Origin of the sequence: Cellvibrio sp. OA-2007, assembly GCF_000953825.1 — a bacterium.
Taxonomy (GTDB): domain Bacteria; phylum Pseudomonadota; class Gammaproteobacteria; order Pseudomonadales; family Cellvibrionaceae; genus Cellvibrio.
Genome location: NZ_BBUL01000092.1, coordinates 1 through 115,343, shown reverse-complemented (window position 1 = coordinate 115,343; position 115,343 = coordinate 1). Strand labels below are relative to the sequence as shown.

At 47.0% G+C, this 115,343-nt stretch carries 108 protein-coding genes and 1 tRNA gene (1 of these 109 running past the window's edge); 68 read left to right on the top strand and 41 right to left on the bottom strand.

From position 1 onward, the window contains the following. The 5 genes from AWU77_RS13235 to AWU77_RS13215 form a co-directional block, all read left to right on the top strand. Positions 1-963 carry the end of a DNA methyltransferase gene (locus AWU77_RS13235; RefSeq protein WP_062064201.1) on the top strand. The gene continues 1,785 nt to the left of window position 1, outside the view, so only the last 963 of its 2,748 coding nucleotides appear in the window; its start codon lies beyond the left edge, outside the window; the stop codon is at positions 961-963. 2 nt (positions 964-965) lie between these two features. Next, complete coding sequence (locus tag AWU77_RS13230; RefSeq protein ID WP_062064198.1) at positions 966-1,733, top strand: hypothetical protein; 768 nt, start codon at positions 966-968, stop codon at positions 1,731-1,733. Between the two features lie 104 nt (positions 1,734-1,837). Further along, positions 1,838-2,080, top strand: coding sequence for an AlpA family transcriptional regulator (locus AWU77_RS13225; RefSeq protein ID WP_062064430.1), 243 nt, complete (start codon positions 1,838-1,840; stop codon positions 2,078-2,080). Further along, positions 2,077-2,556 (top strand): helix-turn-helix domain-containing protein, encoded by a 480-nt coding sequence (locus tag AWU77_RS13220; RefSeq protein WP_084618379.1) that lies wholly within the window; start codon positions 2,077-2,079, stop codon positions 2,554-2,556. The genes AWU77_RS13225 and AWU77_RS13220 overlap by 4 nt, the downstream gene beginning before the upstream one ends. Before the next feature lie 3 nt (positions 2,557-2,559). Further along, entirely contained in the window at positions 2,560-3,669 is a 1,110-nt protein-coding gene (locus AWU77_RS13215) for a tyrosine-type recombinase/integrase (RefSeq protein WP_062064191.1), read from the top strand. Here AWU77_RS13215 and AWU77_RS13210 read toward each other — a convergent pair. Together AWU77_RS13210 and AWU77_RS13205 are read right to left on the bottom strand one after the other, a co-directional pair. Beyond that, positions 3,666-3,950: a DNA-binding transcriptional regulator gene (locus AWU77_RS13210; RefSeq protein WP_062064188.1), complete on the bottom strand. Its 285-nt coding sequence runs from the start codon at positions 3,948-3,950 to the stop codon at positions 3,666-3,668. The two genes, AWU77_RS13215 and AWU77_RS13210, sit on opposite strands and share 4 nt — an antisense overlap. Next, a complete protein-coding gene (locus tag AWU77_RS13205; protein ID WP_062064185.1) occupies positions 3,943-4,257 on the bottom strand; it encodes a hypothetical protein in 315 nt (104 codons plus the stop codon). The genes AWU77_RS13210 and AWU77_RS13205 overlap by 8 nt, the downstream gene beginning before the upstream one ends. Positions 4,258-4,744: 487 nt before the next feature. Between AWU77_RS13205 and AWU77_RS13200 the strand changes: the two genes are divergently transcribed. After that, complete coding sequence (locus AWU77_RS13200) at positions 4,745-4,993, top strand: Arc family DNA-binding protein (RefSeq protein WP_238582437.1); 249 nt, start codon at positions 4,745-4,747, stop codon at positions 4,991-4,993. Continuing rightward, entirely contained in the window at positions 4,990-5,412 is a 423-nt protein-coding gene (locus AWU77_RS13195) for a type II toxin-antitoxin system VapC family toxin (RefSeq protein ID WP_062064183.1), read from the top strand. The genes AWU77_RS13200 and AWU77_RS13195 overlap by 4 nt, the downstream gene beginning before the upstream one ends. Before the next feature lie 51 nt (positions 5,413-5,463). Here AWU77_RS13195 and AWU77_RS13190 read toward each other — a convergent pair whose 3' ends face one another. Beyond that, positions 5,464-5,937 carry an acyl-CoA thioesterase gene (locus tag AWU77_RS13190; protein ID WP_062064181.1) on the bottom strand — a complete coding sequence of 158 codons (474 nt, stop codon included), beginning with the start codon at positions 5,935-5,937 and terminating at the stop codon, positions 5,464-5,466. Positions 5,938-6,542: 605 nt separating this feature from the next. On the opposite strand from AWU77_RS13190, the gene AWU77_RS13185 reads away from it, so the two are divergent. Further along, positions 6,543-9,257, top strand: coding sequence for a TonB-dependent receptor (locus tag AWU77_RS13185; RefSeq protein ID WP_062064179.1), 2,715 nt, complete (start codon positions 6,543-6,545; stop codon positions 9,255-9,257). A gap of 83 nt (positions 9,258-9,340) precedes the next feature. Here AWU77_RS13185 and AWU77_RS13180 read toward each other — a convergent pair whose 3' ends face one another. The 5 genes from AWU77_RS13180 to AWU77_RS13160 form a co-directional block, all read right to left on the bottom strand. After that, entirely contained in the window at positions 9,341-10,975 is a 1,635-nt protein-coding gene (locus tag AWU77_RS13180) for a family 43 glycosylhydrolase (protein WP_062064177.1), read from the bottom strand. A gap of 243 nt (positions 10,976-11,218) precedes the next feature. Beyond that, positions 11,219-11,935 carry a tRNA (adenine(22)-N(1))-methyltransferase TrmK gene (locus AWU77_RS13175; protein ID WP_238582431.1) on the bottom strand — a complete coding sequence of 239 codons (717 nt, stop codon included), beginning with the start codon at positions 11,933-11,935 and terminating at the stop codon, positions 11,219-11,221. Between the two features lie 89 nt (positions 11,936-12,024). Beyond that, a complete protein-coding gene (gene fusA, locus AWU77_RS13170) occupies positions 12,025-14,118 on the bottom strand; it encodes an elongation factor G (protein ID WP_062064175.1) in 2,094 nt (697 codons plus the stop codon). A gap of 127 nt (positions 14,119-14,245) precedes the next feature. Continuing rightward, a complete protein-coding gene (locus AWU77_RS13165) occupies positions 14,246-15,472 on the bottom strand; it encodes an acyltransferase family protein (RefSeq protein WP_238582429.1) in 1,227 nt (408 codons plus the stop codon). 86 nt (positions 15,473-15,558) lie between these two features. Continuing rightward, positions 15,559-16,182 (bottom strand): CIA30 family protein, encoded by a 624-nt coding sequence (locus AWU77_RS13160; RefSeq protein ID WP_084618377.1) that lies wholly within the window; start codon positions 16,180-16,182, stop codon positions 15,559-15,561. Between the two features lie 197 nt (positions 16,183-16,379). Between AWU77_RS13160 and AWU77_RS13155 the strand changes: the two genes are divergently transcribed. Then, positions 16,380-18,023, top strand: a complete 1,644-nt coding sequence (locus AWU77_RS13155) for an RNA polymerase sigma factor (RefSeq protein WP_062064172.1) — start codon at positions 16,380-16,382, stop codon at positions 18,021-18,023. A gap of 99 nt (positions 18,024-18,122) precedes the next feature. On the opposite strand, the gene gcvP is transcribed toward AWU77_RS13155, so the two are convergent. Further along, positions 18,123-21,032 carry an aminomethyl-transferring glycine dehydrogenase gene (gene gcvP / locus AWU77_RS13150; RefSeq protein ID WP_062064169.1) on the bottom strand — a complete coding sequence of 970 codons (2,910 nt, stop codon included), beginning with the start codon at positions 21,030-21,032 and terminating at the stop codon, positions 18,123-18,125. Between the two features lie 329 nt (positions 21,033-21,361). Here gcvP and AWU77_RS13145 point away from each other — a divergent pair, with 329 nt between their 5' ends. Further along, the gene (locus AWU77_RS13145) at positions 21,362-23,074 is read left to right on the top strand and encodes an ExeA family protein (RefSeq protein ID WP_062064166.1); all 1,713 of its coding nucleotides are present in this window, start codon (positions 21,362-21,364) and stop codon (positions 23,072-23,074) included. Positions 23,075-23,078: 4 nt separating this feature from the next. Further along, positions 23,079-23,879: a hypothetical protein gene (locus AWU77_RS13140; protein ID WP_062064163.1), complete on the top strand. Its 801-nt coding sequence runs from the start codon at positions 23,079-23,081 to the stop codon at positions 23,877-23,879. A gap of 88 nt (positions 23,880-23,967) precedes the next feature. Here AWU77_RS13140 and bfr read toward each other — a convergent pair whose 3' ends face one another. Together bfr and AWU77_RS13130 are read right to left on the bottom strand one after the other, a co-directional pair. After that, a complete protein-coding gene (gene bfr / locus AWU77_RS13135) occupies positions 23,968-24,444 on the bottom strand; it encodes a bacterioferritin (protein WP_062064161.1) in 477 nt (158 codons plus the stop codon). Positions 24,445-24,601: 157 nt separating this feature from the next. Continuing rightward, a complete protein-coding gene (locus AWU77_RS13130; protein WP_062064158.1) occupies positions 24,602-24,811 on the bottom strand; it encodes a bacterioferritin-associated ferredoxin in 210 nt (69 codons plus the stop codon). 386 nt (positions 24,812-25,197) lie between these two features. Here AWU77_RS13130 and AWU77_RS13125 point away from each other — a divergent pair, with 386 nt between their 5' ends. The 12 genes from AWU77_RS13125 (at position 25,198) to AWU77_RS13065 (ending at position 41,215) form a co-directional block, all read left to right on the top strand. After that, a complete protein-coding gene (locus AWU77_RS13125) occupies positions 25,198-25,800 on the top strand; it encodes a peroxiredoxin (protein ID WP_062064155.1) in 603 nt (200 codons plus the stop codon). A 71-nt stretch (positions 25,801-25,871) separates the two neighbouring features. Then, a complete protein-coding gene (ung, locus tag AWU77_RS13120; RefSeq protein ID WP_062064152.1) occupies positions 25,872-26,558 on the top strand; it encodes a uracil-DNA glycosylase in 687 nt (228 codons plus the stop codon). Between the two features lie 363 nt (positions 26,559-26,921). Beyond that, a complete protein-coding gene (locus AWU77_RS13110; RefSeq protein ID WP_062064142.1) occupies positions 26,922-29,978 on the top strand; it encodes a TonB-dependent receptor in 3,057 nt (1,018 codons plus the stop codon). Positions 29,979-30,172: 194 nt separating this feature from the next. Next, positions 30,173-31,732 carry a tryptophan halogenase family protein gene (locus AWU77_RS13105; protein WP_062064137.1) on the top strand — a complete coding sequence of 520 codons (1,560 nt, stop codon included), beginning with the start codon at positions 30,173-30,175 and terminating at the stop codon, positions 31,730-31,732. A gap of 42 nt (positions 31,733-31,774) precedes the next feature. After that, positions 31,775-32,494 (top strand): SapC family protein, encoded by a 720-nt coding sequence (locus tag AWU77_RS13100; RefSeq protein WP_062064133.1) that lies wholly within the window; start codon positions 31,775-31,777, stop codon positions 32,492-32,494. A gap of 427 nt (positions 32,495-32,921) precedes the next feature. Continuing rightward, positions 32,922-34,037, top strand: a complete 1,116-nt coding sequence (locus AWU77_RS13095; protein WP_062064130.1) for a phosphoserine transaminase — start codon at positions 32,922-32,924, stop codon at positions 34,035-34,037. Positions 34,038-34,108: 71 nt separating this feature from the next. After that, positions 34,109-35,284 (top strand): phosphoglycerate dehydrogenase, encoded by a 1,176-nt coding sequence (locus AWU77_RS13090; RefSeq protein ID WP_062064128.1) that lies wholly within the window; start codon positions 34,109-34,111, stop codon positions 35,282-35,284. A gap of 40 nt (positions 35,285-35,324) precedes the next feature. Next, on the top strand, positions 35,325-35,645 hold the full coding sequence (locus AWU77_RS13085) for a YqfO family protein (protein WP_062064126.1): 321 nt from the start codon (positions 35,325-35,327) through the stop codon (positions 35,643-35,645). A gap of 1 nt (position 35,646) precedes the next feature. Further along, positions 35,647-36,210, top strand: a complete 564-nt coding sequence (locus tag AWU77_RS13080) for a CoA pyrophosphatase (RefSeq protein ID WP_084618375.1) — start codon at positions 35,647-35,649, stop codon at positions 36,208-36,210. Between the two features lie 169 nt (positions 36,211-36,379). After that, positions 36,380-38,170, top strand: coding sequence for an acyl-CoA dehydrogenase C-terminal domain-containing protein (locus tag AWU77_RS13075; RefSeq protein ID WP_062064122.1), 1,791 nt, complete (start codon positions 36,380-36,382; stop codon positions 38,168-38,170). 33 nt (positions 38,171-38,203) lie between these two features. Then, entirely contained in the window at positions 38,204-39,829 is a 1,626-nt protein-coding gene (locus tag AWU77_RS13070) for an AMP-binding protein (RefSeq protein WP_062064120.1), read from the top strand. 249 nt (positions 39,830-40,078) lie between these two features. Beyond that, positions 40,079-41,215, top strand: a complete 1,137-nt coding sequence (locus tag AWU77_RS13065) for a patatin-like phospholipase family protein (protein WP_062064119.1) — start codon at positions 40,079-40,081, stop codon at positions 41,213-41,215. A gap of 88 nt (positions 41,216-41,303) precedes the next feature. On the opposite strand, the gene AWU77_RS13060 is transcribed toward AWU77_RS13065, so the two are convergent. Both AWU77_RS13060 and AWU77_RS13055 read right to left on the bottom strand, forming a co-directional pair. Then, positions 41,304-41,807, bottom strand: a complete 504-nt coding sequence (locus AWU77_RS13060; RefSeq protein ID WP_062064117.1) for a DUF934 domain-containing protein — start codon at positions 41,805-41,807, stop codon at positions 41,304-41,306. Further along, positions 41,791-43,455: a nitrite/sulfite reductase gene (locus AWU77_RS13055; protein ID WP_062064115.1), complete on the bottom strand. Its 1,665-nt coding sequence runs from the start codon at positions 43,453-43,455 to the stop codon at positions 41,791-41,793. Before AWU77_RS13055 ends, AWU77_RS13060 begins: the two co-directional genes overlap by 17 nt. A gap of 274 nt (positions 43,456-43,729) precedes the next feature. On the opposite strand from AWU77_RS13055, the gene AWU77_RS13045 reads away from it, so the two are divergent. The 4 genes from AWU77_RS13045 to AWU77_RS13030 all read left to right on the top strand — a co-directional run bounded on the left by AWU77_RS13045 (position 43,730) and on the right by AWU77_RS13030 (position 46,272). Then, positions 43,730-44,395, top strand: coding sequence for an RluA family pseudouridine synthase (locus AWU77_RS13045; RefSeq protein ID WP_062064110.1), 666 nt, complete (start codon positions 43,730-43,732; stop codon positions 44,393-44,395). A 92-nt stretch (positions 44,396-44,487) separates the two neighbouring features. Further along, positions 44,488-44,760, top strand: coding sequence for a CopG family ribbon-helix-helix protein (locus AWU77_RS13040; RefSeq protein WP_062064108.1), 273 nt, complete (start codon positions 44,488-44,490; stop codon positions 44,758-44,760). Between the two features lie 51 nt (positions 44,761-44,811). Further along, on the top strand, positions 44,812-45,093 hold the full coding sequence (locus AWU77_RS13035) for a type II toxin-antitoxin system RelE/ParE family toxin (protein ID WP_062064106.1): 282 nt from the start codon (positions 44,812-44,814) through the stop codon (positions 45,091-45,093). A gap of 168 nt (positions 45,094-45,261) precedes the next feature. Then, complete coding sequence (locus AWU77_RS13030; RefSeq protein WP_084618373.1) at positions 45,262-46,272, top strand: glycoside hydrolase family 16 protein; 1,011 nt, start codon at positions 45,262-45,264, stop codon at positions 46,270-46,272. A gap of 69 nt (positions 46,273-46,341) precedes the next feature. Here the strand turns inward: AWU77_RS13030 and AWU77_RS13025 are convergent, their stop codons facing one another. From AWU77_RS13025 to AWU77_RS13010, 4 genes are all read right to left on the bottom strand, one after another. Then, positions 46,342-47,982: a cation acetate symporter gene (locus tag AWU77_RS13025; RefSeq protein WP_062064104.1), complete on the bottom strand. Its 1,641-nt coding sequence runs from the start codon at positions 47,980-47,982 to the stop codon at positions 46,342-46,344. Next, a complete protein-coding gene (locus AWU77_RS13020) occupies positions 47,979-48,284 on the bottom strand; it encodes a DUF485 domain-containing protein (RefSeq protein ID WP_084618371.1) in 306 nt (101 codons plus the stop codon). The genes AWU77_RS13025 and AWU77_RS13020 overlap by 4 nt, the downstream gene beginning before the upstream one ends. 73 nt (positions 48,285-48,357) lie before the next feature. Continuing rightward, entirely contained in the window at positions 48,358-48,954 is a 597-nt protein-coding gene (locus AWU77_RS13015; protein WP_062064101.1) for a DNA-binding response regulator, read from the bottom strand. Between the two features lie 3 nt (positions 48,955-48,957). After that, positions 48,958-50,058 carry a sensor histidine kinase gene (locus tag AWU77_RS13010; protein WP_084618369.1) on the bottom strand — a complete coding sequence of 367 codons (1,101 nt, stop codon included), beginning with the start codon at positions 50,056-50,058 and terminating at the stop codon, positions 48,958-48,960. A gap of 345 nt (positions 50,059-50,403) precedes the next feature. On the opposite strand from AWU77_RS13010, the gene AWU77_RS13005 reads away from it, so the two are divergent. From AWU77_RS13005 to AWU77_RS12985, 5 genes are all read left to right on the top strand, one after another. After that, positions 50,404-51,264, top strand: a complete 861-nt coding sequence (locus AWU77_RS13005; protein ID WP_062064099.1) for an SPFH domain-containing protein — start codon at positions 50,404-50,406, stop codon at positions 51,262-51,264. Positions 51,265-51,279: 15 nt separating this feature from the next. Continuing rightward, on the top strand, positions 51,280-51,486 hold the full coding sequence (locus AWU77_RS13000; RefSeq protein ID WP_062064097.1) for a hypothetical protein: 207 nt from the start codon (positions 51,280-51,282) through the stop codon (positions 51,484-51,486). 146 nt (positions 51,487-51,632) lie between these two features. Continuing rightward, complete coding sequence (locus tag AWU77_RS12995) at positions 51,633-51,977, top strand: PadR family transcriptional regulator (protein WP_062064095.1); 345 nt, start codon at positions 51,633-51,635, stop codon at positions 51,975-51,977. Further along, the gene (locus AWU77_RS12990) at positions 51,964-52,917 is read left to right on the top strand and encodes a hypothetical protein (RefSeq protein WP_062064093.1); all 954 of its coding nucleotides are present in this window, start codon (positions 51,964-51,966) and stop codon (positions 52,915-52,917) included. The genes AWU77_RS12995 and AWU77_RS12990 overlap by 14 nt, the downstream gene beginning before the upstream one ends. Before the next feature lie 132 nt (positions 52,918-53,049). Further along, a complete protein-coding gene (locus tag AWU77_RS12985) occupies positions 53,050-53,502 on the top strand; it encodes an AraC family transcriptional regulator (protein ID WP_062064091.1) in 453 nt (150 codons plus the stop codon). 34 nt (positions 53,503-53,536) lie between these two features. On the opposite strand, the gene AWU77_RS12980 is transcribed toward AWU77_RS12985, so the two are convergent. The 3 genes from AWU77_RS12980 to AWU77_RS12970 all read right to left on the bottom strand — a co-directional run bounded on the left by AWU77_RS12980 (position 53,537) and on the right by AWU77_RS12970 (position 57,358). Beyond that, entirely contained in the window at positions 53,537-54,511 is a 975-nt protein-coding gene (locus AWU77_RS12980; RefSeq protein WP_062064089.1) for a response regulator, read from the bottom strand. 149 nt (positions 54,512-54,660) lie between these two features. After that, positions 54,661-56,742: a sensor histidine kinase gene (locus AWU77_RS12975; RefSeq protein WP_062064087.1), complete on the bottom strand. Its 2,082-nt coding sequence runs from the start codon at positions 56,740-56,742 to the stop codon at positions 54,661-54,663. Position 56,743: 1 nt separating this feature from the next. Continuing rightward, a complete protein-coding gene (locus AWU77_RS12970) occupies positions 56,744-57,358 on the bottom strand; it encodes a hypothetical protein (RefSeq protein WP_152625357.1) in 615 nt (204 codons plus the stop codon). A 356-nt stretch (positions 57,359-57,714) separates the two neighbouring features. On the opposite strand from AWU77_RS12970, the gene AWU77_RS12965 reads away from it, so the two are divergent. The 3 genes from AWU77_RS12965 (at position 57,715) to AWU77_RS12955 (ending at position 61,117) form a co-directional block, all read left to right on the top strand. After that, positions 57,715-58,461, top strand: coding sequence for a response regulator (locus tag AWU77_RS12965; RefSeq protein ID WP_062064083.1), 747 nt, complete (start codon positions 57,715-57,717; stop codon positions 58,459-58,461). Positions 58,462-58,531: 70 nt separating this feature from the next. After that, positions 58,532-60,682: a TonB-dependent receptor gene (locus tag AWU77_RS12960; RefSeq protein ID WP_062064081.1), complete on the top strand. Its 2,151-nt coding sequence runs from the start codon at positions 58,532-58,534 to the stop codon at positions 60,680-60,682. A 120-nt stretch (positions 60,683-60,802) separates the two neighbouring features. Next, positions 60,803-61,117 (top strand): isochorismate lyase, encoded by a 315-nt coding sequence (locus tag AWU77_RS12955; protein ID WP_062064078.1) that lies wholly within the window; start codon positions 60,803-60,805, stop codon positions 61,115-61,117. 398 nt (positions 61,118-61,515) lie between these two features. On the opposite strand, the gene AWU77_RS12950 is transcribed toward AWU77_RS12955, so the two are convergent. The 9 genes from AWU77_RS12950 to AWU77_RS12915 form a co-directional block, all read right to left on the bottom strand. Beyond that, positions 61,516-61,896: a YggL family protein gene (locus AWU77_RS12950; RefSeq protein ID WP_062064076.1), complete on the bottom strand. Its 381-nt coding sequence runs from the start codon at positions 61,894-61,896 to the stop codon at positions 61,516-61,518. Positions 61,897-61,950: 54 nt separating this feature from the next. Further along, entirely contained in the window at positions 61,951-62,682 is a 732-nt protein-coding gene (locus tag AWU77_RS12945) for a YceH family protein (RefSeq protein WP_062064074.1), read from the bottom strand. A gap of 106 nt (positions 62,683-62,788) precedes the next feature. Then, positions 62,789-63,319 (bottom strand): shikimate kinase, encoded by a 531-nt coding sequence (locus tag AWU77_RS12940; RefSeq protein WP_062064414.1) that lies wholly within the window; start codon positions 63,317-63,319, stop codon positions 62,789-62,791. Between the two features lie 159 nt (positions 63,320-63,478). Further along, positions 63,479-65,320 (bottom strand): hypothetical protein, encoded by a 1,842-nt coding sequence (locus tag AWU77_RS12935; protein ID WP_238582427.1) that lies wholly within the window; start codon positions 65,318-65,320, stop codon positions 63,479-63,481. A 305-nt stretch (positions 65,321-65,625) separates the two neighbouring features. Continuing rightward, positions 65,626-65,991, bottom strand: a complete 366-nt coding sequence (locus tag AWU77_RS12930) for a hypothetical protein (protein WP_193747537.1) — start codon at positions 65,989-65,991, stop codon at positions 65,626-65,628. Between the two features lie 68 nt (positions 65,992-66,059). Further along, on the bottom strand, positions 66,060-66,287 hold the full coding sequence (locus AWU77_RS21030; protein WP_193747536.1) for a cysteine-rich CWC family protein: 228 nt from the start codon (positions 66,285-66,287) through the stop codon (positions 66,060-66,062). Further along, complete coding sequence (locus AWU77_RS20500) at positions 66,280-66,567, bottom strand: hypothetical protein (RefSeq protein ID WP_062064069.1); 288 nt, start codon at positions 66,565-66,567, stop codon at positions 66,280-66,282. The genes AWU77_RS21030 and AWU77_RS20500 overlap by 8 nt, the downstream gene beginning before the upstream one ends. 42 nt (positions 66,568-66,609) lie before the next feature. Next, on the bottom strand, positions 66,610-67,929 hold the full coding sequence (locus AWU77_RS12920) for an HD-GYP domain-containing protein (RefSeq protein ID WP_062064067.1): 1,320 nt from the start codon (positions 67,927-67,929) through the stop codon (positions 66,610-66,612). Positions 67,930-68,070: 141 nt separating this feature from the next. Continuing rightward, the gene (locus AWU77_RS12915) at positions 68,071-69,228 is read right to left on the bottom strand and encodes a hypothetical protein (protein ID WP_062064065.1); all 1,158 of its coding nucleotides are present in this window, start codon (positions 69,226-69,228) and stop codon (positions 68,071-68,073) included. Between the two features lie 165 nt (positions 69,229-69,393). Here AWU77_RS12915 and AWU77_RS12910 point away from each other — a divergent pair, with 165 nt between their 5' ends. Beyond that, positions 69,394-70,836: a diguanylate cyclase gene (locus tag AWU77_RS12910; protein WP_193747535.1), complete on the top strand. Its 1,443-nt coding sequence runs from the start codon at positions 69,394-69,396 to the stop codon at positions 70,834-70,836. A 52-nt stretch (positions 70,837-70,888) separates the two neighbouring features. Here the strand turns inward: AWU77_RS12910 and AWU77_RS12905 are convergent, their stop codons facing one another. The 8 genes from AWU77_RS12905 to AWU77_RS12870 all read right to left on the bottom strand — a co-directional run bounded on the left by AWU77_RS12905 (position 70,889) and on the right by AWU77_RS12870 (position 78,008). After that, on the bottom strand, positions 70,889-71,101 hold the full coding sequence (locus tag AWU77_RS12905; RefSeq protein WP_062064061.1) for a hypothetical protein: 213 nt from the start codon (positions 71,099-71,101) through the stop codon (positions 70,889-70,891). Positions 71,102-71,221: 120 nt separating this feature from the next. Continuing rightward, positions 71,222-71,578, bottom strand: a complete 357-nt coding sequence (locus AWU77_RS12900; RefSeq protein WP_062064059.1) for a DUF1304 domain-containing protein — start codon at positions 71,576-71,578, stop codon at positions 71,222-71,224. 40 nt (positions 71,579-71,618) lie between these two features. After that, a complete protein-coding gene (locus AWU77_RS12895; protein ID WP_062064057.1) occupies positions 71,619-72,248 on the bottom strand; it encodes a sulfotransferase family protein in 630 nt (209 codons plus the stop codon). After that, the gene (locus AWU77_RS12890) at positions 72,241-72,987 is read right to left on the bottom strand and encodes a class I SAM-dependent methyltransferase (protein WP_062064055.1); all 747 of its coding nucleotides are present in this window, start codon (positions 72,985-72,987) and stop codon (positions 72,241-72,243) included. Before AWU77_RS12890 ends, AWU77_RS12895 begins: the two co-directional genes overlap by 8 nt. Before the next feature lie 66 nt (positions 72,988-73,053). Continuing rightward, positions 73,054-73,275, bottom strand: a complete 222-nt coding sequence (locus AWU77_RS12885; protein WP_062064053.1) for a hypothetical protein — start codon at positions 73,273-73,275, stop codon at positions 73,054-73,056. A gap of 10 nt (positions 73,276-73,285) precedes the next feature. Further along, positions 73,286-73,597, bottom strand: a complete 312-nt coding sequence (locus tag AWU77_RS12880; RefSeq protein ID WP_062064052.1) for a DNA-binding transcriptional regulator — start codon at positions 73,595-73,597, stop codon at positions 73,286-73,288. Between the two features lie 245 nt (positions 73,598-73,842). Further along, a complete protein-coding gene (gene metH / locus AWU77_RS12875; protein ID WP_062064050.1) occupies positions 73,843-77,565 on the bottom strand; it encodes a methionine synthase in 3,723 nt (1,240 codons plus the stop codon). A gap of 218 nt (positions 77,566-77,783) precedes the next feature. Beyond that, entirely contained in the window at positions 77,784-78,008 is a 225-nt protein-coding gene (locus AWU77_RS12870) for a hypothetical protein (protein ID WP_062064048.1), read from the bottom strand. Positions 78,009-78,345: 337 nt separating this feature from the next. Between AWU77_RS12870 and nfuA the strand changes: the two genes are divergently transcribed. The 18 genes from nfuA to AWU77_RS12780 all read left to right on the top strand — a co-directional run bounded on the left by nfuA (position 78,346) and on the right by AWU77_RS12780 (position 95,568). Next, positions 78,346-78,933, top strand: a complete 588-nt coding sequence (nfuA, locus tag AWU77_RS12865) for a Fe-S biogenesis protein NfuA (protein WP_062064046.1) — start codon at positions 78,346-78,348, stop codon at positions 78,931-78,933. Positions 78,934-79,328: 395 nt separating this feature from the next. Beyond that, positions 79,329-79,628, top strand: coding sequence for a PepSY domain-containing protein (locus tag AWU77_RS12860; protein ID WP_202966657.1), 300 nt, complete (start codon positions 79,329-79,331; stop codon positions 79,626-79,628). Positions 79,629-79,727: 99 nt separating this feature from the next. Next, positions 79,728-82,079 carry a TonB-dependent siderophore receptor gene (locus AWU77_RS12855; protein WP_084618361.1) on the top strand — a complete coding sequence of 784 codons (2,352 nt, stop codon included), beginning with the start codon at positions 79,728-79,730 and terminating at the stop codon, positions 82,077-82,079. A gap of 46 nt (positions 82,080-82,125) precedes the next feature. After that, complete coding sequence (locus AWU77_RS12850) at positions 82,126-83,265, top strand: alpha-hydroxy acid oxidase (RefSeq protein WP_084618359.1); 1,140 nt, start codon at positions 82,126-82,128, stop codon at positions 83,263-83,265. 4 nt (positions 83,266-83,269) lie between these two features. Next, positions 83,270-83,953 (top strand): Fe2+-dependent dioxygenase, encoded by a 684-nt coding sequence (locus AWU77_RS12845; protein ID WP_062064042.1) that lies wholly within the window; start codon positions 83,270-83,272, stop codon positions 83,951-83,953. Positions 83,954-84,004: 51 nt separating this feature from the next. Next, on the top strand, positions 84,005-84,613 hold the full coding sequence (locus tag AWU77_RS12840; RefSeq protein ID WP_062064036.1) for a PepSY-associated TM helix domain-containing protein: 609 nt from the start codon (positions 84,005-84,007) through the stop codon (positions 84,611-84,613). A gap of 41 nt (positions 84,614-84,654) precedes the next feature. Further along, the gene (locus tag AWU77_RS12835; RefSeq protein ID WP_084618357.1) at positions 84,655-85,185 is read left to right on the top strand and encodes a DUF2271 domain-containing protein; all 531 of its coding nucleotides are present in this window, start codon (positions 84,655-84,657) and stop codon (positions 85,183-85,185) included. Positions 85,186-85,225: 40 nt separating this feature from the next. Next, positions 85,226-86,731, top strand: a complete 1,506-nt coding sequence (locus AWU77_RS12830; protein WP_062064034.1) for a sulfite reductase subunit alpha — start codon at positions 85,226-85,228, stop codon at positions 86,729-86,731. Between the two features lie 136 nt (positions 86,732-86,867). Then, complete coding sequence (thrS, locus tag AWU77_RS12825) at positions 86,868-88,793, top strand: threonine--tRNA ligase (protein WP_062064032.1); 1,926 nt, start codon at positions 86,868-86,870, stop codon at positions 88,791-88,793. Positions 88,794-88,867: 74 nt separating this feature from the next. Next, complete coding sequence (infC, locus tag AWU77_RS12820) at positions 88,868-89,416, top strand: translation initiation factor IF-3 (protein ID WP_078043326.1); 549 nt, start codon at positions 88,868-88,870, stop codon at positions 89,414-89,416. A 61-nt stretch (positions 89,417-89,477) separates the two neighbouring features. Then, positions 89,478-89,675: a 50S ribosomal protein L35 gene (gene rpmI / locus AWU77_RS12815; protein ID WP_062064028.1), complete on the top strand. Its 198-nt coding sequence runs from the start codon at positions 89,478-89,480 to the stop codon at positions 89,673-89,675. 35 nt (positions 89,676-89,710) lie between these two features. Next, positions 89,711-90,070, top strand: a complete 360-nt coding sequence (rplT, locus tag AWU77_RS12810; RefSeq protein WP_007642208.1) for a 50S ribosomal protein L20 — start codon at positions 89,711-89,713, stop codon at positions 90,068-90,070. 256 nt (positions 90,071-90,326) lie between these two features. Continuing rightward, the gene (pheS, locus tag AWU77_RS12805) at positions 90,327-91,340 is read left to right on the top strand and encodes a phenylalanine--tRNA ligase subunit alpha (RefSeq protein ID WP_062064026.1); all 1,014 of its coding nucleotides are present in this window, start codon (positions 90,327-90,329) and stop codon (positions 91,338-91,340) included. A gap of 15 nt (positions 91,341-91,355) precedes the next feature. Beyond that, positions 91,356-93,731, top strand: a complete 2,376-nt coding sequence (pheT, locus tag AWU77_RS12800) for a phenylalanine--tRNA ligase subunit beta (protein ID WP_062064024.1) — start codon at positions 91,356-91,358, stop codon at positions 93,729-93,731. A gap of 12 nt (positions 93,732-93,743) precedes the next feature. Next, complete coding sequence (ihfA, locus tag AWU77_RS12795; RefSeq protein WP_049629182.1) at positions 93,744-94,052, top strand: integration host factor subunit alpha; 309 nt, start codon at positions 93,744-93,746, stop codon at positions 94,050-94,052. Further along, a complete protein-coding gene (locus AWU77_RS12790) occupies positions 94,033-94,392 on the top strand; it encodes a MerR family transcriptional regulator (protein WP_062064022.1) in 360 nt (119 codons plus the stop codon). The genes ihfA and AWU77_RS12790 overlap by 20 nt, the downstream gene beginning before the upstream one ends. Positions 94,393-94,543: 151 nt before the next feature. Continuing rightward, positions 94,544-94,620 (top strand) — tRNA-Pro (locus tag AWU77_RS12785). 198 nt (positions 94,621-94,818) lie between these two features. Beyond that, positions 94,819-95,568 (top strand): SapC family protein, encoded by a 750-nt coding sequence (locus AWU77_RS12780; RefSeq protein ID WP_062064020.1) that lies wholly within the window; start codon positions 94,819-94,821, stop codon positions 95,566-95,568. A gap of 102 nt (positions 95,569-95,670) precedes the next feature. Here the strand turns inward: AWU77_RS12780 and AWU77_RS12775 are convergent, their stop codons facing one another. Further along, complete coding sequence (locus tag AWU77_RS12775; RefSeq protein WP_062064018.1) at positions 95,671-95,994, bottom strand: HPF/RaiA family ribosome-associated protein; 324 nt, start codon at positions 95,992-95,994, stop codon at positions 95,671-95,673. Positions 95,995-96,419: 425 nt separating this feature from the next. On the opposite strand from AWU77_RS12775, the gene AWU77_RS12770 reads away from it, so the two are divergent. Further along, positions 96,420-96,890, top strand: coding sequence for an Hsp20 family protein (locus tag AWU77_RS12770; protein ID WP_062064016.1), 471 nt, complete (start codon positions 96,420-96,422; stop codon positions 96,888-96,890). Positions 96,891-96,967: 77 nt separating this feature from the next. Here AWU77_RS12770 and AWU77_RS12765 read toward each other — a convergent pair whose 3' ends face one another. Then, on the bottom strand, positions 96,968-97,972 hold the full coding sequence (locus tag AWU77_RS12765) for a GlxA family transcriptional regulator (RefSeq protein WP_062064014.1): 1,005 nt from the start codon (positions 97,970-97,972) through the stop codon (positions 96,968-96,970). A gap of 134 nt (positions 97,973-98,106) precedes the next feature. Here AWU77_RS12765 and AWU77_RS12760 point away from each other — a divergent pair, with 134 nt between their 5' ends. From AWU77_RS12760 to recJ, 10 genes are all read left to right on the top strand, one after another. After that, positions 98,107-100,014: a beta-ketoacyl synthase gene (locus tag AWU77_RS12760; RefSeq protein WP_062064012.1), complete on the top strand. Its 1,908-nt coding sequence runs from the start codon at positions 98,107-98,109 to the stop codon at positions 100,012-100,014. Positions 100,015-100,227: 213 nt separating this feature from the next. Then, a complete protein-coding gene (gene rpsP, locus AWU77_RS12755) occupies positions 100,228-100,476 on the top strand; it encodes a 30S ribosomal protein S16 (protein ID WP_062064010.1) in 249 nt (82 codons plus the stop codon). Positions 100,477-100,509: 33 nt separating this feature from the next. After that, complete coding sequence (rimM, locus tag AWU77_RS12750; protein WP_084618355.1) at positions 100,510-101,046, top strand: ribosome maturation factor RimM; 537 nt, start codon at positions 100,510-100,512, stop codon at positions 101,044-101,046. Between the two features lie 75 nt (positions 101,047-101,121). After that, on the top strand, positions 101,122-101,895 hold the full coding sequence (gene trmD / locus AWU77_RS12745; protein ID WP_202966656.1) for a tRNA (guanosine(37)-N1)-methyltransferase TrmD: 774 nt from the start codon (positions 101,122-101,124) through the stop codon (positions 101,893-101,895). A 10-nt stretch (positions 101,896-101,905) separates the two neighbouring features. After that, complete coding sequence (rplS, locus tag AWU77_RS12740) at positions 101,906-102,256, top strand: 50S ribosomal protein L19 (protein ID WP_062064006.1); 351 nt, start codon at positions 101,906-101,908, stop codon at positions 102,254-102,256. A gap of 140 nt (positions 102,257-102,396) precedes the next feature. After that, on the top strand, positions 102,397-103,323 hold the full coding sequence (gene xerD, locus AWU77_RS12735; RefSeq protein ID WP_062064004.1) for a site-specific tyrosine recombinase XerD: 927 nt from the start codon (positions 102,397-102,399) through the stop codon (positions 103,321-103,323). Positions 103,324-103,364: 41 nt separating this feature from the next. Beyond that, positions 103,365-104,162: a DsbC family protein gene (locus AWU77_RS12730; RefSeq protein ID WP_062064002.1), complete on the top strand. Its 798-nt coding sequence runs from the start codon at positions 103,365-103,367 to the stop codon at positions 104,160-104,162. Positions 104,163-104,307: 145 nt separating this feature from the next. Further along, on the top strand, positions 104,308-105,612 hold the full coding sequence (locus AWU77_RS12725) for a homoserine dehydrogenase (protein ID WP_062064000.1): 1,305 nt from the start codon (positions 104,308-104,310) through the stop codon (positions 105,610-105,612). 32 nt (positions 105,613-105,644) lie between these two features. Continuing rightward, positions 105,645-107,042: a threonine synthase gene (gene thrC, locus AWU77_RS12720; RefSeq protein ID WP_062063998.1), complete on the top strand. Its 1,398-nt coding sequence runs from the start codon at positions 105,645-105,647 to the stop codon at positions 107,040-107,042. Positions 107,043-107,132: 90 nt separating this feature from the next. Then, a complete protein-coding gene (gene recJ / locus AWU77_RS12715; RefSeq protein ID WP_062063996.1) occupies positions 107,133-108,869 on the top strand; it encodes a single-stranded-DNA-specific exonuclease RecJ in 1,737 nt (578 codons plus the stop codon). A gap of 22 nt (positions 108,870-108,891) precedes the next feature. Here recJ and AWU77_RS12710 read toward each other — a convergent pair whose 3' ends face one another. Next, complete coding sequence (locus tag AWU77_RS12710) at positions 108,892-109,521, bottom strand: arylesterase (protein WP_062063994.1); 630 nt, start codon at positions 109,519-109,521, stop codon at positions 108,892-108,894. 78 nt (positions 109,522-109,599) lie between these two features. Here AWU77_RS12710 and AWU77_RS12705 point away from each other — a divergent pair, with 78 nt between their 5' ends. The 3 genes from AWU77_RS12705 to AWU77_RS12695 all read left to right on the top strand — a co-directional run bounded on the left by AWU77_RS12705 (position 109,600) and on the right by AWU77_RS12695 (position 114,260). Then, positions 109,600-110,283 (top strand): ABC transporter ATP-binding protein, encoded by a 684-nt coding sequence (locus AWU77_RS12705; protein ID WP_062063992.1) that lies wholly within the window; start codon positions 109,600-109,602, stop codon positions 110,281-110,283. A gap of 5 nt (positions 110,284-110,288) precedes the next feature. After that, the gene (locus AWU77_RS12700) at positions 110,289-112,787 is read left to right on the top strand and encodes an ABC transporter permease (protein WP_084618353.1); all 2,499 of its coding nucleotides are present in this window, start codon (positions 110,289-110,291) and stop codon (positions 112,785-112,787) included. A 93-nt stretch (positions 112,788-112,880) separates the two neighbouring features. After that, positions 112,881-114,260, top strand: a complete 1,380-nt coding sequence (locus tag AWU77_RS12695) for an MATE family efflux transporter (RefSeq protein ID WP_062063990.1) — start codon at positions 112,881-112,883, stop codon at positions 114,258-114,260. A gap of 39 nt (positions 114,261-114,299) precedes the next feature. Here AWU77_RS12695 and AWU77_RS20495 read toward each other — a convergent pair. After that, the coding region (locus tag AWU77_RS20495) for a hypothetical protein (protein WP_193747534.1) at positions 114,300-115,343 on the bottom strand (1,044 nt) is incomplete at its 5' end.

The following is a 115,343-nucleotide window of genomic DNA, read 5'->3' as shown; positions in this document are numbered from 1 at the left end:
AATATTAAAGGCGAAGCTCATGTCTTACCGGCAAATAATATAAACCCGTACCTAATAGATGCACCTGATACAGTGCTACCTAATCGCAGTAAGCCAATATGTGCTGTGCTAGATATAGGTATCGGCAATAAGCCAATTGACGGTGGTCACTACCTTTTTACTGAAGAAGAAAAAAATGTTTTTTTACAGGTTGAACCGCAAGCCGCCTTATACTTTAGACGTTGGTTGGGTGCTGATGAGTTTTTAAATGGGTATCACCGCTATTGCTTGTGGTTGGGAGGTTGTTCGCCCTCACAGCTAAGGGCTATGCCCGAGGCAATGAAGCGAGTTGATGCTGTTCGCAAAACTCGATTGGCCAGCAAAAGTGCTCCAACGCAAAAATTGGCGGCAACACCTACCCGCTTCCATGTAGAAAATATGCCAGAGAATGATTATTTGATCATTCCAGAAGTGTCTTCTGAGCGCAGATATTATCTTCCAATTGGTTTTGAGTCACCAGAAACGCTAAGTAGTAATTTAGTAAAAATGGTGCCCAATGCAACACGCTATGATTTTGGCGTTTTATCATCACTTATGCACAATTCATGGATGCGTACTGTTTGTGGTCGGCTAAAAAGCGATTATCGTTATTCAGCGGGTATTGTTTACAACAACTTCCCATGGCCAGAAAACCCCACTGAAAAGCAAACCCAAACTATTGAAACCGCTGCGCAAGCGGTGTTAGATGCGCGCACTCAATTTCCAGAATCATCCTTGGCTGATCTATACGATCCGCTAACTATGCCCCCTGTACTGCTTAAAGCCCACCAAACACTGGATAAGGCCGTAGATGCAGCCTATGGCAAAACCAACTTCAAAACTGAAGCTGAGCGAGTTGCGTTTCTGTTTGAGCTGTACCAAAAGTACACCAGCCTTTTACCTGCTGAAAAGCCTAAAAAGCCGCGTAAGAAAAAGGAGGCTTAATCGTGAATTCAGGTTATGACTCTAAAAGCTGTAATGCGCTAGAAAAGCCTTTTTATAAACCAATTGAGGCCGCCTTACGCTGGTGTAATTTAATTGCTCATGAAGAAATGATTTTGCGCCAAGTGCAAGAATCTATTATTCCTACTCCTAGTATGTTTCCTCAGTGGCCGTGTTTGCGTGCTAACGCTGAACGAGTGCTTGATGCTTTGTTGAGTCAGGAAATACCTTATGGTCGTGATGGTCGTGATGGTCGTACAGTTCCCATGGGTGAGCAAGTTGCGCAGCATCGATTGACTATTAGGCATGCCGATTTAAAAGAATGGATGCAAAAACGTTACCCAGATCAAAAGCCTGCATTCTTATTTGATGATATTGAGCGCACAACTCACTCTGCAATTAACGCCGATACTTTTCGGGCATTGCAGGCAGACCGTGATGCGTTAAAAGCTCGACTTGAGAAGGCGACCGAAGTGTTTCGTGAGCTAAAACAAGAGCGCGATTTTATTACAGGTGAGCGCGACTCCTTGCGAGCAATAGTCGATAAAATGGCCGCACCTAATGAACGCGCCGAAACTACCTATTTAAACATTATTGGCGGATTGTTGGAGTTAATGCTAGGTAAAACCCCCGCTGGTAATCCGCAATCTGTATATGACTCTCAAGCGGCCATTATTTCTGCTTTATTGGCTTACCATAGCGGTAAATCTGGCATAGCAGCAAGAACGTTGGAAGAGAAGTTTGCCGCATCAAAACGCTCGATAAAGTCCTAATAATTACCGCAGCTGCGGTTGCTATTATCGCAGTTGCGGTGCCTGCATTACCCTAAATCTATTTAATAAAAAGCATGTTCAACAACGCCCATGGGGGTGCCAACATGCTTAAAACAATCCTACGTTTACCCACTGTAAAAACAGAAAGCGGGCTTTCCCGTTCCACAATCTACTTGCGCATTAGCCAAGGCTTATGGACAAAACCTATCTCATTAGGTGGCCGTTCTGTGGGTTGGCCAGCAAGTGAAGTTACCACTTTGAATGCTGCACGAATTGCCGGTAAAACGGATGATGAAATGCGCGAGTTAGTTGCCACGCTGGAATGCGAACGCAAGAAATTATCGTGAAAGCCCGCCGTCCCAATCCGCGCTTGGTAAAAATCCACCGTAATTATACGGTAGAAGAAATCGCCAAGTTATTCGGTATCCACAAAAACACCGTGCGCGCTTGGATTAAAACCGGTCTGCCTTTGTGTGACGACAAGCGCCCTGTATTAATTTTAGGGCGCGAACTGGCGGCATTTTTACAAGCCAAGCGCGGTAACAGTAAGCAGCCTTGCCAAGCGGGGGAGATGTATTGCTTGCGTTGTCGCTCCCCACAAAAACCCGCCGCCAATATGGTGGACTACCAACCCAGTAACGACAAAATGGGCAACCTTATTGGGCTGTGTTCATGTTGCGAAGCTGTGATGAATAGGCGGGTGAGTTTGGCAAAAATTCCACTGATCAAGGGGGAAATGGAAATCACTTTTCCGCAAGCTGAAAAGCATATAGGTGATAGCAATCAACCTAGCCTAAACAGTGACTTGAGAGGAGTGAGTTAAAACATGAAAACACACAACGCCGAAAACGAACGAATTAAACGCCGCTACTTTGCTTATTTGAAAGAGGCAAAGCGACAAAGTGAAGCCACTATTGATGCGGTGGCAAAATCACTCACACGCTTTGAAGAGCACACCAAACGGCGTGACTTTAAAGCGTTCCATTATCAGCAAGCGGTAGCCTTTAAAAACTTTTTAGCCGAACAACATGGCGCGCGTTCGGGGGAGAAATTAAGCAAGTCTACCTTGCACGCTACTCTTGCTAATTTAAAACGTTTTTTTCAATGGCTATCTGGGCAAGCCGGTTACAAGTCGCGTTTTCACTATACCGATGCCGACTATTTTAATTTATCTGAAAAAGATGTGCGTATCGCCACCGCCAAACGCGGCCAAAAAGTACCGACACTTGAACAGGTTAAGCATGTGTTATCGCAAATGCCGTTTGCCACGGATATAGAGCGCCGCAACCGCTCCTTGCTTGCCTTCACTCTATTAACCGGTGCGCGTGATAGTGCTATCGCCTCCATGAAATTAAAGCATGTGGATTTAGCGGCTAATTGCGCGATTCAAGATGCGCGCGAGGTAAATACCAAATTCAGCAAAACCTTTACCACTTACTTTTTCCCTGTAGGTGATGAAGCTTTGAACATCGTATCGGATTGGGTTAAGTATTTGCGCGAAGAAATGCTGTGGGGTAATGACGATCCATTATTCCCTTCAACTTTGATGAAAGTGGGGGTGACAAACCAGTTTGAGGTAGGCGGCTTAAAGCGTGAATGCTGGAGTAACGCCTCACCCATCCGCAAAATATTTAAAGAGGCGTTTGAGCGGGCGGGTTTAGTCTACTTTAACCCTCATAGCTTTAGGCACATGTTAGTGCGCCACGGCCAAACGCTGTGCAAAAACGCCGAAGAGTTTAAAGCGTGGAGCCAAAACCTAGGGCATGAAGGCGTACTGACCACCTTTTACAGCTATGGCGATGTGCAAGAGAGCAGGCAAGGGGAGATTTTTAAAGAGTTCAAAGAGCCGCGCGTGGGTAATGGCGGCCAATCGCCTGATGTTGTGGAACTGGCTAAACAGATCGCCATAGAGATGCATCGACAGCAAGTTGTTTAAACCGCGTGTAGCTCGCGCAAAACTTCAGGGTGAAGCACGGCAACTTGCAGCAAGGTTTTGGCAGCGCCAGAAGGTTGCTTGCGGCCTTGTTCCCATTCTTGCAATGTGCGTTTGCTTACTCCAAGAAGAGTAGCGAAAGCGGCCTGTGATACGCCTACCTTATTGCGCGCTTCTACAGCGGTGGGCACCTCTACATGGGTAATGCGTGCGGCTTTACCTGCCTTCATTTCTTTAACAGATTGCAGCAAATCAGCTTGGAATTGCTCTAGCTCTTTATCCATAATGAATAGCCTCTTTTAGTTGATTCAAAAATTCAGCCGGTAGGTTGTCAAACTTTGCCTTGGTGTAAGCGATTAACAACCAAATCGAGCCATCGGCCAATGTGTTGTAGTAGATAATTCTTGCCCCGCCACGTTTACCCATGCCCGCGCGCGACCATCTCACCTTCCGAAGTCCTTGGGTTCCTGCAATCACATCACCTGCAAGCGGGTTTTCGGCTATCCAAGTAATAAAGGCTTGGCGCTCATCATCCTGCCAAATATCATTTGCGTAGCGTTGGAAGGTCGGCGTTTCAATAACGGTATACATATTTTCAGTATACGCTTTAGACGTATAATATCAATACTTCATCTATTTTGTGAGGTGGCTAATCAAAAGGAGGAGGGACGTGCTTAAAGGTTAGCCACATGATGAGTTTGTGGGTACGTTTACGGGTACGTGGTTTTCTGCCGTCTATTAATGCCTTGTGTTTACTGGGCTTGTGGTAAATGTTCGATTCATCCTGAGGCACCATATAGAAGTCGCTAAACCCCGATAATCCTAGAGATTGTCGGGGTTTTTGCTTTTCTGGGTTTGGAGTGTCGATAGGGTGTCGAAAAACTATTATTCATCGGTGGCAGGTGCAAATATGAATCGCGTCGGCGAGCTTTGCCGAAGGGACTAATGGTGGGGATGTGCATACCTTCAGGTGCAAAGGAATCGGATGTTGTCTTATGCATTCATTTTTGTTAATTTGATATCAATTGGCATTCGATGATTGTTTGTTGACTTCATGGGGGGGGTAAATGTTGTGGCTATGATGACCGTAAGAAATATACCGGATGAGATACACAATGCCTTAAAGGTTAGGGCGAAACTTCATAATCGCAGTACCGAGGCAGAGGTTCGCGCGATCTTGGAGGAAGCTATTAGGCCTGAATCTCGTATTCGTATGGGAGATGCGTTGGCATCATTGGGACGCGAAATCGGGTTAACCAACGATGACTTTGCCGTGTTTGATCAGGTGCGCGACAAGGCACCCGCAGAGCCGGTGAGGTTTGAATGATTTTATTGGACACCAATGTTGTTTCGGAGGCGATGAAGCCGGAGCCGCACCCCAATGTACGAGCTTGGCTTAATGCCCAGCCTTATGAAACCCTGTATCTGTCTAGCGTCACGCTGGCGGAAATGCTGTTTGGCATCGGTACTTTGCCCAGTGGTAAGCGCAAGGACATGCTAAACGAAGCGCTTAATCGTCTTATCGAATTGTTTGAGGGCCGCATCCTGTCATTTGATGTTGTAGCTTCGCGGAAATATGCCGACCTGGCTGTTACGGCTCGGGCTGCAGGGCGCGGCTTCCCGGTTCCTGATGGTTATATTGCGGCCATCGCTGTGTCTCAAGGCTTTAAGATTGCCTCTCGCGATACCGCTCCATTTGAAGCGGCGAAGGTCGATGTGATTAATCCTTGGGAGTGGCAGGGCTAGAAGTGTCGAAAAAGTGTCGAAGCTATCGTGGATTTTTTTTCGCAGTAGGCATCACACAAAAATCTGCATTTCTTCGCCAATTTTTTTGCGCATGTCCATCAGTTTAATCGCAGTGGCATGTTGCTGTTTGTCCTCCTCCGTTTGTGGAACCCATTCGGGCACAATGACTGGGTGGCCAGACTCGTCAACCGCGACCATGATCACGATGCAGTGAGTGGTGAGGCGTCGGTTGAGGGATTTTGGGTCGCAGGCATTTACTTCGATGGCAATGTGCATTGAGGATTTGCCGGTGTAGATAATTTTTGCGCTCACTTCCACCAAATTGCCGACATGAATAGGCGATACAAAACGAATGCCGCCAGCATAGGCCGTGACGCAGTAGCGACTACTCCAGCCTGCCGCGCAAGCATAGGCTGCAAGGTCGATCCATTTCATCACGGCGCCGCCGTGAACCTTTCCACCAAAATTCACATCTTGCGGCTCTGCCAGAAAGCGTAGGGTGATGTCGCGTTGCGGGTTATTCATGGTTTCTCCCAAGCTATTTTTTTGTCGTTACCTGGCAGAATAAAACACTTTAGGTTTTTATTCACTGCATAAAAACGGTGGTACCTGGCTGCTGCTGTTGGGCCCTTCTCGTCAGTTGTATCTTTTGATTGGGTCAGTGTCAGGGCTTTTTTATTCTTGTTTATATTGGGATAAAAATCCTAATAAATTAATAAATATTAGGATTTATTAATTTTGTTTTTTTGTTAATTACAGGCGATGAATTGTATTATTAAATTGTAAGTAATCGTTTACATCTCGTGATTTTGTGTGTTCGTAAACGTATACATTATGTGGTGTGTGTGATATCTACACACCTAAATGATTCATTAAGTAATATTTATAGACTTTGGTTGCAAATATGAAAGATGAGAATAATAATTTTAGGTCATCTATAAGGATGCTTATTCCCCAAGCTTGCCACTGCTTTGTAGTGGCTTTTTTTAACGAATAGGTTTCTTGGGTGGTTCTGTCATAAAAAAACTTATAAAAATTTAGCTCTTGAAGCTAAGCCTTATCGGCATATTCGCGTCGTTAATACCAATAAAAATCAATTGGGTTCATCACAATAAAACACGGGAATAGCTATGAAAAAATTTACTATTAATCCGCTTGTGCTTGCTATGGCAGTTGTATCTTTCGCACCTACTGTCAGTGCACAAGACAACACAGTTGAAGAGGTTGTTGTAACTGGCAGCTTTCGTGACAGTTTGAAAAATGCACTTAACTTAAAGCGCAACAATACCGGCGCAACCGATAGTATTGTTGCTGAAGATATCGGCGACTTCCCCGATAACAACCTTGCTGAAGCTATGCAGCGTATCCCTGGCGTGAATATCGATCGTGTAGGCGGTGAAGGTAAGCAAATCAGTGTGCGTGGTTTAAGTCCGGATTTTAGCCGTGTTCGCATTAATGGCATGGAGACGATTGCTACCGGATACAACAACAAGGCTCGCTCGTTTGATTTTAATATTTTTGCATCGGAGTTATTTAGCCGTATTGATGTAAGAAAATCTCAAACTGCTGAAGTAGAAGAGGGTTCATTAGGTGCAACTGTTGATTTGTTCACCGCTCGCCCACTGGATTCTTCAGAAGACTCATACACTGTGAGCTATACCCAAGGCTATAACGATCTGTCGGGGAATAGCGATCCCCGTATGACCGCCTTGGCAAATATCGTTAATGATGAAGGCACTTTGGGAGCGTCTGTCTCTTTAGCGTATTCAGAGCGCAGCATCGCTCAAGAAGGCCACAATTCTGGCCGTTGGGAACAACTTGGTTCCCCTACCACTGGCAATAACCGCTGGAAAAATGCGGCCACTCTCCCAGCGGAAGTAAATACTGCAAACATTCCTCGCTTTCCTCGCCAGCTCGACAGAAGTATTGATCTGGAGCGTTTTGGGGCCACCGCAACAATTCAATGGGCTCCAACAGATGCAACCAAGGTGACATTGGATGCGCTCTATGCTGAACTCGGCTATCAGCAAAATGATTTGACTTTAACGCCAATTTCCATGGCGCGTACTGGTGCTACGGGTCGCCGTGAAACTACAGTTGTAGACTATGCGTATGATGCCGCAACTAATTCATTGCAGTACGCCAAATTAAGCGGTGTTGACGTTCGTGCTGAAAACTCTTTAGTGGATGCTGACACCAGTTTTGGTCAGTACTCACTCAACGTAACTCACGAGTTTACCGATAGCTTTCGTATAAAAGCGCTTGCAGGTACTTCTGAGTCAAAAACCGAAGTCCTACAAGAGTCAACCGTAATTTTGGAGCGCTTTAACGCTGACTTCGCTTACGACTATCGTGGCAATGCATTAAATCCAACCTTAACTTACGGTTTTGATTTAAAAGATCCTGCCAACTGGAAGATTTCAGAATTGCGTGATCGCCCTGCTGACACAACCAATGATTATGATGTTGGCCAGCTTGATTTTATTTGGGATCTGACAGAAGTATTCACCTTGAAAGCGGGTGCCTCGTGGAAGAAGTTTGGCTTTGATAACAATCAAGCTAGACGCGATCGCGCGGTGTTGAGCCAAGCGGCTCCTCAAGGTGGCAGCGTCAGTGTTCCTGCGGGCTGCTCTCTTACACTGGCTGATATGAATGTTACATCTGATCTAGGCTCACTCTATACGCCAGGCAATGGCGCCAACGAATTCTTCCTGCCAAACATTAACAAGGTTGCTAACAAAACGGGCTTGTTTACCGATAGCGTTTGTTTCCCTGCGGTTGTTCAAGCTGGTGAGGATCGTTCAGTAGAGGAGTACGACCGCGGTCACTATGCACAAGTAGATTTCAATACCGAGCTGTTCAGCTTGCCGTTCCGAGGTGATGTTGGTGTGCGTTATGTGGAAACTATGCAATCCTCACGCGGTATTGTGAGCGGTACCGAAGTCAGTGTTTCGCGCGATTACACCGACACTCTGCCAGCTATTAACCTCGCCTTGGAGCCAATAGCTGATGTTATTGTGAGAGCCTCTTGGGCAGAAGTAATGACCCGCCCAAGCTTGGGCAACCTGACTCCAGGGGGCAGCGTAGACGTGTTCAACCGCGCCTACACTGCAGGCAACCCTAATCTAGATCCATTCCGCGCCAAGGCCACGGATATTGGTGTTGAGTGGTACTTTGCAGAAGAAGCATTGGTGTCATTGGCCTGGTTCAAAAAAGATATTGAATCCTTCCCTGCAACCATCCGCATTGATGTGCCTTGGGTTTCATTGGGCTTACCGGATAGCTTGTTAGGTAATGGCCCAGCTACCAAGCAAGATATTTTCAACTATCGTACTACCGGCAATGGTGAAGGTGGTGAATTAACCGGCTGGGAGTTGCAATACCAGCAGCCGTTTACCTTTGGCCCAGAGTGGCTGCAAAACTTCGGTATTAAAGCCAACGTCACCTCGATTGAGTCAGAGGTTAACACCGGCACTGCAGCTTTACCTGTGTTGACCCGCTTGAATGGCCAGTCAGATGAAAGCTACAACGCAACGCTTTGGTATGAAAATGATTCTGGATTCTCTGGGCGTATTTCTTACACTTTCCGTAGCGATTATCAAACTCAAGGTGTGACTGTCTACAAAACCCCGGCGGGCGCGGCGATTGGCAGTGACAACACCGATGATGTTGCTGTAGTCGATGCGGCGTTTAGCTATCAATTCAATGACAATTTGAAGTTTACTTTTGATGCATTGAATCTGACTGACGAAGCTGAAACTACATTGATCAGTGACTATGGTTTGGTAGATACCACACTTAAATCAGGTCGCCAATTCTACCTGGGTGCTCAGTACTCGTTCTAATACGAGGGTCTAAGTGAAAAAAAGGGATGCCGGTTTTCCGGTATCCCTTTTTTTATGGCCAATAATTTGAAAAATATTTTTCGCTAAGGCAGTGCGCGATAAACCAAATTACTAAAGCGAACCTTGCCTTTACCTGCGGCATAAATTGCCGGGCGCAAACTCATAAACCCATAGGCGACATTATGGTGATAACCGGATACATCCATTTGTACGCCGTATTTCACCCAGTTTTTTCCCGCATCGGTGCTGGTGTGAATGGTTAATATGTGGCGATTATTGGTTACACGAATCCGTAATCTATTGTTCATGCCTTCAGGTTTGGGTGTGGTGCGTTGATCCATGCCATAGCGATGCAACACCATGCCGTTTTTATTGATTCCTACACCGGCATAAAGTTTATCGTTGTAAAACAACAAAGCGCCGCCTTGTGCATCGGGATCAATTTCCATATCCACTTCGAATTGATATGCCTGATCGCCAGCTAAAAATGTCAGCGGTGAAGTATTGCTGGGGGACGTGCCTTTTGCCGTTAATTCGAGTGCGCCATCTTTATATTGCACGCGTTGATTTTCGCTGGTATCGCCGCGGAAAAAACTCCATTGGATGCCAAATTTATTAGTAGAAAAATCGTCGGATAATGCCATGCCGTGTGGAACTGCCTGCCCGCCTTTTGGTTTTGCAATCGGCTTGCCGGCGTCGACTCCTTTGGCTTTGAACCAGCCGTCTTTGGTCCACTCAATCGGCTCCATCATCGCTTGGCGGCCAAGTGTGTGAAAACCGTTTTCGTAGGCGTGATACATCATGTACCAGTCCGGCTTTTTGTCTGTGCTTGCGGGGCCTTCCACCAAAGTTGCATGACCTTTTGACCACCATTTTTCTGCAGCGGATTCGGTGCGGATAATCGGATTGTAGGGGGAGTTTTCCCAAGGGCCGTGAATGGATTTGGATCGCGCTGACACCACCATGTGGCCAGTCGGTGGGCCAGCCGTGCCGCCGAGTGCGAGGGTCATGTAATAGTAGCCCTCGTGTTTCATCATTTTGGGGCCTTCCTGCGCGTAGCTTTCTACATCCCACTCTTCGGGATATTGCCAGCCGTCGTAGACATGCTCCATCTCGCCAACAATTTTTAACCCGTCATCGCTTAACTGAACGCGGTCGCCGTGTGATAAAAACAAATAGCGCTTACCGTCCTCACCGACAATATGACCCGGATCAATTCGGTCATTATTGAGTGCAATAGGCTCCGACCAAGGGCCGCGAATATTGTCCGCCCAGATAACGTAAATATTATTGTTGCCGGGCAACTTTGCGGGGATGTACAAATAAAATCGTCCATTGTGTTTAGTCAGTTCCGGTGCCCAAATACTGCCAACATATTTTGTCAGCGCCGGGGCGATGGGCTGCCAGTTCACCAAATCTTTTGAATGCCAAATAGTGAGGGCAGGGTAGGCCTCAAACGATGAAAACGTCATGTAGTAGTCGTCGCCGTCTTTGAGCACGCTGGGGTCTGGGTGATCACCGGCCATTATGGGATTTAAATATTTTCCGTTGCCGAGGTCGGCTTTGCGTTGACCTTCAATGCCTTGCGCCCATTGCTGGCAATGCTTAAGAAAGGCGTTGCCTAAATGCGGAGTGCATTGTTTTTTGGTGTCAGCGTGGCTGGCGCTACTTATTATTAGCAAGAGCGCGCTTAACAGTAGTGGATAGGTTTTTTTCACATTTGTCTCCCAATTATTTTATTAAAGTGATTAAGGGTGCGGTAACGCTTAAGTCACTTTGTAAGTGGTAGAGACCGAAATCAGATGCCGAAAATAATATTATTTTAATGTTGCTGGTGTTTTGAAACCGGAGGTGAATGATTGCGTAAAAATTTACTGTTGTCAGCTTGGGCTTAAATTTATTACATATCATTACTTTGGTATGAAACCCAAAAAGTGCTGAGGCTTACGCCGTGCGTTGGCTCAATAGCTGTGGGGTGGAATCGTAATTGCGCTATATGCATCAATAATATGCTGTACTGCGGCCTCGGGGTTTAGTTGGATTCTGTTGTAGTGAGCTAAGGTCTTTTGTAAGTAATCGCCTGCAATTTTGCTTTGTTGTGGTGTGTTGCTTTGCCAAATCAAGTTGCCAACTGAATGTATTTTGGTGTGTGGATTATTGGCCGTGGACACCAATAAGGCTTCATAAAAACGTTGGTTTTCGGTGATGAGTATTTCGTTTTTCAAACTGAAACCCAACTGGATTAATTGCTGCCTCAGGGTAAATTGGTGGTGTACAGGGCAGAGTAGGAAATCGATATTACAGATTGGATTCTTTTGATGAATTGCTGTGACCAGTTCGGTCATCAAGTCGCCACCTACACCGGCAATAATCACCAAGTGTCTGCCATTGAAGTCTTGCAAGGGCAGGGTTGCTGCATCCAGGCAGTGTGTGTGCCAGTGTGAATTTGATTCAGTGTTTGTCGGATAAAATCGAGAGAGTTTAATTTCCAGTGCGTGCATCAGTGAGGGTGCTGCATCCACGAAATGAATGTGTGATGCGGCTTGCCGCGAGAGTAACGCAGCACCTAATAATCCATGGTCGCAGCAACAATCCCAGATGTGATCGTAATGTTCGCTCACCATGGCTTCAATATGTTGTAAGCGTTTGCCCAACTTGATTTTTGTATCGCTGCTCACTGTTGGTTATTCTCTTGCGGATTGTTATCGACCATAAAAAAAGCCCCGACAATTCACACTGCCGGGGCTTTTTGCTGCTTGCTAAAAACTTAGTTTTTAGCGGCAGCGGCTTTCTTTTCTTTCTCTTTTGCAATTACTGCTTCAGATACGTTCGCAGGGCATGCGGAGTAGTGAGAGAATTCCATAGAGAACTGACCGCGACCAGAGGTCATGGTGCGCAGGGTGCTGATGTAACCAAACATTTCTGAAAGAGGAACGTCAGCTTTGATGCGTACACCGGTAACGCCAGCTTCTTGACCAGAGATCATGCCGCGACGACGGTTCAAGTCACCAATTACATCACCTACGTGATCTTCTGGTGAGAACACATCTACTTTCATGATTGGTTCAAGCAGTTGTGGGCCAGCTTTAGGCATAGATTGACGGAAAGCGCCTTTAGCAGCGATTTCAAACGCAATTGCCGAGGAGTCAACGGCGTGGAATCCACCGTCATTTACATCGATAACTACGTCCAATACCGGGAAGCCTGCCAATGGACCGGTAGACATCATTGAGCGGAAGCCTTTCTCGATTGCTGGGTAGAATTCTTTCGGAACGCTACCGCCCACGCACGAGGTGGTAAAGGTGAAGCCAGTGTTTGGCTCGCCTGGTTTAATGGTGTAGTCGATCTTACCGTACTGACCAGAACCACCCGATTGCTTCTTGTGGGTGTAGCTGTCGGCGATTTCACGAGTAATGGTTTCGCGGTAAGCAACCTGTGGTTGACCTACGATCAACTCAACACCGTAAGTACGCTTCAGTACGTCTACTTTAATATCCAAGTGCAATTCACCCATACCTTTAAGGATGGTTTCACCTGAATCTACATCGGTTTCAACGCGGAAAGTTGGGTCTTCTGCAACCATTTTACCAATGGCGATACCCATCTTCTCTACTGAGCCCTTGTCTTTCGGGGTTACCGAAATAGAGATTACTGGCTCAGGGAATACCATCGCTTCCAGTGTACATTCATGCTTTGGATCACACAGGGTGTGGCCGGTTTGCACGTTCTTCATGCCTACGATAGCGATAATGTCGCCTGCTTCAGCACTGTTCAATTCGTTACGCTCGTTTGCCTGCATTTCAACCATGCGGCCTACGCGCTCGGTTTTGCCGGTAAAGGAGTTAAGAATGGTGTCGCCTTTGTTCAGGCGGCCAGAGTAAATGCGGCAGAACGTCAGGGCACCGAAACGGTCATCCATAATTTTGAATGCCAGAGCGCGGAACGGCTCATCGGCACTAACGATAGCGAATTTACCGTTAGGATTACCTTCTTCGTCAGTCAAAGGCTGTGGATTAACTTCGTGCGGAGCAGGCAAATAATCAACAACTGCGTCCAACAGCAATTGCATGCCTTTGTTTTTAAAGGCGGAACCGCAGTAGGTTGGGAAGAAGGCTAATTCGCGAGTACCTTTACGGATGCAACGCTTGATATCGTCGATAGAAGGTTCTTCGCCTTCCATGTAAGACATCATCAGGTCATCGTCCATTTCTACAGCGGTTTCGATCAGTTGGCCGCGGTACAGCTCAACATCGTCAACCATGTTGGCTGGGATCTCGGTAACGCTGTAGTTTTCTGGTTGACCAGTTTCGTCCCACACATAGGCTTGGCGAGTTAACAGGTCAACAACACCGACGAACTCGTCTTCACGGCCGATTGGCAGGGTCATGATCAATGGGTTTGCGCCCAATACTTTCTTAACTTGTGCGGTTACTTTCAGGAAGTCAGCGCCGATACGGTCGAGTTTGTTAACGAAAATCAAACGCGATACTTTTGAGTCGTTCGCGTAGCGCCAGTTGGTTTCTGACTGAGGCTCAACGCCGCCAGAACCACAGAATACGCCGATGCCGCCATCGAGAACTTTCAGCGAACGGTAAACTTCAACGGTGAAGTCAACGTGTCCGGGGGTATCGATAACGTTGAAGCGAGTGCCTTTCCAGAAACAGCTTACCGCTGCTGACTGAATGGTAATGCCGCGCTCAGCTTCTTGTTCCATGAAGTCGGTAGTTGATTCACCTTCGTGAACTTCACCGATTTTGTGAATACGGCCAGTGAGCTTGAGGATACGCTCGGTGGTAGTGGTTTTACCGGCGTCCACGTGAGCGAAGATACCGATGTTTCTGTAAAGGGATAAGTCAGCCATAGGACTCTCTTAATGTTATGCAAGGTTAGAAAAAGCAGGGTTGGAAAATAGCGGCGTAATATACAGGAAGTTATCCGGTTTTGCTCAAGGAAAAAGGAGTCTAAAGCGCTTCTTTTACATTTTTGGGTCAAAATCTGGGTTTTCTGCGGGTTTGTTGGGATAAATATGGGGTTTTTCGTTTTCCATTTAGTATGAAACCGATAAACGTCGAGCGAACAAATACGGCGTAGAGTACCAAAGACAGTGAAATAGTAATGGCGCAAATGGCCGCTAACTTTAGCGACCAGTGCAGCGGCAATTCGGCGAGGGCGATTTGCAACCAAATAACAATGGGCAGGTGGATAAGGTAGAGCCAATAGGATGAGTCGGCGAGGTAGCGAATGGTTTTGCTTGGCCGATCAAAGCAGCGTTTAAACAGCCCAAGTGTCAGTGCGACCAGTGACCACATCATCAGCGCATAGCTGAAAGCAAAACCGGTTTTTAGTAAATAATAGTGTGGATGGGCGAGTTGCATTTCAAAAGCCGAGAGTAAGTTTGCGGCAATAATCGCCACCACACAGAGCATAAGTTTTCCCGCAGTGATGCGTGCAAACTGTGCGACTAAATCCGCTTGCCGATGCAACAGCCAGCCCAGCAGAAAAAAGCCACCGTAGATGAGTGTTGCCGGAATATGCGGCACAAGGGATTTATCGGGCGTGTCCATGCCCCAGTGATCCATAAACCAAAGGCAGGCGGCAGTGGGCATTGCGATGGCAATCAGTGCCAGGCGCGAGTGGCATAACCAATGGGTGATGCGGTCAGCGATATCAATTAATTTATCTTTTGTCGGCTTATGCTTGTTCACTAGTGAGCGTATTAATACGACACTCAGACTGATGAATAACAGGTAATACAAAAACCAGAGGTGTGAGCCAACCAGTAAATCTTTTGGTAGATCGCCCAGTGTTGCAAAACCTGCCTGCAAGGCCGCTAATATATTCACCTCACCGCGCAGACTTTCGGCGCCCATAATCCAGCCGGATACCAGCAGTGGGCGCAATAAAAGCCATCCAATCACCAATGGGATTGCAATACGCACTAAACGCGATTGTAAAAATTTGGCAGTTCCTGTGCGATGAAAAGTCATGTGGCTAAAAAATCCGGCGATGAGAAAAAACAATGCCAGGCGAAACGAGTGGCTGATCAGCATAAACATCGGCACCAGGTCACTGGTCGATATATCCATCACTGCCCAGCCGATAAAAATAGGCATAAACGATATGCTGGCGTGAAAGACAATACCCAGCAGGAGTGCAAACGCGCGGGCTGCATCTAAATAGTCGAGTCGCCCATGTACTGGTGATGACATTTTCATAATATTTTTTCAGTTAATTTATAAAGAGAATTTATTTGCGTCGATGTGCGCCCAGTCAGTGTAATGGCCGGGCGCCAAGCAATTGCTTAGTAAAAACTTACTTCATCCAGCACAAAATCAAACGCACTTTTTTGCACACCAAAAGCGACAATGCTCAAGCTGGTAATCGTTTTGGTATTGAGTGGTGTCTGCTCTGACCAGGCGCGTTTCATACTGGCGAAAGGAATTTTCACCTCGTGAAATTTGCCGTCGGCAACAACCGCAACGGGTGCGGCGTGGTAATCGAAATTGCTAATCTCGGTGCTGTTGGCTGAAACTGATAAGCTGCCGGTATTAATCTTTATCAGTAGGCGCACACCTTCAAACGCACTGGCATCGCGCGGCAGGCTCTGGGCATCGAGCGGCAGAACCAAGCTGGCCCAACCCGGTTGTCCACGCGGTGGAATAATGTCACCCTTTGCATTAATCACCCCCTGTGTTACTTCCTGGGTAGTAGTGGTGCCTCCTCCGGCAATAGAGTCGTTGATGAATTGGCGCGCAATGCCCAAGTTGTTATTGTTGGCATTGCTAAAGTCATCAATCATTGGATTTAAATTCTCACCAAAACTGGCGCAAGAAAAACTGAACAATGCGCTGAATGCAAAACCCTTGATTAGGGCGATAGCGGTATGGGTGATAGGCGTATCAGTGGTAAATGTACGAGTTTTCATAAGATGCGTCTCTCTGGGTTGTAGTGGATTTGATCGTCACAACACTTAAGTGCCCAAGGCGGATCCGAAGGTGACAAAAAAATTGTTTTTTTTGCGCATGGCTAAAAAATTCAGTAGTTGACTATTTATTTAAAAATTCTTGTCACCTTTAAACGGATGTCGGGCACTTAATAGTTCCAGACGAGAGATAGAGAACAATGAATATTTTTAACAACTTCACCCGCCGCAAAACAGCGAGCACTATGGATTCCAGCGATAGCACACTGGTGCTGGCGAGTTTGGGCGGCGATCGCAGTGCCTTTTGCCACATAGTCGCGCGCTACCAGAATTTGCTCTGCTCGCTGGCCTATTCCGCAGTGGGCGATCTGAAACACAGCGAGGATGTCGCGCAAGAAGCGTTTATCGAGGCTTGGAAAAAACTCGACACGCTCAATGACCCGGAAAAATTAAAATCCTGGCTGTGTGGAATTGTGCGTTTTAAAGCGAGCCATTTTCGCCGCAAAGAGGCGACTCAGCCGGTTACTGGCGCCGATGAGCTGGAGGAATTACATGAGCCGGGCGCGGAGCATTTGGCACCGAGCAACATGGAAGATGACGCAATTAGCGCGCAAGAGCAGGCGCTGTTGTGGCAAGCGCTGGAAAAAATGCCGGACACTTATCGCGAACCCTTAATCTTGTTTTATCGCGAGCACCACTCGGTGGAGTCTGTCGCGAGCCAATTAGATCTGTCGCAAGACACAGTGAAACAGCGGCTCTCCCGTGGGCGCAAACTATTGCAAAAAGCCATGGTGAGCTTCGTGGAAGATACCTTGAGTAAAAGTAAACAGGGCACAGGCTTTGCCTTGGCGGTGATGGTGGCAATTAATAGTATTTCGCCACCGGCAAAAGCCGTCGCACTGGGCGCAGGTTCGTTAAAAGCGGGCTCGCTTTTTAAGTGGGGCACCTTTTTAGTCACCCTCGCTTCTTTATCCGGTCTGGTGAGTTCATTTTTCGGTTTACGAGCAGCACTTGATCAGGCGCGCACGCAAAACGAGCGTCGCTATGCGATACGAATTGTCGCGCTATTTTTTATCTTCGCCATTATTTATGTGTTGGGGATGTTTGGTTTAATCCATCTTGCCCAGCGTTACGCTGCAGCAGCGGGAGTTTATGCCATCGCCTCGCAGATGCTAGTGGTGGGATTTGTTACCAGCTACATTATTTTGTTAATTCAGGTGTTGCAGGGCGGCCGCAAGCTCAGGGCACAAGAGCGCTTGTTAAATCCGGATGCATTTCAGAGCGAGGCAGATCAAATCGGCGCAAAACAGCGCGAATACAAAAGCCGCATTTGTCTGGCGGGAGTGCCCTTGTTTCATTTCCGATTCGGCACCGCGGAGCAAAGCGATAAACCAGTATTCGGCTGGGTCGCAGGCGGCGATCGAGCTTATGGATTGTTATTTGCTTGGGGTGGTTTTGCTGTTGCGCCGGTTAGTGTCGGGATTGTTTCTATTGGTGTATTTAGCGTCGGAGCCATAGGTATTGGACTGTTTGGAATAGGCACTATTGGGATTGGCATTATTGGTTTTGGCGCTTCGGCGCTGGGTTACAAAGCCTATGCCTCGTTTTCAGCGTTGGGTTGGGAGAGTGCTTTCAGCGGTGTTGGATTTTCCATCGCAAAAGAAGCAGCAATCGGGCCTATAGCCTTTGCACAACATACCAATAATGAACAAGCCGCTGAAATGCTTAACCTGACCATGATGAGCCAAAGTTATTTTTGGATTCTAGCGGCGATTGCCATACTGGTAATTGTCCCGGCGGCCTGGCATTCGAATCAGGTTCGCCAAAGAATGAAACAGAAATAAAGGCGGGCGTTGTTGGTTTTCCTAAATCTAAGGTATAAAAAACCACCCTTGAATACTTAGGGTGGTTTTTAAGTTTAACGGATGTTAGCAGGTAAAAAATTATTCGATGTAATTTTCAATGCTCGGGCATGAGCAAACCAAGTTGCGGTCGCCGTAGACATTATCAATACGATTTACCGTCGGCCATACTTTGTGATTTTTCAACCAGCTAGCAGGGCGGCCGGCAGTTTCGCGTGAGTAAGCGCGAGTCCAATTTTCTTCCAGTACATCATCTTGCGTGTGGGGAGCATTGTGCAGTGCGCTGGCTTCCGCTGCGATTTCGCCATTGATAACTTGATCAATTTCTTTGCGAATGATCAGCATCGCTTCGATGAATTTATCCAATTCAATTTTGGATTCAGATTCAGTTGGTTCGATCATCAAGGTTCCCGCCACTGGGAACGACATAGTCGGTGCGTGGAAACCAAAATCCATTAGGCGTTTAGCGATATCTTCTTCGCTAATGCCACTCGCTTCTTTCAGCGGGCGCAAATCAAGCAAGCATTCGTGCGCAACAAAACCGTTGGTGCCTTTGTACAAAATCGGATAAGCGCTTTCCAATTTTTTCGCAACGTAGTTTGCGTTGAGCATGGCAAACTCGGTGGCTTGGCGCATACCGACCGCGCCCATCATTTTGATATACATCCAACTGATTGGCAGAATGCTTGCTGAACCCCAGGGTGCAGCCGAAATAGTACCGTTGTTCACATCGGTACCCGGAACGGCTTGCACTGGGTGCGCCGCAAGGAAGGGTTCCAAATGTTTGCCTACGCCAATAGGGCCCATGCCTGGTCCGCCACCGCCGTGGGGAATACAAAAGGTTTTATGCAAATTTAAATGCGATACATCGCCGCCGAATTTACCCGGCGCAGCAACGCCTACGAGTGCGTTCATGTTGGCGCCGTCGATATACACTTGCGCGCCCACTGCGTGAACCATATCGCACAATTGTGTAATACCTTCTTCAAACACGCCGTGGGTGGAAGGATAAGTCACCATGATGCAGGCGATTTGAGTGCCGTAGGTGGCGATTTTTGCAGCCAGATCTTCTAAGTCCACGTTGCCTTTGTTATCGCAAGCAACTACCACAACTTTGTAGCTCACCATTTGTGCCGACGCCGGATTGGTGCCGTGGGCAGAGGCGGGAATTAAACAAATATCGCGCTCGGTTTCGCCTTTGCTTTCAAAATATTTTTTGATTGCAACAAGGCCGGCGTATTCGCCTTGTGAGCCGGCGTTAGGTTGCAAGCTGATGGCATCGTAACCGGTACAGGCTTTGAGCATCTCTTGCAATTCTTCAAATAATGCTTTGTAACCTTCGGCTTGATCAATCGGCGCAAACGGGTGCAGCTTGCCAAATTCTGGCCAGGTGACGGGAATCATTTCGGCAGTTGCATTTAATTTCATGGTGCAGGAGCCGAGCGGAATCATCGCGTTATTCAAGGCGATATCGCGCGATTCCAAGCGCTTTAAATAGCGCAGCATTTCAGTTTCGCTGTGATAAGTATTGAACACCGGGTGCGACAAAATTGCATCGCTGCGCAACAAATCCGCCGGGATTGCATTGCTGGCGGTGATGTTTTTTCCGGCCAGTACTTGTTCGTCGAATGAGGTTAATTCAATGCCGGTTACACCAAATACCGCGAGCAGGGCTTCGAGGTCAGCAGCTGAAGTAGTTTCATTCAAGCTGATGCCGAGTGAATCGCTACCGATTAAACGCAAATTAATTTCTGCATTTAATGCCGCTTGGTAAATCACTTTTTGGTTATCGCCCACGTTGACCGTAATGGTGTCAAAAAACTGGGTATTAGTGATGCCAAAACCTTTGGCTTTTAATGCTGCTGCTGCAATTGCAGTCAGGCGATGAATACGGTTGGCGATACGCTTTAAACCATCGGGGCCGTGGTAAATCGCGTAAAACACACTCATCACCGCGAGCAATACTTGTGAGGTACAAATGTTGGAGTTGGCTTTTTCGCGGCGGATATGTTGCTCGCGGGTTTGCATCGCCATACGCAGCGCTTGTTTGCCGCGAGTATCAATCGATACTCCAATAATGCGGCCAGGAGCAGAGCGCTTGTAAGCGTCGCGGAAGGCGAAGAAACCGGCGTGCGGGCCGCCAAAGCCCATGGGTACACCGAAGCGCTGGCTGGTGCCGACCACTACATCGGCACCCATAGCGCCGGGGGATTTGAGCAGCATCAATGCCATCAAGTCAGATGCAACGGTAACCAGCGCATTGTTGCTGTGGGCAGTTTCAATCAGCGCGGTTAAATCGCGCACTTGGCCGCTGGAACCGGGGTAAGAGAGCAGGGCGCCAAAGTAATCGCCATTGGCTAGTTCATCGGCCTTGGCAACTACCACGTCAAAGCCGAAATGTTCGGCGCGGGTTTTAACTACCGCGATGGTTTGCGGGTGTGTATCGGCATCCACAAAAAACACATCGGATTTACTCTTTTTGTTCTGGCGCTTACACATCGCCATAGCTTCTGCAGCGGCAGTGCCTTCATCCAATACCGAAGCGTTCGCCATTTCCATGCCGGTGAGGTCGATGATCATTTGCTGGTAATTCAGCAGCGCTTCCAAACGGCCTTGGGCGATTTCCGGCTGGTAAGGCGTGTAAGCGGTGTACCAACCCGGGTTTTCCAATACGTTGCGCAGGACTACCAAAGGCACGTGGGTATCGTGGTAGCCCATGCCGATGTAGTTTTTGAAGATTTTGTTTTTGCTGGCGATGGCTTTCAATTGCGCCAAAGCATTGGCTTCGCTCACCGCATCGCCCAGATTGAGTTCTTGTTTCAGGCGGATATTGTCCGGCACAGTTTTGTCGATCAGCTCCTTGACTGAGCTAACGCCCAGTGTTGCCAACATCGAGGCAGTTTGTTGGGCATCCGGGCCGATATGACGCTGCACAAACTCGTCGTGATTAGCCAATAAGGATAGCGGAGCTGAACGAAAATCAACTGACATAGAAACTCTCTGTGTAAGGAAATCAATAATAAAGACGGGAGAGGGGTGCGGCCGGAGAAGCGGTAACTACCTGCTAAAAATGGGGCCTGTTTAAAAAGGCGGCAATGGTATCAATTTGGTGCTTTTCGGGCAATCGAACTGTGACCTAATACGTTGTTTGGCGTGATTGGGTTCAGTGATTCGCTATGAACTAGGGGTTGCCTGCCAGTGTAAATTTTGCCTTTTCAGTGATGGGGCAGGAACAAGAAGGTAACAGCTGAATCTTAGGCCTGCTATGATTCAGCTCCGCGCCAGTGCGCGACCCATAATAACTCTGTATTGAAAGGCCTATGTACCACGACTTTTTCGGGCTAAAAGAACCCGCCTTTTCTATCGCCGTCAACCCGCGCTACCTCTTTATGAGCGACCAGCACCGGGAGGCTTTGGCGCATCTTTTGTATGGTATCCAGAACGGTGGTTTTGTGATGCTCACCGGCGAGGTCGGTACGGGCAAGACCACAATTATCCGCTGCTTGCTGGAGCAGCTGCCACCCAATACCGATATGGCGATTATCCTCAACCCTATGGGCAGCGCACCGGAGTTGCTCTCAACGATTTGCGATGAGTTGGGAGTAGGTTATATCGCCGACGAGTTGACGGTAAAAAACTTGACCGATGCGCTTAATCAATTTCTGCTCGACAATCACCGTAAAGGCCGTAAGACAGTTTTATTAATCGATGAAGCACAATTATTAAAAGTGCCGGTGTTGGAACAAATTCGCTTACTTACCAACCTTGAAACCACCACTGAAAAACTATTGCAAATCATGCTGGTCGGTCAGCCGGAATTAAAAAAATTATTGGCGCGACCCGCGCTGCGGCAATTATCCCAGCGGATCACGGCGCGTTTTCATTTGGAAGCGCTGAGCTTGCCGGAAACTAAAGCTTATATTGCGCATCGCTTGAAAATTGCGGGTTTGCCGGATCATCAACGGCCATTTAGTGATGCGATGATTAAAAAAATTCATCAGTTCAGTGGTGGTGTTCCGCGTTTGATCAATGTGATCAGTGAGCGTTTGTTGTTGGGCGCTTACGCACAGAATCATCATCATATTGATAAACAAATTTTTGCGGCGGCGGTAAAAGAAGTGGCTGGCACCACAACGCAGGAAGAAGAAAAACTCGCCAATACGCGGACATCCTGGCATGCGCTATTTGTGGTGACGTTGATTGGTATTATGGCGGCTGTTTGGCTGTTGGTTCCCGATGAGGCGCCATTAGCCGTTGCGCCGGCAGTGACACAAGTGGCGAACAATACATCTTCAATGCAATCATCTGTCGCTGACATAAAAACGCTGAGCGAGCAGCAAGTGCTATCGGGCTCGCTCACTGAATTGCGCAATCAGCCACCCAAAATAGTGGTGCCCGAGGTTATCGCTTTGTCAACACGGGATTGGGTAGCTGCACAGTTATCGCTGTTTGGTTACGTGGGCATTACCGCTGCCGATGGAAAAAATCCCTGCTTGGTTGTAAAAGCCTCGAATTATGTGTGTGAAAAATCGCACATCAACTCATGGGATGAATTAAAAGACATTAACCGCCCAGGTTTGATCACCTTGGCGACCGCCGATAAAAAGTGGGTGTACGCTTTACTTATTGGTTTAAGTGAAAATCATGCTCTTCTGCTAGATAATGGCGAGCAAAAGGTGGTGCCGTGGCGCGAGCTTGCCAGCCTGTGGAATGGCGATTTTTTATATGTATGGTCGCGTCCGCAGGCGTTTGAAGGCGATTTAAATATGGGGGATAAAAGCGATTTAGTGACATGGGTTGCGGAGCAATTTGCCACACTGGATCAGCAATCTGCGCCACTAACGCGTCAGTTTTTTACTGAGCGTTTACAAAAACGGGTAGAGCTTTTTCAGTCGACGCAAAATATTCTTCCGAATGGTGTTATCAATGCGCAAACCTTGCGCCGATTAAATGAAGTGCTGGGAGTGGATAAGCTACTAGTGAAATTAGATGAGCAAAAATTACTTGCTCCATTGGATACGCAGGGGCTCTAGTCTTATGTCATTAATATTGGATGCCCTGAATCGCGCCGAGAACGAGCGCAAAAATCAAAATACTGTGCCGGATCTCAATACCTCGCATCGTCCGCTTGCAGTAAATGCAGCGCCGGGTTTGCGTCCAACAATGAAGTGGATGATCGGTATAGTTTTAATATTAATTGCGATTATTGTTGCGCTTGTTTGGGTGCTGCGGCGAGAGCCGGTATCGGCAATCAATAACATGCCGGTGCAGCCATCATCGGTAGCGCCGGCAAATAATCCGATTGCCGTTGAGCCGAGTTCGACTGTAGTCACAGCTGCGACTCCAGCGACTGTTCCGGTGGTAGAGGTAACACCAAAAGCTTCTGCGCCAGATGCGGATATCAATAAACTCTATTCTGCTGAGGATACTGCGCCTGCAGCGGCAGTTGATTCTGGCGTAAGTGAACTCTATGCCGCCGAAGCGGCAACTGCGGCTGCCTCTGAGACCATTGTCGATCCGTTTACATCGGGAAATGCAGGTGTGCCATTACAAGAGCAGGCGCCCGCGCGCACGTTTGATAGCATCAAAAATATTCCCGACTTTAATGCGCTGCCGTGGAATATGCGGCAGAAAATTCCTACCATCTCCTACGCGCGACATAATTTTTTGGTGGGCGGTGTGAGCACTGTCGTTATTAATAATCAAACGTCGGGGGTGGGTAATATTATTGGGGTGGGGCAGTTTGTGGTGCAGGAAATTTTTGTCGATGGCGTGGTTTTAAAACATGGCAACGCGGTATTTAAACTGCGCGCGCTCAATGGCTGGATCAACATGTAAGATGTGATCTTATTGCAGCATTCAATTCAACATGACAAAAAAGGAGCAGGTAGCTCCTTTTTTGTTGGTATCGAGCAAACAAAAAGACTTAGTCGTGCGATGCCATTTTGCTTTGTAAGTAATTTTGGATGCCGACTTTATCGATCAGTGATAATTGTGTTTCCAGCCAATCGACATGTTCTTCTTCAGATTCGAGAATACTTTTTAATAAGTCGCGGCTAACAAAGTCGCGCACGCCTTCACAAACGATAATACCGTCGCGCAAATCGGGAATGGCTTTTAGTTCAAGTTTTAAATCGGACTTGAGCATTTCCGGTGTATCTTCACCAATATGCAGCTTGCCCAGATCTTGTAAGTTAGGCAGACCTTCCAAAAATAAAATGCGCTCGACCAAGGCGTCGGCGTGTTTCATTTCGTCAATGGATTCATGGTACTCATGATCGGCTAGTTCTTTGAGACCCCAATCTTTATACATGCGGGAGTGTAAGAAGTATTGGTTAATTGCAACCAACTCGTTGGCCAGAACTTTGTTTAATGCAGCTATAACCTGTGGATCGCCCTTCATGGAATTCTCCTATGCGAATAAATAATAAAATAAAGGGGAGAGTCTGGTCTTAGGGGCGAGGGATGTCAAGCAAAGGACGGTTCTAAGTGATTGACGATAAAGGGAAATATACTAAGAGTAAGAATGATTTCGATTCTTTTTAGCGGCTGCCTTGGGTTCATGCAACTGCAAAAAATTGCGGCAAGCCATTAATCATAGGGGTGTCATTAAGTGCTTCGTCGAGAATTTCACGGGTCATCATAGAGCATTTACCGCATTGGCTAGCGACCCCCAAGGCCTTGCGCAGGCGCCCAAGCGAGTTGGCACCATCATCAATAGCGGCTTTGATTTGACGATCAGTAATACCTTTGCAGAGGCAGACGTACATAGCGACACTTCCCAAGTGGTTGTTCTGAGTGCGGTTGAATTGCACACAATCAAACTTTAATGTTAATGAGAATCTGTGTCAATAGTGCATGCGAAATAATCGCGTTTAGCAGGAATTTATATTCGCGGTTATAACTGAAGCATTGGAATAACCATGATTTGCCAGCTGAATCGTCATAGTTACAGTTTTAACCAGGCTATATAGAAAATTAATATGACTCCCTTGCGCGCCTGTGTATGATAGTCGCGCACTATTAATAAATGGCAGGTAATCAATAAATGGCCATGAAATGTTCACATTCAGTGAATAATATGTTGGTTTCCGATTCCTGTTTTTCGCGTTGGTTTCTGAATAACCCTTAACTACTAACCATTAGGAGACTCGCTATGGGCGTATTAGTTGGTAAAAAAGCACCGGATTTCACTGCAGCAGCGGTATTGGCAAACGGCGAGATCGTAGACAATTACAACTTTGCTGAAGCCACCAAAGGCAAAAAAGCTGTTGTATTCTTCTACCCACTGGACTTCACCTTTGTATGTCCATCTGAGCTGTTGGCATTTGATCACCGCGTAGAAGAGTTCAAAAAGCGCAATGTAGAAGTGATTGGTGTTTCTATCGATTCACAATTCACTCACAACGCATGGCGCAACACTCCAGTAAATGACGGCGGTATTGGCCAAGTTAAGTACACCTTGGTTGCAGATATCACTCACGCAATCTGCAAGGCTTACGACGTAGAGTCTGCTGATGGTGTTGCGTTCCGCGGCACTTTCATCATCGACGAAGCTGGCGTAGTGCGTTCACAAATCGTTAATGATTTGCCAATCGGCCGTAACATTGACGATACCATCCGTACCGTTGATGCACTGATTTTTCACGAGCAACACGGCGAAGTTTGCCCAGCTGGTTGGAAAGAAGGCGATGCAGGTATGGACGCATCACCAGCAGGTGTTGCTAAATACTTGGCAGAGCATGCTGCCAAACTCTAAGTTTTACTTTCCGCAGTAATTCTTGTAAAAAGCCCAGCTCTTTAGCTGGGCTTTTTAATGGGCGAATAGTAATGGCCGCACGCGATAAAAAAATCGATCTTCACCTGAGCTGGCTTGAGCATCTCGCCGCTGAGTTTGATCAGCCGTATATGCAACAGTTAAAGGCTTTTTTGCTGGCTGAAAAGCAGCAGAACAAAGTGATTTATCCCGCTTCAAATCATATTTTTAACGCCTTTAATTCAACACCGCTAGATCAGGTCAAGGTGGTCATCCTTGGGCAAGATCCTTATCACGGCCCGAATCAAGCTCATGGTTTATGCTTTTCTGTCCAGCCCGGTGTTCGACCGCCGCCTTCGCTGCAGAACATGTTTAAAGAATTGCACCGCGATCTCGGTTTGACGATTCCTGTTCATGGTTGTTTGCAATCCTGGGCAGGTCAGGGGGTCTTGCTGCTCAACGCAACTTTAACGGTTGAACAAGCGCAGGCGGGCTCTCATCAGGGGCGGGGGTGGGAGACTTTTACCGACAAAGCGATCCAGTTAGTGAACAATCAGTGTGAAGGTGTTGTTTTTCTTTTGTGGGGTAGTCATGCCCAGAAGAAGGCTGCCTTTATCGATGCCCACAAACATTTGGTACTTAAGGCTCCTCATCCATCACCGCTATCGGCTCATCGCGGGTTTATTGGTTGCGGTCATTTTTCCATGGCCAATCAATATCTGCAACGTTGTAACAAATTACCCATAAATTGGCAGATCTAGCGCTTTCCCCGAATATGTGGTTATTTTCGAGTCATATTGACTATAAGTTGTCGCTGGCTCGTATAGCTTAAATTTACACTCAAATCCTCTTCCTTCCGTTTGACAGCGCTGTCATATAGTAGTAGTTTTGTGCCCACCAAGAATGGCGCCTCATGATTCTTGAGGTGGTTCGTTTAGTTGTACTGAATAAATCATTTAATTCAAAAAGCTCTAGCAATAAAACCAGAAAAATAAGTAGAGCAATAAAAAGATTCATCTTCATCCAGAAGGTGAAAATGCTTGAACTCAGATCTGCTCAGGTTGCGGTTCAAGCATGCGTGTACCGGAAAAACATAATTCCTGTCGATAATAAAGGAGAGCTCCATGTACAAAACTACAAGCTTTAAGAGAAAAGTACTGACCACTGCGATTGCCTCGGTAGTTGTAACAGCTGGTTTCAGTGGTATGACCTACGCCCAAGATGGCACCGTTGAAGAGGTAATGGTTACTGGTATTCGCGGTTCTTTGACACGTGCGATGGATGTTAAGCGAGATTCTGCGGGTGTGGTTGACTCAATTAGCTCGGAAGATATAGGTAAAATGCCTGATTCAAACCTTGCTGAATCGTTGCAACGTATCACAGGTGTATCGATCAACCGTTCGAACGGCGAAGGCTCGCAGATTACTGTGCGTGGTATTGACCCTTCGTTGAATATGATCACATTGAATGGACGTGTTATGCCTGCTGTTAGTAATAACAATGCTGGTGATAATGCTTCACGTGCTTTTGATTTCGGGAATCTGGCGTCAGAGGCTATAAATGGTGTTGATGTGTTTAAAACTGGTAAGGCTAATATTGCCTCGGGTGGTTTGGGCGCAACTGTCAATATTAAAACACTCCGCCCCTTGGATGCTGGTGAAACGCGTGCCAGCTTTGGCGCAAAAGCAGTAAAAGATACCTCTGTCGATAATAGTAGTACTGCTGGAAGTGAGTACACGCCAGAAGTTTCTGGTCTTTACAGCTGGGTAAATGAAGAGAGTAATTTTGGTGTTGCACTTACTGGATCTTATCAAGAGCGCGACAGTTCCCGCGGGAATGCCTTTGTAAATAACTGGCAGTTGGCAAAGCGTGGCGAAGAAGGCGTTAAAGGTAGTCCGTTCGAGGGGCGTCCAGTTCCCCCCAAAGTTGTGCGCGATAATTTAGCAATTGGTGATCTCTATAATCTACCAACTGATATTCGTTATGCAGTAGATGATATTCATCGTGAACGTACAAATGGGCAGTTGACTTTGCAATTCCGTCCTGTTGATACCCTTACAGGTACTTTGGACTATACCTATTCTGAAATAGATATCGCAGCAGATCGTTCACAGCAATCTGCATGGTTTAATATCTCGAATATTACTGACATTGGTTTCGATAATGGCCCGGTAAAATCACCAACAATTTATAAAGAAACCTACACTGCAGCCGCGGGTAAAGATGTTTCTTTTGCTAATCAGGTTTTCACTACTGGCAGTGAAAACAATTCATTCGGTTTCAATCTTGCTTGGGAAGCAACCGAGGATTTGAAATTTGAGTTGGACTATCACAACTCCAGCGCCACAAGTAAGACATATCAAGCAGAAGCAGGCTTAAACGCTAACATTACTGTGACCGAATTTGTAGATTGGAGTAAAGAGCTTCCATTGTTGGGAATTGATATTGACGACTCTTTACCTAACAAAGGTAACAATAATGGTGTTATTGATGGTGGCGACGTCAGTGGTGCGATGGGTTCAGTGGCTTTAGCAAATCAAAGAACTGAAATTGAGCAGTTGCGCTTAACTGGCTCTTATTCATTGGGTGACTTTGCATTCTTTACTGACTCTGGCATTGAGTTTGGTATAGATACTCGCAAAGACTCTAACCTGAGCCGTGCATCTGATGGCACCTCACCGCGAATTACTATGGGTAACTGGGGTGGTATTGATCCGGATGCATTTGGTCCTGATTGGCCTGGATATTTTAGTCCGCGTAATTTCGGTGATGCTTTCCCTGATTATGGTTCATCTACTAATAGCCCTCGCTTCTTGACCAACGGTCTTGATGTAGATCCTCGTAAAGTTTTTGAAAATATGGAATGGATGTACGCTAGGTCGCGTAATCCAACCGCTGAAGAGGCTGCGTTAGGTATTACCTCCGCTAATTTCAACTCGTTCCCAAATGGTAAATATCAAAACAATGGTAATTACAATGTGAATCGTTTGATTGAAGAGGATGTAAATTCTGTTTACGTTCAATTCAAGGCTGGCTTTGATCTTGCTGGAATGCCTGCAAATATTTTGGCGGGTGTTCGTTATGAAGAAACTGATGTGACCTCTACATCGGTAGTTAAGAAGCCTGCACAGTTGCAATGGGATTCGGATAACGATTGGTCGCGTATAGATGAAAAGACAGCTGCCGCTCCGTTTAGCCGCACTGGGAGCTATGACAACCTTCTTCCTAATTTGGATTTGGATGTTAGTCCTTTAGATGATCTCAAAATTCGTTTGTCTTATAGCGAAACTATCGGGCGTGCTTCATATAATCAGTTGAGATCTGATGTTGGTATTAGCAGTATCTATTTGAAAACAGCAACAGCCGGTAACCCTGGTTTGCTTCCAATGGAATCAAAAAACATAGATATTTCAGCTGAATGGTATTACAGCGATGATAGTTATGTTTCGGCTGGGTATTTTGTAAAAGATATATCAGGATTTATCGGGGATGTAATTGTAACCTCAGATTGGTATGGATTGCGTGACGCAAGAAATGGTCCGCGTTTTGCTCAGGCAATCGCAAACATTCGTGCAGCGGGTGGTGACGTAACGAGTGAAGATCAACAGTTCAAAGAAATGTTGAGAATCGATGGTAAAGATGTAAATTCTCCAGCCTCTAAAGTATATGCAAATTCTACCGATCCTTTATTGCAATGGGCTACCACTACCCCAGGCAATGATAAAGATGCAACAATTGATGGTTTGGAGTTTGCAGTCCAGCATTGGTTTGGTGAGTCTGGCTTAGGTTTGCAGGCAAACTATACATTGGTAGATGCTGATGTTGAGTTTGATATATTAACTTACACATCTCAGTTTGCGATGAATGGCCTCAGTGACTCGGCCAACTTAATCGCTTTCTACGATAAGGACGGGATTCAACTTCGTGTTGCTTACAATTGGCGCGATGAGTTCTTGAATAATCGTACCCAGGGAGGTGGTAATGAGCCATCCTTCACTGAGGAGTATGCACAGATTGATGTGTCGCTAAGTTATGACCTCAATGATAATGTAACTTTCACCCTTGAGGGCTTGAACGTAACAGGTGAAAACTCTCGTTCTCACGGTCGTGGAACTAACCAAATGAATAGCTTGGAAGAGTTGAGTCCTCGTTATACCGCAGGTGTTCGCTATACTTTCTAATATTTTTTAGATAGTTTGTTTCTCGCTTGAGTAAAAAGCCGCTGATTTCAGCGGCTTTTTACTTTTTAGCCCTAAGCGTGTTTTATGGTAACCTCTTGGTCAATTTCTGTGACTGTTATTGATTGTTTGTGTGGAGCCCATAAGGTCTGTTGAGCTAGTTCTACCGATTTTTCTTCTTGTTATTGAGTTTGGTTATGAGTGCCCTGATTAAAGAGATAGTTATTGTTGGAGGCGGAACTGCTGGCTGGCTTACGGCGGGTATTCTAGCTGCTGAATATAAAAATAATTTAGCATTGGGTATGCAGATTACGTTGGTTGAGTCACCTGAAGTCAGCACTATTGGTGTGGGTGAGGGGACTTGGCCGTCAATGCGTGCAACGCTGAGAAAAATTGGTATCTCAGAGGCAGATCTGGTTACGCAATGCGCTGCATCTTTTAAGCAGGGATCGAAATTTGTGGGTTGGAAAACGGGTTTGGAGGGCGATGCCTACCATCATCCATTCACTATCCCGAATGGTTATCTGGAGTGTAATCTTGTGGCTGCTTGGCAGGCTCAGTTCTCGCACTTGCCTTTTGCAGATGTTGTCTCTGTGCAAAACTATGTTTCGGAAAGTGGCCGTTCACCCAAGCAGTTTACGACCCCGGAATATGCCGGTGCAGTAAATTACGGCTACCATATTGATGCAGGAAAATTTGGAGAGCTATTGCAAAAGCATTGCACTGCACGTCTAGGTGTTAAGCATATAGTCGATCATGTCACCCATGTGATTTCTGCACCAAATGGAGAGATTGCTGCTGTTAATACTAAAGAGATGGGTGCTGTCGCGGGTGATCTTTTTATTGATTGCACGGGATTTAGTTGTTTGCTACTGGGGCAGCATTTTGGTATTCCCTTTATAGATAAGAATAAGTATTCAATTAATGATTCAGCGATCGCGACACAAGTCCCCTACGCTGAAAGTTCGAGTCCTATCGCATCGGCCACTGTGGCAACTGCTCAATCTGCGGGTTGGACTTGGGATATAGGGCTCTCTTCCCGGCGTGGCGTCGGTTATGTCTATTCCAGCGCGTACATTTCTGATGAGCAGGCTGAACTAGAGTTGCGTGCTCATATTGCAAAAAGCGCTGGAGTTGATGTAGCTGAGAAACTGAGTGCACGTAAATTCTCTATTCGTGTTGGGCATCGTGAACAGTTTTGGTATAAAAACTGTGTTGCGATTGGCATGGCTGCCGGTTTTATCGAGCCTTTGGAGGCACCTGCTTTGGCGCTGGTTGAACTGTCGGCCAATATGATTCGCGATGAGTTTCCGTTGACTGTCGCGACTATGCCGTTAGTTGCTAAGCGCTTTAATAGTGTTTTTCAATATCGCTGGGAGCGTATTGTTGAATTTTTAAAGTTGCATTATGTATTGACTGAACGCCGCGATACTGAATATTGGCGCTATATGAGTAGCCCTGATGCAATGCCCGAACAATTGCAGCAACAATTATTGTTGTGGGCACAGCGCCCGCCTTATTTTAATGATTTGATTCAAGTAGAAGAGATTTTCCCATCGGCAAGTTACCAATATGTGCTCTATGGAATGGGATTTAAATCCAATGTTAGCGGTGTTGTAAAGACATCGGATAATGTGAATCTGGGATTGGAAAAAATTAAAGATAATTTTGAGAAGTCGCGTAAATATGTGAGCTTGTTACCGTCAAATCGGGAGCTTATCGATCATATTTTTAAATACGGCATGCAAAAAATATAAGCTCAACTAAAGCTGCTATAAGGCAATATAAAAGGTGATTTAATGGCAAAGCATGAAATGTTAAATAACATTGCGCATGGCAATTTAAAGGTAATAACAAAGAAATCTGCAGCTTATGGCGATGATGTTAGTGGGGCGTTGATTTTCCCCAGTGAGTTTGTAGATGCTCAGCGCGACTACCCAATTTTTTTTCAAAAGGAAGCGCAGACGGGGGAGTTTCAGGCGGTAGCTATTTTTGGTTTTAAAAAAAATGAAAATTTATTTTTAGATGAACAAGGTTGGCACGCGAACTATATTCCTGCAGTGATCGCCCGCGAACCCTTTTTAATTGGTTTTCAGCGCGAGCAAGATGGAGATGGGGCTTCGCCGGTAATTCATGTTGATATGGATAGTCCTAGAATTAGCCATGGTGACGACGGAGAGGCTGTTTTTTTGGAGCACGGTGGCAATAGTCCCTACATAGAAAACATTAGCCGGATCTTGATGTCAATTCACGATGGTTTGGCGGAAAGTAAGGCAATGTTTTCTGCTTTTTTAGCGTTAGATTTAATTGAGCCATTTGTGCTCGACATTGAATTTAATAATGGTGCTAAGTATCAAGCATCTGCCTACTACACTATTAATCAAGAAAAGTTTTTTGCGCTGGATGACTCGGCAGTAGGGCAATTGCATAAAACAGGTTATTTGCATTTTGCCTATATGGTTTTAGCGTCGCTTGGAAATATCCGCAAGCTAATTGATATGTGTAATAAGCGCGCTTAATTATTCCTCCTCGGTTGTAAGCTAAGAGTGGAAGTTGCGACTATTACAACTTATATGCCAAATTTAATTTGACAGCGCTGTCATTAAGTTTTACATTAGTCTCAGTTGATTGAAACGGACTGAGCTTGAGTAGGTTAACAAGCTTGGTTTTGAGTGATTAATGGTCTCTCACCGTCGATGTCTGGTTGATGCATCGACGTCTCCCTCTGCCCTCTGAGTTTCAGAGGGCTTTTTTTTGCCTGTTAATTCGGTGTTTTTACGGGCAAATCCACTTTGGCTGGCTAGGTTATTTAGTGTGTTGCTGGCATAATCGACGCCCCCGAATTTTCCGGGTTTACTCTTTGTTAAGCGGAGAGTAAGCCTCGTTTGGCACGCCTGATTGGCCTTGTTCATCGGATGTGCTGTTTCTGTCAGCTAGAGGATTACCATGAAGCCAGCAGTAAAACCCCGCAATCCCAATTTCTCGTCTGGCCCTTGCAGCAAGCGCCCGGGCTACAGCTTGGATCAGCTGGATGTGTCTACGCTTGGGCGTTCACATCGCTCCACTATAGGTAAAGCTGCGTTGCAGCGCGCCTGTGTCGATACCGCCGAATTGCTCGGTCTGCCAGAAGGTTACCGTGTTGGTGTAGTGCCAGGTTCTGATACCGGTGCAGTAGAAATGGCCATGTGGTCGCTGCTGGGTGAGCGCGGTGTGGATATCCTGCAGTGGGAGTCATTTGGTAAAGGCTGGTTGAGTGATGCCACCAAAGAGCTGAAGCTGAACGTGAATGCCCATGAGGCGGATTACGGTTTGTTGCCTGATTTGTCCAAAGTGAACTTTGATAACGATGTTATCTTCACTTGGAACGGCACCACCTCAGGCGTAAAAGTGCCTAATGGCGATTGGATTCCCAATGATCGCAAAGGTCTGACTATTTGTGATGCCACCTCGGCCGTTTTTGCGATGGAAATGCCCTGGGAGAAGTTGGATGTAATCACCTACAGCTGGCAGAAAGTGCTCGGCGGTGAAGGTGCTCACGGTATGTTGATTCTCAGTCCACGTGCGGTTGAGCGTTTGGAATCTTACAAACCAAGCTGGCCTATGCCTAAGCTGTTCCGCATGACCAGCGGCGGCAAAGTTGTTGAAGGTATCTTTAAGGGCGATACCATCAATACGCCTTCTATGTTAGCGGTAGCAGATTATTTGGATGCGCTGGATTGGGTGCGTGCCATCGGCGGTGTAAAAGAAACCATCGCTCGCTCTAACGCAAATCTGGAAGTGTTGAAAAAGTTTGTCGCTGCCAATGATTGGATCGATTTTCTGGCGCAAACACCGGAAACCCTGTCCAACACGTCTGTGTGCTTCACGTTGAAAGCCACTGCCGATCAAGTGAAGGCCATGATCAAATTATTGGATAAAGAAGGTGTGGCGTACGATATTGGCGCCTACCGCGACGCACCGGCTGGCTTGCGCATCTGGTGTGGCGCAACAGTTGAGGCGGCTGATTTGGAAGCGGTATTGCCTTGGTTGACCTGGGCTTACAACGAAGCTACGGCTGCTTGATATAGATAGATTCAACGATAGGCCGTGTTTTTACACGGCCTTTTTGTTAGTAGATTTTGAGGAGCAAGATGATGTTTAAAATAAAAACCTACAACGCAATTTCCGTTAAAGGCCTCAACCGTTTTCCGCGTGAAAACTACGAAGTGGCCAGCGATATCGGCCAGCCCGATGCCTATATTCTGCGCAGTCATAAATTGCATGGCGAAACTTTACCTGCCTCAGTCAAAGCCGTTGCCCGCGCCGGTGCGGGCACCAACAATGTGCCGGTTGAGGAATACACCAAAAAAGGTGTAGTGGTATTTAACTCTCCCGGCGCCAATGCCAATGCGGTAAAAGAATTAGTATTGACCGGAATGTTGTTGGGTTCACGCGGCATTCTGTCGGGCATGGCCTATGTCAATGGTTTGACCCACATGACCGATGCGGACGAAATGTCCAAATTGTTGGAGAAAGAAAAATCCAACTTTGCCGGTTTTGAACTGCAAGGTAAAACCCTGGGTATTGTGGGCTTGGGTGCAATTGGCTCTTTGATCGCCGACGCTGCTCTAGCCTTGGGCATGAATGTAGTTGGGTTTGACCCGGCCTTATCGGTTGAAGCGGCATGGCGCTTACCAAGTCAGGTTGGCCGCATGGAGAATTTGCAATCGCTGTTGGCGCGTTCGGATTACATCACCCTGCATGTACCGGCGATTCCGCAAACCAAGCATTTGATTAATGCCGATACGCTGAAGGTGTGCAAAAAAGGCGCGACACTGCTGAATTTTGCCCGTGAAGCGATTGTGGATGCACACGCCGTAGTAGAAAGTTTGGATGCGGGTCATTTGGGTAAATATATTTGCGATTTCCCCGAGCCAATCCTGCTTAACCGTAAAGATGTTTACGCCATGCCGCATATCGGTGCCAGCACGGAAGAGGCGGAAGAGAACTGCGCCATTATGGCGGCCGACCAGCTGGTGGATTATCTGGAGAATGGCAACATCAAAAATTCCGTTAATTTCCCAACTGTGCATATGGATCGCTCACCCGCCATAGGTTCGCGCATCACTTTCTCAAACGAAAATGTATCGGGTGTATTAGGTCATGTGCTGTCGGTATTAGCTGATCACAAAGTTAACGTGGTGGATATGGTCAATAAAAGCCGCGGTGAGATTGCCTACAATATTATCGATGTTGAGCTGGCGCCGTCTGCGGAAGTGGTTGCAGCATTGGCAAGTGTTGAACATGTTATTGCAGTACGGGTGATTTAATCCCGTTGTTGTTCCAGTCTGATAATTGGGGGCAGGGTAGATGTACAAATTAGTCTTCTTTGTTCCCGATTCCCATCTCGATTCAGTTAAAACAGCTGTCTTTGCTGCCAGCGCTGGCCGCATTGGCAACTATGACCAATGTTGTTGGCAGGTGCTGGGGCAAGGGCAGTTCAGGCCTTTGCCGGGTGCTGCTCCCTATCTCGGGCAACATGACCAACTTGCAACAGTGCCGGAGTATCGGGTTGAGATGGTCTGTGCCGATGAGCACATCCGTGCGGCAATTGCCGCATTGCGCACAGCCCACCCTTATGAGGAGCCTGCGTTTGATGTTTGGCGTTTGGCTGATCTGGAGGCGGATTAGTTTGAGCTCCCCGCTATTTGATGCGCTATCGCAATTGTTACTTCATGAGCCACTAGGGCTGGTTACTGAACCGCAGGCCGCTGTGTTGGTGTTGCTTAGCCGTGGCGATAATCCTGCCGTCTTATATACCAAGCGTGCAGAGCATTTGCGTCAGCATCCGGGTGAAGTCTGCTTTCCGGGTGGCATGTGGGAGCCTGGCGATGCCGATTTGTTTGCCACCGCCCAGCGTGAGACCTATGAAGAAATTGGTTTGCCCGCGGCAGATATTCATCTTCTGGGGCGCTTACCTCAATTTCACACTCGTGCAGGAACCCCAGTCACTCCGTTTGTCGCCAGTTTTAATACCGGCGTGCCTTTGCTGCCATCCCCTGCTGAGCTCGACAGTATTTTTTGTGTTCCCTTGCGCGTTTTCAATGACGGGATTCAGGTGAGAGAGGACAGGTTTGAACGTAATGGTCGCGTTTTTAGCGTACCTGTCTATCATTATGAGGGTTATGAAATATGGGGTTTTACTGCGGCAGTTACTGAGCAATTATTGCGTTTATTACGCAGAATCGAACCCTGACTTGGTTTTATCCAAACTTTTAGTTCTTGAAATGACAAAAAATACATCTATTTGACATAACGGCTGTATCTGCCAAGATGTAAACCATAATGAAACAATCAACCGCCGTGACACTCTTTTAGTGATCACTATTTCCATTTCTTAACGAGCTTTTGCTGGGTACTTAAGGATGAACAATTACCGAACGCCCTTGCGCGATATTGATTTCACTCTGTTTGAACTGTTTAAGTACGAGCAGCATTGTGGTGCGATAGGTCATGCGTCTGTAGATCGCGAGTTGACTGGCGCTTTTTTGGGTGAGGCTGCGCGCTTTGCCGAGGAAGTGCTGGCACCACTTGGCCCGGTTGGCGATCAACAGGGGTGTAAATTAATCGACGGCAATGTCGTCACACCGTCTGGGTTTAAACAGGCCTATCAACAGTATTGCGACGCCGGGTGGCCTACATTGTCGCGCTCAACGGCCTATGGTGGGCAGGGTTTGCCACAATCCCTCGGTGTGATTCTGAGTGAAATTATCGGCACGCCTAACTGGGCTTGGGGCATGTACGCCGGATTATCCCAAGGCGCCATGCATACCATCGAAATCCACGGCACCGAGCAGCAAAAACAACAGTATTTGCCGGCGCTGATTTCGGGCCGCTGGACCGGCACTATGTGTTTGACGGAGGCGCATGCAGGTAGTGACCTGGGCTTGCTGCGCACTCGCGCTGAGCCTCAACCTGACGGTAGCTATTTGATCACTGGCACCAAGATCTTTATCTCCTCTGGCGATCATGATCTCGCCGAAAATATTGTCCATATAGTGCTTGCGCGTCTGCCCGATGCACCGGCAGGCACTAAAGGTATCTCCCTGTTTGTAGTACCCAAGATACAGTTAAAAGACGATGGCTCGCTCGCCTCGGTCAATGGTGTTAGCTGCTCGTCGCTTGAAGATAAGATGGGAATTCACGGCAACGCAACTTGTGTGCTGCAATTTGAGGGGGCAAAAGGTTGTTTGCTGGGTGAGGTCAATAAAGGTTTAAACCATATGTTTACCTTTATGAACCTGGCGCGTATCGGTTCCGGTTTGCAGGGGCTTGCCCACGCAGAGTTTGGTTACCAACAAGCGCGCTTGTATGCCCGTGAACGCTTGCAAATGCGCTCCTTGAGCGGAGTGAAAAATACCGCAGGTCCCGCCGACCCCATCATTGTGCACCCTGATATTCGCCGCATGCTGCTTACGCAAAAATCGTTAGTTGAAGGGATTCGCATGCTGAGTTACTACGCCAGCATAAAAATGGATGTGAGCCAACATTCAACGGATGCGGATGAGCGCCAACAGGCGGTGGATTTGCTCGGATTGTTGACTCCTATAGTGAAAGCTTTTAGCACAGAGGCGGGTTTTGAATCGGCAAACCTTGCACTTCAGTGCCTTGGCGGCCACGGCTATATCCGCGATTGGGGCTTGGAGCAGAATCTACGGGATTGCCGCATCGCCACTTTATACGAAGGTACTACGGGCATTCAGGCGCTGGATTTACTAGGGCGCAAGGTGTTGGGAGCTGGGGGCAAAACACTGGCGCCGTTGATTGATGAAATAACACAGCTCTGCCGTAGTTGCGATGACACCGAACAACTGGCGGCGCATGCTGCACAATTAGCTACACTCAGTGAAGAGTGGCAGCAATTGAGCATGCACATAGCGCGTCAGGCACAGCAGAATCCAGACGAAATTGGCGCGGCTGCGGTAGATTATCTAATGTGTTCGGGCTATCTTGTGGTGGCTTTTTTGTGGCTAAAGGCGCAACAGGTAGCATTGCGCCAGCTTGCACAGCCGGTCGCTGACCCAGGTTTTTATCGAGCAAAATTGGCGGCTGCTGAATTTTATTTTGCGCGTATATTGCCGCGCACTATGGGGTTAATTAAGGCGATGGAATCTGGTGCAGACAATTTAATGAGCTTGGCGAGCGCCGATTTTTAATCTTTAAAAAATAACAAAAGTGGAGTGTGTCGAATGTCGCTGAATTACAACAGAACCCTTGCTGAGGTATTTGCTGAGTCCTGTAAATCATTTGCTGACAAAAGTGCGTTCACCTGTATGGAGCGAACTCTGACCTATGCTGACCTTGATCGTCTGTCGGGTCGTTTTGCCGCTTATTTGCAACAGCATACCGGATTAAAACCGGGCGATAGAATCGCAGTACAGTTGCCGAATATTTTGCAATATCCCGTTGTTATTTTTGGCGCATTGCGTGCAGGTATGGTGGTGGTGAATACCAATCCACTTTATACCGCACACGAAATAAAACATCAGCTCAACGATTCGGGTGCAAAAGCCTTGGTGGTGCTGGCGAATATTGCAAAAAATGCAGCCGCGATTATCAAAGAGACGGGAGTTGAGCAGGTTATAGTAACCGAGCTGGCTGATTTGCATTCGCCGCTCAAGCGCATGCTGTTAAATTTTGCGGTAAAGCATATTAAAAAAATGGTTCCGCCCTATGAGTTTCCGCAGCAGATCAGTTTTAATAAAGCACTTGCGTTAGCTGCACATCCTTGGCAATCCGTTGCGCAAACACCGGATGATGTGGCGGTCTTGCAATACACCGGTGGCACAACTGGTGTGGCAAAAGGCGCAATGCTTACCCATCGAAATTTAGTGGCCAATATGGCGCAGCTCAACGATCGTATGAAAGATGTTTTTCGTGCAGCTCAAGAGCTTTATGTCGCACCTTTACCGCTTTATCACATCTACTCTTTTACCATTCATTGCACTTCGGCTATGGCGTTGGGCAATCACAGCCTTTTAATTCCCAATCCGCGTGATATTCCTGGTTTTATAAAAACATTGCAGGGAAAACCCATTACCTTTTTTGTTGGGCTCAACACTTTATTTAACGCACTGTTGCGCCACCCTGAGTTTGACAAATTGGACTTTAGTCATTTACGCCTCACTTGTTCTGGCGGTATGGCACTCACCGCGGAAACTACCAAACATTGGATCGAGGTTACTAAAGCACCTATCAGTGAAGGTTATGGCCTGACGGAAACCTCACCGGTTGTCTCTAATAACCCGTTGGCTAATGTGCAATATGGCACTGTAGGTCTGCCTTTAATCGATACCCAATGCAAAGTGATAGATGATGCGGGTAATAGCCTGCCAACCGGTGAGGCTGGTGAGCTATGTGTGAAAGGCCCACAAGTGATGAAAGGTTACTGGCTGCGCCCAGATGCTACGGCAGAAGTGATTGATGCCGATGGCTGGTTCCAAACAGGTGATATCGCGGTAATTCAAGCAGATGGTTACATTAAAATTGTCGACCGCAAAAAAGACATGATTAATGTGAGCGGCTTTAAGGTATTCCCCAACGAGGTGGAGGATGCACTGAGTAGTCACCCTGATATAGTTGAGGTTGCGATTGTCGGTGTGCCGGATGGCGACGGCAGCGAAACAGTCAAAGCATTTATTGTGACCACCAATGAGCAATTAACCATTGAGCAGGTGCGTAAATTCGCTAAAGAAACGCTAACTGCGTATAAGGTTCCCCACTTAATTGAGTTCCGCAAAGAGCTTCCAAAGACTAACGTGGGGAAAATTTTACGGCGTGAGCTGCGTGATGAGGAATTGGCAAAAGCAAAATAAACATGATGCTGTCTGGTGTGAAGTACGTGGATGAATTGCCGTACTCAACCAAGCGTGAATCGCATCTGTATGGAGAGAAAGCACCTTAAGTCAGGTGCTTTTTTATTTGGCGCCGCGACAGAAAAGACTGATCGTTAGGTAAATATAGACGCCAGCTGCTAAGCTAATGTGAGTCGATCAAGTTATTAATAAAAATAGATGTTGCAACAATGTTAAATAAAAAATGTAGGCAACTGGTTAAGTAGCGTTATGAAAAGAGCTTTGATCTTATCTGGCGGTGGTGCACGCGCCGCTTATCAAGTGGGCGTATTACAGGCTTTGACTGAAATACTGCCCGACGACTGTGAAAACCCTTTCCCTATTATCTGCGGCACTTCTGCCGGTGCGATTAACGCTTTGGCGATCGCGGCTCACAAGGGCAATTTCAAATCTGCTGTTACTGCACTTACCCGCATGTGGTTGAACCTGGAAATTGGCCAGGTGTATCGCCACGGTTGGATGGATATTTTTAAAGGCCTGTCCTATTTAGGCTTGTCCCTAATGAATGAAGGTATGGGGCGCCGCAAGCCCTTATCACTTTTGGATAATGGCCCACTGTGGAATTTGTTGGGTTCTAAAATCCATTTTGAAAACCTTACGGATGCAATCGACTCGGGCCGATTATTGGCGGTTAGTATCTCGGCGATGGGTTATACATCCGGCCACTCGGTAAGTTTTTTTCAGGGGCACCCTAGCTTGCAAGGCTGGTCGCGTTATCGTCGCGCCGGTGTGCCAACACAGTTGCGTCTGGAGCATTTGTTGGCGTCGTCTGCCATTCCTACTATTTTTCCCGCAGTGCGCATTAACCGTGAATATTTTGGTGATGGTGCATTGCGTCAACTGGCACCTATGAGCCCGGCATTGCATTTAGGTGCTGATTCTTTGTTTGTAGTGGGGGTGAGTGGTAACCGCACCGCACAAAAAGCCAATCGACGTGTACCACATCGCCATTCGCCATCCATGGGGCAAATTGTTGGTCACTTGTTTAACAGCGCGTTTGTTGATGCAATGGAAAGTGATTTGGAGCATTTGGAGCGAATGAATCAGTTGCTAAAACTGATTCCGGAATCTGTGCGGGAAGAAAATGGAATCATATTGCGGCCAGTAGCCAATATGGCGATTTCTCCTTCTTACCCCATCGATGGTATTGCCGGGCGCAATGTGCGTTACCTGCCGAAAAGCTTGCGCTTTTTTATGCGTGCAACTGGTTCTACCGCAAAAGGTGGCGGTGCAACTGCTGCGAGTTACTTATTGTTTTCCAATGAGTTTATTACCGAGCTGATTGAATTAGGGCGAACAGATACCTTGGCAGAAGCAGACAATATTCGCCGTTTTTTTGCTGAATAATCTGGAACGGTGAAATAAAAAACGCCGCTGTTTATGCAAACAGCGGCGTTTTTATTTAAACACAGCAAACGTTTATAGATTCATAAAATCAAGCACGGCGACGGAACAATGGCAGAGGTTGGTCAACTGCGGCTTGATAATATTCCTGCAAATCGCTGAGAGATTTTACCGCTTCTTCTAAATTGGCTTCGGGGTTGGCAAATGCAAATGCATTTACGCCACAGCGGCGCAGGTAACAAAGTTGGTCGCGAATAAAGTTGCCCGTCGCGCGCAACTCACCTTTAAAACCGTAGCGCTCGCGCAACAAGCGTGCAGTAGAGAAGGGGCGGCCATCCATAAAACCGGGGAAGTTAATACCGATCACGGCAAATCGATTGGCTTCTTCACCAATCAGTTCGGCAGCTTCATCGCTATCAATCCACACGCCTATATCGGTGCGGTTTTGCAGCTGATCTTTTTGTGCGAGCCATACCGCGACAGGGATCAACACTTGCCCGGCAGGCACTGCAACCGCAGCGGCTTCACCTTCGGCTTTGGCGATAAATGCCCAAGTGTTTTCAGCGATAACGCCGTCTTTAATTAGCTTTTGCATAAACTTTCTCCTTGAAGGGAGCGGCACCTATACGGCGATAGGTATCGATAAATAATTCTTCTGCGGTGCGATTGGCAACATACACATCGACAATTTTTTGAATCACGCTTGGCATATCGTCAGCACCGAAAGAGGGGCCGAGGACATCGCCGAGTGAGGCGTCGTTGCTGGCGTTACCGCCCAACTGTACCTGGTAAAATTCTTTGCCGGATTTATCCACACCGAGAATGCCAATATGACCCACATGGTGATGGCCACAGGCATTCATACAACCGGAAATATTCAGGTCGATATCGCCCAGGTCATAGACATAATCCAAATCTTCAAACTGGCGCTGAATCGCTTCGGCGATTGGAATGGATTTGGCGTTGGCGAGTGAACAGAAGTCACCGCCGGGGCAGCAGATAATATCGGTAATAGTGCCGATGTTGGGTGTGGCAAAACCGGCGGCTTTACACTCTTGCCAGAGAGCAAACAGCTCGGTCTTTTTCACATCTGCCAGCACGATATTTTGTTCGTGGGTGGTGCGTGCTTCGCCAAAACTAAATTTGTCGGCGAGGTTGGCGATAATTTCCAGTTGAGTATCGGTAATATCGCCAGGGGCAACACCGGTGGGCTTCAGTGAGAGAGTGACTGAGGCGTAACCAGCAATTTTGTGTTCACGCACATTGCGTTGTAGCCATTTGCCAAAAGCGACGCTTTCAGCGGCTTGGGTATCGACACTGGCTTGGGCAGCTGCGTTATCGATGGTTTCGTAAGCTGGCGCAGTAAAGAAACCTTTCGCGCGCTCAATTTCAGCTTGCGTCAGTTTGTTCATGCCATCTTTTAAGTGTTGCCATTCGTCTTCCACTTTTTGTGCAAAGACTTCTGGGGTTAAGGCGCGTACCAGAATTTTTATACGAGCTTTGTACTTGTTGTCACGACGACCAAACAAGTTGTACACACGCAAAATCGCTTCAAGGTAAGACAGCAAATCCGCTTCTGGCAGGAATTCGCGAATTGCCACGCCGATCACCGGGGTGCGACCCAAGCCGCCGCCGACATAGACTTTAAAGCCGACTTCGCCCTTATCGTTAAGTACTAATTGCAGGCCGATATCGTGTACTTGCACTGCGGCGCGATCTTGCGTCGAACCGGTCACGGCGATTTTGAATTTGCGCGGCAAAAAGGCGAACTCAGGGTGGAAACTGGACCACTGGCGAATAATTTCGCAGTAGGGGCGCGGATCGATCAGCTCGTCTGGTGCTACACCGGCAAACTGGTCGGAGGTGGTATTGCGGATACAGTTACCACTCGACTGGGTGCCGTGCATGCCCACTTCTGCCAATTCGGCAAGAATATCGGGCACTTCGGTCAGATCTGGCCAGTTGTACTGGATATTCTGACGGGTACTGACGTGGCAATAGCCTTTGTCGTAATGGCGAGCGATATGCGCCAATTTACGCAATTGCGCGCTGTTCACCATCCCGTAAGGCACATTAATGCGCAGCATAGGCGCCAAGCGCTGTACATAAAGGCCGTTTTGCAGGCGCAATGGTAAGAACTGTTCAGGCGGAAGTTCGCCTGCCAGAAAGCGCTCGGTCTGGCCGCGAAATTGTGCGATACGCTGGCGCAGAATGCTGTGGTCGTACTCGTCGTAGATATACATGGAGCTAGATACCTATTTATGTCTAGGGCTGTACCTACAGCTAGGTGAGGCCATCACGGAATGGCACTGTAGGCTGAAAATTGAGGCGCGCAGGATACAGGAAAAGCCCAGTTCCGGCGAGTTTTGCGGCGGCAAGATAGCAGCAGCTTATGCAGATGTGAACACACCTTTAGCGCTAAGTTTGTGCCTATCGGTTATGAGGCGCAAGTTTAGTGGGCTGGGGCTGGTATCATGGCCTTATTGATTTTTTGTCTATCTATTATCGATTTAACTTATGCAAGCAGATATTGACCAATTATTTATCCTGCCGCCGTGCGATGGCCAGCTTGAGATATTGCAACGCGATACTGATTTTCTCCTGATTAACAAACCCACACGCCTGCTCAGCGTGCCCGGCCGCCATCCACAAAACCGCGATTCAGTGATTAGCCGCCTGCTACCGGATTACCCAAGTGCCGCCATTGTGCACCGGTTGGATTTTGATACCTCGGGCGTGATGGTGATTCCCCTCAATAAGCCTGCGTTGTCCCACATTAGCAAACAGTTTCAGGCGCGCACGGTGAGTAAACATTACACCGCAGTGGTCGCTGGTTTGATGGCGCACGACGAAGGTGTCATTGATTTAGCTATCGCCGCAGATGAAGGGCCAAAATACAAAATCTGTTCGGCAACCGGTAAACCTTCTATCACTGAATACACGGTGATTAGTAGGGATAAACAGGCGCAGACCACACGGGTGTTGTTACATCCCATCACTGGCCGCTCGCACCAACTGCGCCTGCATTTACAGGCAATAGGGCACCCCATTTTAGGTTGTGAGTTCTATGGTGGTGACTACGCCAAAGCGGCAGATCGTTTACTGCTGCATGCGACGGATTTACGGTTTGTGCATCCGGTGACGGGAGCTGAGGTTTTTATTGCGGCGAAGCCTGATTTTTAATGCTGAAATCTGAGACGGATAAAAACTAGCCGCTGGTTTTGAGAGTGGTTACAATGTAATACAACGTAATCGATAGTATTGCAGAGGTAGATATGAGCATCACATCGGTAAGATTGCAGCCAGAAGTGGAGCAGGGGCTGGAGGCTATGGCCATCAGTCAGGAGCGCAGCAAGAGCTGGTTGATTAATCAAGCGCTTAAAGAGTATATCGAGCGGCAAACACAAGAAAAAACACGCTGGCAAGAAACTCTGCATGCCATGGACTCAGTGGCTAAAGGTCAGGTAGTGTCAGGTGAGGCGGTGCAGCTCTGGCTGGAAAGCTGGGGCAAAGATGATGAAAAATCCCCGCCCCAAGTAGGTCAGTAAAGAATGTTTCCATCATTAAAAGCAGGATAAAAGATAATTAAGGACAAATAGATGAAGTTGATCTATTCCGCCGATGCCCTGGACGATTTGGTGCGGCTGCGCAATTTTATTGCGGTACACAATCCCCAAGCTGCCGCGCGTATCGCACAGCAACTGCTGCAACGTATCGAGCATCTAAAAGCTTTTCCTCAGCTTGGCATCAATGTAAGCCAAGCTCCCGTAGCGGGCTCTGTTAAAGACTTTGTGTTTGGCAATTACATTGTGCGCTATGCAGTGCAAACTGATTCCTTATGTGTTTTGCGTATTTGGCATCACCTCGAAAACAACGATTAGGATTTGCTTGGTCGAATTTTATTCTCTTAGAGTAAAAACGACATTTTCATTTTGCATTAACTTATGTAAATCCTCGTTAAGTTGCAGTACTTAAATATCAAATTGTTTGACAACGTTGTCTGGTGTGCGAGAGATTTGCTAGCTCAATCAACCACAAAGGATAACAACATGGGTCATCAACGATTTTTTCTCGCCAGTATTCTCTCCGCCTCAATTGCATTTGTCGGCTGCGGTTCCAAAACTGACTCATCTGCTGAGTCAGTTTTATCGGTAACCCCAGCCTCATCTACTGCGGCATCCTCAGTCGCTGCATCTGCGCAAGCAGCGGTATTTTTTGATGATTTTAATTATCAATCCATCGATGCGTTTTACGGCAATGGTTGGAAAGTGCGTACTGAAACCGGACATCCGGGTATCAAGGGCGCTACTTGGTCAGCAGAGGGATTGTCTTTCCATGCTGATATTCCTGACACCGAAGCGGGTGCCGTGCGTATGAGTTCAGTAACCAATGGCACCGGTGAAAAAACCCGTCACACACAGTTTTGCCATGCGCGTAAATATCGTGAAGGCACTTACGCTGCGCGGGTATTTTTCCGCGATGCGCCAACTTATGGGCCAGATGGCGACGAAGTGATTCAAACGTTTTATGCGATTAGTCCGCTCAAAGCGCCAATGGATAAAAATTACAGCGAAACCGATTTTGAATATCTGCCCAACGGCGGTTGGGGTGAAGATGCCAACCCCGCTATGTGGACCACCAGTTGGGATACTTTCCAGCTAGAGCCTTGGACTAAAGTAAATGAATTTACCCGTGTTGAAGGCAGCTACGCCGGTTGGCGCACACTGGTATTGACGGTTGCCGATAAGAAAGTCACTTACTATGTAGACGGTAAATTATTTTCCGAGCATAGCAGCGCGGTCTATCCGGAAGATTTTATGTCGATCAATTTCAATTTGTGGTTTATGCCCAAAGGTGCAGATGGCTCTTTGGGGCCAGTAGATTCACCTGAAATGCGTGAGTATCAAGAAGATGTCGACTGGGTGTTTTTTCAGGAAGGTGTAGCTATTACTACTGCTGAAGTAGAAGCGCAAATCGCCGATATGCGCAGTAAAAAAGTGACGTATGTTGATAATGTGCAAGAGCAGAATCCGGCGTTGCCGTCGCCCTGCGGTTTGTAATTATCTTCAACGCGGAATAAAAAAATGCCCGAACATGGTGAGTGCTCGGGCATTTTTTATGATGAGCTATTAATGCTGTGCAGCTTCTTCTGCACCAATCCCTGTTTGTGAACGCACAAACTGCGCATCAAATGCGGCTTGTTCTGCAGCGGCATTGGCGGATTTATCGGTGATAGAGAAAAACCAGATGCCGATAAACGCAGCGGTTACGGAGAAGATCGCCGGATACTTGTAAGGAAAAATCGCAGTTGCATTACCGAATGCATCCACCCACACGGTTGGCCCGAGTACCACCAAGATAACGGCAGTAGACAATCCCAAACCACCACCCATCACCGCGCCGCGTGTAGTGAGTTTGCGCCAGTACATACTGAGTAGCAAAATCGGGAAGTTAGCGCTGGCGGCAACACAGAAGGCGAGGCCAACCATAAAGGCAACGTTTTGTTTTTCAAACACGATACCGAGCAATACTGCAATTACACCCAGACAAACAGTGGCGATACGCGATGCGCGGATTTCTTTTTTCTCGTCGTGATTGCCTTTTAACACCAAGGTTGCGTAGAGATCGTGCGAAATAGCGCTCGATCCGGCCAGGGTTAAACCCGATACCACCGCGAGAATGGTGGCGAAAGCAACTGCAGAAATAAAACCGAGTAATACATCGCCACCTAAGGCTTGCGATAAGTGAATCGCGGCCATATTCGCGCCGCCGATCAAGGCACCATCGGTGAAGTACGCAGGATTTTTCAGCAGCAAAATGATTGCGCCAAAGCCGATAATAAAGGTGAGAATATAGAAATAACCGATAAAACCAGTGGCATAAAATACTGACCGGCGCGCTTGTACGGCATCTTTCACAGTGAAGAAACGCATCAAAATATGCGGCAAACCAGCGGTGCCGAACATGAGGGCGATACCGAGTGAAATGGCGGAAATAGGGTCGCTAACCAGTGTGCCGGGCGCCATAATCGCGTTGGCTTTGGAATGTACTTTTACCGCCTCGGCGAATAAATTTTCAAAACTAAAGCCAAATTGCATCATCACTAAAAATGCCATTAGCGATGCGCCAGACAATAACAAAATCGCTTTAATAAGTTGTACCCAAGTCGTGGCGAGCATGCCGCCAAAGGTCACGTAGAGTGTCATCAATACTCCAACAATGATGACGGCATACTCGTAAGGCAGGCCGAACAGCAACTCAATTAATTTGCCGGCACCCACCATTTGTGCGATCAGATAAAAAATCACCGTCACCAGCGAACCGCTGGCGGCAAGAATACGAATCGGTTTTTGTTGCAAGCGAAACGAGGCTACATCGGCAAAGGTGTATTTGCCAAGGTTACGCAATGGTTCAGCGATAAGCACCAATACAATCGGCCAGCCGACTAAAAAACCAATCGCATAAATCAAACCATCAAAACCCGAGGTGTAAACCAATCCCGCGATGCCTAAAAAAGACGCGGCCGACATATAATCGCCTGCGATCGCTAAACCATTTTGAAAACCAGTAATGCCACCACCGGCCGCATAAAAATCGCTCGCGGTTTTTGTGCGGCGTGCGGCCCAATAGGTAATACCCAGTGTTACTGTCACAAAAGCTAAAAACATCGCAATAGCGATAACATTAATACTTTTTTCACTGCTCGCTTGTGCCCAAGCGCAGGTCGCCATAGCAGAAAGAATTAATGCAATAGGAGCGTTGTACTTCATTGCTGGCCTCCGGCTTTCTGCACTATAGCCTTAGTCAACGGCTCTAGTACCCGGTTGGCGTAGGAGACATAAATCCCGGTGATCACCATACAAAACAGAATCACACCTAAACCCAACACCATACCGATGGAGGTAACTCCATCGCCAATTGGCATACCAAGGGTAGTGGGGTGGAACGCGATGGTTAGGATAAGCGCAAAATAAGCACCGATAGTAGCTAATGACAAAGGCCACATAATTTTTTTGCGCGCGCGGGTCAGGGCCGCATATTCCGGCAGCTGCCGGATAGATTCAATCTGCATTTCAGGTTCCCCTTGTTATTGTTAATTAGTAGGGGGATTAAATGCCGAACTTGTATGCAAGGTCAAGGAATTATTAAATCCAACCTTTTTGACGGGCGATACGCGCGGCATCTACGCGGTTGGCGGCGTTGAGTTTGGCAATCGCCTCTGAGAGATAATTGCGTACAGTACCTTCCGATAAACACAATACCACCGCGATTTCGGCAGTCGTTTTTCCTTCGGCAGCCAAACGCAGTGCGCGGCGTTCTTTATCATTAAGTGGGTCGCTTTCACCCAGCGCCATCATCGCCAGCTCGCCGTCAATCACGCGTTTGCCATCCATTACTTTATAAATAGCTTGGATGAGTTGCTCGGAAGGGGCATCTTTTAATAAAAAACCGGAGACTCCCATATCAATCGCGCGGCGAATATAACCTGAGCGGCCAAAGGTGGTGATGATGATAGTTTTAATCGGCAGTTTTTGTTGCAATACCCACTGCGCTAATTCAAGGCCGGAGCGCCCCGGCATTTCGATATCAGTGAGTAAAATATCGTAACTGTTTTGTTTCATTAACAGCCAGGCACGATCACCATCTTCCGCTTGGGTGATTTCAAAACCTTCTTCCATGCTTAATAGTGCTGCCAAGGCGCCGCGCACCATGGATTGATCTTCAGCCAATAAAATTTTCATGGATTATGACGCCTGCTGTTGAAGTTCATTGCGCGGCAGCGAAATAACAAATTCACATCCTCTGTGAATAGATGACTGTAAGTCACCCGTTAATGCATGCAAGCGCTCTTGTATGCCCTGCAAACCATTGCCCGGCACCAGGTGTTTTACTGCGCCGTTATCGCGCATGCTGACCAGAATTTTATCGCTACTTTGGCGAAACTCAATTTGGCAGTGGTTGCCGTTGCTGTGGCGCAGCACGTTGGTGGTTAGTTCCGTCAGTGCCAAAATAATAGCTGTTTCTGCACGTGGTGTAAGTTGTGGAATATCACCGTTTAAATCCACCACAAAACCGTTTTGACGTAGCTTTTCGCATAGCTCCATCACCTCTCCAGAGAGGCCGCGATGCTTATAACCAGAGACTGTCTGGCGTACCAAGCTCAAACTGTTGCGCGCAATGTGATGCAGCTCAGAGAGATGTTGTTTTACCTGCTCATGTTTTTCCTGCGCTAATAATTTTTCGGCTAGCTCGGCTTTGAGTGCAATGCTGGATAATGTGTGGCCAAGAATATCGTGCAGATCGCGCGCAATCCGTTCACGCTCGGCAATCACCGCAAGCTGCTCAATTTCCTGATGACTTTTTTGTTGGCTGATGCGCGCTTCCATGCGCAACTTTTCAATATAACCAACGATACCAATAGTCGCTAAACCAGAGAGTGCAGGAAACGCAAAAAAGGGAAATGGGTAATTAAATTGATAATGCATCGCAATAATCAGCGCGACCAATAAGCTGGTAAAGAGCAACCAGGTTTTGGTGCGATAGGTAAATCCAACTAAAAAACCTATGTAAGAAAAAAACGTGCTAGAGCCAGGAGTGTAGGGCGTGATGACTAATGCTAACAATACAATTGCCAGTAATGGTTTCCAAACCTGGTTGGGTTTAAGTGTGATCGCCACTAAATACAGCGATACAAATACACAATAGACACCCACTAACAGTACTTGAGCGAGTGTGCTAAATGGCATGTAGTAGACGGGAACAAAATAATAAAGACTGAAAACCAGCCAAATCCAGGATTTGGCAGAGTAGATGGAGCCTGCGCATTGTACAGCGTGTGGTGTCATAGCGTCATGTCCGGGCGGTGGTTCCAGAGTGAATGCTCGCCACTATTATGATCGCCTTGCGCTTGAAATCAGCTCTGGCGGTAATTAGGTGAACAAGCAAAATAGCAGTTAAGTTTGCTGCAACACTAGTGCTTATACCAGCCGTGAAAGTCATTAGCTGGCAGTGACAATTGTCAGAGTGTTACATCGGTGTGAAAAGCTATTTATGGCGTCATAGTTAAGCTGGATAAATTGGCTGGTTGAAAAATTCAGTTTTAGTGTAGTGGTAAAAAGTCTTTACAATGACATTTTTGTGTATTAATTTGATATCTTAATGATATCAATAAGAGGCTAAAGGAGCACATCATGGTTCATGAACTAGAAGCGCGTAGTGGATCGGGTTATTTTTTGTTGGTGGTTTTATTGGTGTTGCAATTGATCAGTATTGGCGGTGTCTTTGTGCTTCCTGGCCTACTAAAGATTATTGCTGTCTTGGCCGTGGTTATGGTTTTTATTTGCTGGTTCGGCTTTTACATGGTGCAGCCAAACCAAGGTAAGGTGCTCCAATTATTTGGGCAATATAGCGGTACCGATCGTACAAATGGCCTGCGCTGGGCTAACCCGCTGTACAGTAAAAAATCGGTGAGTTTGCGGGTGCGTAATTTTGAGTCTGGTCGCTTAAAAGTGAATGATGCAAATGGTAATCCGATTGAAATTGCCGCGGTGATTGTTTGGCGCGTGGTAGATACCGCTGAAGCTGTGTTTGAGGTGGATGATTACGAAAACTACGTAACGATTCAAAGTGAAGCAGCACTGCGTAATCTTGCGACTACTTATCCTTATGAGCACGATGCAGAGGATGAGCGTTTATCGCTGCGCAGTGATGCAAATGCAATCGCGCTGAAGTTAAAAAGTGAAGTGCAGGATCGCTTACAAAAAGCGGGTGTTGATGTGCTTGAGGCGCGCTTGAGTCATCTGGCCTATTCGCCCGAAATTGCTCAGGCTATGTTGCAACGTCAACAGGCAAGTGCGGTGTTGGCGGCACGTAAAATTATTGTTCAAGGTGCGGTCGGGATGGTGGCTGATGCACTTGATCAATTAAAGGAGCAGGGTGTAGTGGATTTGGATGCTGAGCGTAAAGCAGCGATGGTCAGTAATTTATTGGTTGTGCTTTGCGGTGATCAGCAGGCAAGGCCGGTAATTAATACTGGCACCATTTACTCTTAATTCAGGCGTTTGACTGTGGCTAAAAAATCATTTCCGCTGCGTATTAATGATCAGGTTATCGCTGCTATGCAGCGCTGGGCAGATGATGATTTGCGTAGCCTGAACGCACAAATTGAGTTTGTACTTCGTGAAGCTTTAGTAAAAAGCGGGCGCGTTAAGCTCACCCAAAAAGTCATAACAGATCTTGAATCGCTAGAGGGTGGTGGCGAAGAGCCAAGCTAATGAGGGCGGGGCTTTGCTAAATAATTCTTAAACCAAAAAAAGGGGGGGGCTCAACGGGCTCCCCCCTTTTTTTATGATCGCACTTGCATTTTTATACTGTACGGTACATAGTAATTGCTGTGTGATACACAGTATATGGGTTTATGATGTCAGAAGAGCATTTAGATAAGTTGCGACAGGAGTTGCGGCGAGGGATTTTGGTGTTAGCGGTGTTGGGCTCTTTGCGCCAGCCTCACTACGGCTATTCGCTGCGCAAGCAATTGCAAAACGCTGGTCTGGATATAGATGAGGGAACTCTTTATCCGCTGGTACGCCGTTTGGCAGATCAAGGTTTATTGTCTAGCGAATGGCAACAAGGGGAGGGGCGGGAGCGACGCTATTATCAGTTGTCACCTGAAGGAGCTGTACTGCTCGAGAGTTTAACTGCTGAGTGGCAAGCGTTGAACAATCATGTAGGCAAAATAGTGGAGGTGGATCGTGCAATTAATTGATCGATATATGAGTGCTGTGGCTTCTTATTTACCCGAGGTTCGTCGCGATGAAATTGTGCGCGAGTTGCGTGCCAATATTCTCGATAAGCTGGAAAGTTTGGCAGAGCAGCAGGGGCGAGAGGCTACCGAAGCGGATGTATCTGCCCTGTTGAAAGAACTAGGGCATCCGCAGCAGGTTGCCAGTCGCTTTTTACCTGCGCAGCAGTTGGTCACGGCCGATTTGTTCCCTCTCTACAAACAGTCACTACATTACGGTGTGATTTTGGTGTTCATTTTGGGGTTGATTCAGTTTGCGGTGGGTTTTCTCAGCTCTGGTTATATGGACTTTATCGGTCTGTTGCATGGTTTTGTGATGAAGGGTCTGATTACTTTTGCGGTGATTACTGGGCTCTTTTATGTGTTTAGTAATCCTCCCGGAGGTAAACCTTTATTTAGCCCATATCAGTCTTGGGCACCAGAAAAATTGCCTCCTGTTAAAAGATCTTGGCAGCGTATAAGTGGTGGGGAGCAGGGTGTAGATTTTGCTAGTGATTTATTTTTCTTACTATTGCTCAACTACAGTTTTTGGATGCCTTCAGAGAAAGTATCAGGCTTAGCGGCGGTGTTTTCTGATTCGGTTAGTGAATGGGTTCCATTGCTTTCGGCGGTGATGATTGTCTCCTTGCTTTTTGGTGTATGGAATATGGTCTATCGTTATTGGACTGTTCCCAAGTTGGTGATAGAAGCATTGATTAATCTGGCCTCGGCTGTGATTTTGCTCAAGCTCAGTCGCTTGGATCAGATTTTAGTACCTACCCATAATCCGCTGGTTGAACCGGTAAAAATGCTTGAGTTGGCTAACCATGTTATTGGAACGGGGCTGTTCTGGGTGGGTATGTGGTTGTTGTTCATGGTGGGTTGGAGTGTGTATCGCATTTGGCAGTTGTCGCGAACACTGTGAGTGCAGACTACTTCAAAATGGGTGTGTTATGATCGATACAAGAGCAGTGCGCGTGGCTTGAAATGATTTGGCGCTCGCTGCAAGGATTCCCTTTAATTTCTCACGTGCCTAATGGCGTAAGGAGTAGCTTAAATGATTCAGCTGCAGCGCAACTATAGTAATACTTACAATAATAATAGCTCTACTGAGGGCGAATTAAGTCAGCCGTATACACTTACCTATGAAGAGTATCTTACGCTAGCGAGAATCCCCCATTGTGATGGAGTGCCTGCACGCGTTATCAATGCACTGCATTTACGTGTTGGTCACACTGAGCTATCGATAGAGAAAATCGCTTCAGATTTGAACCTTACCAAGCGCACCTTGCAGCGTCGGCTGCAAAGCCAAAATACCAATTTTGCTCAGTTGCGCGATGATCTACGATTCCATTACGCCATCAAATACTTAATTGATGACAATTTAAGTGTGGATCTTGTTTCGCGTGCGCTGGATTTCTCTGACAGAACTAGTTTCACCAATGCCTTCAAGCGTTGGACAGGTTTGTCGCCAAGCACATTCCGTAAATTGTTCCGGGATGTCGCTTAAATATATTTATCTGCAGAGAGGGATCTCTGTGTTACTAATGAAGTGACCCTTTGGACAGTTTGATAGCGGGTGCTTCTATAGCGCCCGTGTCGGCGACAACCGCGCAATAATAATTCACCACTCCTGATACATGCACTGCTGGGTAAATGCTGGCTGTAGCGTCTGCCATACCTGGCTCGTAATACCCATCTGCTGTGTGAAATAAAGGTACATGTTTGCGTGACTCTATTGCGTTGTAAAGCGATTTGGGTGCGCTTTCTTCCTGCAGTATCTGCAGATGTTCAGTAATGTCCTCCTCAGTATAAATAACACAGGAGAAGTTATCGCCATCCCGTGTGCGCAAGGCAAAACGCGAAGGGTTGGTTAAGTAATAGTATTCGGTCACTCCCAGTGATTCGCAGGTCTCTTCAAAGTAACGCGCCAGTTGAGGGTCAGCAAAAAAAGGTGTGCCGCTATCGATGGCTTCTGCTTTTAGGCTGCTTGATAATTCATTGAAATACGCGTGTTGTAATTGATGAATGGCTGCTTCTAAATCTTGAAGCATGTTCTCATCATTCTTTTTAAGATAATAATGAATGGTATTGTTATTAAAAGCTCTTACCGCATCAGCTGGAGTGGCATAGCCAGTCAATAGAATTTTTTTAATCGATAGATTGTTTATCTGTGCGCAAAATTCGATGCCATTCATATTCGGCATGGAGTAGTCTACTATTAATACGGACACTTCTCTGATGCGCAATTCATCAAAACGTTTGACATTTTTGTGGGTAAGAACTTGCTTCACCCAAGCGTCTGAGTCGCCCTGCGGTTTGGGTTTTTCGCCATTAGCAACAAGTTCGGCTTCGCGCTGATATTCGTTTATATACCGCAAGGCTGCGTCGGTATTATCGAAAGTTTTCACATTGAATTGCTTGGAAAAGTTTGTAGACAGCGCATCTAAAAAGTCTGGGTTATCATCGACAAACACAATTTGTGTTGGATAAAAACAAAGAGGAATTTTTGATTTCACACTAAGAATCCCAAGTAATATAAAGGCTTAATGGCTTGCAAATGAGCCGACTATGTAAAGTATGTGATAGATATTGTAAGCCAATTATACGGGGGAGGGGTAATCAAACAAGCCTCAGCGATTAGGAGGGATATCAGATGAGAGCTAAATCATTGAATATTTCTCTTTTCTAGCAGATTGGCGGCGCGCCTTTCTGCTAACTCGTCTTTTGCCTTGTCACCTTCATGAGCAATTTGGGAAGCAAAAAAGCACAGCGTAAATTCAGATCCCTTTGCAACTTCACTTGTCACATCAATATGCGCATTATGCTCATCAACGATGCGCTTAATGGCTTGCATACCAATACCATTGCCAAATTTTTTCCCGCTGAAGCCTGCTTCCCATAAGTTGGCTAGTTGGCTCTTGGTCATACCGGTGCCGTTGTCTGAGATGGAAAAGTAAACATTATTATTTTCGACCCAGGATTTAATTTTGATCGTTAGCTCTTCTGCGTCGCGGCGAGCTTCGGCGGCATTTTTGATCAAGTTAATAAAGAGAATTTTTAGGTCTTCCGCGTCACCTTTGATGTGGGGAATTCCGCTTAGTTCGTATTCGATACGGTCGAAAGATTTTTCGAATAAATAGAGGCAGTCTTGAACCAGTGTTTCCAATGAACAGGATTGAATTCTCCGTTTATGGTGCCCACCCAAAATGCTTGCCATTGTAGCGATCAACTTGGAGCCGCGCTCAACCTGAGCCAATACTATGTCCCGCTGCTTGTCGCGATCATAGATGTCATTTGACAGAATGCCGTCGATAATAGCAAAAGGTGCTTTGATGTCGTGATGGTAGTGATTCATCAGGCTGAGCATTGACAGTGTTTTTTTTGCTTCGCCCAATTGTTCATGCATATTATTTAGGCGAATAACCCGGTTGAATACCTGCTCTAACTCTGTTCGCAGCCACTCAAAAACTTTCATATCATCATAGCGATAATAGGAAAAGTGTGTGGGGTTGCCGACCAGCACAATGGCTAGAATTTTTTGTTCTGAAAGTACCGGAAAGCATAATCCGGCGCTATGATGTTCCATTTCAGTGCGCATGAGATCTGGCATTTCATCTGCCATAATCAATTGCGTTTGTTGAGCGCAGTAAGTGACTAGTGGTTTGTCTTCGCTAATGACTTCAAAAGGTAGGCTGCTTAACCTGTTGTTAATATCGCCATCCACTGATTCGACCTGCTGTCTAATCATCAGAATTTTGTAGTTAGTGAGTCTAAGTACCTTTAAAAATAAATGATCCAGTACTTCAGTCATCATCGAGAAGTTAATTGAGTTTCTCAGTGCAACTTCTGTATCCTCTTTGACTTGATCAAATTCATAGCCATGTTTGGCTAAAATCTTCTTTGCGTTGGGCAAAATCCATTTTAATAATCTTGGATAAGCCTCCAGGATTAATGCCACAAATAACAATAGAATTAATACTCCACCTACAGATTCAGTGTGATCGCCGACCACTGAAGTCACAACAAAATACAACCAAATAAAGAATCCCAGCAAAATAGCTTTGGATAAGCCAACACTGAGCGCCAATCTGAAATCCATTAGGTTGTGTTGAATTGTTGTATAAAACAAGAATGCCACAAATATGATATTTGATATGGGTCCCATTAGCTTTGATAAGTAAAAGCTTTTTGGCATGGCTCCTATTAAGAGAATGCCTATTAAAAAGCAAACCAGCAGTGTGATAAGAATCCACTTTAGGCGTTGTTTCTCACGGCTTAATGATGATTTATAAGAAAATGTAACTAAGGCAAGGGATCCAATAAAGCACCAAATAAAATACGCTGCAAATGCATAAAAAATAAAGTCAGGTTTCGGTAGGTATCCACCTTCAGTTTTAATTAGTTCTGATGGGAAAATAAAGAAGTTACCAAATGCTAAAAGAAAGCTCATAAGGAAACTAGGAATAATAATAATATTCCTAAAGGTGATTGAGCGGCTCCCTAGCAGTCGCCACGCTAGTAATGTAAAAATAGATGGGGCAAGAAACATACCCCATCGCGTTAAATGAAAAAGGGTATCCAGCAATTTCATGTCAGTAATGGTTGTCAAAAAGTATAGTTCTAATGACCAAAAACCTAAGCAGCAGATGGTAAACCCCAGAGCTTTTGCTGCGGGGTTTTCTTTTTTCGATAAAGCTAAAATTCCCACAGCAATGTCAATAATTGCTGTGATTAGGTATTGAATCATTTCACGCCGCTCGCAATTTACTTCTTAAAATATTCCCTGCCGCATCAAGATCGTTGCATACCATTAAGACAGTTTTAAAACTTAAGTGGGGGTAGGACTTAATACCCGAAATTACCTTGGCGCCAAATAATTGATAAAATCTGGTGTGCTCAGGGCGAACTGCGACTAAGACGGCCTTGGCGTTTCTGTTGACCGACTCAGTTAAAACCGATCCCATTAGTGTGAGCCTGGCTTGCATTCCGCCTTTGCGCTGAAATGTGGGGTCTATAACAAATTTGTTCATTTCTACCAAAATGTCATCATAGCCAACGTTATCGCGAATTTCGTTCTCAAATACTTCCATTACAGGAATTAAAGCATCCTCGGATGGGGTGTAGACACACGCGCGCATTGAACCAATGGCCTTAGTATTTTGGTATGCCAAAAAACAAATGCTATTCGGCTGGTTGTCATATTCATCAATAAACTTTAACGAAGAGTTCTCTTCAATGTAGCCTTCTGCACTATAACTTCTATAGCGCATTGAATACACCCGGTCTAGCATGGGCCCTTTTGCTATTACACTATAGTAATCACTTTGTGGTTTTTCTTGGGTTTGAAGGGCAGTAGTAAACATATGATACCTCTCGGCTAAGTGCACATTAAATTTGGATAATGCGAGCACAAAAAATGCAAATGATGCTTTAAGTGCCACATAAATACTCTTGGCGCCATGTTCGACTTGGACTTGGCGTCAAACTCCATTATGCTCAAAAAGTATGCGACCTAAAACAACACTTTAAATCTTCATAACGAAGTGATTGAATGGTGCGAAATAGTTGGCGTTGCCATTTAACGTTGTATGGTGGTGCTGGAGGAGGGGTGGTGTGGTTGCACGGGCGTGCGAGAAAAATAAGGCGATAAGTCTCCGCCTGGTATAACGGAGGTAGCACTTTAAGGACTTCACAATTAAAAATTTAAGGTCCGCAAGTAATGACAGAAACTAATCAAGCCCACTCTGAGTTGGATAGCACCGAAACGCTATTTCATGACATCGCCACGCCGTTACTGATTGCCAAAATAAAAGCTGGGTTGCTCGCATCCTATCTGCCGCAGCTCATTAAAACCTTGGCCGAGTCGCCCCATTTGCTGCACCTATTACCCGACGACAAAAAAGTGATTGATGCGCTGATCAGCGCACCGGAAATCATGGTTTCGAATCTGGAGGTGGTACAAAAAAAAATAAATCTGCTGTCTGAATCCATTCAACATCAGGCCAATAATTTTGGCACATATCCGCTTGGTGATAATTTAGGCGCCAAAATTCCGAATCTGAATCTCGATCAAGCAATGATCCCATCGGTAAGAACCCCTGCCATCAAAACGATTCTGTTAGTCGATGATGAGGTTGTACATCGCGATATAGGCGAGAGTTTGCTCGCCCCGCATTACCAAGTGGATTTTGCCGAAAATGGCTTGGAAGCCATCCGTAAATGTGAGCAGAAACAATATGATTTGATTCTGATGGATTTGCATATGCCCAAGATGAACGGAGAGCAGGCAACGATTGCCTTGCGCACCCGTGTTAGTAATGAAACGATTATTATCGGCCTGACGAGTTTGCCGCTAGGCGCTAATCAATCGGGATTGCTGGCCAGGGGATTTACCGATTTCCTTGAAAAACCCCTGTCCATGAAGGGGCTACAAAATATCTTGCAGGCATACTCCCGCAATGCCTGATCGTTGTATTCAATAATATCCACCACTTTATCATTCCACTTTATTGAGCCAATTATTCATGAGAATAATAATGAAAAAAATACTAGTTCCTAGTGGTTTTTGGTTTGCGGGATTGTCTATTGCAACGGCGTATAGCCCGGTGGTTTGGTCGCAAAATACCAGTAGCTTCGAGTTGGAGGAGGTAATTGTAACGGCGCAAATGCGCGATGAAAATGCGCAAGCCATACCTATTGCAATAGGTGTTTACGATAAAAATTTTATCGCTCAAGTGGGGGCAAGTTCTTTAACGGAAATGGAAACGGCAATTCCCAATATCAACTTTGGGCGGGGCGATAGAAATACTCGCGGAGAAATTGCGATACGCGGCGTCGGCGATTATGCGCGCAATATAGGCACCAATGCGCGTGTGGCGGTTTATATTGATGGTGTGTTGACCGGGCGCTCTTCCAGTTTCGATCAGAGCTTATTGGATGTTGCGCACATAGAGGTATTGCGCGGCCCGCAGGGCACCTTGGCCGGTACTAATGCTCTGGCCGGTGCAATCAATATTATTACGCAAAAACCAGAAGATACTTTTAACGCGGAATTGCTTAGCAATATCGGTAATTACAACTTGCGTTCCCTCACAGGGAAAATAAATCTCCCCCTGACTGCCGATTTGTTTGCCAGTTTGTTACTGGGTGCTACTGAGCAAGATGGCTACATTGATAACATCACGCTCAAGCGCAATCTGCAGGGTGTTCAGCGCGATCTAGCGAAATTAAAGTTTCGTTACATAGGGGCTGAAAATCTAACCTTGGATATGGGTTTTGATTATCTAAAAGATGACGATCAATCCACTAACGCCGAAGCTCTTGCTAATGGCGGCCTTAATGGATTTACCCTGGCGCCGGAGCCATTTGTGGTGGCGCACAATGCCGATGAGTATGAGCGGCGCGAATTAAAAGGCACAACGATTGAAGCGATTTATGATACTCCGCAACACTTTCGCTGGACCTCAATTACCGGCATTCGCACCAATGAATTCAGCGAGCTGAGTGAAGAAGATTATTCCCCACTGGATGTTGCCTTCAGTGTGTTTGATGAAAAAAGCGATCAATTTAGTCAAGAATTGAGATTGGCCTCTCCCACGAGTGAGAATGGCGATTATGTCATCGGTGCTTATTTTTTACAGCAGGACATCTCAACCCAGCGCCGTGCTGTAACTGGTGCAATGTTTCGCTCAGCGCCTAATGCATCGGTACAGACACCGGCCACAGCAGCAGTGCAATCAGCGTCGTTATTTGCGCAGGGAAATTACAATATTAATGCGCAATGGCGTTTGACTGGCGGTATCCGTTATGTACATGAACGCAAGGATATAGACTATTCCAGTATCGATAGCACTGGTTTATTTCTTGATGTAAATCATCTGCAGGATCAAAAAACTTTTAATGAGCCACTGCCGAAAATCGCTATAAATTTTCAGCTCAATTCGGATGTATTACTCTATAGCAGCGTTGCGCGTGGCTATAAAAGTGGGGGCTGGAATGCGGATTTTATTACCACATTGGACAATTTCCAGTTTGACCCGGAATACGCCATCAATTATGAAATAGGCGCAAAATCGGTATTTTTTGATCAGCGGCTCACCGTCAATCTCGCTGGTTTTATCACAAAGTTTGATGACTTTCAGGTATTTCAATTTGTGCAAACCCAGTCGTCCGGCACTGTATTGTCATTGACCAATGCTGGAAAAGTCACCAGCAAAGGAATTGAGCTGGATATCAAATCACTGCTAACTGAGTATTTGAGTGTGAGTTTGAATACTGCTTTTACCCAAGCGCGGTTTGACGAATTTAAAAATGGTGGCGGCTTAGGGGTGGATTACGATGCTAACTATCTACCTTATGCTCCCGAAATTACCTACTTTATCGCCATGGACTACAACAGGCCGCTGTTCAATCAAACAGAGGTTTATGGCCATATCGATTACGGTTATACCGGCGATTATTTCTCCAATCCTGATAACAGTGCCAACAATGCTATCGCCAATTATTTTACTGCCAATGCACGCATGGGAATCAGGATGGATGCTGGTTGGGATATTTCATTGTGGGTGAAAAATATTACCGATGAAACCAACCTTCGCCAGCGGTCTCTTTCGTTTCTTCGGGTGCCGCGAGGTTTGTACAATCTACCGCGCAGTTATGGATTGGCCATTAATTATAAAATGGAATGATGCGTTAAAAAGTAATGCGGATAAAAATCGAGCAGGCTGGTTCAGGGTCAGGTATTGATGAAGGGGCATTGCCAATCATCTTTCAAGATAAATCAATTCAGATGTAAAAGAAGAAATAAAATGGAAGTATCTAATAAGTTAACACCAGAACAATGCGCCAATATGGCTGATATCCGCGAAGAGATTGATCTGCTTGATCGCAGTATCATTCAACTGATTGGCCAGCGCTATCAATATGTTAAATCGGCCGCTAAGTTTAAAACCTCTGAAACCACAGTGTGCGCTCCCGAACGTTTTAAGGCTATGTTATTGCAGCGTCGCGAATGGGCGCAAGAACAGGGGTTACATCCGGATGTAATTGAAAAGCTCTACTCAGATTTGGTGAATTATTTTATTCAGGAAGAAATGGAGCGCTGGAAAGACATGAATGTTTAGAATACTGCGCGCCGCTATTAGCACTATTTCTAGTGGCGCAATACTATACTTGCACTCACTTAATAAATACTTTTGTTAGTCTTGCTTGTTTTTTCCCGCTTTAAATCACAGCTTCATCCTCGTGGCCGTAAACACTCGAAGAGGACGATAAGGGAGCGACAGGTCTCACGCTCCTAGCTACAAAAGTCGACGAAATGATTCGCATCGAAATGGCCGCCGGGTGGGTGTCAGTTTTGATGGCGATGAAAGCTGCTGTGGATTGCGGTGTCGATCTTCGCAGCCACGATGAATCGCCAAAGTGGAGTGACGGCTATACAGACAACCAAGGTTGAGTTGATGCAAAATAAAAAAGCCCGTACAACATAATTGTGCGGGCTTTTATTGCTGGTGATTACGAATTAAATATAGTAATTCGCATCAATAATATCGCCCAGCTCTACTGTGGCAACTTGGGGTTGTGATTTGAGCCATGCGAGCAATTTTGCTTTGTCTGCTTCAGTGGCAGAGCCGTAGCGTTTGTTGGAGCCGACAAAACCAGACAGGCGTTTGCTGGATAAGCCGCCGCCGAATGCCAGGCCTTCTGCGTTGATGGCATCGATAAAAAAGCTATCGACAAATTGACTGATGGTTTCGTCGGTCAAATCATTTTTGAATTCGCATTCCAGTTCAAAACCAAAGGTGGCGAATTCGTCTTGAAATAATTTCTTACGCAAACGTTTGCTGCGCTGTGGGGCTTTTTTGTTGTTTGTATTGTCGTTTGCATGGCTTACTGCGGTCATGGTTTTTACCTTTCTTTAACATCAAACTTGCATTAATAATTTGCGTGGCGGCGCTTAGCTGAGGTCAGCATTGCTCACGCCATTTAAATCCATCAGGGTGGCGACTTGTTTTTCCAACAAGTCGATACGGTTTTCTAATTGCTGAACTTTTTGTTCCAGCTGCGTTACTTGTTCATCGTTATTGTTTTTACTGAAAGAGCTGCTTTTATTGGCAGAGCTGTCGGTGCTGGCATTTTGCATAGCAGCGATAGCGGCTAGATCGGGTGCGCCGCAGAGCAGGTGCATATAGCGGTCTTCGCGCTGGCCAACTTGACGTGGAATGTGAACGATCAGCGGTTTGGTTTTATTGCACAACTGTTGCAGTTTTTCTTCCAGAGCTTGGTGGCTGGCAAATTCCGCCATGCGCTGGGTGCGGGTTAATATTTCGGCGATGGTCTGCGGGCCGCGCAGCAGTAATACCGTCAAAATCGCGTGGGTCTGTTTGTCCACACTCAACACGCGGGTCAGGCGCTGGTCGTAGCGCGCGGCGCGGTTGCCGTAATCGACGGCGATATAGTTGCGGTCTTGCAGTTCGCTGACACAGCGCTGTACTGCGCCGCTTTCGTAGTTGCTAATCGGTTCGCGGCTGGTTTTCTGGTTGCAGGCCAGTAATAGGCTGTTTAGCGTTAAAGGATATTGGTCGGGAGTGGTGAGCTGTTTTTCCATCAGCGAACCCAACACACGAGCTTCAATGGCATTGAGCAGGGCGGGTTCCTCTGGAGGAAGGGCGGTGCTGGTAGGTTCCATAATGCATCTCGGCGGTATTAAACGGGGCTGCAACTCTACGCCCATAGGCACCGGATTTCACCCCTTTTAACGGGTTTTTGTGGCTGAGCAGTTCATCTTTGGGCGATTAGGCCTCGTCCTGAATAAAGTTATCGGCCTCGGCGTAGATGATCTCATCTAGTAATTGCTCCTGATGTTTGCCATTGCAATCGATCACTATATCGGCATATTGCAAATACAACGGGCGGCGCTCGGCGTAGACATCGGCAAAGGTTTGATTGGCGGGGCGCGCTATGCCGCGGGTCTCCATATTGTGGATGCGCTGCTCCAGTGTGGCGATGCTGGCATCCAGAAAAATAATCGGGCCGAATTGTTTTAAGTGCTGCATACCGGTTGCGCTGTAAACCGCACTGCCGCCAGTGGCGATAATATGGTTGGGGTATTGTGCCTTGAGTAGCACTTGCTCTTCGGCTTCGCGCAGCGCCAGATAGCCTTTTTCATGCAAAATATCTTGCAGGGTTTTGCGGTGTTCCAGCTGAATTAACAAATCTGTATCGATAAAATCTTTGGCGAGATTTTTTGCCAGTAATAATCCCAGGGTGCTTTTTCCTGCACCGGGCATTCCAATCAAAATAAGGCTTTGGTGATAGGGATTCATAGCGGGTTCCTGCGGCAGTGGTGTGGCGAGGTGTTTCACAACTATAGCTGATTCTATGTCATGGTAACTGCTAACCAGATTTTCGATTTGATTAAAATAAAAAAACCACAAGCGCAAAGAACGCTTGTGGTTGAGTGGTTATGACTCAAATACGGCGTATTAGTGAACGGCTCTAAGCTGTGCCGGGGTGCTTAATTGGTTTAACAGCAGATTGCCGAGCGGCGCTATTTTGCTGCAGCTCATGCTGGCGGCCAGATTTAAATCTGTTGCGCGGCGGGCCAAATCATTGAAATTGCGCATCACCGCCGGGTTGCGCGGGTCGGGAATGGAGATTCCGGTGAGAAAACCAGAGAGTTGTGCTGGCATTCCGGGAACCGAGTTGTAATCCAAATGCGCAAAGGGGGTGCCGGTTTCCATAAGGTGACAGCCGCTGCAGGTGTTGAGTGCCAGTTCAAAGAGCGCATCATCTCGTACAGTAGCGGGTGGTGGTGTTACTGGCGCTGGCGTTACAGGCACCGTTAATAAGCCTGCTGGTGCATTCCACATCGACATAACAGGCGCACTGCCAGCTGCAAATGGGTTGCCTAAAAAGCTTAGCGGGATTGTGTGCTGCCCCGCAGGTGGGCCGACCAGTAGTGGCCAATTGCTATTGATGTAAGTGGCCAGGGTAGCCGAATTATTGAAGCTGAGATGGGGCTCTTGTTTTACATCTGTTTCGATCAAGTTGCCGCCGCTGGTGGGCAGCACAAATTCGCGCAGTTCCCAAAATGGTGAGCCGGGCAATAGTTCATTGGTGCGCACTTGACCTATCGCACTTTGGTTTGGTGATGAGGGGCTGGCGCCCGCTGCGGTGAACACATTGGTCAAATTTGCGAGGTCGCTGTTGTAATTGGCAGAACTGGCCAGAGCGACCCATTTTTGCGCCCAAGTGCGAATATTCGTACAGCCTGCGATGGGCACCTTGTATTCGAGAATCAGGGTTTTGCTCAGGTTGTTGCAGTTGCCATCGTGCAGGGCAAATACAAAGCGGCCTTCGCCCGCATCACCACTGGCGTAGGGGCCGGTGCCGCCGCGCAAATCCGCGCGCAATACAATGCCGAGTAACCGAAATGGGCTTTCCTGTGGCAATAGGGTTGCGCCTGGACCACCGCTGCGAATTTCCCAATCCTTAATCACTTTTTGATAAACACCGGGGCGAGCAGCAACATTGAAACCGTTGATCGTTTGATTAACTGTCCAGTGTTTAAATAAAACTTTAATAAAGTCGGAAGTGGACGAGGTGCCGTTGGCCATATTTTCCATTAATCGCCAAAAAGTCCATTCGCCGGTCGGATTGCCATTTGGCGATGTATTGTTAGTGGCGCATGCCCAGGTGCGGCTGGAGTCATTCACTACGCTGATGTCGGTAATCATCAGCGATTGCGGAATGCTAACGGCTGTTGCAGCAGGTGTTATATCGCCAGGTAAACCCAGCGGAAAATTTAACAGCGGCAGTGCGATCGGCTGATTGGTTTTAATGCTGGATGCATCAAATGGCAGTGAAAATAGTTTTTCTTTGCCGTTATTTAAACCGATAAAGTCCAATGTATTAGCGCCGATGTTAATACGCTGTTGCGTTAATTCTTGCCTTCCTCCTGATGCAAAAAATCGCGTTTCTTTATTGGCTGCGGTTTGCGCCAATTGTTTATTTGCTTTGGTAAACGCATCAAAATCAAATTCTACTTTGGCACTTAACAATCCATCACCGCCACGTAGATCACCGTTTTCCCCATCATCCGATAAGGTGATTATTTTTTTGTCGAGCATAATACTGAGCTTTTTTTCGCGTTCAGATAGGGTGGGGAAACGCGCACTAATAGTAGCGGTTGTGTCGTCTAATTTGGTGATGTTGAGTTCACTGGGTTTGCTGGTGTTATGTTGCGCCGATGCAGCCGACACAATGACGGTGCTGCTTAATAACAGCAGCATACTGGCTGAAAACAAGCTATTCCTGGCTTGCATAAAAACCCCCTTGCGACAAGAGTGATGAAGTAATCCATAAAGATTAATGCACCTATCGAAAGGGATATTTCCTTGTGCCCGTTATTGATAAGGGATGAGGGTAGGGGCTGTCAAAGGTCGCTGCGCAATATGTCGTATCAACCAACCAAATAAACAAAATAGATTTTTATGTGGATAATTTACTCAAAATGTTCTGTTACTAAATTTCCGCTTTTGTTTTTAATATTCTATTTTGCTGTTATGAAATGTGAGTTTTCTGTTTTTGGTTTTACGGCTTGTATTGGATATTTTTTAAATATAAAAAATCATAGTAATTGGCTGTTGTCGCGCGTGCTTGAATGAAATATGGCAACCAGTGAGTAGCGGAAAAATGTACTGCAACTGGCGAGGTAATCACTTAATAAGAATTTCACCAACTCGTTGGTGGCGGAGATTTTTTCTTGTTGTTCATTTTCCGGTAATGACTGCAGCTCTTGTTGCAGTTGTACAAAATGGGTGCAGACCTTAATGTCGGCATCCTGTTGTTTGCGGCCATCGGTAACCACAATAGTCAGGTCGGCGCGTGTGGTATTCCATTCAAATAATAAATAGAGCGACTCGTCCTGAATGTTTTCATCTAATAGGCTAATGGCTTTTGCGGCGCAGGTTTCCAGCGCGTCTTTTAACGACATCTGCGCTGCAGGCGTAAATATATAGAGAACGCCTTGTGCGGAGTTTTGGGTTTGCCAGTGATTCATCGTCATAGTGAGTGTGATTGTTGGTTGTGAAAGTGATTGACACAGGCTTGGCAGATACAGCTGTTGTTGCGTTGTTCGGGAGCAAGCTGAGCCAGTAATTCGGGTGGAAATGGTTGTGTTTTACACCAGCAGGAACCGGCAAAACTGCCGGTATTTGCGGGAGTACAATGATTGGGTTGACCGCACAGGGGGCATTGGCGGTGCGCTAGCGGTGGGACTGCATCAGGCATTACACAGGTCTTCAAACGCATCGACAACGGCTTCTTCATCGGACTCTGACAATTCCGCCAAATCCATAATGCAGGGTTCATTGATACCGAGTAGTTCTTCGATTTCTTCAAAGGGGAGATGGGCATCCAGCGCATGTTTGACGTAATTTTTCACTGCGGTGTGGATTGCGCTTTCGTTGTCGCGTGCGGCTTGTAATTCGGCGACGGTTTGTTCGGTGAGCCATTGAACAAAGGCAGTGCGCTCGGCCTCTGAAGTGTTGGTGCGGGCATCGTAATTCACGGGAGTACCTCTATAACTGGAAAAACGCCAGTATAAAGGTTTTTAACCTGGCGAGACGAGTGCGGTCTCGTGCAGATCGATCTTATTGAGTGTATTGGTAAGGTGATTAAATTGTGTGTCATCCTCCCGCGCAGTGCTTTCAATGATACGTTCCATCAGGTTTTTAAGGTGTACTAATTGATCGTAAATCTGATCTTGCATCACGCTGATTTCAACCAGCGACCAGCTTTCAGAATTATTGTGGCCGGGGCTGATATTGACCAGCCAATCTTCTTGCTCGGGCTGTAAAATACCGCTGCGTACTACAGAAATGGCGAGCCTGCCCATAACTGCGGCGACTGAGCGCACTAGTGGGTTTTTGCTGCTGGCAAAAAGTTGCTGTGCGAGCTCTTTCGCTATTTCAAATTGACTGCGCAATTTTTTTTGCCGGGTAAGCAATAAATCAATTGAGGGTAATTGCACAAGTGTTTCAGTAGGGGGCGGTGCCTCTTTAAATAAAATCGTTGCCGCATTGTATACCGATTCAAAATAAATATTGTCGCTGAGCTTTAATGCGGCGAGCAGCATACTATGTGCGTGTACACCATAATCTGCGTAGCGACTATGATTAAAAATAATATGATCTGTCGCCGCGATAATTTGGCTGACCTTGGAAATTTTATCGCCAAAGACATGACGGGGATAACCGGTACCATCAATGCGTTCGTGATGATCGATAATCGCAATGCCGATTTCTTTAGGTAGCCCTGGCACCATATCTAAAAAACGCTGGGCGATGAGCGGGTGTACTTGCAAAGCTTTCCATTCTTCGGCACTGAAACCATGGCTTTTTTCCCGTAGTTCGGGAGCCAGATATAAAAAGCCCACATCGTGAAATAACCCGGCAATAAAAGTGGCGTGAATATCTGGCAGGCTCAGATTGAGTTTGCGTGCAATGGCAATTCCGGCCAATGCGCTGAACAGGCCTTGATGGTAAATATGCTTGGCGCGCAAGGCCAGTACAGTCAGGTTTTGTTGTAAGAGCGGAAATTTCTCATAAAACAGGCAGGCTAAACGCAGGGTTTTTTGATACCCCTCATTGTTAGTTACAGCATAAAGGCCGGGCAAATTTTTGGCGAACTTATTCAAATAAGCAAACAGTTGTTGGGCATCCATACTGTTGGCAATGCCTACACAATGCTCCAGAGGTTTGTGTAGTTTGTGCTGTAGCAGAATTTGCGAGCGGTTTTCATCGAGGCTGGCACCCTCAGCCAACAACAATACTCCCTGCTGGTTGTAAATTTTTTGATTGGTGGCAACGGGCTGCTTTTTATTTACTTCTATAAGGTTGAGACAATAGTGATTTTGTTGACTATCGGCCATACAGGAGTCCAACTGAATAGAGCTGCAGATGGCACATATAAGGTGTGCCAAGAGTGCAGGATTAGGGGCTTCTGTAAGAATAGATCAGGAAGAGGGAGGCGCCAGACATTGCGGGTAAATTATTATTTTGGATAGTCTGCTTTATGCGAACCCGCCACCGGCTTTTAAGAATGGCAGTATGCGCAAACTAATCCGCTTTGGCCGATGGTTAAGCAAGTGTTGGATGCTGGCGGTGGGCGCTAAATACTGGTCGTAATAGCTAGCGGCTGCTTGTGCCAAGGCGCCAACAGCACTCTCATCCATTGCCATCGCTTTAACAATAACGGTTTGTAATTCCGTCTCATTGGAAAAGGTCAGGCAATTTTTTCCATCTTCCAGTGGTGGAAAAAACATTTCCGGATACTGGGTGATGGGGATGCTGCCCACCGCCATTGCTTCAATACTATTGTGCGACATAGGGTAGCGCACCCCGGGGCAGGCTAAAAAGAAGCGAGCGCGGGCGATAGTGCTCAACCAGTCCTCCGCTGCGACCTTGCATTGCCGGGTGTTCATAACTACTAGTCCGGTATGGTGTTTTTCTTTTGCGTTTTGCAGCATCCCCTCATTTTGTAATTCGATAATGCATTCTGGTCGCAGTATTTTCTCGATGCTTTGCAATAATTGGGCGCGGCTTAATTTGGCATAAATTTTCCGGATCGATTTTTTATTGTATTTACCGCGCTCGGCATCGCCACCAAAAAACACCGTCCAGTGGCGCTGCTGTTGGCGATAAGTCTCCAGCTGTAAATCCTGCTGCGCCGCATAAATCGGCGGGAACATTGGAAACGGCATAGGAAAACATGCATCGCCTGCCTGATAATCCGGTTGGTAGTTGACCGTAATGATTTTTTTCGCATTGCGCGCGAGGCTTGAATACCACTTATCGCTGACTAGTAAATAGTCTTGCGGTAAATCACGCTCGTGTTGGAGTACAGAAAAATGTTCTCGCAGACAGAGCTGTTTGTACTTTTCCTGAATATTGCTTAGTGCAAAATAATTATCACGCAATACCGGATAAAACCCGGCGCGAACAAAAAAAATAAATAGACAATAAAAGCGCCTGCCCTGGGGGCCGTCGATGCGAGTATCGCGAAAATCAAACACCACCAACGGTTGGTTCTGGGGGAGATCCTGCCGCTGCTGTTTCAGCCAGCGGCGATATTGCAGATATCGCTGTGGATAGAGAACGGATTTATAGCGTTGGAGTGTGCCGTCGAGTTTATGGCCTATGCTGGATAGTTGCTGCAACGCTGAATTCATAGTGAACCTGATAGGCCTTCTGCTGGGCGTGCTAATGAGAAGCTCAGGTTAACGGTTAATTGTTGCAGAGTGATGTCGAAAAAGTCGGGTATATCTCTCGATCAATAATGGTTTAAGCGACAATCATTACTATACTCAATGGACTTGCTGGGTGTGGAGGTGTGTTTGTTTCGATCAACTACGGCGTCTGCCCAAGCGCTATTCCCTTGGTCGCAGGCGCTTTTACTCATACTGGTATATGCAGCGCTCGGCCATTTAGGGATTCATTACGCTGCTTTTCCCGGTACCTTTTTCGCTCAGGTTTGGTTGGCCTCAGGGGTCGGCTTGATTATGTTTTGCCTCTTAGGCCGTGTTGCCATCCCTGTTGTGTGGTGCGCATCGCTGTTAATCAATACGCCTTATGCGTTGCAGCATTTACCTGACAATGGTGTGGCCGGTACGGCAGCGTTGATTTTTTTCAGCCCCTTATTCGATACATTGCAAAGTTTTCTCGCTTGGCGCTTGTGGCGCCTGGATCGGGAGCCGCGCTTTAGTCGTATTGGTTTACAGCGTTTTTTAGTCGCCATTATTGTGGCGGTGTCGGTGAGTATTGCTGGCATTGCGCTATTGCATTTGGCTGTTGGGCTTATTCATATCGATGAGCTTTTAACGCGGTTTACGATGATGGCACTCTCAGATATGCAGGGGTTATTTTTACTGGTTCCACTGTGGCTGGCGTTGCGGCGAGACGCTACCGCCATCATCAGCTACCCACTTTTTTTCAGCGCATTGGCGATTCCAATTCCACTCTTGTTGGCTCGGATTGAGCCATCGCTAGCGGCATTATTATTCCCGCTAGTAGCTTTTATTATTATTCGTTTGCGTTTTGTTGGTGCTGCGCTTGCTGTTGCCGTCGCGGGCGGTAGTGCGGCGTTATTGGTAATACTCGGACTTGATCCGCTGAATTTTGGCGCTGGCATTGAGGCGTTTAGTCGCTGGTCGCTGATTGTGCTCGCACTGGGAACGCCCATGTTATTGATGGGCATAGTGTTAGATGACAACCTCGACTATCAAAGTCATTTGGAGGCACGGGTAGATGAGCGTACCCAAGCATTGCAGGATGCGCTCGCCGCTGCCAATATTTTGGTGATAACTGATTCCTTGACCCAGTTATTTAATCGCCGCCATATGGAATCCTTAGTCCAAGATGAGCTAGAGCGGGCGCAGCGCTACCAACAATCTACCGCGTTGATTTTGCTGGATCTGGATCATTTTAAAGCGGTGAATGACAATTACGGCCACCCAATGGGCGATAAGGTATTGCGCCAAGTTAGCGATATTCTGAGTAAAAACCTGCGGCAATCTGATTTGTTGGGGCGCTGGGGGGGCGAGGAGTTTTTGATTCTTCTGCCGCAAATTAACCTTACCGCGGCTGCTAATGTTGCAGAGAAATTGCGCCAGGCAATATGTACAGCAAACTTTGGAGTAACAGAGCCGCTCAGTATTAGTTTGGGGGTAGCTGAGTTGCTACCTAATGAAGTTGCAGGTGATTGGATTAAACGTGCCGACCAAGCGCTCTATACCGCGAAACATTTAGGGCGCAATCAGGTCGCGATGGCAAAAGAATAACCAGGGAGGGCATGGATTGCGTGGGATAAGTGGCAATCCATGCAGCCAGACGCTATTTGTGGCTTTTTTTAGCTTTGCTTTTGGTGGCGGGTTTTGCGTTCATATCAGCGCTTATCATCAACTGAAATGCGCCAAAGAAAACCGCCATCAAACCAATTAACGCCGAAAATAAAAACCCTCCGCCATTGGCTACAAAATACATCCCGATAATCAAGACAACACCAAAGAGAATAAATCCGAAGCCTAGTTTTTGTTGTAATTGCATATGCTGGATCACCTTATCAGATTGGATAAACACGCCGGAGAGTAATAGGCACCGGCGCAGTCAGCAGTAATTTTATGCCACATGCCGTGTGCGTCAATAAATTTGAGCGTGATAACGAGTTTAAACCAGCAGGATGAAAGCCAGCGCAATGGCGGCCGGAAGTGTCTGTATATATACAATTTTGCGTGCGGCAGTCGCTGCGCCATAAATACCGGCAAGCGCAACACACACTAAAAAGAAAATCTTAATCGATGTGCCTGCAGCGCCCAGCCATAACCCCCATACTAAGCCTGCGGCTAAAAAACCATTGTACAAACCTTGATTAGCGGCGAGTACTTTAGTTGCTGCGGCTTTTTCCGGAGTGTTGCGAAACGCACGCAAACCCGCGGGTTTTTCCCAGAGAAACATTTCCAGTACCAAAATATACACATGGAGCAGAGCGATAAGCGCGATCAGGATATTGGTCAGAATGGTCATAGCGTGCATCTCCTTAATAGTTACTATTAGCGATGGGGCTTTATTGATAATCAAAAAATTTCCGATGTTCTTTGCCCGCACTGAGCGAGTTCACTTTATTGGGGTGTTTGAACGTTTTCCAGTTATCAACCTGTTTGCCGATATTTAAGTGCGGAAATTCTCCTGCATGTTGAGCATCAATACCTAAAAATTCCAGCAATTGTTTCAGACTGCCCGTTTGGCTGATATCAATTTTTAACAAATTATTCCGCTTTGAAAAATAGCTTAGCACTGCTTGCTGATGCGTGAGATAACACTGCTCCAAATGTTCGCGGCTAAGCGGCTCTGCGGTGCTGAGCGGCATAAAGGTTTCATTCATGCAGCGTTTGAGTACTGGGTTGAGGTAGCCTGTTTTGGGGGTTAACTCCGGCAGCATCTTATTCAATAACATTTGCATAGAGGGCACCCACGCGTCCAATGCTCGGCTCAAATACACAAACTTAGCATTGGGGAATAGCGCGTCCAGCTCTTGATAATCGGCAAAACAGGGTGCATCGGAAATTACATCCGCCAATTCAAATGCGCGTTTGGTATAAGCCGTGTGCGCCACCTTAAAGCCGTAATCCAATAGTGCCACACTAATGCTAGTGGTGCCGGTGCGGGGCAGGCCGATGATGAAAAGTTTATCCACGTTTTATGCCCACAAAAAACGCATTACCTGAGCCGTTTTGCCAAGGCATTATTTTTTCATAATCGTGTGCCAACACATACACTTCAAAATAGGGCTCAAGTAGCTCTTGCAGCTGTTGGAAGCTCAGCGCAACCATGGTGTGCTGGTCGCGCCAGTATTCTGTTACGCCATTATTGGTTTTTTGGATGCTCAACTGTAATTCTTGTTGCTCGCCGGTTCCGCAATAATACCAATTGGATTGAAAGCAAAAATCGCTGTTATCTTGCTGCAGATTGCGCTTGATGCCCGCGCGATTATCAATGGTGTTTTTATCGACCGCATTAAAACAAAAAATGCCGCCGGGCTTGAGTGCGGCATGGATATTGGCGATGCACTTGGTGAGTGTGGCAATACTTTGGTTGTAGTGAATGGAATACAAAAAACAACTGATTAAATCTAACTGGCTGGCTGTTTTAAGCTCGCACATGTCCTGCTGAGTAAATTGCGCTTCGGGGCAACGCAGCTGTGCTATATCCAGCATGGGTTGATTGAGGTCTACGCCATTGGCGGTAAAGCCAAAATCGATAAAGTGGCGAATATGCGGCCCGGTACCGCAGGCTAAATCCAAATAATCTGTCCCTTGGTTGCCAAACAACTGGTGCAATCTGCGCACATAGTCACTCTGTTCGCGATAATTAATATCAGCACACATTAAATCGTAATAGCTGGATAAGTCGGTGTAGAGCGCGGTGGCAGACATGGGGAGGGCAATCCAAAAAGTGATAGGTGGATTATACCCTGTGTGAGCGTCAAATCGCCCTGCTGATTAATACGAGGAATTCGGTGTGGTGTCAGGATTAATTTCACCATGGACTTCTTCTGGATCTACCTCATTCATCAGTAAAACCTCGCGCACGGTTTGAATATGGTCAAGCACGGTTTGGTATCTATCCCCGTATTCGTACTTATTCACTTCGATAGCTTTAGGCATATAACAAAAGGCAATTTTTAATGCTTGGATAAGGTCTTCGTTTGCTGGGGTGGTCATAGCTGCCTCCTTAAAGACTTGCCAAACGGGTTAGGGTATCGGGATATTTTTCTACCAGCTTAATTAACATAACGGCTTGTGAGTTCGGTTTTACCCGGCCTTGTTCCCAATTTTCCAATGTGCGTTTGTTAATGCGCAGGTATTGCGCAAAAACGGCTTGAGAAACATTTAATTTTTCGCGCAGTTTAATTATTTCACCGGTTTGTAATTCCGGTGGCGCTACTTTTTCTTGCGGCGGTTTTTTTAAAGAAACTTTCCCCGCACGTTTCTTGCGAAACGCGTGCAGCCCCGCTGTAATTTCGTCGAATGGATTGCGTGCCATAATCATCTCTTGCCAAAAATTGAACAATCAAAAAATATACGCTAACTGCGTATAAATGGCAAATACGGTTTGGTAGGTTGCTGGTGAGGAACGAACCGCAACAGCGGCTTATCGATTGGCAAAAAATAAATTATTTATCGTTTGGTAGGTTGGGTCGAGCTGCCCCACCTACGGGTTATTATTTTTTCCGTTTAATTGAATCTACGGCGGGTTGCTTCACGAACCCGCCCTACAAAAATCCAAAATTACTCAGCAGCCCCCGGCTCATAAGCCAACACTGGGCTCAACCACCGCTCAATTTCCTGCACACTCACTCCCTTACGTTGCGCCAAACTTTCCACTTGATCTTTTTCAATTTTGCCAGTATTGAAATAGGTGGCTTCCGGGTGGGCGAAGTACCAGCCGGAAACTGCAGCAGTTGGCAGCATGGCGAAATGTTCGGTGAGGGTGATGCCGGTATTTTTTTCGCCGTCTAACAATTTAAATAACTGTGTTTTTTCCGTGTGATCCGGGCAGGCAGGATAGCCGGGCGCGGGGCGGATGCCTTTGTATTGCTCTTTGATTAAATCTTCGTTTGATAAATTCTCTTCGCGGTCGTAGCCCCAGAATTCTTTGCGCACACGCAAGTGCATGTGTTCAGCGAAGGCTTCGGCTAAGCGGTCGGCGAGGGCTTTTACCATGATGCTGTTGTAGTCATCGCCTGCGTCTTGATATTGCTTGGCGAGTTCTTCGGCGCCTATGCCGGTAGTGACCGCAAAGCCGCCGATGTAATCTTGTTTGCCGGTTTCTTTTGGAGCAACAAAATCTGCCAGCGAATAATGCGGGCGTGATTCCATGCCTTGTTTTAAATGTTGCTGGCGAATGTGGTGTAAGGTATTAATTTGATTGCCTGCAGCATCGTACACCGCAATATCATCGTGATTGACAGAATTGGCAGGCCAAAAACCGATAACGCCGTTGGCTTTGATGAGTTTTTCGTCGATTAATTTACGCAGCATTTGTTGCGCGTCGGCAAACAAATTGCGCGCGGCTTCGCCGACGATTTCATCGTCCAGAATGCGCGGGAATTTACCGGCGAGATCCCAGCTGATAAAAAACGGTGTCCAGTCGATAAAATCAACCAGTGTATTTAAATCGTAATCTTCAAAGACTTTTACGCCGGTAAAGGCGGGCGCTGGGGGAGTGTAATTATCCCAATCCAGTTTCAGGCCTTTGGCGATAGCTTCAGGGTAGGTGCGTACTGTGCCGCGCGGTTTGCGGTTGGCATTGCGCTCGCGTACTTCGATGTATTCTTGTTTTAAATCTGCTACAAATTTCGGACGCAACTCGTCTGACAATAAAGTGCTAGCTACACCTACCGCGCGTGAGGCGTCAGCTACGTAAACTACTTGATTGAGTTTAAATACCGGATCAATTTTTACCGCAGTGTGTGCTTTGGAGGTGGTGGCACCGCCGATCATTAGCGGCAGATTAATACCACGGCGTTCCATTTCGCGGCCAACAAATACCATTTCATCCAGTGATGGAGTGATCAAACCTGAGAGGCCGATGATGTCGCAGTTTTGTTCAATGGCGGTATCGATAATTTTATCGCAGGGCACCATTACACCCAGGTCAACCACTTCAAAGTTATTGCACTGCAATACTACGCCGACAATATTTTTGCCGATGTCATGCACATCGCCTTTGACCGTGGCCATAAGAATTTTGCCGTTAGGTTTTGAGGCCTCGGTTTTTTCTGCTTCGATATAAGGTTGCAAATAAGCGACTGATTGCTTCATTACGCGCGCGGATTTCACCACTTGCGGCAAAAACATTTTACCGGCGCCGAACAAATCGCCGACCACGTTCATGCCGTCCATGAGTGGGCCTTCGATCACATCCAGTGGGCGAGGGTAGTGTTGGCGTGCTTCTTCGGTGTCTTCAATAATGTGGGTGGAAATCCCTTTTACCAGCGAGTGTTCGATGCGCTTGGCAATCGGCAGCGAGCGCCATTCCGCGTCTTCTTTTACTTCGCCAGTTGAACCGTCACCGCGATATTTTTCAGCGATATCGAGCAGGGCTTCAGTGCCGTTGCTGTTGCGGTTGAGAATTACGTCTTCCACTTTGTCTTTTAATTCTTGCGGCAAGTCGTCGTACACCGCCAACTGGCTGGCGTTAACGATACCCATGTTCATACCCGCTTTAATCGCGTGATACAAAAATACTGAGTGAATTGCTTCGCGCACCGGGTTGTTGCCACGGAAGGAGAAAGACACGTTAGATACGCCGCCGCTCACACCGGCGTGGGGCAGGTTTTGGCGAATCCAGCGGGTGGCTTCAATAAAATCGACGGCGTAGTTGTTGTGCTCTTCAATACCGGTGGCGACCGCAAAAATATTTGGGTCGAAAATAATATCTTCCGGTGGGAAATTTAATTTATCGACGAGGGTGCGATAAGAGCGCTCACAGATTTCTTTTTTGCGCGCCATGGTATCGGCTTGGCCGGTTTCATCAAACGCCATTACCACCACGGCTGCACCGTAGCGCATACAGAGTTTGGCTTTAGCGAGAAATTCTTCTTCGCCTTCTTTTAATGAGATCGAGTTAACAATCGGTTTACCTTGAATGCACTTTAAACCGGCTTCGATGATTTCCCATTTTGAGGAATCCACCATAATCGGTACGCGGGCGATGTCGGGCTCACCGGCAACCAGATTCAAAAATTTCACCATGGCTTTTTCGGCATCGAGCATGCCTTCGTCCATGTTGATATCGATAATCTGCGCACCGTTTTCAACTTGTTCCAGCGCAACTTCTAATGCAGTGGAATAATCTTCTTCCACAATCAAACGTTTAAAACGCGCCGAACCAGTTACGTTGCAGCGCTCGCCCACGTTTACAAACAATGAATCTTTGGTGATGTTGAACGGCTCTAAACCAGACAAGCGACAAGCAGGTTCGATCTCGGGAATTTGGCGCGGAGCGTATTTGCTCATTACATCGGCGAGGGCTTTGATGTGTGCGGGTGTAGTACCGCAGCAGCCGCCAATAATATTTAAGAAGCCGCTCGCGGCAAATTCTTCAACAATCTCCACCATTTCTTGCGCGGTTTGATCGTACTCACCAAATTCATTGGGCAAACCGGCATTGGGGTGCGCACTGACAAAACAGTTGGCCACGCGGGACAGCTCTTGCACGTATTGGCGCAGTTCTTTGGCGCCCAGTGCGCAGTTCAAGCCCATGCTCAGTGGGCGCGCGTGGGCGAGGGAGTTGTAAAAGGCTTCGGTAGTTTGGCCGGACAGGGTGCGGCCAGAGGCATCGGTAATGGTGCCGGAAATCATAATCGGCAATTCAAAGCCGACCTCATCAAAATATTTTTTCACCGCAAATACGGCGGCTTTGGCGTTAAGCGTATCGAAAATGGTTTCGATCAAAATAATATCGGCGCCGCCGTTGACCAATCCGCCCAGGGCTTCCACATAGTTTTCAACGAGCAAATCAAAGGTCACGTTGCGCGCGCTGGGGTCATTGACATCGGGTGAAATAGAACAGGTGCGGCTGGTCGGCCCCAGCACCCCGGCGACAAAACGCGGTTTGGCTGGATTCTGTGCAGTCATTTCATCGCAGAGGTCGCGCGCAAGTTTGGCCGAGGCGAAGTTCAGCTCGTACACCAGCTCTTCCATGTCGTAATCGGCCATGGAGATGCGGGTGGAGTTAAAGGTGTTGGTTTCCAGAATATCCGCACCGGCCTCTAAATAGGCGCGCTGAATATCGCGAATGACTTCGGGTTTGGTGATGCTGAGCAAATCGTTATTGCCGGCGATATCCATGTGGTAATCGGCAAAGCGCGCACCGCGATAATCCGCCTCCTGCAGCTTGTAGCTTTGGATCATGGTGCCCATGCCGCCATCCAGAATCAGGATGCGCTCTTTAATGGCGTTGTGGAGTGAATCGATACGGGCTTTGAGTGCGGCTGGAATAGTCATCGGGAAACCTTTGCTATGGGCTATCGCCCGCTTGAAAGTCGGGCAATATCAAAAAAGATTGATATAGAAAATTGGCGCGAATTCTAGCAGAAAACCCGCCATCAGGGGCGGAGCTGCGCAGGATTTATCGGGTAGATAGAGTCGGGAGAGCCAGCCAATCCGCATATGAGTTTAGTCGGGATTGGCTGTTGCAGGGGTAGAGCGATAAACGCAAGCGGCTATTTATCGATATGTGCCAGCTTTTTGTCGGAGCGGTCTTTTTCCTGCTCGTTGGGGCGCAGGTTGCTCAAGGTGAGTGCGGCGAAGAATGCGAAACCACAACCAGCTACCACGATTGATTCTGGGTGAAGTGCGCCAAACAGCATATTGGCGATGGCAAGACTGAGATAGGTGGTTATTCTCAGGTTTTTGGCGTTGAGTAAAAAGTCTTGGGGGTCGCTCATCGGGAGCCTCCGGTTGATGCTGGCGTACAATTTTTTTACAGGTGTTGATTAAAGCATAGCCTGATTAATGCAATCTTAAATGACAATTGTGACAGATATCACGTTTATTTGTTAAAGGAATGTTAACAACAGATGGTCGGTAGCATGGCGGATATGAACGGTAGCCCTGAAATAAGCTGATTCTGTTATTCGGATAATCCTTATAAATCCTGGGACTATAGTTGCGATTGTAAATTACTTGTTTCTTTTAAGGCTTTGCTAGTGCCTTGAATGGTGCCTTTGCAGTAGAATACCCGAGTAATTTAATCAGGTATTAGGTATTTACAGAAAGGTTACTATGGTCAACGTCGATATCACCGAATCCGCCCAGCAATATTTGAAAGAGTTGTTAGATAAGCAGAAAGACAACGATGGCATTGGCATCCGCATGTTTGTTGCGAACCCGGGTACATCCAACGCAGAGACCTGCATTGCTTACTGTCGCCCGGGCGAAGAAAAAGAGGGCGATGTGATTGTTCCGCTCAATGGCTTCAATGCCTACTTTGAGGAGCGCAGCTTGCCGTTTTTGGAAGATGCGAAAGTGGATTACTCGGCAGATCGTATGGGTGGCCAGTTAACCATTCGCGCGCCCAACTCCAAAATGCCGCGCGTGACCGACGACAGTCCACTGGAAGATCGCATCAATTATGTGTTGTATAACGATGTAAACCCGAGCCTCGCCGCGCATGGCGGTAATGTCAGCCTGGTAGAGGTGACTGACGATATGATCGCCATTCTGAAATTTGGTGGCGGCTGCCAAGGTTGCGGCTCGGTAGCAATTACTCTGAAGCAGGGTATTGAAGTGCAATTGATGGATAAATTGCCCGAGCTAAAAGGTATCCGCGATGTGACCGACCATACCGATCGCACCAATGCCTATATGTAATTCGGTTTAAAAAAATTACGCAAAAAAATACCGCCTCAGAGCGTTCTGAGGCGGTATTTTTTTGTCAGATAATTAGTATAGGTGTACCGCTTTATTGGAGTTGGCTCTGTATTTGAGCCTATCCAGCGTTATTTTTGGTGCATAAAAGTCGCTTATTTGCTCTGCTAATCAATCGCAATGCCCCATCAGGACTGCTTGTAGTCTCTCTCTGTACGTTTTTTTAATCCTTAGTATGGCCTCTACACATTATCTCAGGTTCTGCTTGATTTTTTTTATCTTCACCAAGATAATGAGAATTGTTAGTATTTGCATTAGTGTTAGCTGTATCGTGCGGTGCACTGCGCGGCTAAAGTCATATTGAGAGTTCCATATCTGTTAGGTAAGGGGTTGGTATCGTGAAGAGATTGTCTGTTCTGTTGGCGGGTGCCGCTATGTTGCTGAGCAGTGGCGCGTTGCAAGCACATGTCAGTGCTAAATGTACCGATGCTCCGCGCGAACAATGGCTGCACATTTTAGATATGCAAAAAAAGATCGTGAATGAACATGGCTTTGCGATCAAAAAATTTCAGGTTGCCGGTACCTGCTATGAAATTTATGGCTGGGGTTTAAGTAAAGACGGCAAAAAATTTGAAGAAATTGAAGCTTATTTCGATCCAGTGACTGGTGCTCTGGTCAAGAAAAAAATCCGTGACTAATGCGCATTGATTTCATGAAAACAAGACATTCAATTGAATAATGAATGCATGGCTGTACGCAAACCGTAATACACACACATACAAGAACTAGGTAAAAAAATGTCTAAGCAGATCAAAACTATTGCGAGTTTTCGCACCCCTACTTATGCCAATAACGCGCTAAACAAAAATAGTCTGGCCGCTGGTATTGCCGCTGCCATGTTATTGCCTTTGGCAGCATTTGCCGCCGATGAAAAACAAGATCAACCTGATAACAAACTCAATGTTGTAAAGGTTGAAGCCGCTGCGATTGACCCTAATCCTAATGCGCAACCAGGTGTTCCGTACAAAGCGCAATTTTCTGGCGACGAGCGCCATACTCGCCCACTGGCCGAAACACCCCAAAATATTTCTGTGCTCACCAAGGCACAAATCGATGAATCTGGTTATACCGACCTTAAACAAATTCTCGATGCACAGCCAGGTATCACACTGGGTACGGGTGAAAATGGGAATGCCTTTGGCGACCGTTACATTATTCGTGGTCAGGAAGCGCGCAGTGATGTGTTTGTGGATGGTTTGCGCGATCCCGGCATGACAACACGTGAAAGTTTTGTAGTTGAGCAAATTGAAATTTCCAAGGGGCCTAATTCCAGTTTTGCCGGGCGCGGTACCTCAGGCGGTGCAATTAATGCGATCACCAAGCAAGCCACTACTGATTATGATTTCAGTACATTGGCAACGGGTATTGGAAGCGATAAACACACGCGAGTAACCTTGGATACCAACCAGGTAATCAATGAACAAGCCGCTGTGCGCGCTAACCTTTTGTATGGTTATGAAGAAGTACCTGATCGTGCACCGGCAGATCGCGAGCGTAAAGGTGTTGCGCTTTCCGGCCTTTATATGCCATCTGACGAATTAGAAGTTGTACTCGATTATTACGGTATGGATGCAAAAGACAATCCGGATTTGGGTGGCTTTTTGATTGGAGATGTTCCTAATCGTAAGCCCGCAAAAAGCGTTCCGGTGTACGCGCAACAGCAAGACTTTCAAGAATCTGATGTCGATACTTTTACTGCGCGAGTGAAGTACCGTTTCAATTCCGATGTGCGTTTAAGCAACATTACTCGTCAGGGCACTTCGGAAAATGGTTATGTGGTGACAGGCGCGCGCAGTGCAACCACTGCAGCTACTAATCCGGGCGGAATTTACGAAACGATTACTTTAAGTACTCACCAAGGCTGGCAGGATGTTGATTATTTCGCCAATCAAACCAATTTGTTTATCAACAAAAATCTGGCGGGTAAAGATCACGAATTTATAGTCAGTTTGGAATACACCGATCACAGTGTATTGAACGGTGTCTACAGCGTTGGCAGTTCAGGTCAAAACTGCATTGTTCCCGGTCGTACAGCAGGCACTACAAGTTCTACATGGTGCGCAGTGGGTGCTAATGGCAAAAGTGTAAATGGCTTGAATACCTTGATGAATCGTCAAATCACCAAAGGTACTTGGGATACTGATTGGGCGGTAGAAACCACCTCCTTGGCGTTAATGGATACGGTTGATTTAACTGATGACTGGACAGTTTTTGCTGGTGTCCGTGCCGACCAGTTTGATTTTGATTTGAAAACACAAAATACCAGTACTCTTGCACAGGCGGAATACGATTATTCCGATACGCTGGTGAACGGTTATGTAGGTATTACCTATGATATAAACAGTGTGGGTAATATCTATTTCAGCTACGCTACCGCCAGTGATATCAATGGCGGTGAGTCAGACGTAGGCACCAGTAGTGGTTATGGCGGTACAGTGATTAATAATGGCGAAGTTGCCGCTGCTGATCCGGAATCTTCAAAAAATATCGAACTGGGTACCAAGTGGAATATTTTTGATGAGCAGTTGTTGTTAACTGCAGCGATCTTTCAGATTACCAAATCCGACATTATGGAGGGCGCGAACTACGATTCGGTCGGTACATTTAATACCGGTGAAAACCGTGTAAAAGGGATTGAGTTTGGTGCTACAGGTGCGATAACTGACAAGTTAACTGTGCAAGCCGGCATTACCATTATGGATGCAGAAGTGCTTGAGTCGGCTACTGCAACCTATGTCGGTAAAACCTTGAGTAACTTTGCTGAAGAAACTGCGGTGCTGCAGCTTAAATATCAATTTACCGACAATTTTTCATTTGGCGCCGCGGCTAAATACGAAAGTGAAAAATTTGCCGGTCAACCTGATACGGCTGCAAGCTTCAACGCCGAGGGGCAATACAGTCAGCCAGTACCGTCATACACTGTGTATGATTTGTTCTCTACCTACGAGTTTAATGAAGACTTGGATGTTCGTTTGAATGTTGGTAACGTCACTGACAAAGATTATTATCTTGCGGCTTATCGTTCAGGTTCATTCCTGTATATGGGTGATGCACGAAATGTTCGCGTGACTTTAACCTACGATTTTTAAATCGTAATTAACGAGAAGCCGGGCCTTGCCCGGCTTTTTTATATCTATGACTAATCTCTTAAAATCATTAACGAGTATTCCTGCGGATATTGTTACCGCGCAGGACTACGAAGCTCTTGCACAGCGGTTTATTCCTGCGCCCACCTATGCCTATATAGCTGGTGGCAGTGCACAGGACGAAACCCTCGCCGCAAATCGCGCGGCATTTTCACAGTATGTAATTTGCCCGCGTTTATTGCGTGATCTCTCCAGTGCAACCACGCATACCATCATCGCTGGAAAGCAATTTGCACATCCGATTTTATTGGCGCCCGTTGCCTATCAACGTTTAGTGCATCCTGGTGGTGAAATAGATAGCGCGCGAGCCGCTGCCGCGACGGATTCCACGCTGATCCTCAGTACTTTATCTAGCCATTCGCTGGAAGATGTTGCCGCTGCCACGCCTGCCAATAAATGGTTTCAACTTTATTTTCAACCAGTGCGCGAGCACACGCTTGATTTGGTTAAGCGCGCAGAGGCTGCCGGGTATAGTGCTTTGGTAGTCACGCTGGACGCCTCCATTCAAGTACCAAGCCGCCGCGCGCAACATGCAGGTTTTTATTTGCCGCCTGAAATTAGTGCGGTTAATTTGCGCTCCTATTGTTCAGAATCGTCTGCTGCTGCACCTGCAAAAAATATTTTTTCGCTGCTGCGCAATGCTCCAAACTGGCAAGATCTGCAATGGCTGCAAGCACAAACCAAGCTGCCTATTTGGGTTAAAGGCGTGTTGCACCCAGAGGATGCCAAAGCCCTAAAAGCTCTCGGCATTACTGGCATTGTGGTATCAAATCATGGTGGTCGCGGTTTGGATGGTGTGGCTACCAGTATGCAAATGTTGCCACTGATTCGCGGTGCGGTAGGTGCAGAATTCCCATTGCTGTTAGATAGCGGTATCCGCTCTGGCAAGGATATTTTTAAAGCGCTAGCTCTGGGCGCCGATGGAGTGTTAATCGGCCGCTTACAAATTTATGCGCTCAGTGTGGCCGGTGCATTGGGTGTGGCGCATATGATGAAATTATTGCGTGAAGAATTGGAAGTGTGTATGGCAATGGCAGGCTGTTCGGCCATTAGCGATATAGATACAACCTATTTAATGCCTGCGGTCAGCGCTCCCACTATTGGCGCTGTCCATTTTTCTGGTGAGTAAATTTATGCTGATAACGATTCAACAAGTATTAACGAGCGAAGAAATTGCACAATTTCGTCAGCACTTGGCACAGGCCAATTGGCAGGATGGCGTTAAAACCGCGGGTACATTGGCGCGTTCTGCAAAACAAAATCTGCAACTGGATGACGCGAGTGAATTGGCGCGCAGCTTGGGCAATCATTTGTTGCGCACGTTAGCGGCTAATTCTCTATTTGTGTCTGCCGCGCTTCCTAACAAAATTTATCCGCCTAAATTTAATTGCTACACCCAAGGCGGGCATTACGGCACTCATGTGGACAGTGCCATTATGCATGTGCCCGGCACTGCGGTTTCGCTGCGCAGTGATTTATCGGCAACCTTATTTCTGTCTGATGCAGAAGAGTATGAGGGCGGCGAGCTGGAAATTGAAACTGCTTTTGGGGTGCAAGTCATTAAATTGGCCGCTGGCGATATGGTGCTCTATCCATCCAGCAGTTTGCATCGCGTGACACCGGTGACAAAAGGCGCGCGGATCGCGTCATTTTTTTGGATCGAAAGTCTCGTCGGTGATGAAGCTGAGCGCAGTATGTTGTTTGATTTGGATCAGGCGATTCAAGCACTCACACCGACAGTCGCACCAGATGATGCCAATTTGCTGAAACTTACCGGTGTGTATCACAACCTGTTGCGCCGTTGGGCAACGACTTGATCGCTGTTTAAAAAAATTAATTTTTACTTAATCGTTTGTGTGAGGTACTAAATGACCTGGTTGGGTTCTGTGCGCCAGTGGCATTGGATGAGTTCGGCGCTGTGCCTCGTGGGTATGCTGTTATTTGCAATTACCGGCATTACGCTAAACCATGCTGCGCAAATCCCCAGCAAGCCAGTCGTGAAAACACAGGATGCGTTTTTATCCAAGCCGTTATTGAAAGATCTGCAGCAACAAATTGCAAAGGATAATTTCCCCACCCATGCTCCGCTACCTGACGCACTTATAAACTGGCTGGATGACAATCACTCTATCGCGCTTGTCAATGGAATGGCTGAGTGGAGTGAAGATGATATTTATTTATCGCAACCACGAGCCGGCGGCGATGCATGGGTCAGTATTGACCTGACTTCAGGTGAGGTAATTTACGAACAAACTGATCGCGGTTGGATCGCCTATTTTAATGATCTTCACAAGGGCAGAAATACCGGTGGCGTTTGGAGTTGGTTTATCGATGTGTTTGCCGTTGCCTGCATTATTTTTTGTATTACCGGCTTGCTGCTGCTACAGCGCTATGCCAGTACGCGCTTTGCAACTTGGCCATTAGTGGGCTTAGGGCTTGTGTTGCCTTGGCTGCTCATATTGTTGTTTATGCACTGATTTTTTTATAAGTGTTGAATTATTCATTGGTAGGGAATTTTATGTGTCGTTATTTGTTTTTGTGCGGGTCTTTTTTCTTCAACCTATTTTTGTTTGTACCTGCAATGGCGGGTGAGCTTGAGGTGTCGCTTGAGATTCCGCGCCTTGATGTGGCTGAGTATCATCGGCCTTATGTCGCCATTTGGATTGATGGCCCAGACTCTTCGCCCATTAATCTTGCAGTGCTTTACCAAACCCACGAAGATGGGGAGGAGAGTGATCACGGTGAGGATTGGTTAAAAGATTTGCGCCAGTGGTGGCGCCGTGATGGGCGCAATAGGGCTATGCCGATTGATGGTGTTAGCGGCGCAACTCGTGCACCTGGAAAACATCTATTCATATTCCCTGAAGGGCAATTGCCATTAGGCAGCTTGAAACAAGGTAAATATACATTGATGGTTGAGGCAGCACGCGAAGTCGGTGGGCGCGAGTTAATTAAAATTCCTTTTACATGGCCTGTCGAAAAAGTGGCAGAGCATAATCAAAACGGTCGCAAGGAATTAGGTAAGGTCAGGTTGAGCCTAAAACCATAGTGAGCCTGCTTATTTAACTTCTGATACAAGCGAGAGCAGTGTGCGTTATCTTGCCGCAAGTGTATTAATTTTTTCTTATCTTATTTTTTGTTGGTTGTGTTGGCGGCAATATCGGCGCAAGCAGGGCGTTGCTGTAGCGGGCGAAATAGAGGGTGCGGACTGCATTTTGATTGGTTACGCCAGCCAGACTGGTAGCGCTACCCGTATTGCCCAGCAGACGGCGCAACAGTTAGAGCAAGCGGGGAAGCTGGTAACTCTATTGCCGCTCAATCAAATTGAATCTGAATTGCTCACGCAAACCGCTAAGCTGCTGCTGATTGCCAGTACTTATGGTGAAGGTGAAGCGCCTGATAATGGTAACCGTTTTATTGCTCGCGCATTACGTGGGCTTGACGCCAAAAGTTTGCAGCATCAACAAGTATTAATTCTCGGGCTGGGCGATTCCAGCTATGACTATTTTTGTGGTTTTGCACATCAACTGCAGCATGCATTGCATGAACGCGGCGCGCATTTTATGGCCGATGTGATTGAGGTCGATCGCCTTGATGACAGCGCACTGCGCCATTGGCAATATTATTTAGGTCAGCTTTCCGGCAATACTCACTTCAGTGATTGGAGCAAACCCACCTATGAAAAGTGGGGTATTGTAGCGCGCGAGTGTATTAACCCTAACGGAGTGGGTGCTTCCGCATTTCATATTCAATTGCAACCTATGCAAGGGGAAATTACCCCGGACTTGTGGCAGGCGGGCGATGTAGTTGAAATCGGCCCCTGTAATTCGCGCGCAGCAATCGATACTTTTTTACAGCGCCTCGGGCGCCCCATCGCCCCGGAATTATTAATCACCCGCAGCCTATCAATCAGCGACGAAAAACTCGTTGAACTAAAAACGCAGGACGATCAACTATTACTTGAATCACTCAGCGAATTGCCACATCGCGAATACTCCATTGCTTCAGTTCCCAGCGAAGGCTCGCTGGATTTGTTAGTGCGCCAAGTGCGTGATGCCAACAACCAGCTGGGTTTGGGTTCCGGTTGGTTAACCCAATACGCGGGTGTAAATCAAACGATTCGTTTGCGTATTCGCGCTAATCCACATTTTCATGCCCCAGCAGATTCATGCCCGTTGATTTTAATTGGCAATGGCACCGGCATTGCCGGTTTGCGCGCACACATCGCCAATCCTGCCCGTGCCAATGGGCGGCAATGGTTATTTTTTGGCGAGCGAAGTGAATTGGGCGATGATTTTTTCAGTGCAGATGTACACCGCTGGCAGCAATCTGGCCGGTTGACGCGCGTTAATAAAATATTTTCCCGCGATGCACCGCTAAAAGAACAACCCAATGCGCCGCGTTATGTGCAGGACTTATTAATGCCTAATGCAGAAGAAATTCAGCGCTGGGTTGCTGACGGTGCTGCCATTTTTGTATGCGGCAGTTTACAGGGAATGGCGCAGGGTGTTGACGCTGCGTTAGCTAAAATTTTGGGTGCCGATGAATTGGAATCTCTTGCCGACGCGCAGCGTTATTGTCGCGATGTTTATTAAGCTGAGGTTGCCTCCAGTCCTTAAGCTCCCCTATACTCCCCAGCCCGCACAATCGTAGGTGCGGGCTTTTTTATTTGCGGTTCCCGCTTTTTATCACGTGACCTTTGGTAGGGGTCACCACTGACAGAGGTTTATCATGCCTGTTATTACTCTCCCTGACGGTTCCAAACGTCCCTTCGACAATCCTGTTTCTGTTTATGAAGTTGCCGCCTCAATTGGCGCTGGTTTGGCAAAAGCCACGCTAGGTGGCCGTGTCAATGGTCAACGTGTTGATGCTCATGACTTGATTACTGAAGATGCTGACTTAGTGATCTTCACCCCGAAAGACGAAGACGGTTTGGAAATTATTCGCCACTCCTGCGCGCACTTGCTCGGTCATGCGATCAAGCAGTTGTTTCCCGATGTGAAAATGGCCATTGGCCCAACCATCGACAACGGCTTTTATTACGACATCGACCTAGAGCAAAAACTGACGGATGAAGATGTTGCCCGCCTTGAAGCGCGCATGCTGGAATTGGCCAAGACTGAATATGACGTAGTGAAAAAAGCGGTTAGCTGGCAAGAAGCTTACGACGTTTTCACTGCGCGCGGCGAGACTTACAAGCTGGAGATTTTGGATCGCGACGTGCCTAAAGACGCGACTCCCGGTTTGTATCACCACGAAGAATACGTCGACATGTGCCGTGGCCCACACGTGCCCAACATGCGTTTCTGCTTGAACTTTAAATTGATGCGCACCTCTGGCGCCTACTGGCGCGGCGACTCCAACAATAAAATGTTGCAGCGTATCTACGGCACTGCCTTTGCCGATGCCAAGCAGTTAAAAGCCTATTTGAATCTGCTCGAAGAAGCGGCCAAACGCGATCACCGGAAACTGGCGAAAAAATTTGATTTCTTCCATCTGCAAGATGAAGCGCCGGGCATGGTGTTTTGGCACCCCAAGGGCTGGACTCTGTGGCAACAAATCGAGCAGTACATGCGTGCCAAACAAAATGATTGGGGTTATCAAGAAGTCAAAACCCCGATGATTATGGATCGTGTGCTCTGGGAGAAATCCGGCCACTGGGAAAACTATCGCGAAGGTATGTTTACCACTGAATCGGAAAAGCGCGATTTTGCGGTTAAACCGATGAACTGCCCGGGCCACGTACAAATCTTCAATCACGGCTTGCGCTCCCACAAAGACCTGCCGTTGCGTTTGGCGGAATTTGGTTCCTGTCATCGCAATGAAGCCTCCGGTGCGTTGCACGGTATTATGCGTGTGCGCGGTTTTGTGCAGGACGATGCACATATCTTCTGTACTGAAGACCATATCGTCAGCGAAGTATCTGACTTCAACCAAATGCTCAAATCAATTTACGATGACTTTGGTTTTACTGATGTCGCGGTGAAATTGTCTTTGCGCCCGGAAAAACGTGCCGGTAGCGATGAAGTTTGGGATAAGGCAGAAGATGGCCTGCGCCATGCGCTGCGTGAATCTGGCCTTGAGTGGGAAGAATTGCCGGGCGAAGGTGCCTTTTATGGTCCCAAGATTGAATATCAAATTAAGGACGCGCTGGGTCGCTCCTGGCAATGTGGTACCATACAGCTCGATTTTGTCCTGCCTGAGCGTTTGGATGCAGAATATGTGGCCGAAGATAACGTCCGTAAGCGTCCGGTGATGTTGCATCGCGCTATTCTTGGTTCGTTCGAGCGCTTCCTTGGTATTCTCATTGAACACTATGAAGGTTCCTTTCCAACTTGGTTGGCGCCAGCCCAGGTTGCGGTGATGAATATTACCGATAATCAGGCCGATTACGTCAAAATGATCGAAAAAGCCTTGCGTGAAAAGGGCATTCGCGTCATTCCGGACTTGAGAAATGAGAAGATCGGCTTTAAAATCCGCGAGCACACAATTCAGCGGGTACCCTACCTGCTCGTCATTGGCGATAAAGAGGTTGAAAATCAATCACTTGCAGTTCGCACAAGGGACGGACAAGATTTGGGTGTAATGAATCTGGAAGCTTTCATCGCGCACTTGACCGCCGATATAGCGCGTCGAGGTCGAAATATTTCTGCCTAAAAGAAATTTTTTTGACGAATAGATCGCTAAAGCGAAAAAAGATTTGTTTCTATTAATTTACTGGAGATACAACTATCAAACGAGATAACGCCCCCGCAGCCAAAGGCAATTCTAAGAAAGCGCGGATCAACGATCAGATCGAAGCCAAGCAGGTTCGTTTAATCAACGCAGAAGGCGAGCAAGTCGGTATTGTGAGCCTGAGTGATGCACTTGCCCAAGCGCAAGCGGCAACGCTGGACCTGGTGGAGATCGTTGCTGATAGCGATCCAATAGTCTGTAAGATTATGGATTACGGCAAGCATCTGTTTGAAATCAAAAAAACCAAAGCTGCTGCGAAAAAGAAGCAAAAGCAGCAGTTGGTGAAGGAAATGAAGTTTCGCCCAGGGACGGAGGAAGCTGACTATCAGGTCAAATTAAAGGCTCTGATGCGCTTCCTAGAGCATGGGGATAAGGCCAAGGTAACGTTAAAGTTCCGCGGTCGCGAGCTCGCCCACCAAGAGTTGGGGATGGAAATGATGCAGCGCATCGAGACCGACCTGGCTGAAATGGGTACCGTTGAGCAGGCTGCCAAAATGGAAGGTAAGCAGCTCACTATGGTTATCGCCCCCAAAAAGAGAAAATAGTCGGGCTTTTAGCTGCCTTGATTATTAATACTATTTACCTAAATGTGTGGAGTTTCATCACATGGCAACCAAAGCTAAAGTACACAGTGGCGCGTCAAAGCGCTTCAAAAAGACTGGCGCGGGCTTTAAGTTCAAGCACGCTAACAAAAGCCACATCCTGACCAAAATGACCACCAAGCGTAAGCGTCAATTGCGCGGCACCAGCATCGTTGATGCAGCCGACGTACCACGCGTAAAACGTTTGTTCCGTGCTAATTAATCAGCGCTAATTGCGAATTTTGAGAGGATAGAGATATGGCCCGTGTTAAGCGTGGTGTAGAGGCGCGTCGTCGTCACAAGAAAGTTTTAAAAGCAGCTAAAGGTTACTACGGTGCACGTTCGCGTACATTCCGTGTTGCCAAACAAGCCGTTATCAAAGCAGGTCAGTATGCTTACCGCGATCGTCGCGTTAAAAAGCGTAATTTCCGTGCTCTGTGGATCACTCGTATCAATGCTCAATCACGCGCTGAAGGCATGTCCTACAGCCAGTTGATTGCTGGCTTGAAAAAGGCGAGCATCGTTCTCGACCGTCGTGTACTGGCTGATCTGGCTGTGTACGACAAAGCGGCATTTGCTGCTGTTGTTGCGAAGGCTAAATCAGCTCTGGCTGCTTAATCGTCCAACAACCTTAAGCTCGCAAGAGCTTTTGCGAACGCGATGAAAAGGGGAAGGGCTTTAGGGTTCTTCCCTTTTTTTATGTTCAGGATGAACTGGCAGAAAATTGCTCCTGCATTTTCTGCACTTCCGCCGTCCGTGGCGGTCGTATACCGCTAGTTATGTAGTAGGAGCGGTTCCTTTAGGGCGAAGTTATTCGCTTGCAAAATCTAATCTAGTCCGACTCATTAGTGATCTATTTAAATTGGAAAAGCAGATGGAAAATCTCGCTGCGCTTACCCAAGAAGCGCTCAAACTCGTTGCCGATGCCCAAGATCTGACTGCGCTGGATGCGGTGCGGGTAAATTATTTAGGTAAAAATGGCAGCATCACCGCGTTGATGAAAACGTTGGGTAAATTATCCGCAGAGGAGCGTCCTGCTGCAGGTGCTGAAATTAATAAAGCCAAGGATTCCGTGCAAGAAGCGCTTAATTTGCACAAGGCTCTATTAGAGCAAGAGGCGATTAATGCCAAGCTGGCGAGTGAAGTGGTCGATGTGACCTTGCCTGGTCGTGGTCAGTACACGGGCGGCCTGCATCCGGTAACCCGCACCTTGCAGCGCATTGAAGAAATTTTTGCTGCAGTTGGTTACAGCGTTGAAGTGGGTCCTGAAATTGAAGATGACTACCACAACTTTGAAGCGCTCAATATTCCGTCCCATCACCCTGCGCGGGCGATGCACGACACTTTCTACGTGGACGACACCCACGTACTTCGCACCCATACCTCACCAGTGCAAGTGCGCACCATGGAAAACAAGCAGCCTCCGATCCGCGTGATTTGTCCAGGTCGTGTGTATCGCTGCGATTCCGATGTCACCCATTCGCCGATGTTTCATCAGGTTGAAGGTTTGGTGGTCGATAAAAATATCAGTTTTGCCGATCTGAAAGGCACCATGGATCAATTCCTAAAAGCCTTCTTTGAGGCCGATGTTCCCGTGCGTTTCCGCCCCTCCTATTTCCCCTTTACCGAGCCATCGGCCGAGATGGATATCCAGTGCACTCAATGCCGTGGCAAGGGTTGCCGCATGTGTAAAAACACCGGCTGGCTGGAAGTGGGCGGCTGCGGCATGGTTCACCCAGAAGTGTTTAAATCCAGTGGTGTTGATCCAGAAACCTATACCGGTTTTGCTTTTGGCATGGGGGTGGAGCGTCTCGCTATGTTGCGCTACGGCGTAAATGATTTGCGACTGTTTTTCGAAAACGATCTGCGCTTCTTAAAACAGTTTTAATGGAACGAATGAATTATGAAAATCAGTGAATCCTGGCTGCGCGAGTGGGTTAATCCAGTCATAGGTACCGATGAATTAGTTGCCCAGTTGACCATGGCTGGGCTTGAAGTGGATGCAGTTGAATCAGTTGCAGGCGATTTTACCGGCGTGATCGTCGGTGAGATTGTCGGCTGTGAGCAGCACCCGGATGCAGACAAGCTGCGTGTTTGCCAAGTGGCTGGTCTGCCTGATGGTCCCACGCAGGTGGTCTGCGGTGCGGCTAATGCGCGTGTTGGAATTAAAATCCCCTTTGCCACTATAGGTGCGCAATTGCCAGGCGACTTCCAGATCAAAAAGGCCAAGCTGCGCGGTGTTGAATCTTTTGGCATGCTCTGCGGCCAAACAGAATTGAAAGCCGGTGACGACGATACAGGTCTGTGGGAGTTGGCAGCTGACGCGCCTGTGGGTGCTAATTTGCGTGAGTACTTGAATCTCGATGACAAACTAATCGAGGTTGACTTGACTCCCAACCGCAGCGACTGTTTGAGTGTAAAAGGTATAGCGCGCGAAGTGGGTGTCTTGAATCGCGCCCCAGTGACTGCACCTGCTATTCCCGCTGTTGCAGCCTCGATTGCCGATGAATTCCCGGTGCATCTTGAAGCCGGTTCCGCTTGTAGTCGCTATGTGGGTCGCGTGATCCGCAATATTGATATCAGCCGCCCAAGCCCGGCATGGTTACAAGACAAATTAGTCCGTTCCGGCTTGCGTAGCATTGATGCGGTTGTGGATGTGACTAACTATGTGCTGCTTGAGTTAGGGCAGCCTATGCATGCGTTTGATCTGTCTAAACTGAGTAATGCAATTCATGTGCGTATGGCGCAACAGGGTGAGTTACTCCGCTTGCTGGATGGCCAGGAAATCAAACTCAATGCCGATACCATGGTAATTGCCGATCAACACAAGGCCTTGGCCGTTGCGGGCATTATGGGTGGTGAAGAAACTGCAGTAACTGAGGCAACGCGCGATATTTTCCTGGAAAGTGCGTTCTTTAATCCATTGGCGATTGCCGGTCGTGCCCGCTCATACGGTTTGCATACCGACTCATCCCATCGCTTTGAGCGAGGTGTAGATTACAGCTTGCAGTTGGATGCCATTGAGCGAGCTACTGCTCTGCTGCTGGAAATTGTCGGTGGTGAAGCCGGTCCGGTTGTTCATGTCACCAATGAACATTTGCCACAGGAGCGCCAAGTCAGCTTGCGTAAGGCGCGCATTGTCAGCGGTTTGAGTCTGGAAATGGCCGATGATGAAGTGGTCGATATCCTTGCGCGTTTGGGCTTGACGCTTTTATCGCAAAACCCGGAAGGTTGGGTGTTCTCTGTGCCCAGCTATCGCTTTGACATCTCCATCGAAGCTGATTTGCTTGAAGAGCTGGCGCGGGTGTACGGTTATAACCGCTTGCCCACTCGCAGCCTGGCGGCACCGCTCGATATAGAGCCGCATCCCGAGGCGAAAATGGGCTTGCCTGCGTTGCGTAATCAGCTGATCGCACGCGGTTATCAAGAGGCAATCACCTACAGCTTTATCGAGCCAAAATTATCGGCTCTGTTTGACCCCAATACTGCACCAGTTCTGCTGCGCAACCCTATCAGTGCCGATATGGCGGCCATGCGTACCAGTTTGATGCCGGGCTTGGTGAGTGTTTTGCGCAACAACCTGAACCGCCAACAAAATCGCGTGCGCTTGTTTGAGTCTGGCTTGCGCTTTGTTCCATCTGCCGATGGCCTTAAGCAAGAAGCCATGCTTGCCGGTCTTATTTACGGTAGTCGTGTGCCTGAGTCTTGGGCGAATGCTGCAGAAACTGTCGATTTCTTTGATCTCAAGGGCGACCTTGAATCACTTTTGGCCCTAACCGGTGATGAGTCTGCATTCACGATTAAGTCAGGTTCTCATTCGGCGCTGCATCCTGGCCAGACGGCCGATATTTATCGCGATGGCGAATGGCAGGGTGTTATAGGTGCGCTGCACCCCAGTTTGCTGCAACAGTTGGATATTCCTCAATCAGTTTATTTGTTTGAAGTGCGTCTCAGTTCATTGCTAAAAGCGCGAATTCCTGCCTTTACTCCTTTGTCAAAGTTCCCTGAAGTGCGCCGCGATTTGGCACTTTTGGTGGATCGCGATGTGGCTGCTCAGCAGCTGTTAAATGCGATTAAAGAACAGGCGGGAGACTACCTTATCGACTTAAAGGTATTTGACGTATATATGGGCAAAGGTATTGATCCACATAGAAAAAGTATTGCAATGGGGTTGACCTTTCAGCATCCTTCACGCACTCTTAATGAAGATGAGATCAACGCCTCCATTGACTCGATTGTTCAGTATCTGGGGGTGAATTTTTCCGCTACCCTCAGATAGGGAATAATAATTATGTCGGACGGCGCTCTGACCAAAGCTGATTTGGCCGAGAAACTTTATGAGGATCTCGGACTCAATAAACGGGAAGCCAAAGAACTGGTGGAACTCTTTTTTGAAGAGATCCGCCACGCTTTGGAAAATAATGAACAGGTCAAACTTTCAGGCTTCGGCAATTTTGAATTGCGCGACAAAAGTCAGCGTCCGGGGAGGAATCCCAAGACGGGTGAAGAAATTCCTATCAGCGCCCGGCGTGTGGTTACTTTCCGTCCAGGACAAAAACTTAAGGCACGAGTAGAAACATATGTTGGAACCGAGTCATAACGACGAACTTCCCGTAATTCCCGGTAAGCGTTATTTCACTATTGGTGAAGTCAGTGAATTGTGTGCGGTAAAGCCACATGTACTGCGCTATTGGGAGCAGGAGTTTCCGCAATTAAAGCCAGTTAAGCGCCGTGGGAATCGCCGTTATTATCAGCGTCAGGATGTGTTAACTATCCGCCAAATCCGCAGCCTCTTGTACGACCAAGGCTTTACTATTGGTGGTGCGCGCTTGCAGATGTCAAGCGAGAGTACACCGTCTGAATCGGGTCAGTTAAATCAATTGGTGGTGCGCATGATTGATGATTTGGAGCACTTGCTCGAGCTGCTGAAAATTAAATAAAGCGTACTTAAAGGCACTGCTTTTTGAGTATTTGTTTGTTAATTGAGCATCGGTGTTATTTCTTAATTCTTTGATTGCATTGACAATAAATTAAGGTATTATGCCCATCCCTCGCGATACAGGTGCTAAAGCTTGTGTTCGCAAAAAATATCGGAGCGTAGCGCAGTCAGGTAGCGCACTATACTGGGGGTGTAGGGGTCGTGGGTTCAAATCCCGCCGTTCCGACCATTTTTAATTAAGAATCAATAACTTAAAAGCCTGCTTTTTAGCAGGCTTTTTTGTATTTGTAATTTATGTTTGCGCTAAGGTTGTTTAATGTTCTTCTTGCTGTGGCAGTCGTTTGTGAAAGTGCTACCATGCATCTTTATTTTTGCTTTCCATCCCTAGTGTTTTTTCCAAGCCGAGACAATAAATAGAGGTATCCTCGTGGCAAAACAACTCATGATTTATGACAACATTCAACCACTGTCATCCGATGTTCATCGCAATTGGTCTGTTCAGGTTGATAACTACGCGTTTGTATCGCATATGATTTCTGCGCCCTTGTTGGCCACAGAGATTCCATTTGCTGCAAGTGAATTTCCCATTGTGTTTTCTGCAACGGCAAACGAGGGTGAATATATTCCCTTGGCGATTATGGGTTTGAAGGAGGGCGAAAACCTTTCTTTGGATGAAAACTTCCAGTTCACCTCGCGTTATATTCCTGCTTTTATTCGTCGTTATCCGTTTGTGTTGGGTGGTGATAAAAACGCCGATACTATGGCATTGTGTATTGACGCCGATAGCCAAACTGTATTGAAAGATGGCAGTAAAGGGCGTCGTTTGTTTGAGGAAAATGGTGAGCAATCAGCTCATTTAAAAGAAGTGGTAGAGTTTTTGAAGGATTATCAATATCGCGCTGAAATGACGAAAGTGTTTTGTAAACGTCTGCATGAGCTTGATTTACTGGAGCCTATGCAGGCAAACATTACATTTAAAGGGCGCGAAGAGTCTAATATGAATTTGATGGGCTTTTACGTAGTGAAGCGTGAAAAGCTGAAGGCTTTGGGTGATGCAGAAGCGTTGGATTTATTCAAAAAAGACGGTTTGGAATTGATTTATAGCCATATGCAGTCACTGGCCAATTTGAATCACCTGATCAGTAAAAAATCAGCCAAGTTGGGTGCGGTAAGCTAAGCAGTTATATTGCCTATTGGTAGTGTCAGAGCCGGGATCAGTCATGATCCCGGCTTTTTTCATTTGGGGGAAATGAAATCGTTTGGCGCTTTGGTCTGTGATTTAACGAGTGTTGCGTTGGCGAGCGACCAGCTGTTTAACTTTGCGTTCTGCGCTTGAAAAGGCATCACGCACTGCAACGTGGATGGATTCGTCATTCTGAGTGATGGCCATTGGGTGGCCTACTATATCCAGTTCAATAGAGGCTCGGAATTGTTTACCTTTGTGCTTGTGGTGATGGGGGGTGTCAAGAACTACGCGGCTATGAACAATTTGGTCGGTGTAACGGCTGAGCTTTTCAAGCTTCTTGGTGATGATGTCATTTAGAGCGGAAAATGTAACTGAAGAATCCAAATCACGATATACAACGTCGACAGCAGGTTTCATCGTAAGGCTCCTTAACGTTTATGTTAGGGGGCAGGGGTTCTGCGTTGAGTCCCGCGAACAATCCCGACCCTCCCTATCTATATTGATGATCTTCCGACGAATAGCAAGTTTTTGTTTAAACTTCTTAATAACATTTCGATCTTTGTTTAAAAGCTAATGATCTTAGCAGCGATAAGCATGTCAGTTTTTGCCACCTCAGCTTTGTTTTACCTCGGCGCCTCTTGGCTATCTTTTCTGCTGTTTATTGTCTATTGGTGAGGTGTTGATATTTGGTTGAAGAATTATTTTTTTGAATTTTCCTTGAAATGATTTTGTATGGCCCTATCTCATTTGTGTGATGGCTCGGTAGAGGATCACGAAATGTAAATGACTTGATCGATAAGATAAGTCCAACTCTTTATATTGCTCAAATGAGGATATTGACTATGCGTAATTTTGATTTCACTCCACTTTATCGTTCTGCCATTGGTTTTGATCGTATGGCTAATTTGCTAGATAGCCTATCTCGCGCAGAACAGAATCAACCCAGTTATCCGCCTTATAACATTGAACTGACGGGCGAAGATAAATACCGAATTACTATGGCTGTTGCCGGTTTTGATCAGTCTGAATTAAATATTGAGGTGAATCAAAATAATTTAACGGTTTCAGCAAACAAGGTTGCTGATGAGCAGCAGCGCACTTACTTGCATCAAGGTATAGCGGCGCGTAGTTTTGAGCGGCGCTTTCAGTTGGCTGATCATGTGCAAGTTAAATCGGCCAATTATGAAAGTGGATTGCTGCATATAGATTTGCAGCGCGTGATTCCAGAATCGATGAAACCACGCACTATTCCAATTGGTGTGCAAACCGCAGATAAGTTAACGGTTGTGTCTGCCGGTGCAGATGCGGCATAAGACAGCGTAATATATGCCTTCAAAATAACCCCGGTATCATTGATGCTGGGGTTATTTTTTACAATTAATGCAAAAAATCAGGTGCTGAATAACTTTGCGCGCACTGTATCCCGGTAGGCATTGGGTGTGGTCGCTAATTTTTTCTTAAAAAGAATGGTGAAGTAACCTGTGTCTTGATAGCCCACCTTGTCGGCAATTTCGTTAATCGACAAATTACTGGTTTTTAATAAATCCTTAGCGATGTTGATGCGAATTTCTTGTAAATAATCTAGCGGTGTTTGCCCTAGTGCATTTTTGAAACGACGATTTAGCGTGCGTACACTCATGCCAAAACGCAGGGCGACTTGTGGAAATAAAATCTCGCGCTGGTAATTGTCCTGTAGCCAGATTTGTATTTGGGTAATGTCTTCATCTGGGTGTCGATTTTCTTGTGCTTCAAAAAAACCTCTTGTCTCATAAGCCTGACGAATTTCGTGGGAGAAATGCCGCTCTACATGGCTGGCAATTTTTTTACCAAAAAAACGCTGGATAAAATGCACGGTTAAATCGGCCAGTGAGTTGACGCTTGCCGCACAATAAAGATTGCCTGCTTGGGTGATGAAATATTGGCGTTTCAGTTGTACGGCTGCATAGTCTTTTTGAAATTGATCAAAGTAGTGCCAGTGAGTTGTTGCTGCTTTGCCATCTAATAATCCTGCCTCTGCCAGAAAACAAACGCCCGTGCCGACAGCGCTAATAATTGCTCCGTTTTGGTGTTGCTCGCGTAGCCACTCCAATGTTTCGCTATGTTGTTGTACGGCTGGGCGGGGGTTGCGCCACAAGCCTGGAATGTAAATCAAATCGCTGGCGGGTTTGCTGGCGATGGTTAGATCGGGCTGCCACAAAAGTCCGGTGCGGCTGGTGACGGGGGTAAGGTCTAGGCTGATGGTTTTGATATCGAGAGGGCGCTGCTGATCTTTGGGTAGCATGCTGGTCACGGCGCTTTCAGCTGCGAGTAGCATTTCCATTGGCAGGGTGCTACTGGTGGCGAGCATGCGCTCGCAGAGCAGAAAGTGAATGCGGATTGGCGGGTTTTTGCTCATTGAGTGGTCGCGTGGTGTGAGTGAGTCTGTTGTGGCCAATTTACCATCAATAATGACCAAATTAACAGGGACATTCGGATTTAATACTCTTACACTTTATCGAGTTTTTAACCTTGCGAATCTTGGGAGTTGTTATGTCTGTTGCGCGTTTGCCGGTGATTGTGGGCTTTGGTGGGTTCAGTGCAGCGGGTCGCAGTTCCGGTCATCATGCTTATCGTCGCATGGTAATTGAAAGTCTGCAGCCATCAGATCGGCAGGAGACGTTGGCCGGATTGGCGGTCATGATGGGCTTGGTTAGATTTGACGATAACAGCTACCGCGACGCAGAAGGTGCGGCTCTTAGCCTCGCGGATTTGGAAATCCGTTTTGGTGAGCAAATATTAAATGGCACCTTGATACGTCGAATCGATAAAGAGTTTTTTGATGTAGACGCTGCGCACTGGCAAAAGTCGGCCACCTTGGGTGCAGGTGATTCACCTCTGGTGGTGGAGATGCGTAAGCGCGATTTGCCTGAACCTGTGCCTGCTGATTGGCAAGTGGAATCTATCGACGATGATCGCGTTCGCGTCACTGCGGCATCTGGGCTTGAAGTTAAGTTCGATAGTTATCGCGATCTGCCGGTAAAGTCAGCCGGACAGCTGCCGCAGGGTTTTAATCCGGGTGCGCTGTATAACTCGCACTATCATCCTCGCGCCTTGCAGTTGGCGGTAATTGGTGCGTCTGATGCAATTCAATCTACCGGGTTGGTGTGGCAGACAGTAATGAGTGCGATTAAGCCTGATCAGGTTGGAGTGTATGCCAGTAATGTGATGAGCCAGATGGATGAAAATGGGTTTGGTGGTTTGCTGCAATCGCGCCTTAAGGGCTCGCGGGTTAGCGCCAAGCAGTGTCCGTTGGGTTTGAATACCATGCCAGCAGATTTTGTGAATGCTTATCTTTTGGGGAGTGTTGGTCAAACGGGCGCAATCACCGGTGCTTGTGCATCATTCCTCTATAACTTGCAGGCCGCGGCGGATGACATAGCATCCGGCAAATGTCGTGTTGCGGTAGTGGGCTGCGCAGAGGCGCCAATCGTTCCGGAGATTATCGATGGTTATGCGACTATGGGTGCGCTTGCCAGTGAAGATAAGCTGAAAAAGCTGGATGGAGCCGAAGAGGCTGACCTGCGCCGTAGCAGTCGTCCGTTTGGTGAAAATGCTGGTTTTACTATGGCTGAGGCCAGTCAATATGTAGTGTTGATGGATGATGCTTTGGCTATCGAGCTGGGTGCTGATGTTCACGGCGCGGTAGGTGATGTATTTATCAACGCCGACGGTTTTAAAAAGTCGATTTCAGCTCCAGGCCCGGGAAATTACATCACCATGGCAAAAGCTGTGGCTTCGGCGCGTGCCATTTTGGGTGATGAATCTATTCGGCTGCGTTCGATGGTGCAGGCGCACGGCTCCAGTACACCGCAAAATCGGGTGACCGAATCGCAAATTTTTGATCAGATTGCACAGGTGTTTAATATCACCAGTTGGCCAGTGTCTGCAGTCAAAGCCTACGTAGGCCATTCCTTGTCGGCTGCCAGTGGCGAGCAGTTGATTGCCAGCCTCGGTATTTTCAAATACGGTTTGATTCCCGGCATTAAAACCATCGACAAGGTCGCCGATGATGTTTTTGCTGAGCGTTTGCAGATTTCCACAAAGGATGAAAAGTGCAGTCAGCCTTTGGATGTTGCCTTCCTTAACTCGAAAGGGTTTGGTGGCAACAATGCAACAGCCAGTATTTTTGCGCCTCATGTTGTGGAGTCTATGCTGGCGCGCCGTTATGGTGATGCAATATTTAATCGCTACAAAGATAAACGCGAGCAGGTGCGTGCGGTATCGTCGGCCTATGATCAGGCTGCTTTGCAGGGCAGTTTTGCGACCATTTATCACTTTGGTGAAGGGTTGATTGATGAAGCTCTAATTAAAGTGGATCAAGAGCGTCTGAGTTTGCCTGGGTTTGCGCAGGCGATTGATCTCACCTTTGGTAACCGTTTTGCGGACATGTGTGACTAGATATTGTGGTAAAAAATACCTCACCCCATAGGTAAGGTGGTGAGGTTATCTTACTTAATAATTTATTAGCCTATACAAAGCCCAATCTTTCCCTTAAAATGCCGCGCCTTTCGCATAGCTTATTGTGCGACTAACGATTTTTTAACCTGAAAGTCGATTTTTAACTGGGAAGGCTCGCTTTCCCCCATAAGTAAATACAGGAAGAAGACCTCAATGGTAACTATTCGTCTGTCACGTGGTGGCTCTAAAAAGCGCCCGTTTTATCATCTGACCGTAACCAACAGCCGCAGCGCCCGTAACGGCCGCTTCATCGAGCGTATTGGTTTCTTCAACCCAGTTGCTCGTGGTCAAGAAGAGCGTCTGCGTGTTGATGCTGACCGTTTGGCTCATTGGGTTGGTCAAGGTGCACAGTTGTCTGAGCGCGTTGAACAACTGGTTAAAGAAAGCAAAAAAGCGGCTTAATAGCCTCGCTAAATAAATAGTCGAAGGCGCCTGATGTCTGCGGAATCCAATTTAGTTAATGTCGGGCGAATTACCGCTGTTTATGGTGTAAAGGGTTGGGTGAAAGTCCACTCTTACACCGAGCCGCAAGAAAATTTATTTGAGTACCATCCTTGGTGGTTAAAAACCAAGCATGGCGTCAAAAAAATTGAGATAGATGAGGCGCGTCCTCATGGCGATGCATTTGTTGCCCATATTGTCGGTGTTGATGACCGCGATTTGGCTGCGCAATACACCGCTGCAGATATAGCCGTTGAGCGCGATTTATTGCCTGAATTGGATGATGGTGAATATTACTGGAGTCAGCTTGAAGGCTTGGTGGTGTTTACTCAGTTTGATGGTGAGCGTAAGCGTCTCGGGGTAATCTCCAAATTGATGGAAACCGGTGCAAACGACGTTCTCGTCGTAACGGCGGATGCAGAAAGTATCGATCAGCGTGAGCGCTTGATACCTTATGTGCCTGAGCAGTTTGTGCTGGCTGTTGATCTCGAAGCTGGTGAAATGCTGGTTGATTGGGATCCCGAGTTTTAAGCTTTATAAATTAAAAGTTTAGAGCTCAACTTTATTTTGGCGTAAACGCTGTGAGGCGAGAGGAGTAATCGTCAATTGCTTAAAATTGCGGTTGTTTCTATTTTTCCTGACATGTTTAACGGAATTGCCGGCTTTGGGATAACCAGTCGTGCGATTAAACAAGGTCTGGTGGAGTTAAAAGTCATAACACCACGGGATTTTGCCCATGATCGCCACTCAACAGTAGATGATCGCCCTTTCGGCGGTGGTCCTGGAATGGTGATGATGGTGCAGCCGTTGCGCGATGCCATCGCAGCAGCAAAGGCTTGGGCAGGTGATGATGCTAAAGTCATTTACCTGTCGCCCCAAGGCAGAACATTGGATCAGTCCGGTGTTGCTGAATTGGCAAGCTACAGCAATATGGTATTGGTGGCGGGTCGTTACGAAGGTATCGACGAGCGATTAATACAAACGGTTATCGATGAAGAATGGTCCATCGGTGACTATGTGTTAAGTGGCGGTGAGCTGCCAGCGATGGTGCTGATCGACGCGGTAACACGGTTGATTCCGGGTGCTCTTGGGCATGCGCAATCGGCAGAGCAAGATTCATTTACAGATGGATTATTAGATTGCCCTCATTACACCCGTCCTGAAGAATTTGAAGGAATGCGTGTACCGGAGGTGTTGGTATCTGGTAATCATGAACTGATTCGGCGCTGGCGCTTGAAACAAGCGTTAGGGCGAACTTGGCTGAAAAGGCCTGATTTATTGCACGCAATAAATTTAACCGAGGAGCAGCAAAAGCTGTTGACGGAATATCGTCGTGACCTTGATACGACAAACTCTAGCTGTGAAGCTATAGACTCTTAGGAGAATATCAATGAGTAACCCAATTATTCAGGCGTTGGAAAACGAGCAACTGAAAGCAAACCTTACTGAATTTTCACCAGGCGACACCGTTGTTGTAAACGTGAAAGTTAAAGAAGGCGATCGTGAGCGTGTACAGGCTTATGAAGGCGTTGTAATCGCTATTCGTAATCGCGGCCTTAACTCTGCATTCACTGTGCGTAAAATTTCTCACGGTGTAGGCGTTGAGCGTACTTTCCAAACTCACAGCCCTATGATCGACAGCGTATCGCTGAAGCGTCGTGGTGATGTGCGTCAAGCTAAACTTTACTACCTGCGTGACCTTACTGGTAAGGCAGCTCGTATTAAAGAGAAGCTGGTATAAGATCAAATCGATATTCATATCGATTTTCAGAAGGCCGAAGTGGGAAACCGCTTCGGCTTTTTGCTTTTCTTTGCCTTGCTTTTTGATTGCCTTACTAAGGGCGAGTGGTTACAGTCGGTTTTTCGCTTTTGGTTTGGATTATGGTTGCTGCTAAGTCGTTGGAATTAACTCCGGTACTTGCAGATACGCAGCTTATTGCTGAGTATTTGGATGCGATTTGGATGGAAAAAGGGCTAAGCGACAATACTCAGGAATCCTACCGGCGTGATCTGGAGCAATTTGCCCTCTGGTTAAATCAGCAGGGGCAGCAGTTAATTGGGGTTGATGCAGCGTTGGTGCAAGAATATTTGGAGGTGCGCCTGCAGCAAAAACTGTCGAGCCGCACATCGGCTCGCTTTCTCTCCTGTGTTCGCGGTTTTTATCGCTATTTGTTGCGTGAGGGTCGAATTAGCGAAAATCCTGTCGCTTTGGTCGATAATCCGAAATTATCACGTCCTTTGCCGAAATCTTTAAGCGAAAGCGATGTCGAAGCTTTGCTCGCCGCGCCAGATTTATCCGACCCAATCGGGTTGCGTGATCGAACCATGCTAGAGGTGCTTTATGCCTGTGGTTTGCGTGTCACTGAGTTGGTGGAATTGACTATGCCGCAAGTTAACTTGCGCCAGAATGTGGTGCGGGTAATGGGCAAAGGCAGTAAAGAGCGTTTAATTCCTATGGGAGAGGAGGCTGCAGCATGGTTGGTGCGATATTTACGCGAAGCGCGACCTGTGTTGCTGAATAATATGCCGGATGAGGTAGTATTTCCTAGCACGCGTGCCCAGCCGATGACTCGTCAGACCTTCTGGTATCGCATCAAGCATTGGGCGATGGTGGCTGGCATCAAAAAAGAATTGTCGCCGCATACTGTGCGTCACGCCTTTGCGACCCATTTATTGAATCACGGTGCCGATTTGCGTGTGGTACAGTTGCTGTTAGGGCACAGCGATTTATCGACGACACAAATTTACACCCATGTTGCTAAGCTGCGCATGAAGCAACAGCACGCGCAGCATCATCCGCGCGGTTAAGTTGGCTATCAAGAATTTATAAACCTGTAAGAGATATGATTATGATAAAAACATTAAAAACGCTTGGCTTTGCTGCTGTAGCGGGCTTCTCTTTGTCTGCTTTTATGGCAGTTCCGATGGCCTCTGCGCAGAGTGAATTGCTCAAGCGTAAAACGGTTGAAGAGACAATTTTGGAAAATCTGCACAAGGCGCGTCCAGATATTAATTTTGGCCAGCCTCGCCCTTCAATGATTAAAGGTTTGTATCAGGTGCAGGTTCCCGGCGGTCCAGTTTTATATGTAACTCCGGAAGGCGATAAATTTATTGCTGGTGAAATCTTCGGCATCGATAGTAATGGCTTCGCTAAAATCGAAGATCCTTATGTTATCGAAGAGCGAAAGAAAGCGCTGGCTGGCCTTGATAGTAAAAAAAGCATCAACTTTAAACCAAAAGGCAAAGCCAAGGCCGTAGTTTATGTGTTTACTGATGTGGATTGCGGTTATTGCCGTAAGCTTCACAGTCAAATGCATGCCTATAACGAAGGTGGTCAGCAAAAACCTGGCTATAACGATCTGGGTATTGAGATTCGCTATTTGGCGTACCCGCGTGCCGGCATCCCCAGCCCTTCGGCTGATAAGTTGATTTCAGCTTGGTGTGCAAAAGATAAGCAGGGCGCTTTGACTAAATTAAAAGTGGATGAGTCCATCCCAAGCGCAACCTGTGACAACCCGGTTGCAGCCCAATTCCAATTGGGTGGTCAATTAGGCGTGAATGGCACGCCCGCATTATTCTTGCCTGATGGCAAATTAGTACCTGGCTATACCCCGCCAGAAGAACTGGCAAAAACTCTGGGTATTTAATGAGTGATCCTGCTTGAAAGCAGCATTGTTACTATATTGAGCAGCTGCTCCAAAGCGCAATTGACACTGACGGCCACCATGAGTATGGTGGCCGTCTTTTTTGGTATTGGCGTAAATTTCACTAGCATTTGACGAGGAATCCACCTTGAATCCGGTAAGAATTGGTATCTGCGGTCTGGGCACCGTGGGCAGCGGTACAGTTAATATTCTCACGCGCAACAAGGCGCTGATTGATGCCCGCGCCGGATGTGACATTACCATCGTGCAGATTGGTGCTCGTCGCGATAATCCTAACTGTGATACGTCGAGCTTCAACGTAACACGCGATGTGTTTGATGTTGCCAACAACCCCGACGTCGACGTGCTGGTTGAGGTGATGGGCGGTACTACTGTAGCCAAAGATCTGATTCTCAAGGCCATCGAAAACGGTAAACACATCATCACCGCTAATAAGGCGCTGATTGCCCATCATGGCAATGAAATTTTTGCAGCAGCAAAAGCCAAAGGTGTGACTGTCGCATTTGAAGCGGCCGTTGCAGGCGGTATTCCCATTATTAAAGCTATCCGCGAAGGTTTAGCTGCAAATAAAATCGAATGGCTTGCTGGAATCATCAACGGCACCGGCAACTTTATTTTGACCGAAATGCGCGATAAAGGCCGTTCATTTGAAGATGTATTGGCCGAAGCACAAGCTTTGGGTTACGCCGAAGCTGATCCGACTTTTGATGTGGAAGGTATAGATGCTGCACATAAGCTAGTGATTTTGGCCTCGCTGGCGTTTGGTATTCCGTTGGAAATTAATAAAGTATTTACTGAAGGCATAACTAAAATCGCCACGGAAGATGTGGTCTATGCCGAAGAATTGGGTTATCGCATTAAAAATCTGGGTATCGCACGTCGTACTGAAGCGGGCATTGAGTTGCGTGTACACCCGACATTAATCCCAGCCAAACGTTTGATCGCCAATGTTGATGGTGTGATGAACGCAGTATTGGTAAAAGGTGACGCTGTGGGCGCCACTATGTATTACGGTGCCGGCGCCGGTGCCGAGCCAACCGGTTCATCGATTGTGGGCGATATAGTTGATGTCGCGCGTACATTGACTGCTGCACCTGAGCATCGTGTTCCCTATTTAGGTTTCGGCACTGACTTTGTGACCGAGCAGCCGATCATGTCCATTGACGATGTGGAAACCGCTAACTATCTGCGCATGTCAGCGCAAGATAAACCCGGTGTACTCTCCAAGATCGCTACCATTCTCAGCGATGCGGGCATCAGTATCGAAGCGATGATTCAGAAAGAAGCAAAAGAAGGCGAGCTCACCGTGCCGCTGATTCTGCTCACTAACAAAGTACAAGAAAAGAAACTGGCTGCTGCGATTCGCGGTATTGAGTCGCTCTACGCAATTGCCGGGCCGGTGCAACGTATTCGCGTTGAAGCATTGAAATAAGCGAAATTAAAAATTTTGAAAGGTTAGCTACTGTGAAATACATCAGCACTCGCGGCCAAGCGCCCGCACTCAGTTTTGAAGAAGTGGTACTGACTGGTTTAGCCCCAGATGGCGGTCTGTACGTACCAGAAACTCTGCCTAAATTCAGCAAAGAAGAAATCGCCTCTTGGGCTGGCCTGTCCTATCAAGAGCTCGCATTTAATGTAATGAAACCTTTTGTTGCCGGTGCGGTTAGCGACGAAGAATTCAAACAAATTATTGCCGAGTCCTACGCAACTTTCCGTCACGATGCGATTGCGCCCTTGGTGCAGACCGGTCACAACGAGTGGATATTGGAATTATTCCAAGGGCCAACTCTCGCGTTTAAAGATTTCGCATTGCAGTTTTTAGGTCACTTGCTCGATCACTTGCTGAAAAAACGCAATCAAAAAGTTGTGGTGATGGGTGCTACTTCAGGTGATACAGGTTCTGCCGCAATTGAAGGTTGCCGTCGCTGCGATAACATCGATATTTTTATCATGCACCCGAATAATCGTGTATCCAATGTGCAGCGTCGTCAGATGACGACTGTACTTGCGCCGAATGTATTTAATATCGCACTCGAAGGTAACTTCGATGATTGTCAGAACATGGTGAAAGCCAGTTTTGGCGATCAGTCTTTCCTGCCGGAAGGTCGTCAGTTGGTTGCAGTTAACTCAATCAACTGGGCGCGTATCATGGCGCAAATCGTTTATTACTTTTACGCCGGTTTGGCATTGGGTGCGCCTCATCGCCCCGTTGCGTTTTCAGTTCCCACCGGTAACTTTGGCGATATTTTTGCCGGTTACCTGGCTAAACAAATGGGCTTGCCGATTGATCAGTTGGTGATTGCGACTAACAGCAATGACATTTTGCATCGCTGCATCAGCAGTAATGACCACAGCAAGAATCAATTGCAACACACCTTGTCGCCCAGTATGGACATTATGGTATCGAGCAACTTCGAACGTATGTTGTTTGATTTGTACGACCGCGATGGCAATGCGATTCGTCAGTTGATGGAAGATTTTAAATCCGGCAGCATGACCTTAAAAGAATCTGCATTAGTTCGCGCGCGTGAATTATTTACCAGTCACGGTGTGAGCGATGAAGTCACAATTGATGTGATTCGCTCGGTGTTTGATCGCACCGAATACCTACTCGACCCACACACCGCCATTGGTGTGGATGCCGCGCGCAAAACCCGTCGCCGTCAGGATATCCCCATGGTGGTCTTGGCAACTGCACATCCGGCCAAATTCCCGGAAGCCGTGCGTAAAGCAGGGCAGGATGCCGACCCGGCTTTGCCACATCACATGCAGGATTTGTTCGAGCGTGAAGAGCGTTTCACTGTACTCCCGCAAGATCTGGCCAAAGTGCAGCAATTTGTTGCGGCCAATGTGCGCAAGTAATCGCTAGGTTTTGTGTTCACAAAGCGCCGCATTGGTTTACTAATGCGGCGTTTTTATTTCTGCCGCAATTTTTTCTTTAGAATCTGATTTATGCAAAAAACTATACGCCGCCGCAATCCAGTTCAGCCAGTTGAATTTAAAACTGCCATTCATCCGCTTCTGCAGCGCATTTACAGCGCGCGTGGTGTGCAGCATGAGCGCGAGTTGCAATATCAATTGGCGAATTTGCATAAGCCGAACTTTAAAGGATTGCAGGATGCCGTTAGCTTGTTGGCGGATGCCGTGGTTGCGCAGGCAAAAATTATTATTGTGGGTGACTTCGATGCGGACGGTGCAACCAGCAGTGCATTAGCCGTACTGGCGCTGCGGGCGATGGGTTTGCCGCATGTCGATTTTTTGGTGCCGAATCGCTTTGAATATGGTTATGGTTTAACGCCGGAAATTGTTGCCGTCGCCGCTGCACAACAGCCAGATATTATTATCACGGTTGATAATGGCATCTCCAGTATTGAAGGTGTTGAAGCTGCGCGCAAGTTGGGTATCGCAGTGGTTGTTACCGATCACCATTTGCCCGGCGCGCAGTTGCCGAATGCCGATGCGATTGTGAATCCCAATCAACCCGGTTGTGAATTTCCCAGTAAAAATTTGGCCGGCGTCGGTGTCATTTTTTATGTGATGAATGCCTTGCGCGCCGAGTTGCGCCAAATGGGTTGGTTTGAAGAGAGCGGTATTGCAGAGCCCAATATGGCGAGCTTTTTGGATTTGGTGGCGCTCGGTACAGTGGCCGATGTGGTGCCGCTGGATTACAACAATCGTATTTTAGTCGCGCAGGGGTTACAGCGTATTCGTGCCGGTGTGTGTCGCCCCGGTATTAAAGCCATGCTGGAAGTGTCTGGCAAACAGGCGAACAAATTGGTGGCGAGTGATTTTGGTTTTGCGCTAGGCCCGCGTTTGAATGCGGCAGGGCGCTTGGATGATATGTCGCTCGGCATTCAGTGTTTAATGTGCGAGAGCGAAAATCTCGCGCGCGAAATGGCAGCGCAGCTCGATGAATTGAATCGCGATCGCAAAGCCATTGAAACCGGCATGCAGCAAGAGGCGATGACCATGCTGCAAAAAACGGTGCAGGCGGATGCAGAAAGTTTGCCTTGGGGTTTGTGTTTGTTTGATGAAACCTGGCATCAAGGTGTGATTGGTATTTTGGCGTCGCGCATTAAAGATAAATACCATCGCCCGACGATTGTATTTGCCGATGCTGGTGAAGGTGATATTAAAGGCTCTGCGCGCTCGGTGCCCGGTTTTCATATACGCGATGCGCTGGATGCAGTCGCAGCGCGTCACCCGGAGTTGCTGCAAAAATTTGGCGGTCATGCCATGGCGGCCGGTATGAGTTTAACCCGCGAAAATTTTCCAGCATTTGCACAAGCGTTTGATGATGAGGTGCGTCGGCAGCTAAGCGCCGATGATTTACAAGCGGTGGTGGTGAGTGACGGCGAACTGACTGCGCAAGAGTTTTCACTGCAAATTGCCACGCAATTGCGCGAAGCTGGCCCTTGGGGGCAACATTTTCCCGAGCCGATTTTTGATGGTGAGTTTTATCTGGTGCAACAAAAACTGGTGGGAGAAAAACATTTAAAAATGACGCTTGCCCATGATGCACAAGGGCAGAATTTGGTGGATGCCATTGCGTTTAATATAGATCCAGCGATTTGGCCTAATCCGCAAGCCCAAAAAATTCGCGTAGCCTATAAATTGGATATCAACGAATTTCGCGGCAATACAACAGTGCAATTGTTGGTGGATTATTTGGAATTAGCAGCGCACTAAGGCTGCTAATTCAGTTAATTTTTTATCTTGCCAGGATTTTTTCCAATTCAGGCAATACATTGCTGACAATGATCGGTTGCGCCTCAGCGGTGGGGTGAATGCCATCTCGCTGCACTAGTGCTTCATTGCCGCCAATCCCCTCCAATAAAAAGGGAATTAATTCCAAATCGTTCTTTTTGGCGAGTTTTCCGTAAAGATCTTTAAATTGATTGCTATAGCGTGCGCCATAATTCGGTGGAATCTGCATTCCTGCGAGCAATACTTTTGCATTGGCTTTTTTGCTTGCATCTATCATCGCCTGCAAGTTTTTTTCCAAGAGTTTCAGCGGTTGGCCGCGCAGGCCATCGTTGCCACCTAATTCTACAATAACAATATTCGGTTGATGTTCTGCGAGCAGTGCGGGCAGGCGAGTATTGCCGCCAGAGCTGGTTTCGCCGCTGACACTTGCATTAATGATCTGAACTGCATATTTTTTCGTTAACGCTTGTTCCAGCAGATTTACCCAGCCTTGTTGAATATCAATGCCATAAGCGGCGCTCAAGCTGTCACCCATCACCAGTATTTTTGTTGCATGTGCCGGTGCGTTTTGCGCATAGGTGAGACTGGTGACAATTGTCAGGAGTAAAAACAGGTAAATCTTTAGTTTGTGCATGGTTATCAAAATCCTATGCCAATAGAATGAATCATTCGTATTTTATTAACGTGCTCGTTTATTAAAGGTTACTCAATTATGTCTGCTGTTGCTATGGTTCAAGCGAATTCAGTTACCAAACAGGTTAATACGCAAGAAGGTACCTTAACAATTCTTCACCCAATTTCAATGCGAGTGATGGCCGGTGAGTCACTGGCGATCACCGGTGCATCCGGTTCAGGAAAATCCACGTTATTGGGCATTCTCGCTGGTTTGGATGTGCCCAGTACCGGCGAGGTCATCCTCAATGGCAACAACCTCTCGCAATTAGACGAGGAAGGGCGCGCAAAAGTTCGCGCTGGCAACGTAGGATTTATTTTTCAATCATTCCAGTTGTTGCCTGGGCTAAGCGCCCACGAAAATGTGATGTTGCCGTTGGAGCTGCGTGGTGATAAAGCGGCGAGCAACAAAGCGCGGGAGTTTTTGGAGCGTGTGGGTTTAGCACAACGCTTGCATCATTATCCGCAACAACTATCTGGTGGTGAGCAGCAGCGTGTGGCTATCGCGCGCGCGTTCGCCAGTGAGCCCAAAGTCTTATTTGCCGATGAGCCGACAGGCAATCTCGATAGCACCACAGGTGCACGTATTATTGAATTGTTATTCGAGTTAAATCGCGCGCAGGGTACAACCTTGATTTTAATTACCCATGAAGAGCGTTTGTCACAGTTGTGTCAGCATCGAATGGAATTAGCAGCGGGCGCTATAGTGTCTGGGCGGGAGTAATTAATATGATGTTGGCGATTAATTTATTAAGGCGCAATTGGCGCAGCGGCGAATTAAAATTATTGGGTTTTTCATTGTTGCTAGCGGTTGCGGTATTGAGCGGTATTTCTATTTTTACTGATCGCTTGGAAGCAACATTAATTAGCGAAAGTAATAGCGTGCTGGGTGCAGATTATATAGTACGAGGTTCCCAACCCCACAACTCGGATTGGCCAAGCGCTGCAGAAAAAGACAATATTCAACAGACGCAAGCGGCACTGTTTGCCTCTATGGTGTTCGCCGGCGATGAAATGCATCTCGCGTCAGTTAAGGCCGTTGACGCGGGTTACCCCTTGCGCGGGCAATTTGAGATTAGTCGTGTGCCCTTTGCAATGGATCTTGCTGATATCGAAATTGCTAAAACAATTCCAGCGCCCGGCGAAGCTTGGGTTGATTCACGTTTATTGCCGCTACTAAAAATTCAATTGGGCGATAAGGTTGCTGTAGGTGAATACGAGTTAACCGTGACTCATGTATTGATTCGTGAACCCGATAGCGCTAATCCGTTTAGCATGACCGGTGCGCGTCTGATCATGAATATTGCCGATCTTGTCAAAACCCAGGTGGTGCAACCGGGCAGTCGAGTGGATTATCAATGGTTAATTGCATCGGACAACAATAGCCAATTAAAACGTTTTGTCGAACAACTAAAGCCGCAACTGAGTAAGCATCAGCGTTTAATTGATATAGAGTCCGCGCAAGAGCGAGTAGGGCGCACCCTAAAAACCAGCAGACAATTTTTATTGCTGTCAGCAGTGATTGCGGTGTTGTTGGCAGGTGTGGCGATTGCAATCACCGCGCGGCAATTTTCCGCGCGCCATACCGATCAAGTCGCCTTAATGAAAAGCCTCGGTGCAGGTGCTGTACAAATTCGCACACTCTATTTTGCACAGTTAATTTTCTTGGGTGTCATTGCATCGCTAATAGGATTGGGGTTTGGTGAATTACTACAGCGCACGGTAGCCACCAGTTTGCAGCAGGTTTATCAGATACGCCTAGGCACTGCCAGTTTTTATCCCTATGGTTTAAGTTTTTTTAGTGGGCTGATGTGTTTGGTATTTTTTGCTTTACCTGCGCTCTGGCATTTACCTACAGTGCCGCCACTCAAAATTTTGCGCCGTGAGTTGGCAGTGAATATGCCACAAGTATGGCAACAAGCGGCGTTGGCTTTGTTTGCCGTATTAACACTGGTGATATTGTTTAGTCGCGATCTGGAACTGGCATTAAGTATTAGCGGGGCATTGTTGGCTGTTATTTTTGTAACGATTATCGCTGCCTATGGATTGTTGTCGCTCAGTAAAAAAATGGTGTTGCGGTTGGGTGGTTTTTGGCGCTTGGCATTTGCTAACTTGCAGCGTCAGCGCGGCCAAAGCCTGATCCAGATTTTGGTCTTTTCCATTGCGATTATGTTGCTGTTTACACTCACCATCGTGCGCACATCCTTAATTGAAGAGTGGCGAGTGCAAGTGCCTGATGATGCCCCCAATCATTTCTTGGTGAATATTCCCCCAGCAGAATTGCCGCAGGTGCAGCAGCTACTTGAGCAAGCTAAGGTGCGCCCTGAGCCGCTGTATCCCATGATGCGCGCACGCCTGACGCATATTAATGATGTAGAAACAACAGAGGAACAGCGCTCACTGAGCAATGCACTGCGGCGTGAATTAAATGTGACCTGGGCTGATACGCTGGCGGCGGACAATAAAATTCTTGAAGGTCTCTGGTGGGATAAGTGGCAGCGCAGCGCAGCGAATTTGCCGGGCGTATCAGTCGAGGTAAACACGGCAACAGAAATCGGATTAAAACTTGGCGATAAACTTCAATTTTCCTTTGGTGGTTTATTGTTAGAGGCCGAAGTTGCCAGCTTTCGCAGCCTTGATTGGCGTAGTATGCGGCCCAATTTCTTTTTTATTTTTGAGCCAGGTTCGCTGGATGCCTACTCACCCACCTTTATCACTAGTATTTATTTACCGGCGCAGCAAAAATCTTTTATCAACGAATTGTTATTAGATCATCCCACTATTTTAGTAATGGAACTAGACCGGATTATTGAGCAGATACGCAGCATCGTGAATCAAGTCAGCGATGGTGTGTTGTTGGTACTATGGCTGACATTGATTGGCGGCTGTTTGGTGTTGTTAGCCGCGGTAATGGGCAGTATTGCCGCACGTAAACAGCAGGCTGGTTTGCTGCGCGCACTCGGTAGTCCGCGCCGGTTGATTGTGGGCAGTATTTGCGCAGAGTTTGCCATACTGGGTTTTCTGGCCGGATTGATTGCAATTATCGGGACAGAAATTTTACTCATCAGTCTGCAAAAATTTGTCCTGCAAACCCCGATACAACCGCATTATATTTATTGGCTGTTATCGCCTTTGAGCGGCGCCGTTTTTGTTTCTGCGCTAGGCTATATCTGTTGTCGTCACACGGTCACAACACCACCAGCGGTTGTCTTGCGCGAAGCCGCATAATTCCCTCTGTACAGCCAGATCAAGCGGAGTATGCTTCGCTTGATCATTTTATTGCTCGACAGGCGCTCCTATTATTACTCGACAAAAGTCTCTATGAAATCTGCACCTAAACAAGTGCCGCAGAGCCGCGTGCTCGAAAAAGGCCTTTGGGGCATGAGTCGCCCTATGTTTCTCGATCAGGCAGTGACTTATACCATTCCATTAGTGGATATGTATTTTCTCAGCCGTATATCCGATAGCGCCGCTGCTGCGGTTGGTGCTATTACACCTTTGGTTTTTGTTGCTAATGCGTTTTTAATTGTAAGCGCATTTGCCGGTGCGAGTATTGCGAGCCAGCGTATTGGTGCCAATGATTATCAGCGCGGCAATGCCACTATCGCTGCCTATACAATATTTGTTGTGGTGCTGGCGTTGATTGCAGCGCTTACATTAAATCACGGTGGCCCTTGGGTCGCATCGGCCATGTCCCTAGGCGTTGACGTAGAGCAGCATGCGCGAACCTATTTATCGATTATTGGTTGGATGGTGGCGCTCTGGGGTTGCCGGGTAATCTATCAAACCATACTCAATATTTACGGAGAACCGCAGTGGAATACCTACAGTAATCTTGTTTTATTTTCGGTGAATCTGCTTGGAAACTTTATTGCAGTTTATGGATTTATGGGTATTCCCCCATCCGGGGTCTTGGGTGTTGCTATAGCGAGTATTGTTGCTGCGGGTGTCAGTTTATTATTTGTGATGTTAGTAGTGCATGTAAAGTTGCGTATTCATATTCCACTGCGCGAAGGCTGGCGAAATTTTTCAGTGTTAATTGCTCCGGTGGTGATGATTGCCGCACCATCTATTCTTGAACCTATGTCATTTCAAGCTTATATGATTGCACTTAATTGGATTGCGGCTGAGGTGGGTGATCTTGCCTTAAAAGTAAAAGTTTATGCCTACAATACTTTTTTATTCTGCTTGATGATTTCAATTGCCTTGGCAATGGCTACAGAAGCCATCATTGCGCAGCGGGTTGGGCGACAAGAATTTGAATTAATTAATAGGCAACTCAAGCAGACTCTAAAAATTTCTTTGATCGGCACAACTGCACTGGCATTTGTCTGGTTGCTTTTTAATAAGTCCATACTGCAAATATTCAGCGATGACCCAGAGGTAATTGCGATCGGTTTATGGGCATTTTTATTGAGTTTTTTAGCTGAGCCATGGCGCACAGTGAATATTACTATTGGTAGTGCGTTGCGCTGCACGGGTGATGCTGCGTTCACCTCTATTTCCAGTATCGTGGTGATTTGGCTATTCTCTGTGCCGCTTGCTTATGTGTTGGCTGTACCCTGCGAACTAGGTTTGTATGGATTGTTAATTGCTGCAGTATTAGATGAGTTTATTCGCGCATTGATTAAATACTGGCGCTGGAAGAATGGCAATTGGCAGTATTTGGGAGTGGCAGCGCGAGAGCGAGGCGCAGCATGATCAGATATATAGTTGAATGATCATGCTGCGATTGAATCATTAAACAATACCGAGAATAAATAAAACACTGGATATTGAAAATAGAATTGAAAGCGCTTTGCCTATGTTGGCCATGCGTGTTGCACCAATTCGTTCAAAGCTTAATATGCTGATCGCGTAGAGTCCACAGAAGGTCACAAGGATCGGCACTATATAACGGAAATCAATATTAGCGGGAAAGGTCATACGCATATAAGTCACCCCTGCCCACAAGAAAAACCCTGAGAGTAGTATGGGAGCCATGCGTTTAAAATCTTCTTTCGCCATATAGTAAATCCCGCAGATCATGTAGATGAACATAAGTACCGCAAGAAAACTGGTCGATACGGCGGTATTTACTGACATCAGACTCGGGTATTTAAATTCACCAAACAAGCCAGTTTTGCCTAGATAATTCCAGAAAAATTGGCGACCCATACGGTCATCATAAGGGTCGGTAAAGGGTTCGGTAATAAAAATTTTCACATCAAACCAAAAATAATTCGTTGCTGTATTACCCACCAAATTTGCTTGTGACAGGCCATCAATATTGTCGATATATAATTTGTCTCGTTTACCTTGGATTTTTAACATCAGGCCAGGGCCTACGGTAATAGCTACGGCAAGCAACATGACTACACAGGGCACAATTGCCATTTTGAAATAAGTGACCCATTGCTTGGTGCTGATCATTTTGTACAAGCCAATAACACCGAGTACGGCTATTAATATCTCACCGTTTGCTTTAGTGATAATGGCGGCAGCACCGACCAAGCTGGCGATCATCAGGTCACGTTTTTGATCGTGCCTATACCAGCGGACAATAAAATAAAGGCTGGCAGTAAATAGACAATACAACATCGGATCGTTGCCGATACGTACCGAGTGAATGATCGCGACAGGCCAGAACGCAAAGAGAGCGCCAATAATCCAAAGTAAGCTATCGTCTTTGAATGATTTGCATAAACGCGCGATAAAGCCAGGCTGTTCTTGTGCTTCTTGTGCTTCTTGTGCTTCTTGTGCTTCTTGTGCTTCTTGTGCTTCTTGTGCTTCTTGTGCTTCTTG

Coding starts and splice junctions, on each gene's coding strand:
- AWU77_RS13225 (WP_062064430.1), top strand. CDS start 1,838: ATGCTTAAAACAATCCTACGTTTACCCACTGTAAAAACAGAAAGCGGG.
- AWU77_RS13215 (WP_062064191.1), top strand. CDS start 2,560: ATGAAAACACACAACGCCGAAAACGAACGAATTAAACGCCGCTACTTT.
- AWU77_RS13210 (WP_062064188.1), bottom strand. CDS start 3,950: ATGGATAAAGAGCTAGAGCAATTCCAAGCTGATTTGCTGCAATCTGTT.
- AWU77_RS13205 (WP_062064185.1), bottom strand. CDS start 4,257: ATGTATACCGTTATTGAAACGCCGACCTTCCAACGCTACGCAAATGAT.
- AWU77_RS13200 (WP_238582437.1), top strand. CDS start 4,745: ATGATGACCGTAAGAAATATACCGGATGAGATACACAATGCCTTAAAG.
- AWU77_RS13195 (WP_062064183.1), top strand. CDS start 4,990: ATGATTTTATTGGACACCAATGTTGTTTCGGAGGCGATGAAGCCGGAG.
- AWU77_RS13190 (WP_062064181.1), bottom strand. CDS start 5,937: ATGAATAACCCGCAACGCGACATCACCCTACGCTTTCTGGCAGAGCCG.
- AWU77_RS13185 (WP_062064179.1), top strand. CDS start 6,543: ATGAAAAAATTTACTATTAATCCGCTTGTGCTTGCTATGGCAGTTGTA.
- fusA (WP_062064175.1), bottom strand. CDS start 14,118: ATGGCTGACTTATCCCTTTACAGAAACATCGGTATCTTCGCTCACGTG.
- AWU77_RS13165 (WP_238582429.1), bottom strand. CDS start 15,472: ATGAAAATGTCATCACCAGTACATGGGCGACTCGACTATTTAGATGCA.
- AWU77_RS13160 (WP_084618377.1), bottom strand. CDS start 16,182: ATGAAAACTCGTACATTTACCACTGATACGCCTATCACCCATACCGCT.
- AWU77_RS13155 (WP_062064172.1), top strand. CDS start 16,380: ATGAATATTTTTAACAACTTCACCCGCCGCAAAACAGCGAGCACTATG.
- gcvP (WP_062064169.1), bottom strand. CDS start 21,032: ATGTCAGTTGATTTTCGTTCAGCTCCGCTATCCTTATTGGCTAATCAC.
- AWU77_RS13145 (WP_062064166.1), top strand. CDS start 21,362: ATGTACCACGACTTTTTCGGGCTAAAAGAACCCGCCTTTTCTATCGCC.
- AWU77_RS13140 (WP_062064163.1), top strand. CDS start 23,079: ATGTCATTAATATTGGATGCCCTGAATCGCGCCGAGAACGAGCGCAAA.
- bfr (WP_062064161.1), bottom strand. CDS start 24,444: ATGAAGGGCGATCCACAGGTTATAGCTGCATTAAACAAAGTTCTGGCC.
- AWU77_RS13130 (WP_062064158.1), bottom strand. CDS start 24,811: ATGTACGTCTGCCTCTGCAAAGGTATTACTGATCGTCAAATCAAAGCC.
- AWU77_RS13125 (WP_062064155.1), top strand. CDS start 25,198: ATGGGCGTATTAGTTGGTAAAAAAGCACCGGATTTCACTGCAGCAGCG.
- ung (WP_062064152.1), top strand. CDS start 25,872: ATGGCCGCACGCGATAAAAAAATCGATCTTCACCTGAGCTGGCTTGAG.
- AWU77_RS13110 (WP_062064142.1), top strand. CDS start 26,922: ATGTACAAAACTACAAGCTTTAAGAGAAAAGTACTGACCACTGCGATT.
- AWU77_RS13105 (WP_062064137.1), top strand. CDS start 30,173: ATGAGTGCCCTGATTAAAGAGATAGTTATTGTTGGAGGCGGAACTGCT.
- AWU77_RS13100 (WP_062064133.1), top strand. CDS start 31,775: ATGGCAAAGCATGAAATGTTAAATAACATTGCGCATGGCAATTTAAAG.
- AWU77_RS13095 (WP_062064130.1), top strand. CDS start 32,922: ATGAAGCCAGCAGTAAAACCCCGCAATCCCAATTTCTCGTCTGGCCCT.
- AWU77_RS13090 (WP_062064128.1), top strand. CDS start 34,109: ATGTTTAAAATAAAAACCTACAACGCAATTTCCGTTAAAGGCCTCAAC.
- AWU77_RS13085 (WP_062064126.1), top strand. CDS start 35,325: ATGTACAAATTAGTCTTCTTTGTTCCCGATTCCCATCTCGATTCAGTT.
- AWU77_RS13075 (WP_062064122.1), top strand. CDS start 36,380: ATGAACAATTACCGAACGCCCTTGCGCGATATTGATTTCACTCTGTTT.
- AWU77_RS13070 (WP_062064120.1), top strand. CDS start 38,204: ATGTCGCTGAATTACAACAGAACCCTTGCTGAGGTATTTGCTGAGTCC.
- AWU77_RS13065 (WP_062064119.1), top strand. CDS start 40,079: ATGAAAAGAGCTTTGATCTTATCTGGCGGTGGTGCACGCGCCGCTTAT.
- AWU77_RS13060 (WP_062064117.1), bottom strand. CDS start 41,807: ATGCAAAAGCTAATTAAAGACGGCGTTATCGCTGAAAACACTTGGGCA.
- AWU77_RS13055 (WP_062064115.1), bottom strand. CDS start 43,455: ATGTATATCTACGACGAGTACGACCACAGCATTCTGCGCCAGCGTATC.
- AWU77_RS13045 (WP_062064110.1), top strand. CDS start 43,730: ATGCAAGCAGATATTGACCAATTATTTATCCTGCCGCCGTGCGATGGC.
- AWU77_RS13040 (WP_062064108.1), top strand. CDS start 44,488: ATGAGCATCACATCGGTAAGATTGCAGCCAGAAGTGGAGCAGGGGCTG.
- AWU77_RS13035 (WP_062064106.1), top strand. CDS start 44,812: ATGAAGTTGATCTATTCCGCCGATGCCCTGGACGATTTGGTGCGGCTG.
- AWU77_RS13030 (WP_084618373.1), top strand. CDS start 45,262: ATGGGTCATCAACGATTTTTTCTCGCCAGTATTCTCTCCGCCTCAATT.
- AWU77_RS13025 (WP_062064104.1), bottom strand. CDS start 47,982: ATGAAGTACAACGCTCCTATTGCATTAATTCTTTCTGCTATGGCGACC.
- AWU77_RS13020 (WP_084618371.1), bottom strand. CDS start 48,284: ATGCAGATTGAATCTATCCGGCAGCTGCCGGAATATGCGGCCCTGACC.
- AWU77_RS13015 (WP_062064101.1), bottom strand. CDS start 48,954: ATGAAAATTTTATTGGCTGAAGATCAATCCATGGTGCGCGGCGCCTTG.
- AWU77_RS13010 (WP_084618369.1), bottom strand. CDS start 50,058: ATGACACCACACGCTGTACAATGCGCAGGCTCCATCTACTCTGCCAAA.
- AWU77_RS13005 (WP_062064099.1), top strand. CDS start 50,404: ATGGTTCATGAACTAGAAGCGCGTAGTGGATCGGGTTATTTTTTGTTG.
- AWU77_RS12995 (WP_062064095.1), top strand. CDS start 51,633: ATGTCAGAAGAGCATTTAGATAAGTTGCGACAGGAGTTGCGGCGAGGG.
- AWU77_RS12985 (WP_062064091.1), top strand. CDS start 53,050: ATGATTCAGCTGCAGCGCAACTATAGTAATACTTACAATAATAATAGC.
- AWU77_RS12975 (WP_062064087.1), bottom strand. CDS start 56,742: ATGATTCAATACCTAATCACAGCAATTATTGACATTGCTGTGGGAATT.
- AWU77_RS12970 (WP_152625357.1), bottom strand. CDS start 57,358: ATGTTTACTACTGCCCTTCAAACCCAAGAAAAACCACAAAGTGATTAC.
- AWU77_RS12965 (WP_062064083.1), top strand. CDS start 57,715: ATGACAGAAACTAATCAAGCCCACTCTGAGTTGGATAGCACCGAAACG.
- AWU77_RS12960 (WP_062064081.1), top strand. CDS start 58,532: ATGAAAAAAATACTAGTTCCTAGTGGTTTTTGGTTTGCGGGATTGTCT.
- AWU77_RS12955 (WP_062064078.1), top strand. CDS start 60,803: ATGGAAGTATCTAATAAGTTAACACCAGAACAATGCGCCAATATGGCT.
- AWU77_RS12950 (WP_062064076.1), bottom strand. CDS start 61,896: ATGACCGCAGTAAGCCATGCAAACGACAATACAAACAACAAAAAAGCC.
- AWU77_RS12945 (WP_062064074.1), bottom strand. CDS start 62,682: ATGGAACCTACCAGCACCGCCCTTCCTCCAGAGGAACCCGCCCTGCTC.
- AWU77_RS12940 (WP_062064414.1), bottom strand. CDS start 63,319: ATGAATCCCTATCACCAAAGCCTTATTTTGATTGGAATGCCCGGTGCA.
- AWU77_RS12935 (WP_238582427.1), bottom strand. CDS start 65,320: ATGCAAGCCAGGAATAGCTTGTTTTCAGCCAGTATGCTGCTGTTATTA.
- AWU77_RS12930 (WP_193747537.1), bottom strand. CDS start 65,991: ATGTCGTTAAAAGACGCGCTGGAAACCTGCGCCGCAAAAGCCATTAGC.
- AWU77_RS21030 (WP_193747536.1), bottom strand. CDS start 66,287: ATGCCTGATGCAGTCCCACCGCTAGCGCACCGCCAATGCCCCCTGTGC.
- AWU77_RS12920 (WP_062064067.1), bottom strand. CDS start 67,929: ATGGCCGATAGTCAACAAAATCACTATTGTCTCAACCTTATAGAAGTA.
- AWU77_RS12915 (WP_062064065.1), bottom strand. CDS start 69,228: ATGAATTCAGCGTTGCAGCAACTATCCAGCATAGGCCATAAACTCGAC.
- AWU77_RS12905 (WP_062064061.1), bottom strand. CDS start 71,101: ATGCAATTACAACAAAAACTAGGCTTCGGATTTATTCTCTTTGGTGTT.
- AWU77_RS12900 (WP_062064059.1), bottom strand. CDS start 71,578: ATGACCATTCTGACCAATATCCTGATCGCGCTTATCGCTCTGCTCCAT.
- AWU77_RS12890 (WP_062064055.1), bottom strand. CDS start 72,987: ATGTCTGCCACCGCGCTCTACACCGACTTATCCAGCTATTACGATTTA.
- AWU77_RS12885 (WP_062064053.1), bottom strand. CDS start 73,275: ATGACCACCCCAGCAAACGAAGACCTTATCCAAGCATTAAAAATTGCC.
- AWU77_RS12880 (WP_062064052.1), bottom strand. CDS start 73,597: ATGGCACGCAATCCATTCGACGAAATTACAGCGGGGCTGCACGCGTTT.
- metH (WP_062064050.1), bottom strand. CDS start 77,565: ATGACTATTCCAGCCGCACTCAAAGCCCGTATCGATTCACTCCACAAC.
- AWU77_RS12870 (WP_062064048.1), bottom strand. CDS start 78,008: ATGAGCGACCCCCAAGACTTTTTACTCAACGCCAAAAACCTGAGAATA.
- nfuA (WP_062064046.1), top strand. CDS start 78,346: ATGGTCAACGTCGATATCACCGAATCCGCCCAGCAATATTTGAAAGAG.
- AWU77_RS12855 (WP_084618361.1), top strand. CDS start 79,728: ATGTCTAAGCAGATCAAAACTATTGCGAGTTTTCGCACCCCTACTTAT.
- AWU77_RS12850 (WP_084618359.1), top strand. CDS start 82,126: ATGACTAATCTCTTAAAATCATTAACGAGTATTCCTGCGGATATTGTT.
- AWU77_RS12845 (WP_062064042.1), top strand. CDS start 83,270: ATGCTGATAACGATTCAACAAGTATTAACGAGCGAAGAAATTGCACAA.
- AWU77_RS12840 (WP_062064036.1), top strand. CDS start 84,005: ATGACCTGGTTGGGTTCTGTGCGCCAGTGGCATTGGATGAGTTCGGCG.
- AWU77_RS12835 (WP_084618357.1), top strand. CDS start 84,655: ATGTGTCGTTATTTGTTTTTGTGCGGGTCTTTTTTCTTCAACCTATTT.
- thrS (WP_062064032.1), top strand. CDS start 86,868: ATGCCTGTTATTACTCTCCCTGACGGTTCCAAACGTCCCTTCGACAAT.
- rpmI (WP_062064028.1), top strand. CDS start 89,478: ATGGCAACCAAAGCTAAAGTACACAGTGGCGCGTCAAAGCGCTTCAAA.
- rplT (WP_007642208.1), top strand. CDS start 89,711: ATGGCCCGTGTTAAGCGTGGTGTAGAGGCGCGTCGTCGTCACAAGAAA.
- pheS (WP_062064026.1), top strand. CDS start 90,327: ATGGAAAATCTCGCTGCGCTTACCCAAGAAGCGCTCAAACTCGTTGCC.
- pheT (WP_062064024.1), top strand. CDS start 91,356: ATGAAAATCAGTGAATCCTGGCTGCGCGAGTGGGTTAATCCAGTCATA.
- ihfA (WP_049629182.1), top strand. CDS start 93,744: ATGTCGGACGGCGCTCTGACCAAAGCTGATTTGGCCGAGAAACTTTAT.
- AWU77_RS12790 (WP_062064022.1), top strand. CDS start 94,033: ATGTTGGAACCGAGTCATAACGACGAACTTCCCGTAATTCCCGGTAAG.
- AWU77_RS12775 (WP_062064018.1), bottom strand. CDS start 95,994: ATGAAACCTGCTGTCGACGTTGTATATCGTGATTTGGATTCTTCAGTT.
- AWU77_RS12770 (WP_062064016.1), top strand. CDS start 96,420: ATGCGTAATTTTGATTTCACTCCACTTTATCGTTCTGCCATTGGTTTT.
- AWU77_RS12765 (WP_062064014.1), bottom strand. CDS start 97,972: ATGAGCAAAAACCCGCCAATCCGCATTCACTTTCTGCTCTGCGAGCGC.
- AWU77_RS12760 (WP_062064012.1), top strand. CDS start 98,107: ATGTCTGTTGCGCGTTTGCCGGTGATTGTGGGCTTTGGTGGGTTCAGT.
- rpsP (WP_062064010.1), top strand. CDS start 100,228: ATGGTAACTATTCGTCTGTCACGTGGTGGCTCTAAAAAGCGCCCGTTT.
- rimM (WP_084618355.1), top strand. CDS start 100,510: ATGTCTGCGGAATCCAATTTAGTTAATGTCGGGCGAATTACCGCTGTT.
- rplS (WP_062064006.1), top strand. CDS start 101,906: ATGAGTAACCCAATTATTCAGGCGTTGGAAAACGAGCAACTGAAAGCA.
- xerD (WP_062064004.1), top strand. CDS start 102,397: ATGGTTGCTGCTAAGTCGTTGGAATTAACTCCGGTACTTGCAGATACG.
- AWU77_RS12730 (WP_062064002.1), top strand. CDS start 103,365: ATGATAAAAACATTAAAAACGCTTGGCTTTGCTGCTGTAGCGGGCTTC.
- recJ (WP_062063996.1), top strand. CDS start 107,133: ATGCAAAAAACTATACGCCGCCGCAATCCAGTTCAGCCAGTTGAATTT.
- AWU77_RS12710 (WP_062063994.1), bottom strand. CDS start 109,521: ATGCACAAACTAAAGATTTACCTGTTTTTACTCCTGACAATTGTCACC.
- AWU77_RS12705 (WP_062063992.1), top strand. CDS start 109,600: ATGTCTGCTGTTGCTATGGTTCAAGCGAATTCAGTTACCAAACAGGTT.
- AWU77_RS12700 (WP_084618353.1), top strand. CDS start 110,289: ATGATGTTGGCGATTAATTTATTAAGGCGCAATTGGCGCAGCGGCGAA.
- AWU77_RS12695 (WP_062063990.1), top strand. CDS start 112,881: ATGAAATCTGCACCTAAACAAGTGCCGCAGAGCCGCGTGCTCGAAAAA.